This window comes from Allobosea sp., assembly GCF_017308015.1.
Taxonomy (GTDB): domain Bacteria; phylum Pseudomonadota; class Alphaproteobacteria; order Rhizobiales; family Beijerinckiaceae; genus Allobosea.
In genome coordinates this window covers 169,871-266,402 of sequence record NZ_JAFKFW010000004.1, presented here as the reverse complement: position 1 = coordinate 266,402, position 96,532 = coordinate 169,871, and the positions used below count along the sequence as shown (strand labels likewise).

82 protein-coding genes, 2 tRNA genes and 1 pseudogene (1 of these 85 only partly in view) are annotated in these 96,532 nt (G+C 64.6%); 37 read left to right on the top strand and 48 right to left on the bottom strand.

What is annotated here, in order from left to right:
- Nucleotides 1–145 precede the first annotated feature (145 nt).
- From J0I42_RS05595 to J0I42_RS05545, 11 genes are all read left to right on the top strand, one after another.
- On the top strand, nt 146–1,297 hold the full coding sequence (locus tag J0I42_RS05595; RefSeq protein ID WP_291653600.1) for a cytochrome P450: 1,152 nt from the start codon (nt 146–148) through the stop codon (nt 1,295–1,297).
- Between the two features lie 207 nt (nt 1,298–1,504).
- The gene (locus J0I42_RS05590; RefSeq protein ID WP_291653567.1) at nt 1,505–1,903 is read left to right on the top strand and encodes a hypothetical protein; all 399 of its coding nucleotides are present in this window, start codon (nt 1,505–1,507) and stop codon (nt 1,901–1,903) included.
- A gap of 304 nt (nt 1,904–2,207) precedes the next feature.
- Nucleotides 2,208–3,860, top strand: coding sequence for an ABC transporter substrate-binding protein (locus tag J0I42_RS05585; protein WP_291653566.1), 1,653 nt, complete (start codon nt 2,208–2,210; stop codon nt 3,858–3,860).
- Nucleotides 3,861–3,896: 36 nt separating this feature from the next.
- Nucleotides 3,897–4,904: an ABC transporter permease gene (locus J0I42_RS05580; protein WP_291653564.1), complete on the top strand. Its 1,008-nt coding sequence runs from the start codon at nt 3,897–3,899 to the stop codon at nt 4,902–4,904.
- The gene (locus tag J0I42_RS05575) at nt 4,901–5,800 is read left to right on the top strand and encodes an ABC transporter permease (protein ID WP_291653563.1); all 900 of its coding nucleotides are present in this window, start codon (nt 4,901–4,903) and stop codon (nt 5,798–5,800) included. Before J0I42_RS05580 ends, J0I42_RS05575 begins: the two co-directional genes overlap by 4 nt.
- 1 nt (nt 5,801) lies before the next feature.
- Nucleotides 5,802–6,809: an ABC transporter ATP-binding protein gene (locus tag J0I42_RS05570; RefSeq protein WP_291653561.1), complete on the top strand. Its 1,008-nt coding sequence runs from the start codon at nt 5,802–5,804 to the stop codon at nt 6,807–6,809.
- Nucleotides 6,806–7,804 carry an ABC transporter ATP-binding protein gene (locus J0I42_RS05565; RefSeq protein WP_291653559.1) on the top strand — a complete coding sequence of 333 codons (999 nt, stop codon included), beginning with the start codon at nt 6,806–6,808 and terminating at the stop codon, nt 7,802–7,804. The genes J0I42_RS05570 and J0I42_RS05565 overlap by 4 nt, the downstream gene beginning before the upstream one ends.
- Nucleotides 7,801–8,886 (top strand): C45 family autoproteolytic acyltransferase/hydolase, encoded by a 1,086-nt coding sequence (locus J0I42_RS05560; protein WP_291653557.1) that lies wholly within the window; start codon nt 7,801–7,803, stop codon nt 8,884–8,886. Before J0I42_RS05565 ends, J0I42_RS05560 begins: the two co-directional genes overlap by 4 nt.
- 7 nt (nt 8,887–8,893) lie before the next feature.
- The gene (locus J0I42_RS05555; RefSeq protein WP_291653555.1) at nt 8,894–9,874 is read left to right on the top strand and encodes a sigma-54 interaction domain-containing protein; all 981 of its coding nucleotides are present in this window, start codon (nt 8,894–8,896) and stop codon (nt 9,872–9,874) included.
- Nucleotides 9,871–11,418 (top strand): acyclic terpene utilization AtuA family protein, encoded by a 1,548-nt coding sequence (locus tag J0I42_RS05550; protein WP_291653553.1) that lies wholly within the window; start codon nt 9,871–9,873, stop codon nt 11,416–11,418. The genes J0I42_RS05555 and J0I42_RS05550 overlap by 4 nt, the downstream gene beginning before the upstream one ends.
- A gap of 10 nt (nt 11,419–11,428) precedes the next feature.
- Nucleotides 11,429–11,749, top strand: coding sequence for a DUF4387 domain-containing protein (locus tag J0I42_RS05545; protein WP_291653551.1), 321 nt, complete (start codon nt 11,429–11,431; stop codon nt 11,747–11,749).
- A 176-nt stretch (nt 11,750–11,925) separates the two neighbouring features.
- On the opposite strand, the gene J0I42_RS05540 is transcribed toward J0I42_RS05545, so the two are convergent.
- Both J0I42_RS05540 and J0I42_RS05535 read right to left on the bottom strand, forming a co-directional pair.
- Nucleotides 11,926–12,138: a YgaP family membrane protein gene (locus J0I42_RS05540; protein WP_291653549.1), complete on the bottom strand. Its 213-nt coding sequence runs from the start codon at nt 12,136–12,138 to the stop codon at nt 11,926–11,928.
- A gap of 172 nt (nt 12,139–12,310) precedes the next feature.
- Entirely contained in the window at nt 12,311–12,664 is a 354-nt protein-coding gene (locus J0I42_RS05535) for a carboxymuconolactone decarboxylase family protein (protein ID WP_291653548.1), read from the bottom strand.
- 80 nt (nt 12,665–12,744) lie between these two features.
- Here J0I42_RS05535 and J0I42_RS05530 point away from each other — a divergent pair, with 80 nt between their 5' ends.
- The 3 genes from J0I42_RS05530 (at nt 12,745) to J0I42_RS05520 (ending at nt 15,448) form a co-directional block, all read left to right on the top strand.
- On the top strand, nt 12,745–13,050 hold the full coding sequence (locus J0I42_RS05530; RefSeq protein ID WP_291653547.1) for an ArsR/SmtB family transcription factor: 306 nt from the start codon (nt 12,745–12,747) through the stop codon (nt 13,048–13,050).
- A gap of 260 nt (nt 13,051–13,310) precedes the next feature.
- A complete protein-coding gene (locus J0I42_RS05525; protein WP_291653544.1) occupies nt 13,311–14,051 on the top strand; it encodes a metallophosphoesterase family protein in 741 nt (246 codons plus the stop codon).
- A gap of 5 nt (nt 14,052–14,056) precedes the next feature.
- Nucleotides 14,057–15,448: a bifunctional serine/threonine-protein kinase/universal stress protein gene (locus J0I42_RS05520; RefSeq protein WP_291653542.1), complete on the top strand. Its 1,392-nt coding sequence runs from the start codon at nt 14,057–14,059 to the stop codon at nt 15,446–15,448.
- A gap of 18 nt (nt 15,449–15,466) precedes the next feature.
- Here the strand turns inward: J0I42_RS05520 and J0I42_RS05515 are convergent, their stop codons facing one another.
- The 13 genes from J0I42_RS05515 to J0I42_RS05460 all read right to left on the bottom strand — a co-directional run bounded on the left by J0I42_RS05515 (nt 15,467) and on the right by J0I42_RS05460 (nt 32,640).
- Complete coding sequence (locus J0I42_RS05515; protein ID WP_291653540.1) at nt 15,467–16,228, bottom strand: ABC transporter ATP-binding protein; 762 nt, start codon at nt 16,226–16,228, stop codon at nt 15,467–15,469.
- Nucleotides 16,229–16,231: 3 nt separating this feature from the next.
- A complete protein-coding gene (locus J0I42_RS05510) occupies nt 16,232–17,365 on the bottom strand; it encodes an ABC transporter permease (RefSeq protein WP_291653538.1) in 1,134 nt (377 codons plus the stop codon).
- Nucleotides 17,362–18,486: an efflux RND transporter periplasmic adaptor subunit gene (locus J0I42_RS05505; protein WP_291653536.1), complete on the bottom strand. Its 1,125-nt coding sequence runs from the start codon at nt 18,484–18,486 to the stop codon at nt 17,362–17,364. Before J0I42_RS05505 ends, J0I42_RS05510 begins: the two co-directional genes overlap by 4 nt.
- An 805-nt stretch (nt 18,487–19,291) precedes the next feature.
- Nucleotides 19,292–21,004, bottom strand: a complete 1,713-nt coding sequence (locus tag J0I42_RS05500) for a hypothetical protein (protein WP_291653534.1) — start codon at nt 21,002–21,004, stop codon at nt 19,292–19,294.
- 23 nt (nt 21,005–21,027) lie between these two features.
- On the bottom strand, nt 21,028–22,152 hold the full coding sequence (locus J0I42_RS05495; protein ID WP_291653532.1) for a protein-glutamate methylesterase/protein-glutamine glutaminase: 1,125 nt from the start codon (nt 22,150–22,152) through the stop codon (nt 21,028–21,030).
- Entirely contained in the window at nt 22,149–23,024 is an 876-nt protein-coding gene (locus tag J0I42_RS05490) for a CheR family methyltransferase (RefSeq protein WP_291653530.1), read from the bottom strand. Before J0I42_RS05490 ends, J0I42_RS05495 begins: the two co-directional genes overlap by 4 nt.
- A gap of 14 nt (nt 23,025–23,038) precedes the next feature.
- The gene (locus J0I42_RS05485) at nt 23,039–23,518 is read right to left on the bottom strand and encodes a chemotaxis protein CheW (protein WP_291653528.1); all 480 of its coding nucleotides are present in this window, start codon (nt 23,516–23,518) and stop codon (nt 23,039–23,041) included.
- Nucleotides 23,519–23,602: 84 nt separating this feature from the next.
- The gene (locus J0I42_RS05480; protein WP_291653526.1) at nt 23,603–25,789 is read right to left on the bottom strand and encodes a HAMP domain-containing methyl-accepting chemotaxis protein; all 2,187 of its coding nucleotides are present in this window, start codon (nt 25,787–25,789) and stop codon (nt 23,603–23,605) included.
- A 54-nt stretch (nt 25,790–25,843) separates the two neighbouring features.
- The gene (locus J0I42_RS05475) at nt 25,844–26,254 is read right to left on the bottom strand and encodes a chemotaxis protein CheW (protein WP_291653598.1); all 411 of its coding nucleotides are present in this window, start codon (nt 26,252–26,254) and stop codon (nt 25,844–25,846) included.
- 71 nt (nt 26,255–26,325) lie between these two features.
- A complete protein-coding gene (locus tag J0I42_RS05470; RefSeq protein WP_291653524.1) occupies nt 26,326–28,362 on the bottom strand; it encodes a chemotaxis protein CheA in 2,037 nt (678 codons plus the stop codon).
- The gene (locus J0I42_RS05465) at nt 28,359–28,724 is read right to left on the bottom strand and encodes a response regulator (RefSeq protein ID WP_291653522.1); all 366 of its coding nucleotides are present in this window, start codon (nt 28,722–28,724) and stop codon (nt 28,359–28,361) included. Before J0I42_RS05465 ends, J0I42_RS05470 begins: the two co-directional genes overlap by 4 nt.
- Nucleotides 28,725–28,729: 5 nt before the next feature.
- Nucleotides 28,730–29,029 (bottom strand): STAS domain-containing protein, encoded by a 300-nt coding sequence (locus J0I42_RS23965; protein WP_366509798.1) that lies wholly within the window; start codon nt 29,027–29,029, stop codon nt 28,730–28,732.
- 167 nt (nt 29,030–29,196) lie between these two features.
- On the bottom strand, nt 29,197–32,640 hold the full coding sequence (locus J0I42_RS05460) for an EAL domain-containing protein (protein WP_291653520.1): 3,444 nt from the start codon (nt 32,638–32,640) through the stop codon (nt 29,197–29,199).
- Between the two features lie 660 nt (nt 32,641–33,300).
- Between J0I42_RS05460 and J0I42_RS05455 the strand changes: the two genes are divergently transcribed.
- Nucleotides 33,301–34,011 (top strand): Crp/Fnr family transcriptional regulator, encoded by a 711-nt coding sequence (locus tag J0I42_RS05455; RefSeq protein WP_291653519.1) that lies wholly within the window; start codon nt 33,301–33,303, stop codon nt 34,009–34,011.
- Nucleotides 34,012–34,464: 453 nt separating this feature from the next.
- Here J0I42_RS05455 and J0I42_RS05450 read toward each other — a convergent pair whose 3' ends face one another.
- The 5 genes from J0I42_RS05450 to J0I42_RS05430 all read right to left on the bottom strand — a co-directional run bounded on the left by J0I42_RS05450 (nt 34,465) and on the right by J0I42_RS05430 (nt 39,348).
- On the bottom strand, nt 34,465–35,439 hold the full coding sequence (locus J0I42_RS05450; protein WP_291653517.1) for an FAD:protein FMN transferase: 975 nt from the start codon (nt 35,437–35,439) through the stop codon (nt 34,465–34,467).
- On the bottom strand, nt 35,420–37,624 hold the full coding sequence (locus tag J0I42_RS05445; protein ID WP_291653516.1) for a PepSY domain-containing protein: 2,205 nt from the start codon (nt 37,622–37,624) through the stop codon (nt 35,420–35,422). Before J0I42_RS05445 ends, J0I42_RS05450 begins: the two co-directional genes overlap by 20 nt.
- A 12-nt stretch (nt 37,625–37,636) precedes the next feature.
- Nucleotides 37,637–38,107, bottom strand: coding sequence for a DUF2271 domain-containing protein (locus tag J0I42_RS05440; RefSeq protein WP_291653515.1), 471 nt, complete (start codon nt 38,105–38,107; stop codon nt 37,637–37,639).
- A 268-nt stretch (nt 38,108–38,375) separates the two neighbouring features.
- Nucleotides 38,376–38,891, bottom strand: coding sequence for a cytochrome b (locus tag J0I42_RS05435; protein WP_291653513.1), 516 nt, complete (start codon nt 38,889–38,891; stop codon nt 38,376–38,378).
- A gap of 61 nt (nt 38,892–38,952) precedes the next feature.
- Nucleotides 38,953–39,348 (bottom strand): PepSY domain-containing protein, encoded by a 396-nt coding sequence (locus J0I42_RS05430; protein WP_291653511.1) that lies wholly within the window; start codon nt 39,346–39,348, stop codon nt 38,953–38,955.
- 143 nt (nt 39,349–39,491) lie between these two features.
- On the opposite strand from J0I42_RS05430, the gene J0I42_RS05425 reads away from it, so the two are divergent.
- Both J0I42_RS05425 and J0I42_RS05420 read left to right on the top strand, forming a co-directional pair.
- Nucleotides 39,492–40,154, top strand: a complete 663-nt coding sequence (locus J0I42_RS05425; RefSeq protein ID WP_291653510.1) for a response regulator transcription factor — start codon at nt 39,492–39,494, stop codon at nt 40,152–40,154.
- Complete coding sequence (locus tag J0I42_RS05420; RefSeq protein ID WP_291653508.1) at nt 40,151–41,488, top strand: sensor histidine kinase; 1,338 nt, start codon at nt 40,151–40,153, stop codon at nt 41,486–41,488. The genes J0I42_RS05425 and J0I42_RS05420 overlap by 4 nt, the downstream gene beginning before the upstream one ends.
- A gap of 189 nt (nt 41,489–41,677) precedes the next feature.
- On the opposite strand, the gene J0I42_RS05415 is transcribed toward J0I42_RS05420, so the two are convergent.
- Nucleotides 41,678–41,754: transfer RNA gene (locus tag J0I42_RS05415), tRNA-Arg, on the bottom strand.
- Between the two features lie 28 nt (nt 41,755–41,782).
- Between J0I42_RS05415 and J0I42_RS05410 the strand changes: the two genes are divergently transcribed.
- From J0I42_RS05410 to J0I42_RS05400, 3 genes are all read left to right on the top strand, one after another.
- Nucleotides 41,783–42,559 (top strand): hypothetical protein, encoded by a 777-nt coding sequence (locus J0I42_RS05410; protein ID WP_291653506.1) that lies wholly within the window; start codon nt 41,783–41,785, stop codon nt 42,557–42,559.
- A gap of 4 nt (nt 42,560–42,563) precedes the next feature.
- Nucleotides 42,564–44,048 (top strand): M48 family metalloprotease, encoded by a 1,485-nt coding sequence (locus J0I42_RS05405; protein ID WP_291653504.1) that lies wholly within the window; start codon nt 42,564–42,566, stop codon nt 44,046–44,048.
- Nucleotides 44,049–44,147: 99 nt separating this feature from the next.
- Entirely contained in the window at nt 44,148–45,017 is an 870-nt protein-coding gene (locus J0I42_RS05400; RefSeq protein ID WP_291653502.1) for a dienelactone hydrolase family protein, read from the top strand.
- A 75-nt stretch (nt 45,018–45,092) separates the two neighbouring features.
- Here the strand turns inward: J0I42_RS05400 and J0I42_RS05395 are convergent, their stop codons facing one another.
- The 6 genes from J0I42_RS05395 to J0I42_RS05370 all read right to left on the bottom strand — a co-directional run bounded on the left by J0I42_RS05395 (nt 45,093) and on the right by J0I42_RS05370 (nt 51,993).
- A complete protein-coding gene (locus tag J0I42_RS05395) occupies nt 45,093–45,683 on the bottom strand; it encodes a CarD family transcriptional regulator (protein ID WP_291653500.1) in 591 nt (196 codons plus the stop codon).
- A 380-nt stretch (nt 45,684–46,063) separates the two neighbouring features.
- The gene (gene fdxA / locus J0I42_RS05390; protein WP_291653498.1) at nt 46,064–46,399 is read right to left on the bottom strand and encodes a ferredoxin FdxA; all 336 of its coding nucleotides are present in this window, start codon (nt 46,397–46,399) and stop codon (nt 46,064–46,066) included.
- A gap of 168 nt (nt 46,400–46,567) precedes the next feature.
- Nucleotides 46,568–46,876, bottom strand: coding sequence for an RNA-binding S4 domain-containing protein (locus tag J0I42_RS05385; protein WP_291653496.1), 309 nt, complete (start codon nt 46,874–46,876; stop codon nt 46,568–46,570).
- A gap of 21 nt (nt 46,877–46,897) precedes the next feature.
- Nucleotides 46,898–50,197 (bottom strand): helicase-related protein, encoded by a 3,300-nt coding sequence (locus J0I42_RS05380; protein WP_291653494.1) that lies wholly within the window; start codon nt 50,195–50,197, stop codon nt 46,898–46,900.
- 306 nt (nt 50,198–50,503) lie between these two features.
- Complete coding sequence (locus J0I42_RS05375; RefSeq protein ID WP_173049320.1) at nt 50,504–50,923, bottom strand: MerR family transcriptional regulator; 420 nt, start codon at nt 50,921–50,923, stop codon at nt 50,504–50,506.
- Nucleotides 50,924–51,018: 95 nt separating this feature from the next.
- Entirely contained in the window at nt 51,019–51,993 is a 975-nt protein-coding gene (locus tag J0I42_RS05370; protein ID WP_291653492.1) for a KpsF/GutQ family sugar-phosphate isomerase, read from the bottom strand.
- A gap of 149 nt (nt 51,994–52,142) precedes the next feature.
- Between J0I42_RS05370 and J0I42_RS05365 the strand changes: the two genes are divergently transcribed.
- Nucleotides 52,143–53,675 carry an outer membrane beta-barrel protein gene (locus tag J0I42_RS05365; protein WP_291653490.1) on the top strand — a complete coding sequence of 511 codons (1,533 nt, stop codon included), beginning with the start codon at nt 52,143–52,145 and terminating at the stop codon, nt 53,673–53,675.
- A 45-nt stretch (nt 53,676–53,720) separates the two neighbouring features.
- Here J0I42_RS05365 and J0I42_RS05360 read toward each other — a convergent pair whose 3' ends face one another.
- Nucleotides 53,721–55,562, bottom strand: a complete 1,842-nt coding sequence (locus tag J0I42_RS05360) for a M3 family oligoendopeptidase (RefSeq protein WP_291653489.1) — start codon at nt 55,560–55,562, stop codon at nt 53,721–53,723.
- 205 nt (nt 55,563–55,767) lie between these two features.
- On the opposite strand from J0I42_RS05360, the gene J0I42_RS05355 reads away from it, so the two are divergent.
- The 3 genes from J0I42_RS05355 (at nt 55,768) to J0I42_RS05345 (ending at nt 61,264) form a co-directional block, all read left to right on the top strand.
- The gene (locus J0I42_RS05355) at nt 55,768–57,264 is read left to right on the top strand and encodes a sigma-54-dependent transcriptional regulator (protein WP_291653487.1); all 1,497 of its coding nucleotides are present in this window, start codon (nt 55,768–55,770) and stop codon (nt 57,262–57,264) included.
- 105 nt (nt 57,265–57,369) lie between these two features.
- Nucleotides 57,370–59,286 (top strand): L,D-transpeptidase family protein, encoded by a 1,917-nt coding sequence (locus J0I42_RS05350; RefSeq protein WP_291653485.1) that lies wholly within the window; start codon nt 57,370–57,372, stop codon nt 59,284–59,286.
- A 178-nt stretch (nt 59,287–59,464) separates the two neighbouring features.
- The gene (locus J0I42_RS05345; protein ID WP_465247641.1) at nt 59,465–61,264 is read left to right on the top strand and encodes a peptidoglycan L,D-endopeptidase MepK; all 1,800 of its coding nucleotides are present in this window, start codon (nt 59,465–59,467) and stop codon (nt 61,262–61,264) included.
- 3 nt (nt 61,265–61,267) lie between these two features.
- On the opposite strand, the gene J0I42_RS05340 is transcribed toward J0I42_RS05345, so the two are convergent.
- Complete coding sequence (locus J0I42_RS05340) at nt 61,268–61,876, bottom strand: glutathione S-transferase family protein (RefSeq protein WP_291653483.1); 609 nt, start codon at nt 61,874–61,876, stop codon at nt 61,268–61,270.
- 76 nt (nt 61,877–61,952) lie between these two features.
- A complete protein-coding gene (locus tag J0I42_RS05335) occupies nt 61,953–62,945 on the bottom strand; it encodes a LysR family transcriptional regulator (RefSeq protein WP_291653481.1) in 993 nt (330 codons plus the stop codon).
- A gap of 185 nt (nt 62,946–63,130) precedes the next feature.
- Here J0I42_RS05335 and J0I42_RS05330 point away from each other — a divergent pair, with 185 nt between their 5' ends.
- The gene (locus J0I42_RS05330; RefSeq protein ID WP_291653479.1) at nt 63,131–63,718 is read left to right on the top strand and encodes a nitroreductase family protein; all 588 of its coding nucleotides are present in this window, start codon (nt 63,131–63,133) and stop codon (nt 63,716–63,718) included.
- 125 nt (nt 63,719–63,843) lie between these two features.
- Here J0I42_RS05330 and J0I42_RS05325 read toward each other — a convergent pair whose 3' ends face one another.
- Nucleotides 63,844–64,086, bottom strand: a complete 243-nt coding sequence (locus tag J0I42_RS05325) for a DUF2312 domain-containing protein (protein WP_291653477.1) — start codon at nt 64,084–64,086, stop codon at nt 63,844–63,846.
- Between the two features lie 289 nt (nt 64,087–64,375).
- On the opposite strand from J0I42_RS05325, the gene J0I42_RS05320 reads away from it, so the two are divergent.
- The 3 genes from J0I42_RS05320 (at nt 64,376) to pyk (ending at nt 67,709) form a co-directional block, all read left to right on the top strand.
- Nucleotides 64,376–65,650, top strand: a complete 1,275-nt coding sequence (locus J0I42_RS05320) for a glycerate kinase type-2 family protein (protein ID WP_291653593.1) — start codon at nt 64,376–64,378, stop codon at nt 65,648–65,650.
- Between the two features lie 2 nt (nt 65,651–65,652).
- Nucleotides 65,653–66,096, top strand: coding sequence for a DUF1036 domain-containing protein (locus tag J0I42_RS05315; RefSeq protein WP_291653475.1), 444 nt, complete (start codon nt 65,653–65,655; stop codon nt 66,094–66,096).
- Nucleotides 66,097–66,269: 173 nt separating this feature from the next.
- Entirely contained in the window at nt 66,270–67,709 is a 1,440-nt protein-coding gene (gene pyk / locus J0I42_RS05310; RefSeq protein ID WP_291653473.1) for a pyruvate kinase, read from the top strand.
- Nucleotides 67,710–67,853: 144 nt separating this feature from the next.
- On the opposite strand, the gene J0I42_RS05305 is transcribed toward pyk, so the two are convergent.
- Both J0I42_RS05305 and ykgO read right to left on the bottom strand, forming a co-directional pair.
- Nucleotides 67,854–68,507, bottom strand: coding sequence for a tetratricopeptide repeat protein (locus J0I42_RS05305; protein WP_291653470.1), 654 nt, complete (start codon nt 68,505–68,507; stop codon nt 67,854–67,856).
- Nucleotides 68,508–68,648: 141 nt separating this feature from the next.
- Complete coding sequence (gene ykgO, locus J0I42_RS05300; protein WP_055726794.1) at nt 68,649–68,774, bottom strand: type B 50S ribosomal protein L36; 126 nt, start codon at nt 68,772–68,774, stop codon at nt 68,649–68,651.
- Nucleotides 68,775–69,020: 246 nt separating this feature from the next.
- On the opposite strand from ykgO, the gene J0I42_RS05295 reads away from it, so the two are divergent.
- The 4 genes from J0I42_RS05295 (at nt 69,021) to J0I42_RS05280 (ending at nt 70,384) form a co-directional block, all read left to right on the top strand.
- A complete protein-coding gene (locus J0I42_RS05295; RefSeq protein WP_291653463.1) occupies nt 69,021–69,230 on the top strand; it encodes a hypothetical protein in 210 nt (69 codons plus the stop codon).
- A gap of 255 nt (nt 69,231–69,485) precedes the next feature.
- A tRNA-Arg gene (locus J0I42_RS05290) sits at nt 69,486–69,562 on the top strand.
- Nucleotides 69,563–69,979: 417 nt separating this feature from the next.
- Nucleotides 69,980–70,246: a hypothetical protein gene (locus J0I42_RS05285; RefSeq protein WP_291653461.1), complete on the top strand. Its 267-nt coding sequence runs from the start codon at nt 69,980–69,982 to the stop codon at nt 70,244–70,246.
- 6 nt (nt 70,247–70,252) lie between these two features.
- On the top strand, nt 70,253–70,384 hold the full coding sequence (locus tag J0I42_RS05280) for a hypothetical protein (protein WP_291653459.1): 132 nt from the start codon (nt 70,253–70,255) through the stop codon (nt 70,382–70,384).
- On the opposite strand, the gene J0I42_RS05275 is transcribed toward J0I42_RS05280, so the two are convergent.
- Nucleotides 70,342–72,021 carry an FMN-binding glutamate synthase family protein gene (locus tag J0I42_RS05275; protein ID WP_291653458.1) on the bottom strand — a complete coding sequence of 560 codons (1,680 nt, stop codon included), beginning with the start codon at nt 72,019–72,021 and terminating at the stop codon, nt 70,342–70,344. The genes J0I42_RS05280 and J0I42_RS05275 overlap by 43 nt on opposite strands.
- Before the next feature lie 330 nt (nt 72,022–72,351).
- On the opposite strand from J0I42_RS05275, the pseudogene J0I42_RS05270 reads away from it, so the two are divergent.
- Nucleotides 72,352–72,582, top strand: a pseudogene (locus J0I42_RS05270) (IS3 family transposase); the annotation flags it as partial.
- A gap of 111 nt (nt 72,583–72,693) precedes the next feature.
- On the opposite strand, the gene J0I42_RS05265 reads toward J0I42_RS05270, so the two are convergent.
- The 5 genes from J0I42_RS05265 to J0I42_RS05245 form a co-directional block, all read right to left on the bottom strand.
- Nucleotides 72,694–73,473: an IclR family transcriptional regulator gene (locus tag J0I42_RS05265; RefSeq protein WP_291653456.1), complete on the bottom strand. Its 780-nt coding sequence runs from the start codon at nt 73,471–73,473 to the stop codon at nt 72,694–72,696.
- Nucleotides 73,474–73,592: 119 nt separating this feature from the next.
- Nucleotides 73,593–75,065: an MmgE/PrpD family protein gene (locus J0I42_RS05260; protein WP_291653455.1), complete on the bottom strand. Its 1,473-nt coding sequence runs from the start codon at nt 75,063–75,065 to the stop codon at nt 73,593–73,595.
- A gap of 57 nt (nt 75,066–75,122) precedes the next feature.
- Nucleotides 75,123–76,868: an ABC transporter permease subunit gene (locus J0I42_RS05255; RefSeq protein WP_291653454.1), complete on the bottom strand. Its 1,746-nt coding sequence runs from the start codon at nt 76,866–76,868 to the stop codon at nt 75,123–75,125.
- A 59-nt stretch (nt 76,869–76,927) separates the two neighbouring features.
- Nucleotides 76,928–78,157 carry an ABC transporter ATP-binding protein gene (locus J0I42_RS05250; RefSeq protein ID WP_291653453.1) on the bottom strand — a complete coding sequence of 410 codons (1,230 nt, stop codon included), beginning with the start codon at nt 78,155–78,157 and terminating at the stop codon, nt 76,928–76,930.
- The gene (locus J0I42_RS05245) at nt 78,097–79,167 is read right to left on the bottom strand and encodes an ABC transporter substrate-binding protein (protein ID WP_291653451.1); all 1,071 of its coding nucleotides are present in this window, start codon (nt 79,165–79,167) and stop codon (nt 78,097–78,099) included. Before J0I42_RS05245 ends, J0I42_RS05250 begins: the two co-directional genes overlap by 61 nt.
- Before the next feature lie 157 nt (nt 79,168–79,324).
- Between J0I42_RS05245 and J0I42_RS05240 the strand changes: the two genes are divergently transcribed.
- The 4 genes from J0I42_RS05240 to J0I42_RS05225 all read left to right on the top strand — a co-directional run bounded on the left by J0I42_RS05240 (nt 79,325) and on the right by J0I42_RS05225 (nt 83,580).
- Entirely contained in the window at nt 79,325–80,344 is a 1,020-nt protein-coding gene (locus tag J0I42_RS05240; RefSeq protein ID WP_291653449.1) for a 2-hydroxyacid dehydrogenase, read from the top strand.
- Nucleotides 80,341–80,730: a PaaI family thioesterase gene (locus tag J0I42_RS05235; RefSeq protein ID WP_291653447.1), complete on the top strand. Its 390-nt coding sequence runs from the start codon at nt 80,341–80,343 to the stop codon at nt 80,728–80,730. Before J0I42_RS05240 ends, J0I42_RS05235 begins: the two co-directional genes overlap by 4 nt.
- Nucleotides 80,731–80,914: 184 nt before the next feature.
- Nucleotides 80,915–81,919, top strand: coding sequence for a hypothetical protein (locus J0I42_RS05230; protein WP_291653445.1), 1,005 nt, complete (start codon nt 80,915–80,917; stop codon nt 81,917–81,919).
- Between the two features lie 23 nt (nt 81,920–81,942).
- Nucleotides 81,943–83,580: a class I adenylate-forming enzyme family protein gene (locus J0I42_RS05225; protein ID WP_291653443.1), complete on the top strand. Its 1,638-nt coding sequence runs from the start codon at nt 81,943–81,945 to the stop codon at nt 83,578–83,580.
- A 434-nt stretch (nt 83,581–84,014) separates the two neighbouring features.
- On the opposite strand, the gene J0I42_RS05220 is transcribed toward J0I42_RS05225, so the two are convergent.
- From J0I42_RS05220 to J0I42_RS05180, 9 genes are all read right to left on the bottom strand, one after another.
- The gene (locus J0I42_RS05220) at nt 84,015–85,445 is read right to left on the bottom strand and encodes an aldehyde dehydrogenase family protein (RefSeq protein WP_291653441.1); all 1,431 of its coding nucleotides are present in this window, start codon (nt 85,443–85,445) and stop codon (nt 84,015–84,017) included.
- 17 nt (nt 85,446–85,462) lie between these two features.
- Entirely contained in the window at nt 85,463–86,713 is a 1,251-nt protein-coding gene (locus tag J0I42_RS05215) for a Zn-dependent hydrolase (RefSeq protein WP_291653440.1), read from the bottom strand.
- A 213-nt stretch (nt 86,714–86,926) separates the two neighbouring features.
- Entirely contained in the window at nt 86,927–88,378 is a 1,452-nt protein-coding gene (locus J0I42_RS05210) for an NAD-dependent succinate-semialdehyde dehydrogenase (RefSeq protein WP_291653439.1), read from the bottom strand.
- A 21-nt stretch (nt 88,379–88,399) separates the two neighbouring features.
- Entirely contained in the window at nt 88,400–89,677 is a 1,278-nt protein-coding gene (gabT, locus tag J0I42_RS05205; RefSeq protein WP_291653591.1) for a 4-aminobutyrate--2-oxoglutarate transaminase, read from the bottom strand.
- A 112-nt stretch (nt 89,678–89,789) separates the two neighbouring features.
- A complete protein-coding gene (locus J0I42_RS05200) occupies nt 89,790–90,710 on the bottom strand; it encodes a LysR substrate-binding domain-containing protein (RefSeq protein WP_291653437.1) in 921 nt (306 codons plus the stop codon).
- A gap of 255 nt (nt 90,711–90,965) precedes the next feature.
- On the bottom strand, nt 90,966–92,195 hold the full coding sequence (locus J0I42_RS05195; RefSeq protein ID WP_291653436.1) for a M20 family metallo-hydrolase: 1,230 nt from the start codon (nt 92,193–92,195) through the stop codon (nt 90,966–90,968).
- A 247-nt stretch (nt 92,196–92,442) separates the two neighbouring features.
- Entirely contained in the window at nt 92,443–93,987 is a 1,545-nt protein-coding gene (locus tag J0I42_RS05190) for an acetolactate synthase large subunit (RefSeq protein ID WP_291653435.1), read from the bottom strand.
- A gap of 71 nt (nt 93,988–94,058) precedes the next feature.
- The gene (locus J0I42_RS05185; protein ID WP_291653433.1) at nt 94,059–95,066 is read right to left on the bottom strand and encodes a dimethylarginine dimethylaminohydrolase family protein; all 1,008 of its coding nucleotides are present in this window, start codon (nt 95,064–95,066) and stop codon (nt 94,059–94,061) included.
- Nucleotides 95,067–95,115: 49 nt separating this feature from the next.
- Nucleotides 95,116–96,532, bottom strand: partial view of a zinc-binding metallopeptidase family protein gene (locus J0I42_RS05180; protein WP_291653431.1) — the 3' portion only. The gene runs 182 nt beyond the window's last position; 1,417 of the gene's 1,599 nt are visible here — the last part of the coding sequence; the start codon falls outside the window, past its right edge; the stop codon is at nt 95,116–95,118.

Below are 96,532 nucleotides of genomic sequence, written 5' to 3'. Positions count from 1 at the left end.
GTTGGCCGGGACATGCCGCTCAACGCTGAACTCGTAGAACAGCGCCTCCTGCGCAACCGTCCGCTCACCCATCATCGCGTCGCCCTCCGCAAGGGCGACTGAATCAGAACCTCAAGCTTCCAGCAACACAGGCTTTTTCAACAAAATCGAACAAACCCGGCCCGACTGGAATCCTCGATCGGATCAGGTCCTCGCTGACCAGATCAAGGCTTACGACAAGATGCGTCATCAATGCCCGGTAGCTTACAGCGACTACCTGGGATGGTCGCTGTTTCGCCATGAGGACGTGGTGCGCGCGCTGGAGGACCATCATGGCTTCAGCAGTGCCGTTTCGAGCCACTTGTCGGTGCCAAGCGGCATGGACCCGCCGCAGCATACGACATATCGCCGGTTGATCGAGCGACGGCTCGCCCCCGCGCATGTCTCGGCCTTCGAGCCGCTTTGCCGCATGATCTCGGCCGAACTCGTTTCGAGCCTGCCAAGAGGCAAACAGATCGACCTCGTCGCACAGTTCGCACAACTCTTCGCCGTTCGCATCCAGTGCGCCTTCCTCGGTTGGCCGCGCCGCTTGCACGACCCGTTGCTGCGCTGGATTCAGCGGAATCACAACGCAACATTGGCGAGGGATACCGAGGCGATGACGGCCATCGCATTGGAATTCGACGGCTATATCGGAGAATTGCTGGAGGTGAGGCGCAATGCCGGCGCAACGGCGCCGGACGACATCACCACCGATCTTTTGCGGGAAGAGGTCGACGGCAGACCGCTGAGCCACGAGGAAATTGTCAGCATCCTGCGCAACTGGACTGTTGGCGAACTGGGCACGATCACCGCCTGCGTCGGCATACTGGTTCACTATCTGGGAAAAGACCTCGCGATTCAGCAGCGGCTGCGTGAATGTCCGGATCTCCTACCGGTTGCGATCGACGAAATCTTGCGGTTGCACGCACCGCTCATCGCCAATCGGCGGATCACCACCAAACCTGTGGAGATCGGCGGGCGCAAGATCGGGGCCGGTGAACGGATCACCCTCATCTGGGCGTCGGCAAACCGCGACGAAGCCGTCTTCGATCAGCCTGACGAATTCCGTCTTGATCGCGATCCTTCGCAGAACCTTCTGTATGGACGCGGCATTCATGATTGTCCCGGCGCGCAACTGGCTCGACTGGAGCTGCGCGTGATCATGGAAGAGCTGCTGAAATCCGCCAGCCGGATCACCTTGGTGCCTGGCTGCCCGCCGACGATCGCGCTCTATCCGGCAAGTGGATTTTCGGAGCTGCCAGTCCGGCTTGCGTAATCCCGACCGGGTGGAAATCATGTGCGGCTGCCGACTTCCCCGAAGCGTCTGAGGGTGGAGCGCACACAAGGCCTGAGAAAACTACGCCATGCGACCTGGCGAGCTGGGACCTCGGCCCGGGCTCTCGCAAGGTTCACGCCTCGTTTCCCCGTCAGCAGGGTGGTTGCCGAAATGAAGCCCACACCATCAAGGTGGAACAGGTCCGCCATGAACAGACAGTTCGCAACGGACCGGCCATTTGCGATCATAGCCGCCGGTGTCATCGCGATCATCTTCGGAACTGTGACTGTCGTCTCGGGCTGGCGAGCGCTGTTTGGCGGCGTGGACATGGGGGCTGTGGTGCCCTTCGTGCTGCGTTTCAACTTCCTGGCGGGATTCGCCTACGTGCTGGCCGGCATCGGGTTGTGGCGTCGAGCCGAATGGGCGCGAACACTTTCCGCCGGAATCACTCTGGCTACCGCCGCAGTGTTTGTCCTCTTCCTTTGGCACGTCTGGAATGGGGGATCATATGAGATGCGCACGATGGGTGCCATGACACTTCGTCTGGTCATCTGGAGCGCCATAACCCTGGTCGTTCGCTGCTTCGGATACCGGCAGGCCGAATAGTCCTTCGCTGCACCACCCCGACAGGTGCCGCAAACCTGACAGGCCAACGGACGGCCCTCGTCGGCAAGAGGGCGCATGCCCGCGCCATCCATCCACAAAGCCTGCATGGTTCCGCCCCTGCGGAGCCGCATCCTCATGGCCAATGGAGATTCGAGTGGCGCTGCTCCGGAATTCCATTTTCCCGAAAATCTCCATCGGTCTCAAAGGTGCCGGCCCGAATTGGCATGCGCGAGCACCCGCGTGCAGCGTGAAATTTTCACAGGTCGCGTGAAATTCACGCACAAGAGGTACAATCATCCGTCAGGTGGGCCGCCATAACCGCGATTGGCGCAATGATTCACGCTATCCATCGCTGGCATGCGAATTGCGAAATGGTTTTCACCGCGCTCAGAATGGCAGAAACCACGGCCGCGGATCGGAGGGAAAAATGCTTCGCAAGGCGCTTTCGATTACGGTTCTCGCATTGGCTGCGGCGCTGCCGGTTTCCGGCACCGCCACGGAGCTGCGCGTCGGCTTTACAACAGATGCCTTGACCCTCGACCCAGGCAATCATCGCAATCGCGACACCGAAACCATTATTCGCAACCTTTACGATGGTTTGCTGACGCGCAATTCGAAGATGAATATTGTGCCGGAGCTGGCGGAATCGTGGAAACAGGTCGATCCCGTGACCTATGATTTCACCCTCCGGTCGGGCGTGACATTCCATGACGGGTCGTTGATGACCGCAGACGATGTCGTGTTCACCTTCCAGCGCCTGACCCTGGAAGGCGCTCTCGACGGGAAGACCAGCCCTCGGAAAGACCTCGTCGGTCCGGTGAAATCGATCACGAAAGTCGACGACCGGACCGTGCGCTTCACCTTGAAGGAGCCGTGGCCGATCCTGCCCGCCATGCTGCCGGTCCAGGAGGTGGTCAGCAAGGCTTTCACCGAGAAGGCCGGGCCGCAGGGGTTGGCGACCCAGGCGAACGGCACCGGCCCGTTCAAACTCGTCGAATGGCGCAAGGGCGACACGGTGATCATGGAGCGGCATGACAGCTATTACGGCGGAGCGACCGATATTCCGCCGGTGGGCAAGGCCTGCGTCGAGCGCGTGATCTTCCGCGTCATCCCCGAAAATGCCTCCCGGGTCGCGGCGCTGCTCGCCGGCGAGGTCGACATCATCAACGAGCTTCCACCTTACGACATGAAGAAGGTAGAGGCGAACGGCAAAACCCGGGTAATGAAGGTCAACGGCACCCGGACATTCTTTGTCGCGCTCAACACGTCCAAGAAGCCCTTCGACGATCTGCGCGTTCGAAAGGCCGCCAACATGGCAGTCGACAGGGCGCTCATCATCGACAGGGTCCTGCTGGGAACAGCCGTCCCTCTCAATGGCGTGATGAGTCCCGATGCCTTCGGGTTCAATTCCGATCTGCCGGCCTATCAATTCGATGTGGCCGCGGCGAAGAAGCTTCTGGCTGAAGCGGGCTATCCGGACGGCGTCGATGTCACCCTCGATGCGGAAGGGCCGTTCAAGGATGTGGTGGGTGCGATCGCAGGCATGCTGAGCAAGGCGGGCATCCGCGCCAAGGTGAACATCAGCGAAACTTCGACGCTGCAGGCCAAATGGGCTCCGGCCGGCGAAAAGACCGGCGACATGATGTTCACCTCATGGGGCAACGGCTCCCTCGATCCGTCCGACATCTTCGTGCCGACGCTTCGCACCGGAGGACGCGGCAACCGCGCCTTCTATTCCAACAAGGAGGTCGATGCGCTGCTCGACAGTGCCGATGTCGAGCTCGATCAGACCAAGCGTGCCAATCTCTACAAGAAGGCGCAGACCATCGTGAACGGTGAGGCCCCGTGGATTTTCATGTGGCTTCCGCAGGACATCTACGGCGTGTCGAAGCGCGTCAGCGGCTGGGAGCCGAGCGCGGACAGCCGGATCAATCTTCACGATGTCTGCGTGAAGTGAACGGTCTGGCGGGCTGACGGTGCCGGAGGCAACGCAATGAACGTTCTGGCGCTCGTGGGGCGCACCGCTCAGCTCCTGCCGGTCCTTCTCGGAGTCAGCGTCATCGTCTTCGTGATGATGGCCCTGACGCCTGGCGACCCGGTGGAGGTGATGTTGTCCGGGCAGCAGGTCCCGCCCGAGCAGGTGCAGGCGATGCGCCACGACATGGGCTTGGATCGTCCGCCGCTGGAACGCTTCGCGGTTTTCCTCGGCAATGCCCTGACGGGGGATTTCGGGCTCAGCTTCTTTCATCGCCGCCCCGTCACCGACGTCATCGCCGAGCGCTTGCCGGCAACGATCGAGCTGACGCTGGCTGCGCTGCTGATCGCGCTCGCAGTTTCCATTCCGCTCGGCGTTCTCGCGGCAGTTCACAAGAACAGGTTCATCGATCGCCTGGCCGCGATTGGATCCCTGTTCGGTATTTCGCTGCCGGGTTTCTGGTTCGGCATCATCATGATCATGATTTTTGCGGTTCACATGCAGGTGCTGCCGGTATCCGGGCGCATGGACTACGCCTGTGAAGTCGCGCCGATAACCAGGTTGATGACCATAGACAGCTTGCTGCGCGGGCGGCCCGACTGCTTTTCTAACGCGCTGTCTCATATCATCCTGCCGGCGCTGACGCTTGCCCTCCCGATGGCCGCGGTCCTGACCCGCGTGCAGCGCGCGGCGATGCTCGAGGTCTTGCGGTCGGACTACATCGTCTTCGCCCATGCCAAGGGCATTTCGCGCCGGCGTGTCCTCTGGCGCCATGCGTTGAAGAACGCGCTCGTTCCCACCGTCACGGTCGCGGCCATGGAGACCGGGTCGCTGCTCGGCGGGAACATGGTGGTGGAGACGGTCTTCGGCTGGCCCGGGCTCGGCCGTCTCGTGGTGGAGAGCATTTTCGTCCGAAATTACCCGCTCATCCAGGCGGCGGTGTTGTTCTATGCGGTGACCTACGTGCTCCTGAACTTCGTCGCGGACCTGCTTTACACGATGCTCAATCCGAGGGTGCGCCTGTGAACGCCGCCGCGCTATCGGTCGCGCCGGAGAAGCCGACGCGATCGCCGACCTGGGAGAGCCTGCGCCGCTTTGTGGCGGATCGTTTCTCTCTTTTGGCGGCCATTGTGGTGGCATTGTTCATCCTGATGGCGATCTTCGCACCATGGCTCGCACCGCATGATCCCGACGAGAACGATCTCCTGCGTCGCCTCCAGCCTGCAGCCTGGATGGAAGGCGGCGAGTGGAGCTATCTCCTGGGTTGCGATGGCCTCGGCAGGGATATCCTGTCCCGGATCATCTACGGCGCCCGGGTCTCGATCGCGATCGGCGTCGTCGTCGTGCTCATCGCCACGGCGGTCGGGACGGCGCTCGGCCTTGCCGCCGGCTATATGCGCGGCTGGGTCGACATTCTGGTCTCGCGCGTCATCGATATCCTGCTCGGCTTTCCCTATCTGATCTTTGCCATCGCCCTGATGGCGATGATGGGCCCGGGCCTTGAGAACATCATCCTGGCACTGGTCTACAAGGAGTGGGTGGTTCCTGCGCGCGTCGTCCGCGGTGAAGTACTGGCTGCACGGGAGATGGAATATGTCGAGGCCGCCCGCGCGGTCGGCGCGCCGCGACTTCACATCATGGTCAGGGAGATCCTGCCCAACATCCTGTCGCCGGTCATCGTCGTGTCGACGATTCGCATGGCCCATGTGATCATCCTCGAGGCAAGCCTCTCGTTCCTTGGCCTCGGCGTGCAGCCCCCGACGGCGTCATGGGGATCCATGGTGGCCGATGGCCGCGCCTTCATTCTCGATGCCTGGTGGGCCTCCACATTTCCAGGCATCGCCATTCTTCTGCTTGTGCTTTCGATCAACGTCGCCAGCCAGGGGCTGCGTGATGCCTTCGACCCGAAGTTCAGCGACTGAGATGTCTGCTCCTCTCCTCTCGATCCGTGGCCTGAAGACCTGCTTTCCGACGCGCGCGGGACTGGTCACCGCCGTCGATGGCGTCGATCTCGACGTCTACCCGGGAGAGTGCCTGGGCATCGTCGGCGAAAGCGGGTCCGGCAAAAGCGTCACCTTCGCCAGCGTGATCGGGCTGGTCAGGCCCCCAGGCTACATCGCAGAGGGGGCGATCCATTTCGAGGGCATCGATCTGCGCAGGCTGGACAGCGAAGGTTGGCGGAGCCTGCGCGGGCGCGACATCGCCATGACGATGCAGGACGCGCTCACGGCCCTCAACCCGGCTCTCAGAGTGGCCGAGCAGATCGAAGAGGTGATCCTCGCCCATGCCGGCGGCCTGCCGGGGCGCGGGCGCCGCGAGGCGGCACGGCAGCGCGCTGTCGAGATGCTCCGGCTTGTCGGCATTCCAGCCCCCGAGAGGCGTATCGACGACTATCCGCACCAGTTTTCCGGCGGCATGCGCCAGCGCATCATGATCGCCATCGCCCTGTCCTGTCGTCCCAAGTTGCTGATCGCCGACGAGCCCACGACTGCCCTCGACGTCACGATCCAGGCGCAGGTGCTCGACCTGATCGGGGACCTGCGCCGCGAACTGGGCATGAGCGTCGTCCTCATCACGCACGACCTCGGGGTCGTGGCCGAGCATACGGACCGGGTCGCGGTGATGTATGCCGGACAGATTGTCGAGACGGGGCCGACGCAGCAACTGATCGAGCAGCCCCGGCATCCCTATACCCGGGGCCTGATCGGGCTGATCCCCAGGTTGTCGGACCTCGACGCTCCGATCCGCCCCATCGAGGGGCGTGTACCGGAACTGATCGATCTCGGCGGCATGTGCCGCTTCTACGAGCGCTGCGAGTTCCGTCAGGCTGCGTGTCAAAGCGACATCCCGATGAACGCCGTTGCGCCCGGTCGCCAGGCCCGCTGCCTGCGGGTCGACGAGATCCCCCGTCTGAAGGAGGTCTCGCAGTGACCCAAGCGCAGACGCCTCCACTGCTCGAAGTCAGCCAACTTTCCAAGACCTACCACCTGAACAACAGCCTTCTGCAACGCCTCGCGCGCGAGCCGGTCCTTGCACTGAAAGCGGTCGATCGAGTGAGCTTTTCCGTTCGGGCCGGCGAAACCCTGGGTTTGATCGGCGAGTCCGGCTGCGGAAAATCCACCCTCGCCCGGATCGTGCTGCGTTTGCACGAGCCGACCTCGGGCCGCATCGTGTTCGATGGAGCCGACATTACGGCGCTGCCTTATCGGGAGATGACTGCGCTGCGCCGCCGCATGCAGATCATCTTCCAGGATCCCTATGCTTCCCTGAACCCCCGCAAATCAGTCCTCGATATCGTTGGCCTGCCGATGGCGATCCAGGGAATTTCGCGTCGGTCGGAAATCCGCGACCGGGTCGTAGCGATGATCGAGAGCGTCGGCCTCAAAAGCGAGTATCTCAACCGGTTTCCGCACCAGTTCTCCGGCGGGCAGCGCCAGCGCATCGGCATCGCCCGCGCTCTGATCCTCAACCCGAGCCTGGTGGTCTGCGACGAGCCGGTCTCGGCGCTGGACGTGTCGGTGCAGGCGCAGATCATCTCCCTGTTGAAGGCCCTCAAGCGCGAACTCGGGCTGACCTATATCTTCATTTCCCACGATATCGGGGTGATCGGCCATGTCAGCGACCGCATCGCCGTGATGTATCTCGGTGAAATCGTCGAGACCGGTCCGAGCCGGAGCCTGCTGACGGCTCCTCAACACCCCTACACCAAAGCGCTGCTGTCCTCCGTTCCACGAATCGACGTGCGGCAGAAGAGTGAGCGGGTGAAGCTGTCGGGGGATCTGCCGTCCCCCCTCTCGCCGCCGGCAGGGTGCAAGTTCCACACCCGCTGCCCCTTCGTATTCGACCGATGCCGTGTCGAAGCCCCGGTTCTTCGCCCGCGGGGACCTGAAAGCGCCGCGGCCTGTCACTTGCTCGAGGCCCCATGATCGAAACGATGTCGGCGACGCCGCTGCTCCTCGAGGGCAGCGCCTATGAGCGCGGTCTTGCCCAGTCGGCCTTTGCCGCCGAACTCATACCGGCCGTCCGGAACGCGATCGACAGCCGGCTGGAGGCGGCGGCGGGTCAGCTCCGAAAGCCCGAAATCGCTGGCCTGCTAGCCCAGCAGGCGGTGATGCTGAGCGAGATCGACCCGGAGGGAGCGCAGGAACTGGCGGGCGTCGCGAATGGCTTCGGCCGGCCGGTCGAGGACGTTCTCGCATATCTTCACATGAGCCTCCTCGCCGACCTCGCCCAGGACGGCTGCACGGCATGGAGCTGGGGCGCGGGCAGCCCCATGGGGCCCCTGGTCGTGAAGAACCGGGACTACCGGGGTGAACATGTCCAGTTGCAGCGGGTCTTCCTGCACCGTGACCCGGCCAGGCCAGGCGAAGCGGTGTTGTGCGTCGGCAGTCTCGGCAGCCCCGGCGCCTTTTCCAGCGGGATGAATGCGCATGGGTTGGCTCTGGTCGATACCCATGTATCCACCAGGGACCACGGCCCCGGCCTGCTGCGTTATTTTCTGATGACCCGGCTGCTGTGGCAGTGCCGCAGCGTGGAAGAGGCGCTGGGGATGATCGCCGGGCTCTCGCATGCGGGCGGCGGCAGCATCGTCCTCGGAGACAAGTCGGGAGCCTGCGCTGCGGTCGAACTCGGACACCGGGCCTGGTCCGCCGAAACCAGCGAACGCTACGTGATGCGGACCAATCATTTTGTCAGCCGGGAATGTGGCCCGTCCTGGCTGGCTCCCGATGACGAAAGGGCGGTCAGGAGCACCAGAGGCCGTCACGCCAGATTGCAGTCCTGGCTCCGGCAACGGACGGGCAGCCTCTCGTTCGACGAGGTCGTTGCTATCATGAGTTCGCATCCGGAGCAGGGACAGGAAGCGCTGTGCCGCCACGGCGAATACGGGGACTCGCACACCATCTCCTGTTCGGTGTTTGCACCCGCCGAGGGGCGCCTCTACTTTTCGGCGGGCAAACCCTGTAGCAGTCCGTGGCATTCGTTCGAGTGTCGACCGCAATTCGAATAGGTATCGCGTGGCGTATGAAGCGGGCCTCATCGGTGAACACGGCTCGATCGTCGAGGTCAGGCGTCTGATCGATCGCGTCGCGAAAAGCGCCGCGCGCGCGGTCATCGTCTACGGCGAGACGGGAACCGGCAAGGGCCTCATCGCACGGCTCATCCATCAGCAATCGCCGCGCGCTTCTCAGCAATTCATCGACGTGAACTGCGCCGCGATCCCCGACCAACTCCTGGAATCGGAGCTGTTCGGGCATGAGAAAGGTGCCTTTACCGGAGCGGTTGCCCGCAAATCCGGTCTGATCGAAGCCGCCAATGGCGGGGCGATTTTCCTCGACGAGATCCGGGACATGAATCTCGTCATGCAGGCGAAACTGCTGACCGTCCTCGATACCCAGCGCCTGCGTCGCGTCGGGGCCACCGATTCGGTCGCGATCGATGTGCGCTTCATTGCCGCGACCAACCGGATCCTGCTCTCGGAGGTCAATGCGGGGCGGTTTCGCGAGGATCTCTATTATCGCCTGCAGGTCGTCGCCATCAATATGCCGCCCCTGCGCGAGCGCGGCGATGACGTCTTCGTCCTGACCGATCATTTCCTGCGCCGCCTGAGCGGCCGCTACAATCGGGTCATTCGCGGGCTGGAGCCGGAGGTCGCAGAGATATTCCGGCGCTACGCCTGGCCGGGCAATGTCCGCGAACTCGAAAATCTGCTTGAGCGCATCTTCATCCTCGAGGACGAGGATGTCATCATGCTCCGACATCTCCCGGCCCGTATTGTGCGGGAGGTGCAGGGAGCCGATCGCGCGCAACCAGGACAGGGCAGCGTTGGGGGCGACGAGCCGCGCCGCAACTATCACGAAGCAACGGCAAACTATCAGGCGAGCCTCATCAGGAGCGCGCTTGCCGCAGCCAATGGCAGCGTGAACGAAGCGGCTGCTGAACTCGGCCTCAGCCGGCATGCCCTGCGCCACCAGATGCTGAAGCTCAGCATCGATTGACCAACCGCCGCGGCGCAAAGCGCGCACACCATGCGTGCAATTCACGCGCAGGGCCGGCAAGTTCGGGCCAATCACGGCGGATCAGACGGAATTCATTGCCTAATCAAAGGGTTGGCACAAGGCGTATCGTGGCACGGTTCTTGAGTTCTTCCTGCGTCCGGCCGCGAGGCCGCTGGGAGAATGCCATGTCATCGATCAAGATCATCTGCCCGAACGGACATCTGGGTTTTGCGCCCTTGAAGCTGGAGAGCTTCTTGCGCGGCGTCGAGGCCGGGCCGGACTTCATCGCGGCAGATTCGGGAAGCGACGATATCGGTCCGGTGCCACTTGGTTCCGACACCTGCACCTCGCCGGAGGCATGGCAGCGGCAGGATCTTGAAGCGATGCTGCTGGCCGCGCGTCGCATCGGGGTGCCGATGATCATCGGTTCGTCGGGCGACACGGGCACGAACAGCCGCGTCGACCGCTATGTCGAACTCATTCGAGAGATCGCGAGCGAGCACGGGCTCACGCCGTTCAAGCTGGGCTATTTCTATTCCGAGGTCGAGAAGGAACGCGTCCGCAAGGCTGTGGGCAGCTCCAATCCGGTTCTCGGCCTGGACGGCCGCGATGCCCTGAGCGAGGCCGAGCTCGACGCCACGGAACGGATCGTTGCGATGGCGGGCGTCCACCCCTTCATGAAGCTTCTGGACGAAGGCTGCGACGTCATTATCGGCGGCCGCTCCAGCGATTGTGCCATCTTTGCCGCCGCGGCCCTCCACCGGGGCGCCAGCGAGGCCGATGCCTATTATCTCGGCAAGGTGCTTGAATGCGCCTCATTCTGCGCGGAACCCTATGGCGCGAAGGAAACGGTTCTGGGCGCGGTAGCCGGGTCTGGCGTCACCGTGACGGCCATGCATCCCGACCAGCGCTGTACCATCGCATCGGTCTCCGGCCACGCCATGTATGAGCGCTCCAATCCCTATGACGAATTCGTCGCCGGCGGGCGCCTCGACATGCGAAACTGCCACTACGAGCAGATCGATGCGCGTACGACGAAAGTGACGGGCCAGCGCTTCGAGCCGGCGGAGCGTATCCGCGTCAAACTGGAAGGCGCTGGCAAGACCGGTGAACGTTTCGTCGGCATCGCCTCGGTGCGGGATCCCTACACGATCGCGAATATCGATCAGGTCATTGCCTGGGCCAAGCAGCAAACGGCGGAGCGCTTCGGCAACTCTCCCTACGAGCTGTTCTACAATGTCTTCGGCAAGAACGGCGTAATGGGCGAGTTGGAGCCGGTGAAGGTACCCGCCCACGAGCTCTGCATCGTCGTGCAGGGCGTTGCTCCGACCGTGGAGATGGCGGAGGAGGTCTGCATGACCGGTACGCGCCAGCTCTTCTATGCTCGCCTGCCCGAGGTGAAAGGAACCGCCGGAGGCGTCGCGTTCGTGCTCGACGAAGTGCTGAAGGCCTCCCCGGCTTATCGCTGGACCGTCAACCACACTCTGGCGGTCGACGACCCCCTCGAGCTGTTTCCCACCCACACCGTAACCATCGGCGTTTGAGCGGTTCATCATGAAGAAGCTATCCGAACTTGCGAAGACCATCCGCAGCAAGAATGCCGGCGTCGACAAGATCACCTTCGACATCATCTTCACTGATCGCGCCGTCTACGATCACGTGCGGGCCAGCAAGGTCCTCACGCCAGCCACCGTGGCGACGCTTTACGGAATCGACCAGAGTCGCATCGCCGAATTCGTCGAATACGACCCGGCCTGCGCGATCAAATTCACAATCTACCGGCTGCGCCCAAGTGGCAGCGCCGGTGATCCGGACATTTTCGGCGCACAGCAATACGCACCATTGCTCGATATCGAGGTCGATATTTCCGCATGAAACTTGGATCTGCCGCATATCTGGGGCAACCCGACCCGCAAAGCTGGTGAGCGCCTGACATATCGCGGTGTCGAAGATGGTGTGCTGGCCCTAGGCAACATGGGCCAGCACATTGCGCATCGCATGCGCTCGGCGTCCTTGCCATGTCGCACTGAGCACGCGGACAGGAGCGCCCTTCAGCCCTTCGTGTCGGTGTTCCGGAGCGGACAGGTGTTGAGCCCGAACATTGAATAAAGCGGGCAGGTTTGGAAAAGACCGGTCAGCAGCGGAACGAGCCCGACCACCCCCCACCAACGCGCTGCGCCATCGACAACAAAGACCAGCGATACCAAGGCCAGCCCAACGACGATTCGCAACAGGCGATCGATTCCTCCTACATTCTTGATCATTGTCCATTCTCCTTCAGCCTGTGGCCGCTTCGAGTTGGAGTGGGCTGCCTCCTTGAGGCAGAAATCCGCCTGGTCAACGTTCAGGCGGCGATCTCGTCCTGCGATCTGACACGAGCAGGGTAGAGGCAAGGCTCAACCAAGGCTGCGCCGAACACCTCGTCCAGCACCTTGATTACCCTGCGGCTGGTTCGTTGAACTGATCGAAGGCCCGCAGAGCGTCCGCCGCGTACATAAGGGCCGGGCCGCCGCCCATATAGACTGACATCGCCGCGATTTCGGCGACTTCCTGCCGCGTCGCACCGAGGCTGACCAGCGCCTTGGTGTGGAAGCCGATGCAACCGTCACAACGTTGCGTGATACCGATGGCGAGTGCCACCAGCTCCTTGGTCTTCTTGTCCAGAGCACCGTCGGCGCCAGCCGCCTTCGACAGGGCATAGAAGGCCTGCATGGCATCGGGTTGCAGCTTCCTGATCTCGCCGGTGTAGGCTGAAATATCCTTGGTGATAGCGCGATAATCCTTGCTCACAACCCGCTCCTATCCGGCGCATTTGTCATTTCACGCTTCTATAATATAAGAAAAACATGAAATGTGAAATGGAACCTGCAATGGATTTGATGCAGATCAAGCCTGACAACGTCGAGGCGGTGGCTGGCTTCCTCAAGGGATTGGCCAATCCGAGCCGGCTCCTCATACTCTGCGCACTGTCCCAGGGTGAAAAAAACGTTACGGAACTGATAGCAGCGATCGGTCTGCCCCCAACGTCCATGTCCCAGCATCTCTCCAAGCTGAAGACCGAAGGTATCGTCGATTTCCGTCGCGAGCACCGGACCCTGTATTATTTTATTACCCATCCTGTCGTGAATGAGATCATGACAGTGCTCTACGGGCACTTTTGCGCCGGTAAGGGGTAAAGACACCGGCCTGCCCTTGATGTTGATTTCCGCCGAGAGGGGCTGTGTCGATATCACGATATGCAACCGTTTCTGCAGGTGCCGCGCATTCTTGACATGCACCTGTGATTGGATCGTCTGAAGATCTTCGAGAGGCCAGCCCACCGTTGCGCTGCCGTCCTGCTGGCATCAAGATTGCGCGGCGTAACGCAACTGGAGCCGGTCTATTGCGTCAATCTCTCGCCCCGTCCCGCCAGCGCCAAGCGAACTGATCGTCACCGATGCGTCTCGCCGTGCTCGCCGACATCCATGCGAATCGCGAGGCGCTCGACGCCGTGCGCGAAGCGGTCGCGGCAGCCGCACCGGATGTGATCATCATCGCCGGCGATATCATCGGCTACGGACCGGACCCGGCCTACGCAGTAGAATTGGTGGCGGATTACGCCACACGCGGCGCGCATGTCGTTCGGGGCAATCATGATCAGGCGGTCATCGATGAGGACCGCGGCATGACGGGCATCGCCCGCGAGGCGATCCGCTGGACGCGCCAACAGCTTTCGGCTGATCATCGCGCATTCCTCGCAAGCATGCCCCTGACGGTTGCGGAGGAGGATCGGCTCTACGTCCATGCGAGCGCCGACGAGCCCGGCCGCTGGCATTATGTCCAGAGCGCGCAGGCAGCGGCCCTCTCATTCACCGCCACCGGAGCGCGCCTCATTGTCTGCGGCCACACACATGTCCCCGCCATGTTCTATGCGCGCGCCGGCCACCCGCCCGTCGCGTTTCGCCCGCTCGACGACCAGCCCGCCCCGCTGATCGCGACGCGCCGGCATCTCGTGGTGGCGGGCTCCGTCGGCCAGCCGCGCGACGGCAATCCGGCCGCCTGCTTCGTGCTCATCGATCTCGATCGGCACCGCGTCACCATGCGGCGCGTGCCCTATGATGCCGAGACGACCGCCCGCAAGGTGCTGGCGGCAGGACTGCCGCCGGCCCTCGCCACGCGGCTCGCTATCGGGCGGTGAACGGAATGCGCTTCCACGAAGGGCAAGTGCTCGACGGCTTCACCCTGGAGAAGCACATGCCTTCCGGCGGCATGGCATCGCTCTGGCGGGCGCGCCACCCGGATGTGGACGCTCCGGTCGTGCTCAAGATCCCGTTTCTCGATCCCGGCCAGGATGTCTCGACCGTTATCGGCTACGAGGTCGAGGAGCTGATCCTGAAACGCCTGTCGGGCCCGCATGTCCCGCGCTACATACGCTCCGGCGACCTCGCACGGACGCCCTACATCGCGATGGAATTCGTCGCGGGCGAGAGCCTGTCGCAGATCGTCAAGAGAGCGCCGCTCCCGCCCGAGGAGGTCGCGCGCATCGGCGCCGAACTGGCGATAGCCCTGACCAGCCTGCACCAGCAGCAGGTCGCGCATCTCGACCTGAAGCCCGAGAATGTCATCCTCGCCGAACGCGGCGCGGTGCTGCTCGATTTCGGCCTCTCCCGCCATGCCGCGCTGCCGGACCTCCTGTCGGAGAAGAGCAACGTCCCGATGGGCTCCCCTGCCTTCATCGCGCCGGAACAGGTACTCGGCGACCGAACCGACCCTGCGAGCGACATCTTTGCCCTGGGTGGCATCCTCTATCTGCTCGCGACCGGCGAACCGCCCTTCGACTGGCCCTTGACCCGAGCGGGGATGAAAAGGCGGCTCTACCATGCGCCGAAGCCGCCTTCCGCCCGTAACCCGAAGGTGCCTCGCTGGCTCGATACGGTCATCCGCAAATGCCTAGAGGTCGACCGTGGCCGCCGCTATTCGGATGCTGCGCGCGTCGCCTTCGACCTGCGCAACCCGGAACAGGTGGCGATCCTTGAACCCGGTCCGCCGCGCCCATGGTGGGACCGCCTGCTCTCGGCCTTCCAGAAGCGCGACGACCATCTGCTCACCGGCGCGCCCACGGCCCGGCGGCGGCAGGCTGGTCCGGCGCTTGTCTTGGCGGCGGTCGACCTCGCAGACGGCACTGATCCGCTGGCCGGCGCCGTTCTTGCGGAGACCGGCCGGCTCGTGGCGGCCCGCGCCGATTCCCGCCTCGTCTGCCTGACCGTCCTGAAGACGGAAATTCTGCGCGAAGACGTCCAGGCCGACAGCGCTGGCCGATCCTTCTACATCAAGCGTCTGGTTGCGTTGAAGGACTGGGCTCGCCCGCTCGACCTCGCCGAGGAACGGATCAGCTACCATGTGGTGGAAGCCGTGAGCGCAGCCGACGCGATCCTGCGCTATGCCGAGCACAACCGGATCGGTCATATCGTCGTCGGCGCGCGCGGCTCCTCCGCCCTGCGTCGCCATCTCGGCAGCGTCTCGTCCAAGGTCGTGGCCGAGGCCGGCTGTTCGGTCACCGTGGTGCGATGCGAAGCCCCCACGGAACCGGCGTAGCGACCGGAAACGGGGACCTCAGAACCTCCCCCTCCCTCCACCCGCGGAAGCAGGCTCTGCAGATGCGTCGAGCTCTACCGAAGCAGCATCGTCTGTCTCCAGGCGGCCATCGCGCAGAATGAACTTTCTGTCGAACCAGTCGAATATCTTCTCGTCGTGGGTGACGACGATGATCGCGGCCTCCTGCTCGACGGCAACCTTTCGGAGCAGGTCCATGACGATTCCCGCGCGTTTCGAATCGAGAGCCGCCGTCGGCTCGTCGGCGAGAATGATGCGTGGACGATTGGCCAGGGCGCGCGCGATGGCGACACGCTGCGCCTCGCCACCCGAGAGCTTGGCGGGCATGGCATTCCGGCGGTGCCCAACCTCGAGATAGTTGAGCAGTTCGACTGCTCGGGCCCGAGCCGCACCCGCTTCCTCTCCGGCCAGTTGCAGAACGAGGGCCACGTTGTCGGTCGCATCGAGAAACGGGATGAGATTGTGGAACTGGAAGATGAAGCCGATATTGTGGAGCCTGAGTTGCCTGAGATTGGTCTTCAGCCAGCGCCCCTCGCTCAGCACCGTCTCCCCGTCGAATTCCATCGCGCCCGAGGACGGATCGAGGATGCAACCGATGATATTGAGGAGCGTGGTCTTCCCCGAGCCTGAAGGGCCAAGCAGTGCGACGACCTGGCGCGGATAGACGTCCAGGCTCACATCGCGGAGCGCGTCGACGCGCGTCTCGCCTTCGCCGAAATGCTTGGAGATGCGCTCGCATCGCACGAGCGGATGAACCGCCATCTCTCAGCTCCCCAGTGCCGTAGCAGGATCGACCCGAAGTGCCGCGCGCACGCCGAGCCCGCTCGCCAGCAGGCACACCACGACCACGACGAGGCCGAGCGCGAGTACGTTGTCGATTTCGAGGATCACACGGCGTGGAAAGTAGTCGCTGATGCTCACGATCAGCGTGACGCCGATGGAAAATCCGATGAACCCGAGCGCCTGTGCCTGCTGAACGATCATGCCGATAATGGTTCGATCCGGGGCGCCGATCAGCTTCAGGGTTGCGATCTGCTTCATCTTCTCCATGGTCATGGTGTAGATGATCAGGGCAATGATCACCGCGGATACGACGAGCAGCAGCGACGTGAAGAGCCCGATCTGGCGTCTGGCGCGGTCGACCAGGGAGCGGATCAGGATCTGCTCCTGAGCCTCCTGGGTGATCGCTGCCTGATGCTTCCAGCGGCGGACTGTTTCGGCCACCGCTTCCGGCGAGGCATTGGGCTGCAACCTTGCGACGACGGCGTTCACGGTGTCGCGGCTGCCTCCGACGGCACCGCGCGCCTGCTGGATGCGCGCCGCCGGCGGAGCAAGATCGAATTGCAATTTCTGGGCATCCGCCAAGGTTATGTATACGGCCGGATCGCCGCCGGAGCTGACCTGATGGCGCGTCAATCCTACGACAGAAAACGTGCTCCGGCCGACGCGAAGGCGATCCCCAAGCGCGAGGCCGGCACTTTGATCGGCCACCATCTCGTAATGACTGCGGGCGATACCCCGCCCTGCGAGAATTTCCGGCGGCCCTCCCGGCCGCGTCGGCTCGTAGCCGATGACATAGAGCCTGAGCTTGGCGGTCATATGTTCGGTTTCGACCGTCTGATAGGTGATGCCGCCGGCCGATTCCACGCCGGCAATGCGCGCGACGGCCTCGCGGACATCGCCGGGAATGCGCGAGGCTTCGGCGAAGGGGCCACGCGTGTTGGCCTCGACGATCCACAGATCGACAGCGGGAGCCCGGGCGATGGTCAGCGCATCGACGACAAGTCCGCGATAGATGCCGATCATGGCCAGCACGACACCAAGCAGAAGTCCGAGCCCGATGCAGGTCAGGATGAAGCGCCCGAAGCCGTGCCTTATGTCTCGATAGGCGAGGTTCACGGCCCCTTGCCCTCGCCGACCTGCGCGCGGCGCCCGACCCGCAAGTCCGGCGCGACGCGCATTAGCACGCGCGCGCGCTCAGGCACCCCGCCGACGATCTCGAGGCGGGAATCTTCCGTGCGATGCCGGAACCTGACGAGCCGGCGGTTCAGCCGGCCATCCTCGAGCGTCCAGACCGTGCCTTCGTGGCCGTTGTAGCCATGGACGGCTGCCTCCGGAATCAGAAGCGCCTCGGCGAGGGTGGCAGCCGTGATCAGGAATTCGACCTGCTCTCCCAGGAAAACGCGGGCGGGCGGGTTGTCGCCCCTGATGAAGATGCGTCGCTCCTCCGTGCTGCGATCGCTTTCAAGCCCGATGCGGGCCACCTTGCCGGTGAAGACGTCCTGCGGGCGGGAACGCAAGCGGGCCTGCACCGGCTGGCCCTCCGCTATGAAGCCGGCACGCGCTTCGTCGACATAGGCAAGGCCCCAGTAGCTGTCGTTTGCGATCAGGGTGAAGATCGGATCGCCAGCCTTGACGACCGTGCCTGGTTCTTTGTGCCGTTCAATGACGATCGCGTCGTAGGGAGCCGTCAATGTCCGGTGCCCCAGCAATGTTTTTTCGAACTGGACCTGCGCCCGAGCGTCCGCCAGTTGCGCCCTGCTGCTCGCGACCTCGCTTTCGGTGACGGTGACGTCCGCCTTGGCAACGGCCTCGTCCCGGGCGGACTCTTCGGCCGACTGCTCCGACACGACGCTACGTCCGGCGAGTTCCTGCCTGCGCCGATTGGCAACCTGCCTTTGCGCAAGAACGGCACGCGCCTTCTCCAGATTCGCCTCCGCCCGCATGATGTTGACTTCGGCGATCTGGAGTGCGGCGCCTGCCTTTGCCACCTTGGCCTCCTGTTCGCCGAGGCTGAGCCGGGCCAGAACCTGCCCCTTGCTGACATGGTCGCCGTGATCCGCGTGGAGCTCCGCCAGCGCAGCTCCAGCCTCGAAGCCGACTTTGGACATCACGCGGGCCTCGACCGTGCCCAGTCCGAATACACGGACAGGAACATCACGCTCGGGCATAAGTGCTTCAACGTCGACCGGACGATTACTGTAGACAACGCCGGCGCCCAAAAGCACGCTGGCGACCACGGCGCCTGCAAGGGCACGCCGGACGGCTCGCCAGCCGACGATGCCTGTCTGCTTCCGCTTCGTCGCGCTCAGGCCGCCGGCGATACCCGGCTGGTTGGATGGTGCATCCATGTCGGTCAGGCTCCATAGCGATCATGCGCACCGCACGGCGGCCGTTCCGCTGAGTCAGGGTAAGATGACGTCGTGGCCGAGGCGATGGCGGCGACGCCCGACGCCGCCGGGCTGGCGCACATCTCCCCGGCCGGCCGCCTTGCGGCCAACAACCAGTTATCGATGCTCACGACCGTCATTGCGTATCCCCCGACACCAATGAATATTCGATTCAGGGTGTTGCACATTGACGGAGCGCAACGATCCCCGTTGTGGATCGCGATCCGAAGCGCACGGCGGAACTGCACTCTCGTTGTCAGCGCAAAACATGGCCGGCACCAGCAGGTAGGCCATCTCCAAGCAAGACACCTACCGTCCAGGGCCGGATGATTTCGCCCTCGCGCACCAGAAGCAGCGCGTGGAACTGGTGCGGCCTTGCAAGCTCGGCCAGTTCCCGGGGCAGAGAAGAGAACCATCAGCGCGGTTGCCCCGACGTCCGTGTCCGCACGGCTTCGCGCCGCCACGGTAGCGAGACCGGCGACGTCGTCTGGGTGCGCCGCGGCGCGAGTCTATCGTGTGTGACAGGCGGCGGCCTTCTCACGCATGGCGAGCTTGGCGTTGATATCGTCGCAATCCTGGATAACGTCCGAGATGCGGATGTTGGCGCAACGGCTTGCAACGCTTGCGGCGTCAGCAAAAAATTGGGCGGTTAATCTCAGAAGATGAACTCGTCGATCACCGCAGCCGGTTGGTGCGGCTGGGGCTGCGCCAACTCCTGATCGATACCGCATTCTGCCATGACCGCCCGGTGAATCGTGCGCTCCGCCGCCATCGTGTAGCTCGGCCAGATCTGCTCCAGCAGGATGTCCCGTACGCATTCAATCGCATCCGCCTCCGGCATATGCTCCTGCGCAGCAGCATGGGCGAGTTGGTCGGCCGCGGATGCGATCAGGTCGCCCGTGGCACCGACATTCGAGAATGACAACCGTGCCTGCGCGATGACCGCGCAAAAGCCGTTGCTCTCCTGGGCCAGCCAGTCCAGCGTGGCGCCAAGTCGTTCTCCGGTCCCGCGTATGGAGGCGAGGGAATTGCGCATCGCCCGTTCGAGCGCCGCAAACCGGGCCGCATCGAGCCTGTCGCAGCGCTCGAATTCGCCGGAAACGGCCTGCATCCGGTCGAAGATCGGCGTCAGGCGGCGTGTGTCCACCGCAATCTCGTCGGCAGCCTGCTTCAGCTCCCGGGCGATAACGACCAGGCTGCGGCCGTCCCCGCCGATACGTGCGGCGCGCAGTCCCGCGTTCATGCCGATCAGAACGATGTCGGACACGGTTTTCGACAGGATCGGGACGGTTCGCTGGCAAGTCTCGAGCACGCCCGACAGCGCATCGGTGACCTGGTCGACGCCAGCGCGCGCGGTATCGCATTTGCCGAGCAATTCGGAGGCCTCCGCCAGTTCGGCCTCGAGATTTCCGAGGAAGGAGACGGGTTCTGTGCCCTGCCCGCCATAGAATACGCACATGAGGTCGATCAGCTTCGCCGTATCCCCGGCGAGCAGCGCCAGCGCGGTCTCGATCGTATCGGCATCTCCGACGAGCGTTGCCGCAATGTCGCGAAGCTGGCTGGACTGGAGTCGTTGCAGGACGAAGCGGCAGGCTCGCTTCGCCTCGTCGCCAAGCCCCACGCCAGGGCCGCTACCCTCGGCGATCGCGTCCACGACCTGCAACCCCGCGATGGCGTGCTCCAGCCGTTGCCGTATGCTGTCCCCCGACTGCAGGGCGATGATCGCACCTCCGGTCGCGATCGCGATCCGGCCGGAATGGACCGCGGCATCGTTCGTCAGTGCGGCGCTCTTCTGCTGGCGAACCGCCACCGCGGCGAGGGTCAGTTCGAGCTTTTCGGCGAGGGCGGACAGAGCGCATCTGTAGCGGCGTTCGAAATCGCGTTGCATTCCAAGAGCGGAGCGCAGCAGCGCGCTCAGCCTGTCATGATCGCGGGCGCAAGCCTCGACGGTGCGTTGCGCCTCGGCCGTCAATGTCAGGATCTCGCCGGTGAATGTGGCGAAGTCGCTCCCGGTCGATGCGATCGAGACCGCTTCGATGCGCGCACCGCGGGTCAGGATCATGATCAACCGCATCTGCCGGATCAGGCGTTCCAGCGCCTGCGAGACGACAGCGTCGTGCATCGCCAGATCCTGCAACTTGCCGATTTCCCCCGCGAGGTTCTGGCCGAGCCGGCGGAGGTCGGAAACCAACCCGTCGAGCGTCGCCCGCGCGCGCGCGAAGTCCTCGCCGGTCAACTCACCGGACAGCGTCGAGAATCGCTCCTTCAGGCTGTCGAATCGGGCCAGGCCGGCCCCGAGCCGCTCGCCCGCCTCGGCAAAGGTGATGTCGATCTGCCGCGCACCGATCTTGAGCGTGTCGATCAGCATTGATGGTGGGTGATCGTTGCAACTCATCGTGGAGCCACCCCTTCGTGCGCGAGGCGCGGCTCCGCCGCGGAATTGCCGGCCGCCTGCAGCCAGGCCATTATCTCATGCGGCACCCGCGCCAGGCGGACGATGCGCTGGGCCGCGCCGAGTTCGATGGCTTCCTTCGGCATGCCGAAGACCACGCAGCTTTCCTCGTCCTGCGCCAGGGTGCAGGCGCCGGCCTTGCGCATTTCGAGGAGCCCGCGGGCGCCGTCGTCGCCCATTCCGGTCATGATGAGGCCGAGCGCGTTGGCGCCAGCATATTGGGCGGCTGAACGGAACAGGACGTCGACGGACGGGCGGTGGCGCGAGACCTGCGGGCCGTCTTTGATCGCCACCCGGTACTGTGTGCCCGAGCGCTGGAGCAGCATGTGGCGGTTGCCCGGCGCGATCAGTACGCGGCCGGTTCTGAGTTCATCTCCGTCTTCGGCTTCCTTGACCTCCACCGTGCAAAGGCCGTTCAGCCGCCGAGCAAAGGCAGCGGTGAACTTCTCCGGCATGTGCTGGACAACGGCGATGCCCGGGCAGGTGGGCGGCAGAACGGTGAGAACCTCCCGCAGGGTTTCGGTGCCGCCGGTCGAAATGCCGATGCAGACGATGCGCTCGGTCTGGCCGCGAACCCTCCCCGGAACGGGCGGCGGCATCATGACGTCGGCTGTTAGCTTCTGCTCGACCGGCGCTCTCGCCTGCCTTGGACGCAGCTTCGCCTGCGCCGCCGCCCGGACCGCATGCCTCAGCCGGTCCGCCGTCTCGATAAGAGCGTTGCGCGTGTCGATGCGGGGCTTGGGCAGAACGTCGACCGCGCCGGCCTCCAGCGCGTCGAACAGCGCCTGCGAGCCCGCTTCGGTCAGCGTCGAGCAGATGATCACCGGTATCGGTCGCTGCACCATGATCTTGCGCAGGAAGGTCAGCCCGTCCATGCCCGGCATCTCGATATCGAGGATCATGACATCGGGCAGTTCGTTCTGGAGGCGGCGCACCGCTGCCAGAACGTCGGCCGCCGTACCCATCACCTCGATGCCGGGATCGTCGTCCAGGATCGCGCTGAGAACCTGACGTACAGAGGCCGAATCGTCGACGATGAGCACGCGGATCGGCTGGCGGGTCATGCTGCTGACCTCCCGAGCGCTGTCGGGCAGGCCCGGTATATGGTCGGAGCGACCTGTTGGAGACCCGGAATGCCGCTGCCGGCCATCGATTCCGAGTGGCCGAGCATCAGGTAGCCGCCGACCCGCAGGTGAGAGACGAGGCGCTGGATGACAGCTTTCTGCGTCGTGCCGTCGAAGTAGATCAGGACGTTGCGGCAGAAGATGACATCGATGTCCCGGTCGAAGGGATAGCTCTCGTCCATCAGGTTCAGACGCTCGAAACGGACCTTGCAGCGCAGCTCCGGCGCGATCCTGACGAGGTCCTGCCGCAGATCCTTCGATCTCATGAGGTAGCGTTGCTGCATCGCCATCGGCACCGGGGCGACGAAGGCGCTCGGATAGATCGCCATGTCGGCCTCGCGCAGCACCTCCGTCGAGATGTCGGTCCCCAGGACCGAGAAGCGGATCGGCGCGCCGGCATTGGCGAGGTCTTGCAGCACCATTGCCGCCGTGTAGGCCTCGGCCCCCGTCGAGCTGGCCGCGCTCCAGATCTTCAGGCTCGCGGGGCGCGTATCCTTGCGCTGCTGCAGCTGCGGCACCGCGACATTGCGCAGGAACTCGAAATGGCTCGGCTCGCGGAAGAAGTCGGTCTTGTTGGTAGTGACGCAGTCGATCAGGTGGACGAGCTCGTCCGCGAGGCCCCCATCCTCGAAGAGATGGGCGCCGTAGCCTCGCGCGCCCGCCAGCCCGAGCGCCCGGGCGCGCTTGCGCAGCCTTCCCTCGACCATGATGCGCTTGCCTGCAGGCAGCCTGATGCCGACGCGGCTCTCAATGATTGCGGCAATGGCCGAGAAGTGCCTGTCGGCCAGGTGGTCCGAGGGGTCCGGCATCATGTGCGGCACCGCTCTCACGCGGCCCTGTCGATGGCGAGGTCGGCCACGGCCAGGTCGTCCGCCTCCATGAGGCGCTCAAGATCGAAGACGACGATGAAGGCTTCGCCCTTGCGGCCGATCCCCGCGATGTAGTTCGACTGCCAGCGCCCACCGACATCGGGCGGGGCCTCCGTCTGGTCCGCATCAAGGCTGGTGACCTCGAAGACCCGATCGGCGACGAAGCCGACGCCGAGCGTGCGGCCCTTGACCGGCACGTCCAGGATGATGATCCGGGTCGCCTCGGTCGGCTCGGCGCGCGGCAGCCCGAGCTTGGTGCGCAGATCGACGATCGGATAGCCGGCGCCGCGGACATCGATCATGCCGAGCAGGAAGGCCGGTGCATGCGGCAACTTCGAGATCGGGCGCATGTCCAGGATTTCGCGGACATTGCGGATATCGATGCCGAAGAGCTCCTGATCGATGCCTAGGGTCAGGTATTGGGCGGTCTCGGCCATGAGAAATTTCCCGATGCGGGGTTAGGGCGTGGCTCGGTGCGGGCGGCAGGCACGGCCCCGCCCAGAGGCGAGGCCGGCATTGGCTCAGCTGCGATGGAAGGCCGCGTCGTGCTGGTCTGCGCCGTCTTCGATGTCGAAGGAGAAGCCGCCATTGGCGACCTTCTTCGCCGGACGGGCCGCAATGGCCGGTGCCTTTTTCGGCTGGAGCGCCGAGGCCATGGTCGCAGCCTTGCCGCGCAGCTGGGCGACCGCCTTGTCGATATTGGTCGCCGGCTGGCCGCTTCGGCGCAGGCCGCCTTCGTCGAGGCGGAAGAAGGCGATCGTGGCCTGCAGCGTCTCCGCCTGGGCCGAGAGCTCCTCGGACGTTGCGGAGACCTGCTCGGAGGCCGCCGCGTTCTGCTGCGTGACCTTGTCGAGCTGCTGGATCGCCTGGTTGATCTGGGCCGCACCGACATCCTGCTCGCGGCTGGCGGAGGTGATCTCCTCGACCAGCTCGGCGGTCTTCTTGATGTCGGGAACCAGCCTGGCCAGCATCGAGCCGGCTTCCTGAGCGACCTTGACCGTGTCGGCCGAAAGGGTTCCGATCTCGGCCGCCGCCGCCTGGCTGCGCTCGGCCAGCTTACGCACTTCCGAGGCCACCACCGCGAAGCCCTTGCCGTGCTCGCCGGCGCGGGCGGCCTCGACCGCCGCGTTCAGCGCCAGCAGGTCGGTCTGCCGGGCAATCTCCTGCACGATGTTGATCTTCGCCGCGATGGTCTGCATCGCATCAACCGCCTTGCCGACGGCGATGCCGCTCGTCTCGGCGTCCTTGGCGGACTGGGAGGCCATCTTCTCGGTCTGGCTGGCGTTCTCGGCATTCTGCTTCACGTTGGCCGCCATCTCCTCCATGGACGAGGAGGCTTCCTCGGTCGATGCAGCCTGCTCGGTCGAGCCTTGAGAGAGCTGCTCGGCGCTGGCCGACAGCTCCTGGCTGCCCGAGGACATGTTCTCGGCGGCGCTTGTCACCTGCCCGACGACATCGCGCAGCTTGTCGACCATGTTCTCGAGCGCGATGCCGAGCGTGTCCTTGTCCGACAGGCGCTTGGCTTCGATGGTCAGGTCGCCGTTGGAGATGGCGTCCGCTACCCTGGCCGTGGTGCTGAGATTGGTGGTCATCGTGTTCAGCGAGGTGACGAGATCGCCGATCTCGTCCTGGCTCCGGACAGTGATGGTCTGGCTGAGATCGCCGATGGCGACGGCGTTGGCGAGGCCGGCAGCGCTCGCCAGGCCACGGCTGATGCTCAACGCGATCCAGCTCGCGGCGCCAAGGGCGACAAGCAGCGAGGCAAGGATGATCGCGACTAGCAGCGTCTTGGCAAAGGCCGCCTGTTCACCGGCTTCCTTGGCGGCCTGCGCCGCGGTTTGATCGATGAAGATCTTGTACTCGTCCAGCGCCGCCACGAGGGCGTTGCTGACCGTTCGCCCTTCACCCATGCTCAAGGTGATGGCCTTGATGGTGCCGGCCTCTCCGACGACGCCCGAGACGCGGTTGATCAGGCCAAGCAGCGCTTCCGTGTGAGGGGCTACGTTGGATGACGGGACTGTCGAGACCGCTTTCGCCATCTCCGTGCGCACAACCTCCAGGCCCGAGACGATCGCTTTCCGGCGCTCCTCGATCTGGTCGACGGACTGCGCAGAGAAGCTCTGGGTGAGCTGGCCGAGCAAGCCGGCGAGCGCGGCCCTGCCGTTCTGGATCGCCTGGGATGCCCGGGCTGCCTCTGCCGTCTGGGCCGTGCCCAACGTAGCCAATGCCTGGTCGATCGTCTGGTTGAACTCTTTGAGGGCAGCCTGGCCCTCACCATTCCAGATATCGATGGCCCGATGGCTCGAGTTCAACTGGGCATACTGGAGAACCTGATCCTGCACCGCGCCGAAGCGCTCGAGATTGGGTGCCATCGCATCCCACCTGCGCTTGCCGCCGTCCACCGCAATTGCAACCAGTTCATTTTTGATTTTGAGCGCGGCGGCGCGGCGCTCGGCGGCTCTGGCGGCATACTCCCTTGCCTCCTTTTCCGAGGCGGCGATGATGGCGTTTTTCTCTGCCCGAATGGAATCCTGGAAGGCGCTGGCGATATCTCCAACTTTACCGACCCGCTCGGTAAAGAGGACCAGGGTATCCTGCACTTTGGTCATTTCGGTCAGCTTCTGATAGGCGAGGCCGCCTGCCGCCAAGGATAACGCGATAACCACGCCGAAGGCGCCTGCCAGCTTGGTCTTGATGGTCACTCTCATGTTCGTCCCCCCGGTAAGCAACGTGAAGGGCCCTTGCGCTGTCCTTACAGCGCCTCAACATAGGATTTCTTCGAGATCGGGAACGATGACGAACTCGTCGTTCCACTTGATGATGGAGCGGATGAATTCGGGCCGCCAATGCAGGCCAAGACGCGGCACCTGCTGCACCTCGGCAGTCGAGATCTCCGTGACCTCGTAGACCTTGTCGGCCATGAGCCCGAGCGCGACGGGGTCGCCGTCGATCTCGATCTCGACGACGACGATCCGGCTTTCGGTGGTGTCCGTGCGTCGAGGCATGCCGAAGCGCAGGCGCAGATCCGCCAGGGGAATGACGTTGCCACGCACATTGATCAGCGCTGGCAGGAATGTTCGCGCGCCCGCGACCCGGGTGGCGGGGACCGGGTCGATGATCTCGCGCACGATGTCGGCCTCGATCGCGAAGATCTCGTTGCCGAGACCCACCATCAGCGCCTGCAGGCGGGTCCCGCTCGAGGCCACGGGGTCCTGAGCGGCGTTGTCCGATGTCTGGAGCTGCGTCATGCCGCCTCCGGCGTCTTATCGTGCTCGGAGCGATTCTGGCCGAGCGAGACGAGTTGGGCGACATCGAGGATCAGGGCCGCCGTGCCATCGCCGAGGATGGTGGCGCCGGAGAACATCGTGACGTCGGCGTGGAGCTTGGAAAGCGATTTGATCACGGTCTGATGGCTGCCGATGATTTGATCGACCACCAGACCGACACGTGTGTCGCCGGTCGTGGTGATGATGATCTTCTGGTGCGGGTCGGCCTCGCCCTCTGCGTCGAAGAGATCGCGCAGCCTCAGGAATGGCACCAGATCGCCGCGAACGTTCAGGAAGCTGCGGCCGCGGGCTCGCGCCTCCTCGGCCGCGGTCAGCTCGACGCATTCCTCGACCGCCGAGAGCGGGATGATGTAGCGGCCCTCGCCGACGCGGATCAGAAGTCCCTCGATGATGGCGAGCGTCAATGGCAGCCGCAGCGTCACGGTGCTGCCATGGCCTGGCACCGTAGCAAGATCGATGGTGCCACGCATCGCCTCGATGGTTCGCTTGACGACATCCATGCCGACACCCCGGCCCGACAAGGCGGAGATCGTTCTGGCGGTCGAGAAGCCGGGGTGAAACAGAAACTGGTGGATCTCGTGCTCGCTCAGGGGAGCGCCCGGCGCGACCAGTCCCTGCTCCTCGGCTTTGGAGCGGATGCGGGCCGTATCCAGTCCAGCGCCGTCGTCCCGGACGGTCACGAGTACCTGCGCGCCGACATAGCGGGCGGCGAGCTCGATGCGCCCCGTTTCCGGCTTGACGGTTCCGGCACGGGCCACGGGCGCCTCGATGCCGTGGTCGATGGCGTTGCGGATCAGGTGGACCAGTGGATCGGCGAGGCGCTCGATCATGGTCTTGTCGAGCTCGGTGTCTTCGCCGGCGGTAACGAAGTCGACCGGCTTGCCGAGATCGCGGGAGAGGTCGTGAACGAGGCGGCGGAAGCGGCCGAAAAGGGAGCCCATCGGCACCATGCGCACGCCCATGGTGGAATCGCGCAGGCCCGATGCCAGCCGTTCGATTTCCTCGGCGATCGACTTGATCGCGAGGTCGGAGCCCGAATTCGCGAGCTGGCTCAGCCTTGCCTGGGCGATGACGAGTTCGCCGACGCGGTCCATCAGTTCGTCGAGGCGCTCCGCCTGGACACGCACCGTCGAGGCCCTGTCCTCGGCGCGGCGGACGTACTCTGCCTTCTCGGCGCCGGCGTGTTCCGGTGAAGCCAAGGTCGGCTCCCTCACCGGGGCCGGGACGACAGCCTCCGCCAGCACCTCGGCCTGCGTTGCCGAAGGCGGAACAGGCTCGTAAGCCGCTGGTTCGAGCGGCATGATGGCGAGCTTTATCTCGTCGCGGACGAACATGAAGACATCCTCGATGTCCTCGCGCGAACAGCCCGCACGGATCTCGATGGTCCAGGAGATCAGGCAGGCCTCCGGATCGAGCGCCTCAAGCTCCGGCACGGCGCCAAGATGGGCGGTGACCTGGCAGGAACCGAGCGCGCGCAGATCGTCGAGCAGGACCAGGGGATTGCTGCCGTTGCGCAGGATATCCGGCTCGAAAGCGATCTCGACCAGCCAGCCATCGGCGCCTGCGGTGGCGGCCTCGTTGGTAGCCGAGGGAGCGCAGATCGCTTGGCTTGCTCCGGCCCCCCCGGCGATCAAGCCCTGGAGCTCCTGGACGATCGCCTCGCCGATGATCGGATCGGTCGCGTCGGGATCGTCGATCAACGTGCGGATATAGTCCTTGGCCGCCAGCGAGATAGTGATGATGTCGCACCCGGCGGCGATCTTGCCTTTGCGGATCAGGTCGAAGGCCGTTTCGAAATCATGGGTAAAGGCGGCGACCCGGTCGAAGCCGAACATCGCACCCGAACCCTTGATGGTATGCAGCGCCCGGAAGGCGGCATCGATCAGCCCGCCATCCTGCGGTGTTTGGCCGAGATCGAGCAGCGCGGCCTCGAGGCTGTCGAGGAGGTCGCTAGCCTCCTGTCGGAAGGTTTCGGCGGGATCGAGCGCCATCATGCGCGCACCAGCTTGGCGACGACGGCGAGCAACTGTTCCGGCTTGAACGGCTTGGTGATCCAGCCCGTCGCGCCGGCGGCCTTGGCCTGCTGCTTCACGCCGTCATCGGATTCGGTAGTGAGGAAGACGATCGGCACCCCGGTGAAGGACGGGAGCGCACGCAGACCACGGATCATCTCCAGCCCGTTCATCACCGGCATGTTCAGATCGGTGATGACCAGGTCGAAGCGCTCTCCCCTGGCCTTGGCCAGCCCCTCCGAGCCATCGCCTGCCTCGACGACGTTGTGGCCGGACGGCGCCAGCACCAGCTTGATCATCTGCCGCATACTGGGGGAATCGTCGACGGTCAGAATTGATGCCATGCCATTCAGACCCCGTTGATGAGAATACTGTCGGGCAGCTGCGCGGGCGGGATGCCGGCGCGCATCAGCGCGGCGCTTAAAGTGCCGGTTACGCCAGAGAGGCGGACATCGAGCCCCTGCGTAATTGCGCTTTTCCGCACGGAGATAAGCAACTGCAGAGCACTAATGTCATAATAGTGAGATCTACTACAGTCGATAATAATACTACTATTTTTTCTATACAAATCAAAAAATATGTTTCGTATTTCTGCAATAGATTGTATCGACATGTTACACGGTAACTCAAAAACCGCCTCTTCTTTCATATCACCACCAATCGATCGATTCGAGTCGCTACGATGAAAAATAATATGTAATATATAATCACATAATAAGAGTATTAAAAAAAATATCTATTAGAGAATAAATACTTAAATAGTCGAATTTCTATAATCTATATCTAATATAATGATACTTAAATATTAAAATATACTTAAGCCGCTTCCTGTTTTGATCGCTTTAATATTTTGGAATTGAAATTCAATTCGACAGATGAGCGAGGACGCGCAAAGAGAAATCCTTGCATGTAGTTGCAGCCCACAGCCCTGAGCAGCGCGGCCTGCTCTTCTCTTTCAACGCCTTCTGCAGTTGTCATGATATTGAGTTCTCTCGACAACCTCGTGATCGCACTGATTATTGCCATACTGCAGTTTTTGCTTGGAATATCCTCGACGAATGATTTGTCTATCTTGATCTTGTCGAACGAGAATTTCTGCAAATAACTCAGAGAAGAGAACCCGATGCCGAAATCATCGAGGACGATACGTGATCCGAGGTTCCGGAGATTCCCTAGGATCTCGAGGTTTTCGGTGGTTTTCTGGAGAAGGACGGATTCTGTAATCTCGAGCTCCAGCCGCCCGGGCAGCAACTTGGACTCAAAGAGAGCGCCCGAAACCAACTCCACGAGATTGCCGCTCTTGAACTGCGCCGGAGAGAGGTTGACCGCGACCTTTATCTCCGGCGGCCAATGGGTCGCATCCGTGCAGGCCTGGCGCAAAACCCATGCTCCAAGCTCCGTGATCACTCCGGTATCCTCGGCGATAGGAATGAATTCTGCAGGCGAAATCAGGCCACGCTGCGGATGGCGCCATCGGATCAGCGCCTCAAACCCGGCGATCTGCTGCGTCCCAGCATGAACGAAGGGCTGATAGTGGAGCTCGAACTGCCGTCGGGAGATCGCAGATCGCAATTCGGATTCGAGGCCGCGGCGGGACCGCGCCTCGATTTCCATCGTCGTCTCGAACAGTCGAAATGCGTTGCGGCCGTCCGCCTTGACCTTGTACAGCGCCAGGTCCGCATTCTTCACAAGTTCCTCGACCGTGCTCCCATCGGTCGGCGCCAGGGCGATCCCGATGCTCGCCCTGATGGTCACCTTGTTTCCGTCGATGTCATAGGGCGCGCTGATCGCGTCGATGATCCTGCTCGCCAGACGCGCTACACATTTCTGCTGATCCTGCTCCGTCCGCTGGATGATGGCGAACTCGTCGCCACCCAGCCGCGCGACCGTGTCGGAGCGACGCGTGCAGGACCGAAGCCGTTGCGCCACCTGCTTGAGGAGATTGTCGCCCGCCGGATGGCCAAGTGAATCGTTGATGTCCTTGAACTTGTCGAGATCCAGCATGTAGACGGCAAATCCTTTGCCTCTCTGCCTCAGGCGCGTGAGCGCCTGCTTCATTTCTTCCGTGAACAGGGTGCGATTGGCGAGGTTGGTCAGGGTGTCGTGGCTGGCGGCATAGGCAACCTGCTTTTCGATACGATGCCGTTCCGTGATGTCCGTGTGCGTTGTCACCCAGCCGCCGTCCGGGACGGGGTGGCGGCTGATTGCGATGGCGCGCCCGTCGTTCAATTCCTCGACTTCGTAAGACGCCTTGAATATCGGTTCCGCACGATCTTCCAGGTAGATCGTGGGATCCCCTCCTGCGTATAGGCCTCTGTCTACGCGGAGTCTGATGATCTCCTGGACAGGCATACCTTCCTTGATGATGTCCGGCGGCAGGCCATACATCCGGGCATATTTTTCGTTGCATAGAACGACCCTTCTGTCGGAGTCGAACATGCATAGGCCTTGATTCATGTTCGCGAGAATGGCCTCCAGCTGAGCGGATTTCCGCTTGGCGTGCCGCTCACTCGTCTGTCTCGCCGCTTCGGCCGCCTTTCGGGCGGTGATGTCCACTCGGATTGCCATATATGCTGCCGGCTTTCCGCGATCATCGAGTCTGGGGATGATCGTCGTGTCGACCCAATACAGGGTGCCGTCTTTGGCTCGGTTGCAGATTTCGCCACGCCAGACGGCTCCGCGAGCGATCGTCCGATACATGTCGCGGAAGAAATCCGCTGAATGCGCACCGGAATTGACGATCCTATGGTCAAACCCGAGAAGCTCGGACCGCTGATAGCCGCTAATGCTGCAGAACTTGTCGTTCACGTAGGTTATGGTGCCATCGATATTGGTTACGGCGAGAATGACCGCCTGATCGAGAGCATACTGACGTAGCGACAATTCATGATTGACCGCCGATTCCCTGATCCGAGACTCGTGTTTTTCCGTTGCGTCCGACAACGTGACGAGGAATGGGCCGTCCTGGTTTACGCCGTCATCGTGACCGATATTGATTTCCAGCCAGCGCGTCTTTCCGTCCGCCGTCAGACACTGCATCTCATGATCTGGCGCTTCTCGGGAAGATGCAGAGGAATCGAAGGCTGGCTCCATCCTGCTGAAGTTGATTCCGCTCTCCAGGAACGAAGCAACCGGTCGGCCAATCGTCGTCTCTGCGGAGTGGCCGAGAATGCGTTCCCACGCGTGGTTGACGAAGGTTATGCGGCCGTCCCCGTCGATCTGCATGACGATCTGCTGAAGTTGATTGACGATGCTCTCGTATTGCCGCGCCTGGCGCCGCAGCCGCCCCTCGCCCGCGGCAATGATCGCGGTGGTGCGGCGCACATAGCGGAATGCCAGGAACGACAGGATGGCAAAGCTGCTGAACTCGATGGCGATTGTCGCCACGAAGCCATTCCACGCGCTCCTTAGGCGGCCTGCCGCGTGCCGGCTGATATCGTCCGCGAACTGGTCCTCCAGAACCTTCAGGCGATCGATCCGCGCTGTCGTTTTCGTCCACCATTCGCCGGCATCGAGACTTTTCGGCAAAAGCGACAGGGGCAGTTCCCGGAAAGCCCGCCGCATCCCTTCGATGGCGCCGCTATCGGCTTCGCGGGCGGCATACGAAACATAGTTGCCCTTAACGGAACCAAGTGCGGCTTTGTGCTCCGACATATGTGCGGCTTCGCGCGCGACGGCATGGACATAGATCTGGTGTAGGTCTGGATCGAAATGGCCGGCCGCAATCAGTGCGCTGCCAGTTGCGCGCTCGATGCCGGCTGCATCTTTCGCGATCATCAAGGCCCGGTATGCCAGCAGGCGCTGCACAAACTCAGCGTCATCAGTGAATGAACTCAGCTCGGCCAGCGCTTCGAATAGGGGAGCGATGGCCTCGCCATATACCCCGACAACATCGATGGGTTTTGCGATCTGACGCTGGACCGCGTCGCGGAACGGGAGCAGCCGGGAGAACGCCACATCGATCGCACCAAGCGGGCCGGCCAGGGAATTCTCCTGATCCGGACCCAATGCATGCCGGGCAGCGTTTTGGTAGGCGGCGAATGCCACGTTTGTGACAGGGAACTGGTTCTTGAGGCGCGCCTCCTGGCTCGAGTCCCGCTGCGAGGCCGCAACGCCGGCAGCAAGGCCGCGTTCCTTCTGCAGTTCATGAACGAAGCTCGAGGCCACCTTGGCGAGCTCGACATGCCCTTGAATCGCTTGGCCTTGTGTAATCTTGCGGTAATGACCGGTTGCGATCCACAGGAGAGGCGCAACCAGCATCAGCAGGGCGACCGCGGCAGGGACCGCCAGGCGCCTTGAGAGCTCTGAACGCGGCATGGGAAATCTGTCTGGCGATTAAGGGGAGAGAAAAAGTATTGTCTATGCCGATTCGGCGAATTATTGAATCAATGACGCTTGCGGTTATATAGTTTTATAATGGAATTTAATATATTGTCGTTTTTATGTATGAATTTGTAGTTCAATTCGTGGGTGAATATTGATTTCTGAAATAGAGTTCGATTTTTACCCCTGATTGTCGGCCCACGGGTTGAAAATGCAGAATTTACCGGAAGTTCGTGGCGCTTTCCGACTGTTTCGACGCCGCCGCTCCCTTGAGCAGCATCCCTCGAGCATGGCTTTGAGCCGGAACAGGAGAGCGTGGCGGAGCAGCCGGGCGCGGCTTGCGCTCGTGCAAAGGGGCGCGCAACGCTGGAGGGCGGGGTCCGCAAAGCTTCACGGCTGCGGGTCTTTTCGGACTCTTCCGGCCTAAGCTGACTCATGAGATAAAGGCTCCGGCGTCGCATTCATCGTCACGTGCAATGTCCATGAGCCGATATGATCGAAACCGAACATGAACTGTACGATATCGTACATAGGCGGAGTTAAAAAAGAGATAAGCTGCCCAAAGGGCACCGAAATCAACCTTTCCGGGAGAACTGCTTGGCGGACAAATTAAAAGGTGATTTCGAGATCCGAAATCGAATACTGCTCTCCCTGCGCCCTGAAGCATGCGCGTATCTGCAGCCTCACCTGATCACAAGACGACTATCGCCGGGCCAGGTCATATACGATAACGAGGCAACCTTTACTCATGCAGTATTTCCCCATGAGGGCGTGATTTCTCTGCAGGCCGAGATGCGTGACAAACGCTGTGTCGAGAAAGCATCGATCGGCTATGAAGGTTTCATCGGCATGGCGCTGGTGATGGGCGGCGGCGGGGCACTCAGTCGATCCACGGTCTTGGTGCCCGGCTATGCCTCCTGGCTTTCCATCGAGAACCTCGATGAGGCCATCGCCCGGTTTCCCTGCGTCCGCAGCGCCATGCTGCGATATGCGAAATGCCTCATCATCCAGCTGCTGGAATCTGTTGCGTGCAACAGCCTCCACAGTGCGGAAGAGCGGATTTCACGTTGGCTTTTGGATGCGCGTGATCGGGTTGTCGGCGATTCCTTTCAACTCACCCAAATCGCGATTTCAGAGGCGCTCGGACTTCGCCGGGCGACCGTCAACGGGGCCTGCTCGCGGTTGATGGAAGAGGGGGCCATCGCGTACGCGCGTGGAAACCTGACCGTGCTGGATCCTGGAATTATAGAGAACCATGCATGCGAGTGTTATGGCCGTATTCGGAGAGCCTTTCAGCGGAATTTTTGATCGTTCTTGCGGAGCATAGGCAAGACAGAAAACCGTCCGCGGCCAGCGTCTTTGAGACGGTTTATGGTGGGCATGAGGGTGAGATTTCGACCTGAAGCCGGCAGGTGCGGGATGTATCCGGGTCGCTCCGGATGACTGTCGTTGGTGGATTTGACGGCCAGCCGCCAGCGCGACGCTCGTCGGCTGGCTAGCCCGGCCGGTGGCCGTCAGCAGGTCGGCGATCTTTACGGCAGCGTCGTCGGCATCCTCTCATCGCCAATCATTATACGATTTCATATAGCGTATAGTTATGAAGTCTGGGCGCTCGTACAAGCCGGCCTCGAACACTCCCGCTGCGGTGTCTGGCCCGCACAACGCGGCCAATCATCTTTCGTCGAACTCAGACATCTGCGGCGACTGTCTGGAGAAGCAGCAGCGCCGCGGCATCGTGACAACCACGCCGCTTCGTGAGGGTCAGCGCACGGCCCGGTTGAGCGGGGCAGCTGTGAACAGGGCACCGACCGCCCGGGACCGGATGGTTTGGCCCTCGCGCATCAGGAACAACGCGTCGAGCCCGAGCCGCCGCGCGAGCTCCGCCCCCTCCCCGGCACCGAGGACCATCAACGCAGTCGCCCAGGCGTCGGCTTCGGCACAGGTCCGCGCCACCACGGTGACCGAGGCTGGCGACCTCGTCAGGGGCGCGCCGCGGCGCGGGTCCATCGTATGCGACAGGCGGCACCCTCCGACGTCCACCCAATGTCGATAGTCGCCGGAAGTCGCCACCGCGGCGTCCTGCAGAACAAGCATCGAATGCGGCGTACGGGAGGTTGGGTCGGGTTTCTCGACGGCGATCGTCCACGGCTCGCCGTCGGGGCGCAGGCCAAGGGCCCGCATCTCGCCGTCGATGCCGACCAGCCCGCTGGTGATGCCGAATGCGCGTAGCGTCTGCGCCAGCCGGTCTACGCCATAGCCCTTGGCGATGCCATTGAGATCGAGGACGATGGGAGCGCTCTTGCGCGCCTCGCCGCCCTCGACATTCAGCTCCAGCACCCCGTATGCGGCCTGTCGCGGGGTTTCAAGCACCTTGCGGATCAGGGCTCGATCTGCGCCGGACGGGCCGAATCCCCAGGCGTCCACGGCGTCGCCCATGCCGATGTCGAAGGCGCCAACGGAGGAGCGGCCGATTTCGAGCGCGATCCGCAGCACCGCCATCAGCCGGTCGGGCACCCCGATCCATCGCCCCACCGGAGCGGCATTGAGGCGCATCAGGTCGCTATCCGGCTTCCAGCTGGACATCTGCCCGTCCACCTCGTCGACCGCAGCCTGAAGCGCGCTGCGAACTGGGGCGGGGTCGAAGGCTCCGGTCGCGTAGAACAGCACGGACCAGCGTGTGCCCATGGTGGATCCGCTCAACGTCTTGCGGGCTGGGTCAGAAGACATCTTCGACATAGCGTCCCTCCGCGCGGAGCTGCGCCGGGGTCAGCCCGATCGGAGCGAGAATGTCGGCGAGCGTGGCGGAGACGCCGGCTGCCATGTCGCGCCCGCCGCACACCATCACCCGCGCGCCCTTGTGAATCATGCGGGCGATCTCCGCACCCTCCCCGCGCAGCGCATCCTGCACGTAGCTGGGTTGCCGTGTGCGCGAACAGGCCGTCGCGAGCCGCTGCAGTTGCCCGTTCCGCCGCCAGCCCTCCAGCTCCTCGCCATAGATAAAGTCGCTCTCGGGATGCCGGATGCCGAAGAACAGGCGGATGGGGCGACGCCGGGCATTGGCCCGGATGAAACCTGCCAGCGGCCCGATGCCCGTTCCGGCCCCGACGAGGATGAGGGGCGTAGCGTCGTGGCCGGCATGGAAGCTGGGGTTCCGCCGCAAGAAGGCGTTGACCGTATCGCCCGGCTGCAGTTCGAAGAGCTGGCCGGAGCAAAGGCCAGCAGGGTGCTTTCTGACGACGATCTCGATGAAACCGTCGCGACAACCCGAGGCCAGCGAGTAGAGCCGGGGAATGGCAGAGCCTTTCGGCAGAACACCGAGGAGATCTCCGGCCACGAAGCGCCCGAAACCGCGACCGGTGAACCGCAGCCAGAATGGCGCCGTCGGCAGCGCAAAGCGCAGGATCGCGGTCGGAGCCTGCACCTCTGCCCCATGATCACGGCGCGAAACCAGCCTCAGCGAGAAAACTGCCGGCAGGACCGGATGATGGACGAGGTTCAGAGGTATCCCCATCGCAGCGCCCAGCGACCGGCTCCAGCGGGCGAAATCCTGCGGCGACTGGCGGTTCACCGTCATGAACGGAACCAGCATGTGCCAGCCCGCCGTCTCCGCCGCACCGGAAACAGCCTGTGCGAAAGCGCAATATCCGGGAAAACTGCTATCGCCGAAGCCGAGAACCGCGAGCGCGGCGGGCGGAGCCCCCGGCAGGGATTTCAGCCGGTCGAGAAATCCGCGCGCAGAGGCAGGCGCATCGCCATTTCCATAGGTCGCGGCCAGGATCAGGACGCGCCGCGCCTGCCGGTAGCGGGCCGGCTCGAAGGTCGACATCGGAGCGGCATGGACAGTTTGCCCGGATGCCGAGAGCGCCGCATGCAGCGTCGCGGCGAAGCCCCATGTGCTGCCGCCCTCGGAACCGACGAGCAGGATCGTCTCGGCGCGCCCGGCGACGACATTACTGCGAATGCGCGGACGGGCAGGCCAGCCCGCGAACCACAGGACGAAGCCCGTCCCGGCCATCGCGGGCACGCCGAGCGCCATGAGGCCGAGGATCAGCCCCAAGGCGGCGGCGCCCCGTCCGGTGTGCAGCATGTAGACGGTTGCCGAGACGCGCTGCCATGCGCTCGGTTCGCTCCAGGTCAGCAGCGCGCCAGTTCCCTGATCGAGATCGCCCATGCCGCGATCCGTCTTAAGCGTGAAAACATCGGCCGCATCCGCCGGATCGGGAAAGGACAGGCTACGCAGCTCGGAAACCGGTGTCCGCTTCAGCATATCCATGTCTGCCACGGGCATCCCCGTCCGGCCGCTTCCCTCGGCCTCGGTCACGGACGAAGACGGCCCGTCGGGCAGGAGGTCGAAGCTCGAGGCCGACATCCACAGGGCTGTGACAGATGACAGAAGCAGGCCGGCAACCGCGACCCGCGCGATCTCGACATGCAGGCGCGCCGCGACTGGCCCACGCAACGGTGAGAACCAGCGCCGCCAGCCGCCAGTCCGCCGCGCGACGAGCACGGCCCCCGAAGCGGACAGCACCAGCATGGCTGCCGCACCGACCGCCGCCAGCATGCGGCCAGCATCACCGAAAAGAAGCGAGCGATGCAGCCTGGTCAACCAGCGCTCGAACGGATCCGGATCCGCAGAGGCGATCTCCCGGCCGCTCGCGGGATCCATGACCGCCGCCCGCGGCACGCCGCTCTCGGACCAGTAGGCGATAATCCGGCCCGAGGGCCTGCGCCTTATCTGTTCGACCTCCGGATGAACCGTCTGGATGCGCTCCGCCAGCTCCGCCGTCGAGAGCGCGGCCGGCTGCACCGAGGAAAGGCGCTCAATGGCCGGGAATAGCGAGAGAAGCGCTCCGCTCAGGCCGAGCACCAGCAGAAGAAGGCCGGCGAGCAGACCCGGCCAGCGATGGACAACACGGATCATGCCGGCCACCGCTCAGAAAGAATAAGCCAAACTCGAGACATAGCGCCGGCCACGGACCGGCGCTTTCGCGCCCGCGCTCGTCAGCGGGATAGCGATCTCGCTCGGACTGTCGCGCATGTCTTCCACGGCGGCATCGACATGCAGAACGTACCCTGCGTCGAAGAGCGCATCAGCCAGATCGAGCGAAATCTCGAGCGTGCGGCCCCCGCCGACGCTGGCACCCGTGATACCGTTGATCTCGGCGGGGTTCCCACCGGTTGCGCGGTGCCAGCCCGACAGGTGCGAGTAGTATTTCGACTTGCGGCCAGCCAGCCACAGGCTGCCGGAATAGGCCCCCTGCGCATTCGTGACATAGAATGCGAGATAGGCACCGTCACCACCATAATTGGCCAGCGTGGTGGTGAGCTTGACCGGTCGCGCCTCGGCAAGACCGGGCAACATGAGCGTCGTGGCCAATGCGATGGCCGGCATGATCTTCTTCATGGTAGCTGGACCTCCTTTTCCCCGGCCCCGAGAACCGCATATTCCGGCCCGTGAGCATCGAGCCGTACCGGCGAGGCCGCGCCCCGCCATCCGGCACGATCAACCTGGGCCCCTGCGCTGACGGCCTCCTGACGCCGTGTCGGTTTTGGCTTCAGCCGGGCGTCAGGAAGAGCCGGGATCGTGCCGAAATGCCGCGCCTCCCTCGTTCTCTCCGCCTCGATCGATGCAGGGAGGGCCGGAGAGGCGAAGGCGCCGACCGTCGGCCTTCTCAGCGCAGGCTCATCCGCCGCAGCGCCCCGTCGCGCAGAACGAACTGGTGCCAGATCGCCATCAGGGCGTGCAGGCCGGCAAGGATGAGGATGAAGGTGCCGCCACTCTCGTGGAGTTCGGCGATCAGACCAGGGCGTCCCTGCACCGGGGTGGCAATGACCGGCAGATGCAGGCCGAAAAAGGGAACGGACACGCCCATGCGCGAAGCGGCGTACCAGCCGGTGAGCGGCAAGGCGACCAGCAGCAGATAGAGCAGCCCATGGCCGAGCCTGGCTCCTATGACGAGCCAGCCATGCTGCGGGCCTGCATCGGGAGCGGGCTGGGCCAGCCTCAGGATCAGACGGGGAACGACCAGAACCAGGACCGCAAGGCCCAGCCAGAAATGCAGCACAGGCGGGTTCCGGACCACTTCACGGCCGCCCTCCGCCGTCAGCCATGCGCCCAGCACAGCGAAGGCCGTCACCCAGTGAATGACGACCAGACTTCTCGAATAGCGCGCAGTTGCGACGGACATGGCCATTTCTCCAGCGTTGGACGAAGGGATGCAGCGTCCCGGGACACGGAGTCCGGCCCGCTCAATTCACCGTGGCTTTCGGCAGCTTGCTGCGGTCGAACAAGGATTTCGGGGACACCGGGGCCAATGGTTCGGCCGCCTCTGTGGTGACGGATGGAGCCCGTTCATGCCGGTGTCCGCCGCTCCGGGTCCGATGCTTTATCTTGACGATCGCCAGAGTGGCAGGATCGATCTTGGCCTTGAAAGGCCGTCCCGTCTCGTCGATGCCCCTGATCTGGTAGCAGCCATCATCGATCCTGAGCCGGTCCACCTGCCAGCCACGGGCCTGCGCCATCGCCTGCACGGCCTCTCGGGGCTGCCACTGTCCGAGGGGTACGTCGCAATCGTCATCAGCCATCGCGGCGCCCGCCCCTGCGACGGCAAGGAGCAGCAGGCCCGCGACGAACAGCTTCACCATGGCATTTGTCCCTGATCAGCGTTCACCTGCCGGAATGATGACAATCTTTCCTGACGCGTAGCTGAAGCGTGAAGGGCACGGCCCTTCAGGAAGCTGACAGGTTCCGCAGGCAACAGGTCTCGGACAGATGGGATTGCGCCTTCATGAGAGTTCTTCTGATCGAGGACGACACGATCCTCGGGGCCGCGGTGCGCGACCATATCGTCGGCGACAACCATTCTGTGGACTGGGTCGGCCGCCTCGACCGAGCCGCCGAGCATCTCGACAGCGCAGCCTATGATCTGGTCCTGCTGGATCTGATGCTTCCCGACGGTCGGGGAATCGCCTTCCTGCGCGAGCTGCGCCGGAAAGGATGCGTGACGCCGGTCATCATCCTGACCGCGCTGGACCAGATCTCCGACCGCATCGAAGGGCTCAATGCGGGAGCGGACGACTACATGACCAAGCCGTTTGACCTCGCGGAACTGTCCGCACGGCTGAATGCGGTGGCACGTCGCTACAGCGGCAATCCCAACCCGCTCGTCGAGATCGGCGGCCTGCAGATCGATTTGGCGGCACGGACGATCATAAAAGGCCGGCGACTTATCGACCTTACCGCGCGCGAATGGGCGCTATTCGAAGCCTTCGTCCAGCGCCCTGGCCAGGTGATGTCCAAGGCCCAGTTGGAAGACCGGCTCTATGCCTTCGGTACCGAAGTCGAAAGTAACACGATCGAGGTCCATGTCAGCCGTCTGCGCAAGAAGCTCGGCCCCGATGCCGTCCACACGGTACGAGGCATCGGCTATCGGCTGGGAAGCGCGCGATGACCGCGCCGAAGAGCCTGCAATGGCGCCTGTCGCTCTGGCTGGGCCTGAGCATCGCGCTGGTCTGGGCAGTGGCCGCCGCGGTGACGACCCAGAATCTGCGCCATCAAATGGATGAGGTCTTCGACAGCGAGCTTGCGGAAACCGGGCAGCGCCTGCTGCCGTTGGCCGTGCGCGACATCATCGGGCGCGACAGCGACGACTCAGCCAGCCAGAGCGTCGCGACAATGCGCGAGCATGACGAGCACTTCACCTATCTGGTGCGGAACGCCGACGGGCAGACGCTGCTGCGCTCGCACAGCGCCGACCCGGCGGTCTTTCCGCCGTTCAGCGGCATGGGCTTCTCCGATACGCCGACACACCGTCTCTATTCGGATGCCGCGTTGCAGGGTACGATCACGATCACCGTCGCCGAGCCGCACGCCCGCCGCCGCGCTGTCGCACGGGATGTGCTCGTCGGCCTGGCCCGCCCGCTCGCCCTGATCGTTCCGCTCAGCCTGATCGGCATATGGGCCGTCGTGCGCCTGTCGACGACGAGCCTGCGGCGCTTTCGCTCCGAGATCGAGCTGCGGGGCGCCGGAGATCTGACCGCGGTCGCCGCCGGCGGCCTGCCCTCGGAAATCCGGCCAGTCGAACAGGCGGTGAACCAGTTACTGGAACGCCTCAGGTGCGCCTTGGAGGCAGAGCGCAGCTTTGCCGCCAACTCGGCGCATGAATTGCGCACGCCGGTAGCGGCCGCGCTGGCACAGACACAAAGACTGATCATCGAAACGACCGATGGTGCCGCACGCAAGCGCGCTCGCGACATTGAAGCCGCCTTGCGAAGGCTCTCCGACCTCTCGGAAAAGCTGATGCAGCTGGCAAAGGCGGAAGGAGGCCGCCTCCATGGTGCCGAGGCGGTCGACACCGGCACGATCCTCCGGATCATCGTGGGTGAACTAACCGCCAACGCAGGCGGCGCCGGGCGGATCAAACTGGCCTTGCCCGACGGTCCAGTGCCGGCCCGCATCGATCCGGATGCGTTCGCGATACTGGCGCGGAACCTGATCGAAAATGCGCTCAAGCACGGCTCGCGTTCCGAACTGGTCTGCGTGACTCTGTCGGTGAATGGCGTGCTCCGCGTCACCAATGGAGGACCCGCCGTGCCGCAAGAGTTGCTCACCCGCCTGCTCAACCCGTTCGAGCGCGGCCGCGCGCAGGCGCAAGGCGCCGGGCTCGGGCTGGCCATCGCGAAAGCGATCGCCACTGGGACTGGTAGCAGCCTCGAACTGCTCTCGCCGAGGGAGGGGCAGGAAGACGGCTTCGAAGCGCGGCTCCGGATTGGCCGGCTGGGCTGATCCCGTCAGAACGGACGCCGGACCACGCTTGCTTCAACGCGCTGCAGCCAATCCCGGCGGCAGCATAACCAAGGCTGAAACCCGCTTTGCCAAAGCCCCAAAACTGTGCGGATCGACCGAGGCAGCCTGGCGATCAGGACCAGGCAGCGCCGCAAGTTGGCATAAGAAAACGATTTCAATGAGATAATTTGGCGTCCCGGAAGGGATTCGAACCCCTGACCTACGGTTTAGGAAACCGTTGCTCTATCCTGCTGAGCTACCGGGACGCACGGAACTCCGTGTAGCATAATCGCGATGCGGGTGAAGTCCCTTCTTGCCATCGTCGTATTCGCAGCCCTTCCCACCATGCCGGCACGGGCCGCATCCGGCTGCGTTCCGGAGGCCGCCCCCGCAGTCACGGCACGATTGACCGGCCTCGACCCTGCCGGAGATCCGCTGCTGGACGACGGCCGCAAGCTTCGGCTCGTCGGTCTCGCGCCGCGTCAGAGCCTGGAGGAGGTATCGCGCTTCGAAACCGGTCTGCGCGACTTCCTTGGGCGCCCGCTCGGCCTCTCCCTTCTCGGAGAGCCCGACCGCTGGGGGCGCCTGCCCGCACGGCTGTCGGTGCCGCCCTCGTCGCCGGGCGCACCGGCGCGGGATCTCGCACAACTGCTCATGCGGCAGGGCGCGGCCCTGCCGATGCCCGAACCCGGCTTATCCCCCTGCGAAGCCTCACCGAAGGCACCCGTTCAGGAATCAGTAACATCTCCACCGCAAGTTTCGCCGCTGACGGCGGTCAATGGCCATGATCTCGCCGCGGTAAAGGCGCAGGAGGGGCGTTACGTCATGCTGGAAGGCCGGATCGCCTCGGTCGGCGAGCGCTCCCAGCGGACCTATCTGAATTTCTCCCGCCGCCCCAAGGAGGCTGCCTCGATCGTCCTGTCGCGCAGCCTCTGGCGCGAACTCAAGAGCGCCGGCTGGACCGCGAGCCATCTCGGCGGTAAACGGCTGCGCGCCTATGGTGTCCTGTCCGGACGCGACGGCCTTCTGCTCGAGGTTGCGTCCGGGGCAGCGCTGGAATTGATCGACTGAGGATATGCTGGAGTCCTGGCGAGCATCGCTTTCGCGACATTCGAAGCGGCTGGCAGCCATCGCGCTGCCCGGACTGCTGCTCGTCGGTTGCCTCGGCGACCAGAGCGTGCTGCTGCCGGCGGGCGGGACCGCCGAAGGCGAGATCGCGCCGCGGATCAGCACGATCCAGCGCGCCTCAGACCAGGAACATCAGCGTCTGCTCGCGGCCTTCGGCGGCGAATACCGCGCACCACGCGCCCGCGCCGCTCTTGACGAGGTCGTGCAGCGCCTCGCCAAGGCCGGAGAAGGCCAGATCGGTCATTACGACATCACCATCCTGAATTCGCCGGTGGTCAACGCCTTCGCCCTGCCCAATGGCCGGCTCTATGTCACGCGCGGCCTGCTGGCACTGGCCAACGACACGTCCGAGATCGCCTCGGTGCTGGCACATGAGATTGCCCATGTCACGGCGCGGCACGCGGTCGAGCGCGCCGAGAAGGAAGCGGAATCGGCGCTGGTCAGCCGGGTCGTATCGCAGGTCTTGAAGGACCCCACGCGCGGCGCGGCAGTCAACGCCGGCTCGAAGCTCTCGCTCGCCAAGTTCTCGCGCCAGCAGGAGCTCACCGCCGACCAGATCAGCGTCCGCAACATCTCACGCGCCGGCTACGATCCCTATGGCGCAAGCCGCTTCCTCGCCACGCTCGGCCGCAACACCGCCTTCCGCAGCAGCGGCCAGAACCAGAGCGCCGACGACAAGCGGCTCGATATCCTATCGAGCCATCCGCAAACCCCGGAACGCATCGCCGCCGTCACCGCCGCCGCCCGCCAGATCGGTGCACCCGGCATCGGCGAGCGCGATGCCAATCGCTGGCTCAATGCGGTCGAGGGCCTGGCGTATGGCGACGATCCGCGTGATGGCGTGGTCCGGGGCCGGCGCTATCTCAACAGCGCGCTGCGCATTGGCTTCAGCGCCCCCGAAGGCTTTGGCCTGGAATCCGCGCAGGACATGGTCATTGGCGTCAGCGCCAATGGCGCACAGGCCCTTCGCTTCGATTCCGTCACGCTGAAAAGCGGCCAGACGCTGGAATCCTATGTCGCCGCCGGCTGGATCGAGGGCGTCGAGACCACCGGCATCGAGAAGACCGAGATCGCCGGCCAGCCTGCGGTGCGCGCCCACGGCCGCGGCACCGACTGGACCTTCAGGCTCGCCGCCGTGCAGATCGGCGACCGGGTCTATCGCTTCATCCTGGCCGCACGCGGTGGCACCGATCCGGAGCGGCAGATGCGCAGCATCGTCGACAGCTTCAGGATCATGACGCCTGCGGAATCGCAGGCCGTCCGCCCGATGCAGATCCGGCTGGTCGCTGCCGAGGCCGGCGACACCATCGCCAGCATGGCCGAGCGCATGCCCGAGCAGGACCGGCCGGGCGAGCTCTTCCAGCTCCTCAACGGGCTCGACCGCAACGCTGCGCTGACGCCCGGCCAGCGCTACAAGGTCGTCGCCGAGTAGACCTCCACCTTCACAAGGCCGCGAGTCCGTCTCACGCCCTCCTGCATCACTCGCGGCCGGCGCTATGATTGCGGAAAGCCATGATCAGGGGAGGCAAGAATGGCGCTCGATCGCCGGATCGTCGAACTCTACGACGAGTACACGCACAAGCCTCTGGACCGTCGCGTCTTCATGAACCGGCTGCTCGCCATCGCCGGCACCGCGGCGGCGGCGGAAGCCGCGCTCGCCCTGCTGGAGCCGAACTACGCTCAGGCTCAGCAGGTCGCACCCGACGATGCCCGCATCACCGCGAGCCGGTTCGACCAGATCTTCGATGGCGTGGCTCTGAAAGGCTATTTGGTCACGCCCAGGGCTGAGGCCAAGCGCGGCGGGGTCCTCGTCATCCACGAGAATCGCGGTCTCAATCCTCATATCGAGGACATCACCCGCCGCATCGCGCTTGAGGGTTTCACCGCGCTCGGCCTCGATTTCCTTACCCCCCTCGGTGGCACGCCCAGCGATCCCGACGCCGCCCGCGCTCTCTTCCCGCAGCTTTCGGTCGAGACGGTCGTCACCCAGGGCCGCGCGGCGCTGAAATACCTGGCCTCGCGGCCGGATGCGACCGGCAGGACAGGCGCGGTCGGCTTCTGCTGGGGCGGCGGCTCGGTCAACGACCTCGCCGTCTCGGTGCCGGAACTCTCGGCGGGCGTGGTCTTCTACGGCCGCTCGCCCGATCTCGCCAAGGTACCGCAGATCAAGGCCCGCCTTCTGATCCAACAGGCCTCGCGCGATACCCGCCTCGTCCAGATGCTGCCAGATTATGAGAAGGCGCTGAAGGCCGCCAATATCCAGTACGAAGCCATCGTCTATCCCGATGTCGACCATGCCTTCATGAATGACACCAGCGCCGAGCGCTACAACGCCGCGACAGCCAAGCAAGCCTGGGCAAGGACGGTGACTTTCCTGAAGGTGGGAACAGGCACGGCGTAGCGATCCCGTTCATCTCAACAAAAAACCCGGCGATTGCCCGCCGGGTTCCTTGCAAATTGCGAAGACTGAAGTCGCTCAGGCAGCTTCTTCCGCCAGGTCGTCATTGTCCCCTTCCAGCTCCGCCTCGGTTTCGGCCTTGCCGGCGCGGCGCGGCGACTTGGCGAGCTGCCCTTCGATCTTCTTGAGCGCCTCGGTCTCGGTGACATCGTCGACCACCGCGATCTCGCGGGTCATGCGATCCAGGGCTGCCTCGTAGAGTTGGCGCTCGGAATAGGACTGCTCGGGCTGCGCCTCGGAACGGTAGAGATCGCGAACCACTTCGGCGATGGCGACGAGATCGCCGGAATTGATCTTCGCTTCATATTCCTGCGCACGACGCGACCACATGGTGCGCTTGACTCGGGCACGGCCGGTGAGCGTGACCAGCGCCTTGGCAACCGACTCGGCGTCGGCAAGCTTGCGCAGGCCGACGCTGGCGGCCTTCGCGGTCGGGACGCGCAGCGTCATCTTGTCCTTGGCAAAGCTGACGACGAACAGTTCCAGCTTGAAACCCGCGACTTCCTGCTCTTCGATCGCCGTGATCTGACCCACGCCATGGGACGGATAGACGACGTACTCGCCCGTCTTGAAACCCTGGCGCACAACAGCTTTCTTCGCAGTGGACATGCCGTTACGACTCCTGACCGGCCCGCTCGGCGCGAGCACGTGATGATCTGGTCCCCGGCCGGGTGGCAGGGGACTTTCCGCCTGATGCGACGCTTGGAAAACGCACCGCTTCACGCTCCCTAGTCGATTGTTTCATTGTGCCCCGGCCAAGAACGACGATCGAAGCCGCCGGCGCCGAAGCCGGCTCTCTCATCGTCTTTGATCTCTTGGGGGCGCCCCGATTGCTGGAATCTCGCAGGGACATGCGGAACGACTTCGACTGGGACTAGCTTGTAACACAAAAAACACGCCGAATCAAAGGTAAACGCCGGGCGGCGCTCCCCTGCAACGGCATGGCGAGGTCTTGGTTAATGCAGCGCGGCCGGCAAATGCCGGTCGGATCAGTCGCCTTCACCCGGTTCCGGCGAGAGCATTTCGAGCTTGCCGGGGACGCCATCGAACGCCTTGGCGTCGGCCGGCGGATCCTTCTTCTGGGTGATGTTGGGCCAGCTCGCCGCGAACTTGCCGTTGAGCTGCAGCCAGCTTTCGAGACCCGGTTCCGTGTCGGGCTTGATCGCTTCGGCCGGGCATTCCGGCTCGCAGACGCCGCAATCGATGCACTCGTCGGGATGGATGACGAGCATGTTCTCGCCTTCATAGAAGCAGTCGACCGGGCAGACCTCGACGCAATCCATATACTTGCACTTGATGCAGTTCTCGGTGACCACATAGGTCATGGGCCGGCCCTTCCAACACTTCTAAACAGCCCCATAAACCCCTGCCCGGCGCAGGTTTCAAGGCCGTTCTCGTGATCTCTTGCAGAACGTTCTGTCATTCGGGAGGCCCCGTGGAGAAGTTTTGCTCCCGGGCCCGTTTTCGCGCCTGCCGGCCGACACGGCGGGAATTTAATCCTCGTCCCCGGTCTCCGCAAGCGACGCATCGCCGCTGCCGGCGTCGAGCCGCTCATAGAGCTGCTGGGCAACCGTGAATGAGCCACGCCGCTCGGCGAAGCCGAGGACCCTGACCACGACCGTCGCGTGCGGCAGGGCGAGCGTCAGCACCACCCCGACCTTGATGCCCTGCGCCGGGTTGTCGCATCGGCGTCCCTCGATGCGGACATGCCCGTCCTCCACCAGGCGCACGGCGGCCGGGCGGTTGCGGGCGAAGCGCGCGAACCAGAGCCATTTGTCGAGGCGCTGACGACCGTCCTGCAAATCGTGCGCGCCTCCCTGCTCTCAGTTCTTGCTGCCTTCGAGCTGGGCCTTGAGAGCCGCGAGCTTGGCGAAAGGCGAATCCGGATCGGGCTCGCGATTGGCCGGGCGCGGACGCGGCGTCTGCTGGAAGCGCTCAGCACCGCCCCGCTCCTCGCGACGCGGGCCGCCGGGACGGCCGTCACGCTTGAAATCGGGACGCGGACCGCGATTGCCCTCTGGACGATCCTGCCGCTGCGGCCGGTCGTCCCGGCGCGGACGCTCCTGACGCTGCGCCGGGGTCCCCTCGCCCGCGGCAGCAGCCGGCCGGTTGTCCGTCCGCCCGTCACGGCGCGGACCACCGGGGCGGCCCTCGCGCTGCGGCCGGTCGCCGCCACGGCGCTCGCCACCTTCGCGACGCTCACCGCCTTCGCGGCGGCCACGTGGATTGCCATGCTCCGGCCGGCGTCCGCCCTGATGGCGATGCGGGCGCCAGACCTCGATCAACTCGGGCTCGGCCGGCGCGGCCTCGACCGCAGGGGCCTCATCGGGAGCGGCTTCGCCGGAGACCGTCTCCTCGGCCGCAGCGCTCGGCAGCGCGACCAGTGCGTCGGCCGGCACCGGCTCGCGCGCCACGTCCAGCTCAGCCTCGGTCAGGATCGGCGTATCCGGCGTCTCGACGGCAGGCGCTTCGACGACAGGCGCCTCGCCCTCGGCCAGCTCGTCCGCATTCAGCGCCGTCGCCGGCTCGCTCGGACCTTCGGCCTCGGCGGTGACTTCAACAGCTTCACCCTCCGCAGGAGCCGCTTCCGCTTCGCCAGCAACGACAGGCTGCGCCGGCTCGGTCGCGGCCGGCGGCGGCGCCAGCGGTACGGTAATCGCAGGCCCCGGACGCTTCACCGAGACATAGCCGAGCGAACGCAGGATCGAGGCGAAATCCTCGCCAGCGCAACCAACGAGCGAGGTCATCGCGCCAGTAGCGACGAAGCCGTCCTGATCGGCAGCGCCGGCGGGAGGCGTCCCCTGCGTAACACCTGGACGGTAGGCGATGGCCGGGCGGATCAGGTCGGCAAGGCGCTCGAGGATATCCACGCGCACGGCCCGCTCGCCGCAGACGCGGTAACCGGCGGCACGGTAGAGCCCCTTCGGCACGGCCTTGTCGACCGGGAAGGAAGTGCGCCCCGAGGCGGCGAGATGCGCGATATCGTCGAGCCCGGCCGTCTCCGGCCCGCCATGCTTAAGCGCCCAGAGCTGGGCGGCAAGCGCACGCGGCGCCGGCTTCAGCAGCGCCGGCATATAGATGTGGAAAGCGCCGAAGCGGATGCCGAGCTGGCGCAAGGCCGCGCGGCCTTCCTGGTCAAGCGCCTTCATCTCCTCGCCGACCTTCGAGCGTTCGAGCACGCCGAGCGCCTCGGCCGCCTGGTAGGCGATGCCGCGCGCTATACCGGTGACGTTCTCGGCCACTTCGAGAATCTGCACGGCGCCGAGGAGCTTGGTGATGTGATTCTTCAGCCAGAGATTGAGCCGGGCCTCGACCTGCTCGCGCGCGGGACCGCCGAGATGCTCTTCCACCAGCAGGCGCAGCCGCGGCTCCAGAACCTTCTCGCCGGCGGTGAGACGCGCCACCGGCTCGCCGGTCCATCGCACCAACCCGTCATGCGACAATACGAAGGCATCGTCGCCGGCCAGCACGACGCGCGCCGCCCGGGCCTCGATCTCGGAGCCGAGCGCCTTCATTGCCGCCAGGTTCAGCGCCTTGACCTCGGAACCGCCGGCCTTCGGATCCGCCGTGAAGCGGAAGCCCTGCAGCATCCCCACATGCTGGCCCTCGACGAGCACGTCGCCCGTCGCGGTGACCTCAGCCTCCAACATCGCATTCTCCCGCAAGCGGCGCATCAACACGCTGGTGCGCCGATCGACAAATCTATGGGTCAGCCTCTCGTGCAGAGCGTCCGACAGCTTGTCCTCTACAAGACGAGCCATGCCCTGCCAATGCTCTGGATCAGGCAACCAGTCGGGACGGTTCGCAACATAGGTCCAGGTCCGGACCTGCGCGATCCGCGCCGAGAGCGTATCGATCTCGCCATCCATGCGGTCGAGCGCTGCCAATTGCGCCGCATACCAGTCGCTGTCGAGCCGCCCATGGCGCATCAATCGCAGATACAGGGTTGTCGCGAGATCGGCGTGCTGCATCGGCGAGATCTTGCGATAATCGGGCAGTCCGCAGACCTCCCAGAGCCGCTCGACCGCTGCGCGTCCCTGCGCCAGCTTCGCGATATCCGGGTCCCGCGCCAAAACTTCCAGCGTCGTCATGTCCTCGGCGATCAGCGCCCGCGTCAGCCCTTGTTCGGAAGGCTGAAGGTTCAGCGTGTCCAGCAAACCGCCGACCGAGCGCAGGTCGAGATCGGAATTGCGCCACTGCATCTGCCGGATCGGCTCGAAGCGGTGATTCTCGATCGCCTCGACCAGTTCCGCATCGAAAGGCGGGCAGCGCCCGCTGGTGCCGAAGGTGCCATCGCGCAGATGCCGCCCGGCCCGCCCGGCGATCTGGCCGAACTCGGCCGGGTTGAGCTTGCGATAATGATGCCCGTCGAACTTCTTGTCCGCGGCGAAGGCGATGTGGTTGACGTCGAGATTGAGCCCCATGCCGATCGCGTCGGTGGCGACGAGATAATCGACATCGCCGGACTGGTAGATCTCGACCTGGGCGTTGCGGGTGCGCGGCGAGAGCGCGCCCAGCACCACGGCCGCCCCGCCCTTCTGTCGGCGGATCAGTTCGGCGATGGCATAGACCTCCTCGACCGAGAAGGCGACGATGGCCGAGCGCGGCGCCAGGCGCGTGATCTTGCGGTCGCCGGCGAAGGTGAGCTGCGACAGGCGCGGGCGCGTGACGACGTTGACGCCGGGCATGAGCTGTTCGATCAGCGGCTTCATCGTCGCCGCGCCGATCAGCATGGTCTCGGCCCGGCCACGCCGGTTCAGCAGGCGGTCGGTGAAGACATGGCCGCGATCGAGATCGGAGGCGAGTTGGATCTCGTCGATGGCGACGAAATCGACGGCGAGATCACGCGGCATCGCCTCGACCGTGCAGATCCAGAAGCGCGGCCGCTCGGGTTTGATCTTTTCCTCGCCGGTGACCAGCGCGACGGCCTCGGGGCCGACCTTGTCGACCACGCGCTGATAGACCTCGCGCGCGAGCAGCCTCAGCGGCAGGCCGATCATCCCGGTCGGATGGGCAACCATGCGCTCGATGGCGAGGTGGGTCTTGCCGGTATTGGTCGGGCCCAGCACGGCCGTGACGCCATTGGCGCGGGCGGCGGGCGGCAGCGAACGGAAAGGAAGCAAGGCGAGGGAGCCGATCAAATCGCCCGCCCATGCGGGCGGGAGCGTGGACGGGGTTTAAACAGGTCCTAGAAGCGGACCGCGCAAGAACGAGTCTGGAACGAAGCGGGGCCGAATCGCTGACTCCGGCAGAATCGGGTTTTGTTCCCTTTTCGGAATCTGTCCCCTGGCGGCATGGGCCATGTCGTCATCGCGCCCTCCCGGATTGGCGTGGCGAGGCAGCGTTCGACGCCGCCCGGCATGAGCTCTATTTAAGCCTTTTCGAACCGGAGACGAGAGGCAAGGCAGAATTCGGGGGCGGCGTGCGCTTCAGTGATGGGCGTGGCTGCATTGCCCGTGATCGGCAAGCGCTTCGATGATCGCGCAGTCACAGGCCGCCACGCCGCCCGAGCAGGTCGTCGCGATCCGCTCCAGCTCCTTCTCCAGAGAGCGCAGCTTCGCGATCTTGTCGCGGACCTCGTCGAGATGCGCGACCGAGATCGCATGCGCCTCGTCGCAGGCCATGCCAGGCGTATCGGACAGTTTCAGCAATGTGCGGATGTTCTCGACCGCAAAGCCGAGATCGCGCGCATGCTTGATGAAGGCGAGCCGCTCGGCATGGCGCCGGCCATAGCGACGCTGGTTGCCCTCGGAACGCTCCGGCGGCGGCAAGAGCCCAACCTGCTCGTAATAACGGATGGTCTCGACCTTGACCCCGGTGCGATCGGCAAGCGCGCCGATCGGCATCACGCGGTCGATCTTGACGGTCGCGGTCATGACATCACCTGAAAAGCTATAGTTTCTATAGCTTCAGATAGTCCCACGCGATCTGTTTGCAAGCGTGATCAGGCGACGCCCATGGCAAGCAGGTCGTGAACATGCACGAGCCCGGCCGGGCGGTCCTCGGCATCAACGACGATCAACGCCGTGATCCGGCTGCGGTTGACCAGTTCCAGCGCCTCGACCGCCAAGGTATCGAGGCCGACGCGGCGGGGGTTCGCCGACATGATATCACGCGCCCTGAGCGAGACACCGCCGGCCATCGCCGTCTTGCGGCGCAGATCGCCATCGGTGACGACGCCCGCGAGCTTGCCGTCCAGGTCCTTCACCACGGCGCAGCCGAAACCCTTGTCGGAGATCATCGCGATGACGTCCGGCAGCAGCGTATCGAGCCCGATCAGCGGCAGTTCGGCGCCGCGATGCATGATGCTCTCGACGGTCTTGAGTTGCGCGCCGAGCTTGCCACCGGGGTGGTAGACGAAGAAGTCCTGCCGCGAGAAGCCACGCGCCTCCAGCAACGCCACGGCCAGCGCATCGCCGAGCGCCATCTGCATCGTCGTCGAAGTCGTCGGCGCGAGCCCGTTCGGGCAGGCCTCCGTCGCCTTGGGCAGGACGAGTGCGATATCCGCTTCCTTGCCCAGTGTGCTCTCCGCATTGGCGGTGATTGCGATCAATCCGACGCGGAAGCGGCGCGTATAGCCGACGAGCGCGGCAAGCTCGACCGCTTCGCCCGACCAGGACAAGGCGATCACCACGTCCTCGGGCTGGACCATGCCGAGATCGCCATGGCTCGCCTCGGCCGGATGGACGAAATGCGCAGGCGTGCCGGTCGAGGCCAGCGTCGCCGTGAGCTTGCGCCCGACATGGCCGGACTTGCCCATGCCGGAGACGATCACACGCCCGCTCGATGCCCGGATCATCGCGATGGCCTCGGCGAAAGGCCCCCCCAATCCATTCGCCAGTGCGTCGTGAAGTGCGTCGAGCCCGGCGCGCTCGGTGGCAATGGTGCGAAGGGCGGAGTCACGGATATCGGCTGTCATGGCCGGCGCTGTAGCACGGCTGCGTAAGCCATTTCCACCGCCTGCCGAAGCGTAAGGCCCGCGTTGACGGCTCCTTAACCCTGTTCGTTCTAACTCCGTTAACCATGCGCGCCACCCGCGCACCTGTCATCTGGAGCCCTGCGACGCCCGTGTCCGGCCGCGCGACGACCCTGCTTCTGTCCGGCACGGCACTGGCCGCGCTGGCAATCGCCTGCGCGAAGACACAGGCGCAGCAGATGCCGCGCGCCAGTCTCAGAACCGGCACGCCCACCTATGTCGCGCAACAGCCGGCAACGCCCCAGCCTGTCCTCTCGCCCGCGACAGCCGAGCCGGAAGCCATCCGCGATCCTGCCGGATTGGTCCAGCGGCAGAATTCCGCCGTCTCGGGGCGGCAACCGCCCCGTGCAAGCCAGCCCATTCAGGCGCCGGCCCTGCGCGGCGTCACCCAGCGCCAGTTCCGCCCGCCGCCACCGGCGGTGACGAGCATGCCTCCCCCACCTCCCCCTCCGCCGCCGCCACGCCGCCGCGCCGCGAGCGAAGAGGACCCCTATGCAGCCCTCGGCATCCGCCTGGGCTCGATCACGCTGCGCCCCGCGATCACAAGCGCGATCGGCTACGACACCAACCCACAGCGCACGTCGGCGGCGGGCACGAAGGGCTCTGCCTACAGCCGGCACGAGGGCGAGCTGGCTATCCAGTCGGATTGGAACGTGCACGAGCTCAAGGGCCAGTTGCGCGGCGGCTATCTCGAATTCTTCCGGGCCAAGGATGCCTCGCGCCCCGATGCCGAGGGCAGCCTCGACCTGCGGTTCGATGCGACGCGCGACACCCGCATTCTCCTGGAATCACGCCTCAAGCTCGACACGCAACGGCCGGGCTCGCCCGATCTGACCGCCGCCGTCACCGGTCGTCCGCAGATCTATCAGTATGGCGCCTCCGCCGGCGTCACCCACGACATCAACCGGCTGCAATTGACGTTGCGAGGCTCAGCCGATCGCAGCGATTACGAAGACGCTCGCCTGTCGAACGGCGCCGTGCTGTCGCAAAAAGACCGGAACATGACGCAGTACGGCCTGCGACTGCGCGCCGCCTACGAGGTCACGCCGGGCTTCAAGCCCTTCGTCCAGACCGAAATCGACCAGCGCGATTTCGACGAGAAGAGCGATTCCAGCGGCTATATGCGCTCTTCGAACGGCGTGACCGGACGCATCGGCTCGAGTTTCGAGATCAGCCAGCAGCTCACCGGCGAGGTCTCTGGCGGCTATCAGGATCGCAAATACGACGATACGCGCCTGAAGAACCTGCGCGGCTTCGTCGGCGATGCCGCGGTGCTGTGGTCGGCGACGCCCTTGACCACGGTGACGCTGCGCGGCGGCGCCGAACTCGGCGACACCACGATCGCCGGCTCTTCCGGCACGACCGTGCGGCGTGCCACGCTCGAAGTGGCACATGCCTTGCGCCGCAACCTTACCGTCACCGGCTTCACCAATTTCAGCCGCACCGAGTATGACGGCCAGGGCCTGCGCGAGGACTACACCAATGTCGGCGCGCGGCTCGAATACAGGCTGACGCGCACCTTCGCCGTCCGCGCGAGCTTCACCCACGAGCGCCTGAACTCAACGGCACAGGGCGCTGACTACACCGCCAACGTCTCGCTGGTGGGGCTCAGGGTGCAGTTCTGACGCAGCCGATCGTGGCCGGGACAAGCCCGGCCATGACGACCTGGCTTATTCCATCCCTTCGAGCTCGATGATCATGCCCTCGATCATCCGAAGCCCGATCTGCCAGAAACCGGGGTCCTTCGCATCGAGGCCGAAGGGCGCCAGCAGCTCGGAATAGGGCTTGCTGCCGCCGGCCGAAAGCAGCGCGAAATAGCGGTCCTGGAAACCCTCGGCGGCGTTCTGGTAGACGCCGTAGAGCGAGTTCACCAGGCAGTCCCCGAAAGCGTAGGCATAGACGTAGAAGGGCGAATGGATGAAGTGCGGAATATAGCACCAATAGGGCTCGTATCCGCTCGACACCCGGATCGCTGGACCCAGGCTCTCCGCCTGCACGCTCATCCAGATCTCGCAGAGCGCTTCCGGCGTCAATTCGCCCTCGCGCCGGGCCTCATGAACCTTACGCTCGAAGGTGTAGAACGCGATCTGGCGCACGACCGTGTTGATCATGTCCTCGACCTTGGCCGCCAGCATCGCCTTGCGCTGTTTCGGGTCGGTGGTCGAATCCAGCAGCTTGCGGAAGGTCAGCATCTCCCCGAAGACGCTAGCCGTCTCGGCCAAGGTCAGCGGCGTCGGCGCCATCAAGGCTCCGTTCGGTGCCGCCAAAACCTGATGTACGCCATGGCCGAGCTCATGCGCCAGGGTCATCACGTCGCGCGGCTTGCCCTGGTAGTTCAGCAGAACATACGGGTGCGCCGACGGTACCGTCGGATGTGCGAAGGCACCGGGCGCCTTGCCGGGGCGCGGCGCGGCGTCGATCCAGCGCTCGTCGAAGAAGCGCTTGGCGATCGCCGCCATCTCCGGCGAGAACGCGCCATAGGCGGAGAGCACGGTCTCGCGCGCCTCAGTCCAAGGAATCGTGCGCTGCTTGACCTGCGGCAGCGGCGCGTTGCGGTCCCAGAAATCCAGTTCCTCGCGGCCGAACCACTTCGCCTTCAGGCGGTAGTAGCGATGCGACAGGCGCGGATAGGCCTCGCGCACCGCGGCAACAAGAGCGTCCACCACTTCTCGCTCGACCCGGTTCGCCAGATGGCGGGAATCCGCGACATCCTCGAACTTGCGCCAGCGGTCGGAGATTTCCTTGTCCTTGGCGAGCGTGTTGGTGATCAGCGCGAAAATGCGCAGTTCCTTGCGGAACACGAGGCTCAGCGCCTCCGCCGCCTTGCGCCTGATCTCGCCATCGCTGTCCTGCAGCTTGTTGAGCGTAAGTTCGAGCGTCAGCTCCTCGCCATCGATCGTGAACCGCAGCGAGGCGATGGTTTCGTCGAAGAGCCGGTTCCAGGCGGCTGCGCCCGTGATCGACTTCTCGTGGAACAAGGCCTCGGTCCGGTCGTCGAGCTGGTGCGGCTTGTCCTTGGCGAGATCGTCGAGCCAGGGCTTCCAGTGCGAAAGCGGCGCCTGGTTCGCGACCTTCGCGAGGAGGGCGGGCTCGATCCGGTTCAGCTCAAGCTCGAAGAACAGCAATTCGGTGATCGCGGCGTTCAGCTTATCCTGCGTGTCGCCGTAGAACTTGGCGCGCTGCGGATCAGTGGTGTCGCCGGAATAGACGAGGCCTGCATAAGCGCCGATCCGGCCGAGCAGGTCGCTCAGGTTTTCATAGCTCTTCACCGCCGTGGCGAGGGCCTCGCTGCCGTCAGGCGCCGCCGCGAGTTCCGCGAGCTTGCCACGATAGCGGCCGGCCAATGCCTGCGCTTCGACGAGGCCGCGCTCGAGGTCCCCCTTCAACTCCGGGGTTTCGGTGCCGGGATAAAGATGGGTCAGGTCCCATTCCGGAAGATCGCCGATCACCTTCGCCGGCTTCGTCGCCCCCGCTTTTGTGCCGGAACGCAGGACGGTCTCATGAAAACCCATTCGCTCGATACCTTCGCGCACTGAAACGAGCCTCACCCTTAGGCCGGCGCAGGCCTGCCGATCAACGGCAGCCCGTTCACCATCTCGGCGACACGCCTAGCTTAAACCCCGCTTAACCCTTCTGGCCGACCATGCTCCAGAACGGAACAGGCGATTCCGCCGGTAGCCAAGATTTCTTTCATATTGCGTGGGCTTTCGAGGTGCCATGACAGACACCGTCCTCATCGTCGACGACGATCCCGTCCAACGCCGCCTGCTCGACGCCATGCTGAAGCGTTTCGGCTACGACGTGGCGACCGCCGAGAACGGCGAAGCGGCACTGACCCTGCTCGGCGCACCCGAGGGCGAGCGTTTCAGCGCGGTCGTGCTCGATCTCAACATGCCCGGCCTCGACGGCATGGGCGTGCTGGCGGCGCTCCGCGAACGCGGCTGCGAGACCCCCGTCATCGTCCAGACCGCCAACGGCTCGATCGAAACCGTCGTTTCAGCCATGCGAGCCGGCGCCGTAGATTTCGTGGTCAAGCCCGTCGGGGCCGAACGCCTGCAGGTTTCGCTGCGCAATGCGCTGAAGCTCGGCGCGCTCGAACATGAATTGCGCCATATCAAGCGCCGGGCCTCGAACACGCTGGGTTTCCGCGATCTCGCGACGAAGAGCCCGGACATGGCGCGTGTCATCAGGCTGGCCGAGCGCGCGGCGAAATCGAACATCCCGATCCTGATCGAAGGGGAGTCCGGCGTCGGCAAGGAGGTGCTGGCGCGCGCGATCCAGGGCTCCAGCGACCGCAAGGGCAAGCCTTTCGTCACCGTGAATTGCGGCGCGATCCCGCATAACCTCGTCGAATCCATCCTGTTCGGCCATGAGAAGGGTGCCTTCACCGGCGCGACCGAGCGCCATCTCGGCAAGTTCGTCGAGGCCAATGGCGGCACGCTCTTCCTCGACGAGATCGGCGAATTGCCGCTCGATGCGCAGGTCAAATTGCTGCGCGCCATCCAGGAGGGCGAGGTCGACCCCGTCGGTGGCAAGAAGTCTGTGCGCGTCGACATCCGCCTGATCTCGGCCACCAACAAGAGCCTGCTCGATCAGGTGAAGCGTGGCGAGTTCCGCGAGGATCTCTACTACCGCCTGAACGTCTTCCCGATCACACTGCCGCCCTTGCGCCAGCGCCGGGAGGACATCGCCGATCTCGCCCGCGGCTTCCTCGCCCGCTTCGCCGCCGAGGAGGGCCGCAAGCTCACCGGGCTCACTGCTGAGGCCGCCGCCCTGATCACCGGCTATGACTGGCCGGGCAATGTCCGCCAGCTCGAGAATGCCGTGTTCCGCGCCGTGGTCCTGGCCGACGGGCCGGAGCTCGACATCACCGAATTCCCGCAGATCGCTGCGCAGATGGACGGCTACGAGGTCCGCATTCCGCCAGCCCCCGCCCCGCTTTCCCGCTCCGAGGGGCAAGGCGAGCCGCCGCCGCGCATCATCCAGATGCCGGTGCGCGATCCCAACGCGCTCGACCTCGTCGCCGGCTCCGACATGCGCAAGCTCGATGAGCTCGAGCGCGAGATCATCACCTTCGCGCTCGCACATTACCGAGGCCACATGTCCGAGGTCTCGCGCAAGCTCGGCATCGGCCGCTCGACGCTCTACCGCAAGCTCAAGGATTACGGGCTGATCGAGAGCGAATCGAACGGCGACGAAACCGACGCGGCATGATCTGCGACTAACCGAATGGGGCGGTCTGTTGCGCCGCCGCATCTTGTCTCAACCAGCCGAGTCACGCAGGAATGGCGGTGTTCGGCAGCAATCGGGATAGCGACCATGCGTCCTCGCCATTGGGCGAAACTGACCTCGGCATCCGCCCTGGCCATCATCCTGGGATGCCTCCCGCCCCACGCCGAGACCCCTCTCAACACCGATGCCACATTGGGCATTCCGCTGCCCGAGCAGCCGGAGTTGAGGCTGTCCGATATCGCGCCACGTGTCCCCGCAGGGCACGCTGCGACCGCATCCGCCCATTCCGCCGATGCCGAGATCGTCACCGGGACGGTGACGCCCGGCAGCCGCCTCCAGGATCCGGCGAAGCAGGATGCCGCCGCTCCTCTCGACTCCACCGAGGAAGCGTTCACGCTCGACATTCCCGCGATCGACATGCCGGCCGCGGACCCGGCCCTGATCCCCGCCGCGAAATCACCCGAGCCAGTGCAGGATGCACCATCGACAGGTCCGTTGCGCACAGTCGAGCCTCTCGTGCCGCTGCCGGATGTGCCGAAGGTCGTCGTCGAGCTGCCGCCCGGCTCGGAATTCTCCGCCGCGATCGCCGCTGCCCTGCCGGATGCGTTGACGTTGCGCCGCCTCGGCGAGCGCGAGCGCAACGAGATCGTCGCCGCCTATCAGGCCAATGAGAATCGTCCCTTCTGGGTCGGCACCAAGGGCTGGAACGAGGCCGGCAAGAGCATCGCGACGCAGCTAGGCCGCGCCGGCGAGGACGCGCTGCGCCCGAACGACTATGCCCTGCCGGTGTTCGAGGCCAGCGACAAGGCCAAGCTCGCCGAGGCCGATATCCGTCTTTCGGCCATCGCCGTTCTCTATGCCCGCGACGCCCGCGGCGGCCGGCTCAACCCGCGCCAGCTCTCGAAGCTGATCACGCCTACGCTCTATCTGCCCTCTGCAACCGAGGTGCTCTCGGAAATGGCCGGCGCGCCTGACGCCGGCGCCGTGCTCGCCGCCTACAATCCGCCGCATGAGGGCTATCGCCGCCTCAAGGCCAAGCTCGCGGAGATGCGCGAGCATCTCGACGACACGCCGCTGGTGCGCATCCCCGCCGGCCCGCCGCTCAAGCTCGGCATGCGCGACGAGCGCGTGCCGCTGGTACGCGCCCGCCTCGGCCTGGGCCCCAGCGAGGAGCCGGTCTTCGACCGCTCGACCGCGCTCGCCCTGACCGATTTCCAGAAGAAGGCCGGCCTGCCGGCCAACGGCATCCTGAGCGAGCGCACGCTCGCCGCACTTGGCAAGCCGGCGAGCGCGCGTGGCGAGGAAGACATCATCGCCCAGATGGAGCGCTGGCGCTGGCTGCCGCCCGATCTCGGCACGGACCACATCATGGCCAATGTCCCGGAGATGCGCGTACGCGTCATCCGCTCGGGCAAGGTCGTGCACGAGACCCGCGCCATCATCGGCAAGCCGGAAACCGCGACGCCGATCTTTTCGCATGTGATGGACCACGTTGTCGTCAACCCATCCTGGTATGTGCCACCCTCGATCCTGAAGAAGGAATTCCTGCCCGGTCTCGCAGCCGATCCGGAATACGCCGCCAAGCGCGGCTATGTCGTGACCCGCACCAAGAGCGGCGGCATCTCGGTGCGCCAGCCGCCGGGCGAGCGCAACGCGCTCGGCTGGATCAAGTTCATGTTCCCCAACGAGCATGCCGTGTATCTCCACGACACGCCGAATCGCCGCCTCTTCACCGGTGCGCGCCGCGCGCTCAGCCACGGCTGCGTCCGCGTCGAGAACCCCTTCGCGCTGGCGGACCAGGTGCTCGGCCCGGAATGGACGCATGAGCGTCTGAAACGGTTGATCGGCTCGGGCGAGCGCCGGATCAACCTGTCACGGCCCCTGCCGATTCATCTGGTCTACAACACCATCGTCGTCGGCGATGACGGGCAGATCATCCGCTTCGACGACATCTACGGTTTCCACAGGCTGGTCCGACAGGCACTGGAGCAGCAGGGTGGCTGAACGCAAGTGCCCGTGGCGCGAGCACCTTTTCGCCATGATCCGTCTTTAGCCACCTTCAGCATGAAAATCTCGGCGTGGTGATTGCCGGCTCGCTAACGAGACGTTAACGCTTCTCCGCAACTGTTCGTTCACGTTTATCGCACCGCTTCGGCGGAGACACCGAGACGGGTCAGACAGATTGGGTAGGTCAACCGCCACGCTTGCAGGATGGGCGCAGTCCGGCACGAAGCCGACCGCGCGACAGGCGCTGGCGCTCGGCCTGGCCCTGGTCGCCTCGCTGGTCGGCATCCGCGGCACGCAGGATGCCGCCGCCAACGGCGATACCCGCACCATCACCATCCGGCATATGCACACGAAGGAGGAGACGACCGTCACCTTCAAGCGTGACGGCCGCTACGATGGGGCTGCGCTGGAAAAGCTGAACTGGGCCCTGCGCGACTGGCGCACCGACGAACCGACTCGCATGGACCCACGGCTCTTCGACGTCATCTGGGAGGTCCAGCGCCAGCTCGGCTCCGACCAGCCCTTCCACGTCGTCTCGTCCTATCGCGCGCCCGGCACCAACGCGATGTTGCGCCGCCGCTCGCGCGCCGTTGCCAAGCACAGTCAGCACATGCTCGGCAAGGCGATGGACTTCTACCTGCCCGACGTGCCCACCGCCCGCATCCGCGAGATCGGCATGCGGTTGCAGCGCGGCGGCGTCGGCTTCTACCCCAATGCCCATACGCCTTTCGTCCATCTCGATGTCGGCTCGGTGCGCTCCTGGCCGCGGATGACCCGCGATCAGCTCGTGCGCCTCTTCCCCGACGAGAAGACGGTACACCTGCCCGCCGACGGCCAGCCGCTCGCCGGCTATGAGCTCGCCAGGGCGGAGATCCTATCCGGTGGTGGTGCTGTCGCTGGCTATGCTGCTGCCGAGCTCGACGAGGGCGCCGTGATCGCGTCGGGCCGCAAGAGCCTCTGGGCCTCGCTGTTCGGCGGCGACGAGGAAGAGGCGGATGCCCGTCCGGCCGCGCGTGGCCGCCGCGCCGCGCCGCGCCAGCAGCCCACGGTCATGGCCTATGCCAATACCGGCAGTTACGGCGACGCCAACTCGCCGGACGGCGGTCGCCTTGCCGTCGTCCTGGGGCAACGCCCTGCCGAACCGGCGATGCGCTCCCTGACACGCGAGCGCTCGGAACGCCTCGCGCCGCAGGTCGACACCGCTCCGCCGCAGCCTGCTTCCGCCCCGCAAGCTCCGGCCCAGCCTGCCATCGCTGCAGCGCCGCAGCGCGGTCTCCAGGAAATCAGACCGCAACTGATCGACGCCCCGTTGCCGCTGGCACGGCCACGCGGCCTATCGCTTCCCGCGGATGACGGCGCGCCGGTCCAGATCGCCGCGCTGCCCGCAGCCGGCGGCGCCCTCGCCTTCGCGCCTCAGCCCGAGCAGAAGCTCGTGCTCGCCTCCCTGCCACCCCGTCGCCCCGGCGAAGTGGCCAGCCCGAGCGAAATCGTCATCGCCGGCCAGCCAACCAACGCCCCGCTGCCGCCAATGCGGCCGACCGCCCTTGCCGACGCAGCGATCGCCTCGCTTCGCGGCAGCGGCTCAGCCGAAACCTCTCTCGCCCAGGCTGCCGAAGGGCGCCTTGTCACCGCCTCGTTGCCGCCGGTGCGTCCGCGTGAGGGCGGCATCAGCTTCGCAACCGCATCCCAACGCTCCGTTCCGGTTCCAGAAGAGCCCGAAGATACCGCCGAGATGGATCGCGGCGGCCTGAACTCGCTGTTCGCAGCGGTCTCGCGTTCCGGCATCGCTCCCGGCAAGCCGGTCAATGTTGCGACCGCCCGCGCCCGGACGGCCGGTCCGTCCGGCGCGCCGATCGCCGGCCCGAGCCCCGCCGCGGCGCTGGGCTTCAGCCATACCGACCCGGTCGACGCCAAGCCCGGCTCCTTCAGCGGCCCGGCCGTCCGCCCGCTGCCGACGAATTTCGTCCAGAATTGACGCTTACTCTCGATCGATCGGCCAGGTCTTGAACGCGTCGAGCGCCTCGCAGGCTCGCGCCTGTTCGGCCAGCGCCGGCCAGCGCTCTTCGGGGGCGAATTCCGGGATCACGAAGCGGCAGAAGCCCCAGGCGATGGCGGCCGCGATATCGCTCGGCAGCAATTCCGGCCCCGCCGTTAACTCGCCCTCCTTCGCCGCGGCGTCGAGCAGGTCGAGCGCGACGTGCAATTGGAAGACGATACGCTCCTGCCAGGGCGCATAACGCTGCGCTTCCGGCCGCTTGCGCTCGTACTCGATCGAGACCGCCTTGTCGGCCGCGACGATGCCGACACCGGTCAGCGCCAGGTCGCGTCGGCGCGCCACGCCGTCGAGCGGCCTCAGCGAGCGGCCGGCGACATCCTCGAAATGCTGGATGATCAGCAGGGATTCGCTGATCGCTATGCCGTCGTCGGTGACCAGCGTCGGCGCCTTGATCAGCGGATTGATCGCCCGGAACTCTTCCATGTGCCGGAAGACGGAGACCGAGCGGTGCTCGAACGGCACCTCCAGCAAGGTTCCGGTGATCGCCGCACGGCGGACATAGGGACTATCCAGCATTCCGACGAGCAGCATCGCGACCTCCGTTTCAACTGCGGGAGAGTGCCGAAACCGAAACGCAAAGCCACGCGAATTCGCGTGATGCGCCGAATCACGCCGCTTGATGCGCGGGCTTCACGGCAGGCATAAGCTGGCTGCTCATCGGCTCGTCGAGCCTCAGGCCCCGCTGATGCGCCTCCATCTGGCAGGGGTCCCAATAGGGCGTGCCACCGAAGCGCTCGACCAGCAGATCGATCAGCACCCTGACCTTGCCGGGGACATAGGCGCCGGGCGGGCGCACGACATAGAGCGCGCGCGTCGGCATCGGATAATCGAGCAGGATCGGCTCGACCGCACCGGAACGGATCGCATCGGAAGCGATGAAGGTGGGCAGCACCGCCAAGCCGAGCCCGGCCACGACCCAGGAGAGCAGGGTGTCACCGCTATCCGAGTGCATCCGGCCTGGAGGCCGCACCGTGGTCCAGCGCCTGCCGGTCCGGAACACCCAGTCCTGATCGTTCGTGCCGCTATAGAGCAGGCAGTCATGATCGTTGAGATCGGCGGGGATGGCCGGACGTCCCTTCCGCTCGAAATAGGCGGAGCTGCCGACAACCGTGGCATGGACCGGCGCGATCTTCCGGGCGATGAGACTGGAATCCTTGAGCGAGCCGATCCGGATCGCAGCATCGAAACGCTCGCCGATCAGGTCGACATAGCGGTCGCTGGCCTGCACGTCGATTTCGAGCCGCGGATACCTCTGCGCGAGCTCGCCAAGCAGCGGCGCGACATGCTTGTTGCCGAAGGTCATCGGCATGGCCAGCCGCAGGCGCCCGGCAACGCCGCCCGCCCGCTGCGCGACCGCCTCGCACGCCTCGTCGAGCTCAGCCAGAATGCGCTCACTGCGCGCCTTGAACTCGAGCCCGGCCTCGGTCGCGGCGACGCCGCGCGTCGTGCGGCTGAGCAGGCGCGTGCCCAGCTCCTCCTCCAGCCGGCTCACCCGCCGGCTGACGATCGATTTCGCCAAGCCCAGCGTCTGCGCCGCCCGGCCGAAGCCACCAGCCTCGACCACGGCGATGAAGCTCCGGATGTCATCGAGCCCTGCCATCGGCGTTCCTCCTGCAGCAACAGTTTGGTTCCGATTATGAGGGTTCTGATGCGAGAAGTGAACCACTACCTCTCCACCACCAGATATCAGGCTCCGCATTCGTGAAAGATGCACGGGGCCGGGTTTCGAGAAGCCGGCCGGCCTCCTCGGCTTGCCGGCGACACGCATTCCAGGATGAGGAAGACATGCTCGACAAACTCAAGAAGCGCCGCACGCAATATGCCCTCGGCAAGAATCTGCCGGTTTCCGAAGCTCAGGTGGATGGCCTGGTCAGAGAGGCGATCCGGCTGTCGCCCTCCAGCTTCAATTCGCAGAGCTCCCGCGCGGTCATCCTTTTCGGCAAGGAGAGCGACAAGTTCTGGAACATCACCAGGGAAGCGCTTCGCGCGGTCGTGCCAGCCGCCGATTTCGAGGGGACGAGCAAGAAGATCGACAGCTTCGCGAGCGGAGCCGGGACCGTGCTGTTCTACGAGGATCAGGAGCCGGTGCAGGCACTCCAGACCAATTTCCCACTATACGCGCACAACTTCCCGATCTGGTCCGAACATTCGACCGGCATGGCGCAACTGGCGGTATGGACCGCCTTGGCCGATGCCGGCATCGGCGCCAGCCTTCAGCACTACCATCCGCTCGTCGACGCGGAGGCCGCCAAGGCATGGAACATCCCGGCCTCCTGGAAGCTCACGGCCCAGATGCCTTTCGGCTCCAACGAGGCCGGCTTCGCGGAAAAGACCTTCATCGACGACGCACTGCGCTTCCGCACCCATCGTTGAGCGCAGGTTCGAGATCGTCCGGTGCCGGGCGCCTGGGCTCAAGCCCGCCGCCCGGATGGCACCTCTGAAAAGCGAAACGCCGCCGAGGAGTCCCTCGGCGGCGTTTCCGCATTCGGCATCGAGGCTCAGGCGGTCTCGCCGACGGCCTGCAGATAAAGGTCGAGGATCGCTTCCTCTTCCTTGCGCTCCTCGAGGTCGCGCTTGCGCAGCGCCACGACCTTGCGCAGCACCTTCACGTCGTAGCCGTTGCCCTTGGCCTCGGCGTAGACCTCCTTGATATCGTCGGCGATCGTCTTCTTCTCTTCCTCGAGACGCTCGATGCGCTCGACGATGCTCTTGAGCTGGTCGCCCTGAACCGGATCGTCCATCTGATAGCCTTCTCGGATACGAAATTGGCCGGCAGCGTTCGCCCATATGGGGGGCATTCGTCAAGATCGAACTGGTCGCAGTCCCGCCACCCATCAACAGCCCTGATGCCGCATGGCCGAGCGCTGGTTCATGCTGGCCAGCCAGCTCTCAAAAAGTATGATTAAATTACCAGACTGCAGATGACGGCACCTCCAAGCCACCCTACAACGGTAAAAGGAGCTAGCCGCAAAGCGGCGAAGAACAGGGAGCCCACGCGGCGTGCCGCAATCCGTCACCGCAATCGCAGCGATGCGCGCGACCGCACGCGCGATCTTCGACGCCGCCGTCGCCCGCGCCCATCCCGCGGGCTGCCTGCCTCAGCATCTGCCCTCACCGCCCACAACCGGGCGCTTGATCCTGCTCGCCGCCGGCAAGGCCGCTGGCAGCATGACCGCACTGGCCGAAGCGCATTATCTGGATCAAGGTTTTCCGCCCGAACGGCTCCTCGGCCACGCGGTTGCCCGGCACGGCTATACTGCACCCACACGGCATATCCCGATGGTCGCAGCCGGCCATCCCGTTCCCGATCAGGGCAGCATCGACAGCGCCGAACAGGCGCTGGCACTCGCGGCCTCTGCCACAACGGACGATCTCGTGCTCGTTCTCCTCTCGGGCGGCGGCTCGGCCAACTGGGTCGCCCCGGCCGGCAGGCTGACGCTCGCAGAGAAACAGGCGGTCAACAAAGCCTTGCTGCGCTCCGGCGCGCCGATCGGCGAGATGAACATCGTCCGCAAGCGGCTCTCACGCATCAAGGGCGGCCGTCTCGCATTGGCAGCAGCTCCGGCGCGACTGCTGACGCTCGCGATCTCCGACGTGCCCGGGGACGAGCCGACCGCCATCGCCTCCGGTCCGACCGTCGCCGATCCCACCACGACGGAAGAGGCCCGCACCATTGTCACACGCTACGGGCTCGACCTGCCGCCCGCGGCACGTGCCCTGCTCGACGACCCCTCTAACGAAACGCCGAAGCCCGGCCATCCCGCCTTCTCGAACAGCAAGTACCAGATCATCGCACGCCCGGCCGATGCATTGGCTGCGGCACACGCAGTAGCTGAAGCAGCGGGCTATGCCGTGCTCGACCTCGGCGCCGATCTCGAAGGCGAGGCGCGCGACGTCGCAGCCGCCCATGCCGAGCTCGCCAAACGTCTGAAACGCGAAGGCAGGCGCGCCACCATTCTTTCCGGCGGCGAACTCACCGTGTCGCTGCGCGGCTCCGGCCGCGGTGGCCCGAACCAGGAATATGCGCTGGCGCTGGCGATAGCGCTCGCCGGTGAGCCCGGCATCGTCGCGCTCGCCGGCGATACAGACGGCACCGATGGCGGCGGCGGCGAGGCGACCGATCCGGCCGGCGCCCTGGTCGATCCCCAGACTTTGATCCGCGCCGCCGAGATCGGCCTTGATCCCGCCCGATCCCTCGCCGACAACGATTCGACCGGCTTCTTCGAAGCGCTCGGCGATTTGCTGCAGCCGGGACCGACGCTGACCAATGTCAACGATTGCCGCGTGATCCTGATCGAACCGTGAGAATGCCGGACTTCCCTCGAACGGTCCTCCCCCTCGCTTTCTGCGCGGCCGCCTTCCTTGGAAGCGTGGCGCCGGCGAAAGCCGATCTACGCATGTGCAACACCACATCGAGCCGCATCGGCGTCGCGATCGGCTATCGCGATGCGCAGGGCTGGATCACCGAAGGCTGGTGGAACATCAGCCCGCGCGGTTGCGAGACATTGCTGCGCGGCACGCTGGCGGCCCGCTTCTACTACGTCCACGCCGTCGACTACGACAAGGGCGGCGAATGGACCGGCAAATCGATCATGTGCGTGCGCAACAAGGAATTCACGATCCGGGGCATCGAGGACTGCCTGGCCCGCGGCTACGACCGCGCCGGCTTCTTCGAGGTCGATACCGGCGAGCAGAAGAGCTGGACGATCCAGCTCACCGATACGGGCGGCAGCGCAGTTCCGCGGCCCTGACCGGGTTACACCGAACGAAAGTCTCGGCGTAAGCTGGAAGACCGACGCAGGGTCAGCCGACCCTGCGGACAAGAACCGGAAGCGAGGCCCCGGCGACGGGCATACCTCGCTCCAGAACGAGCGAAAGGGCGCGGCCGGAGCCATATGGGCATTCCGGTCGCAGGGGAAGAACAATGAAGCGCGAACGCCGGATCAAGATCATCGCCACCCTGGGCCCCGCCTCCTCCACCGAGGAGATGTGCGCAGCATTGTTCGCTGCCGGCGTCGACGTCTTCCGCATCAACATGAGCCACACTCAGCGCGAGACACTGGCCGACAAGGTCGCGATGCTGCGCGGGCTGGAGAGCAAATTCCGCCGCCCGGTCGGCATCCTGGCCGATCTGCAGGGCCCGAAGCTGCGAGTCGGCCAGTTCGGCGGTGACGGTGGCGTGATGCTGGAAAAGGGAGCGCGATTTACGCTCGATTCGGACCCTGCCCCTGGCGATACCAAGCGCGTCCACCTCCCCCATCCCGAAATCCTGAGCGCGCTGGAGCCCGGTCACCACCTCATCCTCGATGACGGCAAGCTGCGCCTCGTGGTGGAGAAGGCCTCGGCCAAGGAGGCCGTGACCAAGGTGCTGGTCGGCGGGCGCCTGTCCTCGCGCAAGGGCGTGAGCCTTCCCGATACCACCATCGCGGTCTCCGCCATGACCGAGAAAGATCGTGCCGATGCCGAGGTCGCGGCCGAGGTCGGCGTCGACTGGATCGCGCTCTCCTTTGTGCAGCGGCCCGAAGACATGGCGGAACTGCGCAAGATCGTGCGCGGCCGCGCACTGGCACTCGCCAAGATCGAGAAGCCGCAGGCCGTGGCACGTATGGAGGAGATCATCGACGCCTCCGACGCGATCATGGTCGCGCGCGGCGATCTCGGTGTCGAGATGCCGCTGGAGAAGGTGCCCGGCACCCAGAAGCGCCTGACCCGCATGGCGCGCCTCAAGGGCAAACCGGTCGTGGTCGCGACCCAGATGCTGGAGAGCATGATCACAAGCCCGGTTCCGACCCGCGCCGAGGTCTCCGACGTCGCCACCGCCGTCTTCGAAGGCGCGGACGCCGTCATGCTCTCGGCCGAGAGCGCCGCCGGCCAGTACCCGGTCGAGGCCGTGACGATGATGAACAGCATCGCGGAAGAGGTCGAGAACGACGCGGCCTACCGCTCGATCCTCGAATCGCAGCGCAACGAGCCCGAGGCGACCGGCGCCGACGCCATCGCCAAAGCCTCCCACGAAATCGCGGAGACGCTGAACCTCAAGGCGATCTGCGCTTGGACCTCGTCAGGCTCGACCGCCTTCCGCATCGCCCGTGAGCGCCCGAATTCGACGGTGATCGCGCTGACTCCGAACCGCGCAACGGCGCGACGTCTGACGCTGGTCTGGGGCGTGCATGCCATCGTCACCAAGGATGCCAGCGACGCCGGCGACATGGCCTTCCGCGCCTGCAAGTTCGCGGTGCGCGAGCATTACGCCAAACTCGGCGATCGGATCATCGTGGTCGCCGGCGTGCCCTTCGGGACTCCGGGCGCAACCAACATGGTCCGCATCGCCTTCGTCGCGCAGGAGCATGTCGAGAAGGCTTGAACGGCAGGGCGTCGTCCTCGGGCGAAGCCCAGCTTCGACCCGGGAATGACGCTCAAAGGCAGCTTCGCCTACCAAGCAAAACGTCTTTTCCCGTCACGTCATGCCCGGGTCGAGCCCAGGCATGACGTCGCGCATCCCGAGCGCTCATGCGTCGCGGCCGTCGACCTCGACCTTCAGCGAGTCAACCGCCTTTTTCACCGCATCGAACTGCGGGTAGATTTCCAGCGCCCTGCGGAAAGCGGTCATCGCGGCCTTGTCGTCACCTTGCTGGCGCAGGATCATCCCGAGCCCCATCATGGCTCCGTAATGGCGCGGCTCGCGCTTCAGCGCCTCACCGATATCGAGCATGGAGCGGATCGAATCGCCCATCAGATAAAGCGCATTGGCGCGCTGGTTCCAGGCCTCCGCCCAATCCGGCTGCAAGCTGACCACACGATCGAGCAGTTCGATCGCGAGTTCGTTCTGGTTCTCCTTCAGAGCCTGCTGGGCCCGGGTCATCAAGAGATCCGCGGTGTCGGAGCCCGAACGCGCCCAGCGCCGCTGGATCAACCGCGCAACGCCTTCGGCCTCCTCCTGCGTGGCGGCATCGTGCAGGCGCTGGAACAGCCGCTCCAGCGTCGCTGCCGGCGCGCGCTGCGACTTGTCGGGCGTGACCGGATTGTCGGCCTTGTCTTCAGGCAAGACGGTGCCCGGCCGCGACGGCGGCACGGGCTGGGCAAATGCCGCATCCACCGCGAATGGGCCGGCCGAGGCCAGCAGCAGCGCGAAGGCAGCGGACGCGATGCGAGAACGGATCATGCCCGCAACTCTAGCCGGAGCGGCCACGCCGTCAAATCACAGCCGGGAGAGCGCGCAACGCAAAGAGCGGGCTCGCCATGGGCGCCCCGCTCTCCGGAAATTCCAACCGAGGCAGCCGCGCGCAAAACCGCGCGCGAAGTCTCAGCCCTGACGCGCCTTGAAGCGCTTCTGGACCTTGTTGATGATATAGATGCGGCCCTTGCGGCGCACGAGCTGGTTGTCGCGATGGCGCGCGCGCAGCGACTTCAGCGAATTACGGATCTTCATCGTCTCAACTCCATCGGCCCGCCCGTGTGAGATGGGCCGGTCAAAAACCTTCAGTCTCCGACGCGGACCTCAACGGCCCTCGCCGCCCATTCAATGGTACGACTGATGCGATGCCGGCTGTATACGGATTTTTCCGTGGATCGCAAGTGCGATCGCGATCCGGCACGCAGGAAAATCCACTTCTATCCTTGGGAACCTGCGCTAGGGAACGGCGTTTAGACCCTCGCCCACACACGGAGACCATTCATGCGCCTGCCCCTGCTCCTCTCGACCCTCGCCATCACATTGGCACTCGGCGCCTGCGGCAACACCGTGGAACAGCGCATCGGCGGCGCGGCCGTCGGCGCGGGCACCGGCGCCGTCGTCGCAGGTCCCGTGGGCGCTGTCGTGGGCGGCGCGGCCGGTGCCGTCTCCGGCCCCTCCGTCGTACGCGCCACGCGCCGCGCGACACGCTGATCCATCGGCATCGACAGGACCCGGCTCAGGTGCGTGGCCGCGTGTTGCGCGCAACCCGGTTCGGCCGGGATGCGGACCGATCGGAGTGCCGGGCCAATCCATCGATCCCCGACCTGAATGAGTCGGTTCAGGTCGCTCCTGGATGCGATCACAACAATTCGATGACGAGGCGATTTTGAGGGTTGCCAAGACGAAACGGACCAGCTATTTCCCCCGTCATCAGGCCGGACGCAACGCGTCATGACGCTCTGAGACGCGCCCGTAGCTCAGCTGGATAGAGCATCAGACTACGAATCTGAGGGTCAGAGGTTCGAATCCTTTCGGGCGCGCCATTTCTTTCTTGTCTAGTTTATCGGCGACAAGCCGTTTTCAAGCGGCCTGCTTGCCATGGATAGACCGAGGGTAGGCCAGTAGGGCCCCGGACCTTCGTCAAGCGTGGCGGCTTTTACTTCTCGCGCCGGATCTCGAAATTACTTCGGCCCCAGTTGGATTCGGACGCGCGTCGCCGCCTGCCTCTACACGCGCGTCACCGACGCGCCCCCAGAAGCTCGCGGCTGCCTTGCCGATCCAGTTGGAGATGGTCTGGACCCAAATCGCCGCGAACGCGTCCTGCCCTGGGTCCCGCCCCTCACCGCAGACTGCCGCACTAGCAGCGGCATGTCCAAGCCTGGTGATCTCTATCGTCGGCTCAAGGGTGGCGGGAACGGTAAGGGCTTCAATGCCTATCCGACCGCCATCTCGGATATGTCGTGGATTGCCTCGTCACCCCTGCCAGGAGCGATTCGAAGCAAGCGGACGCTGGCCGGCTTCGCGACTTTCTGATCGCCAAGAAGCTGACAACGCGTTCGATCAAACAGATTTTTGCAACGGTGCGCGCGGCGGTCAACCTGACCATTTCCGAGCACGGGACCGACTGCGCTGACCCATTTTCCCGAGCATGTATCCCCGAGGTTGGAACCAAGACCATCCGACCACCCGCCCCGATTGACGTCATTCGCTCGGTGCAGCGGACCTGACCCAAGATGGACGACAACAACCGGCCGCTGATCGCACTCATCAGCGTTTCGGGCATTCTGGATGTCCTGGTCGCAAAAGCCGCGCGTCGTGGCGATTATGCGACGGCGTCGATCACCTTCGAGGTTCGACTCGTTTGAAACGGACCGTGTGGAATCTCCGGCGGAGCAAAACTGTCGGAACTAGCGCGATCCCAGCGGCTGTACCAATCGGCGAGCTCCGGAAACTCGTTTCCTCCCAACAGGAATCCTTCCGGCAAATAGGGGAAGGCCTCGTTGCCATCGAGGAATTCATTGTCCTTCTGTCTGAACATGAAGTGATACGGCATGAAGTCGCTGGGATGGCTGAGGCCCGCCGCACCTGCGATTTCACCGAGAGCGTGCATGGTGTTGCGATGAAAGCGCGCGACACGGTCGCTCTTGTCACCGACATCTATGGCGCGCTGGCGGCGCTGGTCCTGCGTGGCGATACCAACCGGGCAACGATTGGTGTGGCAAGACTGGGCCTGGATGCAGCCGATCGCGAACATGAAGCCGCGCGCCGCGTTGCACCAGTCTGCCCCAAGCGCGAGCGTGCGGGCAATGTCGAAGGCTGACACGATCTTGCCGGCCGCCCCGATCTTGATCTGGTTCCGGATGCCGGCCCCCCGCAGCGTATTGTGGACGAAGGTCAACCCTTCCAGCATCGGCATGCCCACTCGGTTGGCAAATTCGACGGGAGCGGCGCCAGTACCGCCCTCGGCGCCGTCCACGACAATGAAATCGGGCACGATGCCAGTGTTGAGCATGGCCTTGACCATACTCATGAACTCGCGGCGATGGCCGATGCAAAGCTTGAAGCCGACCGGCTTGCCTCCGGAAAGCTCACGCAGTTCCCCGACGAATTTCATCAGCCCCGTCGGAGTGGAAAAGGTGCTGTGGGCTACAGGCGATAGGCAGTCTACGCCCATCGGAATGCCTCGCGCCTCGGCGATCTCGGGAGAGATCTTGGAGGCCGGCAGCATGCCGCCATGCCCCGGTTTGGCGCCTTGGCTGAGTTTGATTTCGATCATCTTGATCTGCGGATCAGCAGCCAGCTCCGCAAATCGTTCGGGAGAGAAGCTGCCATCTTCGTTGCGGCAACCGAAATAGCCCGACGCCACTTGGAAAATCAGGTCCCCGCCGCCTTGTCGGTGATACCGGCTGATGCTGCCTTCGCCGGTGTCGTGTGCGAAGCCGCCCTTTCGGGCGCCTGTGTTGAGCGCCAGAATGGCATTGGCCGAGAGCGCACCGAAACTCATGGCCGAGATATTGTAGAGGCTGGCCTCATAGGGACGCCTGCAGGCAGGTCCGCCGATCCGGACGCGAAAATCAGTGTCGGCAATGGCCATCGGCGTGGCTGAATGGGTCAACCACGCATAGCCGGAACCGTAGACGTTCTCCGAGGTGCCGAAAGGCAGCTTGTCCTCGTCGCCCTTGGCGCGCCGGTAGACCAGCGCGCGATCCTGCCGGCTGAACGGAACTTCGTCATGGTCGCTTTCGATGATGTATTGCCTGATTTCCGGCCGGATGCTTTCCATCAGGAAGCGCAGGTGCCCGATCACTGGATAGTTGCGCAGAATCGAGTGCTTGTGCTGGCGCATATCGTGCATGCCGAGAAAGACCAGTGCCCCCGCAGCCACCGTCGGAATGAGCAGCCACCCGCTATAGACCAGCCAGCCAAGCAGCGAACCGACAAAAGCGAGAACGGCAACGAGAAATGCCGCATAGCGTTGATTCAGCAGAGCATTTTTTAGCATGATGTCCTGGAGAAATGCCTGATCCGGTCACGTTGAACGCGGGGAATTCGGTGCATCCTGAAGCGATGGCAGCAATCGGTTCTGGACGATCGCATCGAGAATACAGCCTTCCCGAACGACTTGGCAGGTCTATGGACAGCGTCACGGAAGTTTTCAAGGACAGCCTGCCTGACGTCAGCGCCTTTGAGATCGTCTAGGAGTTTTGCGGAGGGAGGTTTTCTGGATCATCGAAGCCATGCGAGAGCGCGGATGAAACAGAATCGAAGGACCGGGTCTGGTGAACGGTCCCGGGTTTGTCGGAAGCTGCAACTCCTGAGAAGGCGGCGCCGCGGCGAGCAAGACGACAATGCTCCTCCCGAGATGATCGACGGACTCGACAAGGCAGAGCTGATCCACCGCCGCGGATCCTGGTGGAGCACCGAGGCCGTCGCGTTCGCAACGCTGACATGAGTGGACTGGTTCAACCATCGCGGGCTGCTGGGGCCTATCGGCAATATCCCGCCGGCCGAGGCCGAGGAACGCTACTACGCCCTGCTCAGCGAGCCAGCCATGGCGGCGTAACCCCAACGAAATGGCCTCCGGGAAACCAGGAGCGGTTCAGTCAGAAACGGCGACTGTTGGCATAGGGCAGAACCATCGCAGCCCGACTTCGGTGAAACTCGCGATAAACTCTCATGTCTGCGCCGAAATGGCGTTCGCGGTGTCCAGGACGATACGGATGAGCCTCTGTTGGTGCCGGGGCTCCGCCCATCGGCTCACCGGCACCTGAAAGCTGACCGAAGCGATCGCGGTTCCGTTCGGGGCAAAGATCGGTGCGGCCAAACTCACCTCGTCGATGGAGTGCTCCTGTTCGACGATCGCATAACCATCCGCCTTGATCTGAGCGAGATGGGCTTCCAGATCTTCACGGCTCTTGACCGTGAACTTGGTTAGCGGCTCATAGCGGATTTCATCGATGCGGGCTGCCGCCGCATCCGCAGGCATGAAGGTCAGGATCGCCCGCCCTCCCGCCTGGGTATAGGCCGGGCTGCGCGACCCCATCAGAATGCGCACGTTGATCGATCCCGGCGCACCATAGCGGATGACATGGATGACGTCCGTGCCCTCGAGCTCCAGTAGGCTGATCGTTTCAACAGCCTCTTCATTTGCCTTGCGAATATAGGGTGTCGCCCGGCCGGCCAGCCCCTCTGCCCGCAGATAGCTGGTACCCAGGTTGAGGATTTTGGGCGTCAAGCTGTAAAGCCGGGTGCTTGCGTCCTTGCGCAGATATCCCAGAGCAACCAGCGTATACACCGCCCGCTGCGCGGCACTGACATCAAGGTCCGAAAGCGCGGCGATCTGAACCAATGGAAGAGCGCGCTGCCCCATATCGAAGGCCGCGAGAATACGAAACGCCTTCGCGACGGAGCCGACAAACAGCGATGAATTGCGATCGGGCGAAGTGACCTTCATTCTGAATGCGTCCGATTGTTCAACGTCAATACGATACGCCTTCGATTGGCCTGTCTCGCGCGCGAAGTCAAAAGCTGCAGGGCGGCTGGTCGCTTACCAGGCTGGCTCAGCTTCGGTTTTCACGCGAAGGTCCTGATCAGCACCTCCGTCGTTCTCGACGAAAGCTGCGAGGCGCCCGGAGAGGCGCCCGGCCGGGCCAGGTCGAATGCGTCCAGCAAATCGGCAAGGGCACCGGGAGCATCCAGGTTCCACAATGCATCGATGATTCGGTCCGCCTGGTCCGCGGCGACGAGGGACCGGAATTTCGCGATCACCTCCTCCTTGCCCCATTTCAGCTCGCTGTAGGAATCGCCGAACGCGAAATCCGTTTCGGCGACGAAGCGCCGCCCCCTCGCCGCCAGATGGACGCCGCTCGACATCCGGCGAATGGCATCCGCCGCGCCATCGCGAAAATCGGGAAACTGCCAGGGTGTGTGATGTTCGACGACCCGCACTTTGGACCGCAACTCGCGCACGCGCGGATGCCGGGCAAGGTCGCGGCAAAGCCAGGCGGGCCCCGGCGGAACGTCGAGCAGCAGCATGGCCACCGCATGGGGAATACTGAACTGGAATTTGGTAAAGCTGTCTGGCTGCTGGTTGGCGAAGCGTGCGGACGTCGCCGCAAAGCCCACGCCCGCGACCACCTCCTCGATCTCATCGGCTGTCAGCTTGAACGTTTCGACGAGGCCGGCCAGGGCGGTGAGGGGGTAATGAATCCACCGGCAGCACGGCCATTTCTTGTACAGGACCTGTCTGATCCGCCAGCGGCTACCGAGATCGGCCGTGAGGATCTCGGGGCGCGGGTTTTGCGCAGCGACCATGGCGAGCAGGCCGTTCCGGCCATCCAGAATCCCGCCGAGGCTGCTCGAGCCGAGCATGGCGGAACGCGCCCCGAAGACGCCGACCAGCGCGCACCAGCCGGCATCGCAATATTTCGTATTGGGCAAATCCGTCTCGCCAGCCCATTTCGCACCGATCGGCACCGGTGTCGCCGAACCGGCCGAGCCGTAAGCCTGGGCCGTCATTGCTGCGTCATGTCTCAGCGAACGGCAGGCTGCGCCGACGGCCGCAAAGACGACCGGCGTTGCTACACCCCACACATCGGCGAATGATTTCGCCGCTCCCGCGCTGGTCTTGAAATAAGGCCCGATCGCCTCCGAGATTCGACCGCCTATCTCGTAGCCGATTGCGACGGAGGCCAGGAATTCCCGCCCCAGAGTGCCCGGACGGCGGGCTAGGGCAAGCGCCGCCCCGATGGCGCCGCACCCGAAATGAGAACCTGACGGCGTCCCCTCGTCCAGGTCCATCGCGTTGGCGAGCCGCGCGACAGCATAGGCCTCGCCCAGTTCACCGGCACCCAGGCATTCGGCCAGAGACGCGGTTACCGGCCCGATCTCCGTGCCTCTCGCCGCGATCACGCAGCCGAGAGTGTCGAGGATGACCAGCCGCGTCTCATCGAGCACATCGTTCGGAATGGCTTCGAACGGCAGGCCGGAAAAATAGGATGCAAGCGCTGCGGTATCGCTCGCACGCAGGGGAAGTTCGTTCGTCATGCGTCACTCCCAGCCATCCGGGCGGAGCCGCCGTGGCCCGCCCGTCCTTCAGCCGCGTCAGGTGGCGGGGCTCCGGCGCTTGATCGCCTCGGCCGCCAGCACGATCACCGTCGCAATCACCAGGATCACCGTGGAAACCGCCGCAAGTGTCGGGTTCATCTGCAGGATCAGATCGCTCCACATCATCTTGGGAAGTGTCGTCACCGTTCCCGCGCTGATGAAGAGGGCGACGGTCAGCTCGTCGAACGACGTCACGAACGCGAACAGGAAGGCGGCGATGATCCCCGACTGGATCAACGGCAGCGTGATATGAAGCAGCGCCCGGAAGGGAGTGGCGCCCAGTGTCAACGCCGCCTGGTCGTAGCGCTCGTCATGTGTCTTCAGCACCGTCATGACGGTGACGACGACGAAGGGCAGCGCCAGGACCGTATGTCCGATCACCAGCGCGACGATCGAGCCGATGAGGCCGAGCCGCGCGAAGAGATAGAACATCGCCACGGCGATGATGATGCGCGGAATGACCAGCGGCGCGATGAACATCGCCACGAGGGCGCGCTTGCCGAAAAACTCACGCCGGATGAACACGAACGCAGCCGCCGTCCCCAGGATCGTCGCTGCCAGGCCGGTCACGAAGGCCACGGCGAAGGATACCAGCGTCGCATTCACCCAGACCGACGAGCCCAGATAGGTCTCGTACCAGCGCAGGGACAGTCCGCGCGGTGGAAACTCGATGAAAGTTCCAGCCGTGAACGAGACGGGCACGACGATCAGTGCCGGAGCGACGAGGAAGACAAGGATCATCGTGACCACGATCCGCAACGGCCCGGACGCGTGAGCTCGCGGCCTGCCCTTGCGCCGCGGCATGACCCGTTCCCAAAGACGCTCGATCAGATCGCAGCCCGCCCCGAGACCACCCAGAACCACGAGCGAAGCGGCATTGCCGAGCCTGGTCCAGTGGCTGGGGGGCTTGGTGACGGCGCCCGTCTGCACGAGCTTGGCCTGCGAGGACAAGCCCGTCGCGCGGTCGTAGAGGATGAACACGACGAACGCGAGAATGAGCAGCAGCAGCGACAGGGCACCGGCAAAACGCCAGTTGAGCAGTTCCTGGACCTGCACGAGGATGATTTGCGCGATCATCGTCTCGCGCGGCCCGCCCAGCAATGCGGGCGTGATGAAGAAGCCGATCGCGGTAATGAAGGTCAGGAGCCCCGCTGCGGCAACGCCGGGGAACGAGAGCGGGAAATAGATTCGCCAGAATGCCTGGCCGCCGCGGGCGCCCATGGTCGAGGCTGCGCGGGTGAGGTTCGCATCGATGTTCTGCATCGCCGCCATCATGACCAGGATGGCAAGCGGCAACAGGGCCTGCACGGTGCCGATCATCACGCCCGTGAGGTTGTAGAGCAGCTTGATCGGCGGACCGGAGCCCAGCATGTTGACCGCGTTGGTCAGCGGGCCGTTATTGCCGAGCAGGATCATCCAGGCGAAGGCACGCACCAGGAAGCTCGTCCAGAACGGCATCAGGACCCAGATCACCAGACGCGCGCGCGTCTTCGGATCGGAATTCGCCAGCAGATAGGCGACCGGATAGCCCAGAACGATGCAGAACGCCGTGATCATCAGCGAAATCTTCAGCGTGATGAGCAGCACGTTGGTATAGACGGGGCTGTTGTAGATCGACCTGTACTGATCGAGGCTGAATGCGTCGGCCTTGTCCTTGAAACTCAAGAACAGCAGGTCGCCAACCGGGTAGACGAAGAACAGCGCCAGGAAGCAGACCGCCGGCAGCAGGGGCAGCAACCACATCAGCGGCCTGCGCGAGCGGGGCCGGGCCTGCGTCAGAGATGGGCTGGCAGGAACTTCGGTCACGACGCGGAGCCCTCTTCCAGAATGACCACGTCTTCGCGATTCCAGCCGAGAGCGAGCCGCGCACTGTCCAGCGAGCGGCCGTCCCGCGCCGCCGCCAGCTTGGCCTGCAGCCCGATGCCGCCGACGCTGCGGCAGAACACCTTCATCATGCTGCCTGCAAAAAGCTTGCTCTCCACATGTCCGGTGAACCGGTTGCAACCGTCGGCGCCGCCATCCATCAAGCGGACATGTTCCGGGCGAACCATGACGCAGATCGGATCGCCGGCCGAGACCGGCGCCTTCGGGGCCCCGGTTTCGATCAGCAATCCACCCGCCACCTCCAGCACGACGGAATCGCCCGACACCGTTCGCACCTTGCCGTGAAAAACGTTGGAATCGCCGATGAAATTCGCAGCGAATACCGTGCGCGGCTCGAAATAGAGCTCGTGCGGCGTGCCAAGCTGCTCGATGCCGCCGTCGCGCATGAGGCAGATCCGATCCGAGAGCGCCAACGCCTCGTCCTGGTCATGCGTCACGTAGAGAATTGTGATGCCATATTGCGAATGCAGGCGCTTGATCTCGACCTGCATCGTATCGCGCAGCCGCTTGTCAAGCGCACCCAGCGGTTCGTCCATCACGATGATCGACGGCTGATAGACCATGCAGCGCGCCAGGGCGATGCGTTGCTGTTGCCCGCCGGACAATTGTCGGGGCAGACGGTCCGCCGTATGCCCCAGTTCGACGATGTCCAGGACGCGCTTCACCTCTGCGGCGATGGCGGTCTTGCTCCGACCGCGCATGCGCAAGGGGAATGCGATGTTCTCGAACACGGTAAGATGCGGAAACAGGGCATAGTTCTGGAAGACCATGCCGATGTCACGCTCATGTGGCGGCGCGTAGGTCGCCGCCTTGCCGTCGATGCGCACCTCGCCGTCGTCGGGCGTGGTCAGCCCGACGACCACCGTCAGGAGCGTGGTCTTGCCTGAACCCGAAGGTCCCAACAGGGTCAGAAACTCGCCATCACGGACCTGAACCGAAACATTGTCGATAGCCGTGACTGCACCGTATCTCTTTGAGATTCCGCGTATATCGAGCTTCACTGCCGTGTCCCGCGCTTGAATTGCCTTGGCATGCGGCAGTTCCCCCTGTTGCATTTTCATTTGGTCCCAATTCTCCGGATCGGGCTTCAGGTGATCAGCCAGGCATTGAAGCGCTCGATTGCCTTCTCGCGGTTGGCGAACCACCATTCGTCGTTCGTCGCGAGCATCTTTTTCAGGTTGTCGGGATAGGTCGGCAGCTTCGTTGCGCGATCGGCAGGGATCGTGTCGAATGCCTTCAAGTTGGACGGGCCGTTGCCGAGCATGGACGCGCGGGCGGCCTGCCGGTCCGGTCTGGCGAAGTACTTGATCATCCGCCGGGCGGCATTGGCTCGTGGCGTCCCCCTGGGGATACCCCAGCCGTCGGCTGCATAAATCCCCTGGTTCCAGACCGAGACCGCCGCAGCGCCGCCATCGATGATGGTCTGCAGGCGCGCGCTCCAGATAGGAATCATGTCGACCTCGCCGCTCTGCAGCAACTGCGTCGATTGCGCGCCACCCGTCCACCAGACGTGGATATGCGGCTTGATCTTGTCCAGGCTGGCGAATGCCCGGTCCATGTCGATGGGATAGATCTTGTCGAGCGGCACGCCATCGGCCATCAGCGCCATCTCGAGCGTCTCGATCGGATGCTTGCGCAGGCTGCGGCGCCCCGGAAACTTTTCAACGTTCCAGAAATCGGCCCAGGATTGGGGCCCCTGCGTGCCAAACTTCGTTTTATTGTAGCCAAGTACCGCGGCATAGGTGGAGTGCGCCATCCAATTGGGCCGCTTGGCCGCCGGAATGAGCTCCTGCATGTGAGGATCGTTCCAATCCAGCGGATCAAGAAGGTTCTCGGCATCCAGGGTCATGGCCTGCTGCGCCGTCAGCGCAACCACGTCCCAGATGTAGGACTTCGATTCCACAAGAGCCTTCACCTGGCTGATCGGCTCATGCTCGCGGGCGATCACGGTCACCGCCACGCCGCTTTCCTTCCGGAAGGGCTCGTAGAGAGTCTGGTCGTTGGCTCGGGTGATTTCACCACCCGCGTCCGCAACGGTCAGCCGCTCGTTCGCGAAAGCACGCGAACCGGCCAGCGGCGCGAGGGCGAGGGAGGCCGCTCCTGTACCGGCATTAAGGAGGAAGCGGCGTCTTGATTCATCGAAACGAGAGTACGACATGGCTTGATCCAATCATCGAAATGCGATAGAAACAGTCGTAGTCCGTAGAGGTTACGAGAATTGCGATGAGTGTCAACCGCATTTCGAGGCGCCGCCCAGCGCCGCCGGGTTCTGGCACCATCGATGGATCAAGCATTGGCGAGCGCCCCGAAGCTTGATGAAGGTCGTCATCCACAACGTCGCGCGCCTGTCCGACCACGACCCCGCCGAAACCGCTCGCATCCTGCGCAGCCATCTGTCCGTACCGGCCGAGATACGGGAGTTTCCCTCGGACGCTTCCTACGAAACAGTGGCTCCCGCCTATGCCGAGGCCGATGTCCTGGTGACACGGTGCCTCGACGCCTCCCACCCTCCCGCCCCCAGGTTGAAACTGCTGCAAGTGCCGGCGGCCGGCGCCGATCTGATCGACCGAAGTCGCCTGCCCCCGGGCTGTCGCGTCAGAACGCTCCATGAGCACGGAACCGGCGCGAGCGAGTTCGTGATGGCGGCGATGCTGGAATGGTGCGTCGGCATCGGCTCCATGAACCAGGCGTTTCGTACCGGGCGCTGGGCACATGGATCGGCTGCCCGGGCGCCCCTTCGACCGGAACTGCAAGGGCGCACGCTCTCCATCATCGGCATGGGTACGATCGGCACCGCGGTGGCCAAGCGCGCCAAGGCTTTCGGCATGGTGGTCGAGACACTCAACCGCAAGCGGCGCGCCCTTTCTGCCGAGCTGGATGCCAGCTTCCTGCCGGATGAGCTTCCCGTGCTCCTGGCGAGAAGCGATTTTCTTCTGCTCGCATGCCCACTGACGCCCCAGACGCAGGGCCTGATCGATCGAACGGCTCTGGCGCACATGAAACCGGATGCGGTCCTGATCAACACCGCGCGCGCGGCCATCACGGTGGAGTCCGATCTCTTCGATGCTCTGAAGACCCGTAGGATCGCCGGCGCCATTCTCGATGTCTGGTGGCACTATCCGACGCCCGATGCGCCGCATCCTCGCCCTTCCGGCCTAGCCTTTCATGAGCTGCCCAACGTCATCATGACGCCGCACGTCGCCACCTGGTCCGCCTCGCTGCTGACCCGGCGCTGGACGGCGATCGGCGCCAATATCGCAAGCTTGAGCGACGAGATCTCGGGCCGTTCGGCCTCCCCTTTCAACTCTCACCCATCTCCCGAGGAAGCCACATGAACATTTTCGGAGCCGAGGTCCCCTTTGCATCGCTTTGCGGCATCGAGCCCGTCTCCTATGCGGACGGTGTCTCGCGGCTGCGGCTGCAGCCACAGCCGGCCCTGGCAAACAATCACGGGTTTCTGCATGGCGGCGTATTGAGCGGGCTGCTCGATATCGGCCTTGCATCGGCGGCGCGCTGCTCCGTCGGGCTGCCGGTCGTCACGGTGAGCCTGCAGCTCGCATTCCTGAAGGCGGCACGCGGCCCGGTTTCAGTCGAGGGCCGCGTTGTCAAAAGCGGCCGATCACTGATTTTCTGCGAGGGCGAGATCTCTGACGAGGCCGGTGAGATCGTTGCCACCGCCACCGCAATCATGAAGCCGGTGAACCCGTCAGCGCCAGCCTGATCCCGCTCAGCGTCCGAACGGCTCAGCGACTTGCGAATGAGCAGGCGTTGACACCTCAAAGAATGACACCTAGTTTCATTGAATAACACTTGTCGTTATCGCAATGCGATAGAAAGAGTCTGACATGACTGCCATCGAGCAATTGCGCGCGGATTCTCTCTTGGCGGAGAAATTATGGGGACGAATGTTCTCGGGACTGACCGCAGTGATTTTCCGGGAAAAGGGTGACACGTCTTTCCGGCAGGTCTGGTTCGACACGCTCCAGGCCCACCAGCGCGTCCATTTCCTGGAAGGCCTGCGCCGGCTCGGCATCAAGGATGACGAGCCGCCAGCGGTGAAGGCGGCCAAATACCACTACCTGACGAACGCCATCGGCGGCCTCAAGATGGAGTATATCGAGGAGACGCCGAAAAAAGTCTGGATCCGGTATCTGGCCCCGATGTGGACCTATGCCGGCGTCGCGATGCTCGCCCTGCCCGGCCATGCGCGCCGTACCATGGGCAGCGCCTGGCATCCCCGCAATGGCGCACTGCTCGGGGCGCCGGGCCTGCAGTATGTCCGCACCAAGACCATCATGGAAGGCGACCCCTACGACGAGGGCTGCTTCATCGAGCACGACCGGGCGCTCGCTCCCGAGGAAGCTCTGGTGTTCCGGGTTGAACTGCGCACGCCGGAATTCGATCCCAGCAAGGCGCCGGTGCTCGATCCGGAACTCTGGCCCGAGGAGCGCAAGCTGAAGGCACGGCCGAAATTCGCCGGGGGCTATGTCTCGCGCACCATCCTGACCATGATCGCCAAGTTCGGGCTGGATTCCACGTCGTATATCGTGGCCCAGACCATGCGCCTCCTGGCGATCCAGTACATCCATGAGCTGAAGGCCGACCAGGGCATCGAAGGCAATGACCTCGCGTCGATCTCCCGGCTTTTTACCGGGCTGCTCCGCGCGACGCGGCAGGACCATGAGTTGATCTGGGATGGCGATCGCCGCTTCCGCGTCGTGCTGCGCTCCTACAAACCTTTCGACTGGGAAACCCCGGAGGATCTGCGGGACGCCATGTTCCACTTCCAGCGCATGGGAACGCGCGTGCTCAACGGTCGCATCCGCGTCACCCGAGAGAGCGAGCCCTTCCCTGGGCCGATCGAGAGCGAAACCTGGACCTTCGAAGATACCGGAAAGTGGCTGTGGTGACGGGCGCAGGAAGGAGCCTTCCCATGGCAAATTCCAGCCTCGAAACGTCCGGCTGGGCGTCCGAACAAGCGATGCGGCGTCTCGAACGCGAGCCACTTCCCGCCAATGTCGGCGCGCTGATCACAGACGCCGCCGCCCGCTATGGAGAGCGAGCCTTCGCGTCGTTCTTCGACGATGGCATCGAGATCAGTTACCGATCGCTGGCGCGGCGCACCGCACAACTCGCCGACGGCTTGAACCGCATGGGCATCAGGCGAGGCACCCACGTCGCCGTCATGCTCGATACCGACGTGCATTACCTGCTGACCTGGTTCGCCCTGCTGAGGATCGGCGCGGTCGTTGCGCCGTTGAACCAGGCGTATACGGCGCGTGAACTCAACTACGTCATTCGGGATGCGGAAGCCCAGTTCCTGATCATCCATGGGAAATACCTGGCGTTGCTGGATGAGCTGCCGGTGTCGCCGATCCCGGCGGGGCATGTGGTTGCATTGGCGGGAACGAGGTCCGGCGCCCGACGCTGGGAGGATATCGAGGCTTCCGGCCGGGAGGATTTCGTGCCGCCCGAACAACCGTCACTCAGCGATCCCGCCAATATTCAGTATACATCGGGAACGACGGGCTTGCCGAAGGGCGCGATACTTCCGCAATCATATTGGCTGCTGCGCGGCCGGGTCTGGAACGCACAGCTTCATTTCCCCATCTCGCGAAACCTCATCGCCCAGCCGTTCCACTATGTCGACGGACAGGCGATGCTGATGCTGTCCCTGACGGGGGGGGGCACCGCCTTTGTCGCGAGACGCCAGAGCGCCTCGCGCTTCATGGAATGGGTGAAGACCTTCAATATCGAGTTCTGCAGCCTGCCTGAAATCGTCACCAACGCCCCCGAGCGTCCCGACGACGGCGAGAACAGCCTCAAGATCGCCTACTGCTACAGCCACCGCCTGTCGAACTACGCCGCGGTGGAGCAACGTTACCGTTGTGTCGCCCGCCAGGGCTACGGCATGACCGAACTCGGCTCCTCGCTCTATGTGCCGGTGGAAGCGACCATGTTCACCGGAACCGGCACTGTCGGGATTCCGTCCGCCTTTCGGGAGGTTCGGATCGCGGACGAACATGGCCACACCGTTCCGGACGGGACCGTGGGGGAAATCCTGGTTCGCGGCTACAGCACATTCCTGGGCTATTTCAACCGCCCCGAGGCCAATGCTGCAGCCCGGGATGCGGAGGGCTGGTTCCGAACGGGCGACGCGGGCCGCCGCGACGATGCGGGATTCTTCTACTATGAAGGCCGCCGCAAGGACATGATCCGCCGCAGTGGCGAGAATGTCTCCGCCCTGGAGATCGAGGGCATCCTGCGCAGCCTGTCCGGCATTGCGGAGGCAGCGGTCCTTCCCGTTCCGGACGATATCCGGGGCGAGGAGATCAAGGCCTATATCAAGCTCGATGGCGGCAAGTCAGCGGCCGACATGCCACCTGAACTCATACTCGATCATTGCCGGAAGAATCTCGCGCGCTTCAAGGTGCCTCGCTACCTGGAATATGTCGACGAATTTCCCCGCACGCCGGGCAACAAGATCAAGAAGATCGATCTTGTATCGGCCCGCCCCGACCTGCGCGCGGGGTCCTACGATAGCGGGTCAAAAAGCTGGCGGTCGCAATGACGGTTCCATCCGTGTCGGACAGGTCCAGGCACAACGATGTCTTTTTGGCGCACGGGCAACCGTGACGCCGAGGAAAGCGCCGCCAATCCGCAGATATTGCGGCAAAGCGGCGCCAGCCCGATCTGCCAGTCTCGCGACGTTGTTGCCGTAGGCGGCGCGACCCGCGCAAGCGGGAGCACCAGCGCAGCTTTGAAGCGAGGGGGCCTGCCAGCGCAGCGTGGCCAGAAGGCATTGCCGCGGCCATCGTTCCCGGCAAGGGCAACCATGCCGACGTCCGGCGCTGATTTCCCGATGTCAGCGCAATGACGACGATCCAGCCGCAAACAGCGGTAGGACAACAGGTTCCGGTCGTTCGGCCCTACCTCGAGACGCCGACTGTCTGCGCCCTTCTTGCAGAACCCTGCCCGATTATCGGCGAGGGGTTACGACGAAGCTCAGCTCCGACCATGACCGAAGATGGATTTCACTTCGAGGAAATCTTCGAAGCCGAACACGCCGCCCTCGCGGCCGTTCCCCGACTGCCGGTAACCGCCGAAAGGTGCTGCGCTATCGATCGGTGCACCGTTGATATGGACCATGCCTGCCCGTATCGAGCGGGCCAGCCCGCGAGCGCGCTCGATATCGCTGGACGTAACATAGCTCGACAAACCGTAAACGGTGTCGTTGGCGATGGCGACCGCCTCTTCCTCGGAGCGATAAGGCAGGATCGAAAGCACCGGCCCGAAGATTTCGTCCCGGGCGATCGACATCTGATTGTCGACATCGGCGAAGATGGTCGGCCGGACATAATAGCCGGTCTCAAGCCCTTCCGGCCGTCCGAGGCCGCCTGCGACCAGCGTCGCGCCTTCGGCGATCCCGACTTCGATCAGCCGCTGGATCCGCTCGAACTGCAGGGCGCTGACCACAGGCCCCATCGTCGTCTGGGCGGAGCGGGGGTCACCGACGCTGACCGTGGCCGCTACCCGCGCTGCGATCTCGATCACCTCGGCCTGCCTGTCGGCAGGAACGAGCAGCCTGGTCGGAGCATTGCAGGATTGGCCGGTATTGCCGAAGCAGCCGAGCACGCCTCTGGTCACGGCCTGTTCGAAATCGGCATCGTCGAGCAGGATGTTCGGCGATTTGCCACCCAGTTCCTGGTGGACGCGCTTCACTGTGTCGGCGGCTGCCTTGGCAACGAGGATGCCGGCGCGGGTAGACCCGGTGAACGAGACCATGTCGACCTCCGGGTGGCGCGACAGGGCATCCCCGGCAGTGGCGCCGTCGCCATTGACCATGTTGTAGACGCCGGCAGGAACCCCGGCCGCATGCATGATCTCGCTGAACAGCAGAGCCGACATCGGTGCCACCTCGCTCGGCTTCAGCACCATGGTGCAGCCGGTGGCGAGGGCCGGGCCGACCTTGCAGGCGATCTGGTTCATCGGCCAGTTCCAGGGGGTGATGAAGCCACAGACGCCGATCGGCTCGCGAGTGACGAGCACGTTGTTGATATGGGTCTCGAAGGTGTAGTTCCTGAGGGCGGCCAGCGCCTGCGACAGGTGCTCACGGCCGGCCGCCGCCTGTGCCCGGCGCGCGAGATTGATCGGCGCGCCCATTTCACGCGAGATCACCTCCGCCATCTCGTCCTGGCGCTTTTCGTATTCCGCGATGATCGCTTCGAGCAGTTCCATCCGCTCGTGGCGGCTGGTGCCGGCAAAGGCGGCGAAGGCCTTGCGGGCCGCCATCACGGCCTTGTCGATGTCAGTGACACTGCCGAGCGCGATCTCGGCATAGGCCTTCTCGGTCGACGGGTCGATGACAGCCAGGGTTGCGGAGCCTTCGCCGGGCACCCAACGCCCGTCGATGTAGAAATGCTCAGGATTCGACATCTCGGTATTGGCTCCGTTCACAGCCCGTCTGCGTGGCGTTGGTCGAGATCCAGGACGGCCTGCAGCAAGACTTCGGCACCCGCTGCGCAATCCGCGTAGGTGGCGCTCTCGGCCTCGTTATGACTCAGGCCGCCGGCACAGGGCACGAAGATCATCGTGGTTGGGGCGATGCGCGCGATATAGGCGGCATCGTGGCCCGCGCCCGAGACGATGTCGCGCATGGCGTGGCCGCCGCTGGCGGCAGCACGCCGGACGGCCGCGATGCAGGCCTCGTCGAAACGGACCGACGGCGATGTCCAGATCCGCGTCATGGCACCGCTCATTCCGCGCGCACCTGTGATGTCCTGCAGCGCGGTCTCGACGGCCTGCTCCATGGCGTCGAGGTCGGCATCTCGGGGATGGCGCAGGTCGAGCGACATCGTGACACTGCCGGGGATGACATTGCGCGAGCCGGGCCGGGCGGCGATCGTGCCGACGGTGGCGACGGCGTCATGAAGGCCCCGCGCCATGGCGTCGATCTCCTGGATCAGCACGGCGCTCGCGGTCAGCGCGTCGGCGCGCAGGGCCATAGGGGTCGATCCGGCATGGGACTCGCGGCCCTCGATCTCGATGTCGTACCAGCGCATCGCCTGCACCCCGGTCACGACGCCGATCGTCTTCTCTTCGGCTTCGAGGATCGGCCCCTGCTCGATGTGCAACTCGAACATCGCGCCGATCGGGATCTGGCCGACGGGCACCGAGCCGCGATAGCCGATGCCGTCCAGCGCCGCCGAGAAGGTTTGCCCTTCCGCATCGATCCGGGAATCGGCGTAGGCGCGGTCGAACACGCCGGCATGGACGCCCGAGCCGAGCATGGCCGGCGCGAAGCGGGAGCCTTCCTCATTCGTCCAGTTCACCAGCATCAGCGGGGCGTTGGTGCGATAGCCTGCCTCGTGCACCGTCCGCAGGCATTCCAGCCCCGCCAGAACGCCGAGCACGCCGTCGAACTTGCCCCCCGTCGGCTGGGTATCCAGATGGCTGCCGATCGCGACCGGCGCGAGATCGCTGCGCAAGCCGGGCCGCACGGCAAAAATATTGCCGACCTCGTCGATCGTGACCTCGCAGCCGAGCGCCCGGCATTCGCCACAGAACCAGTCGCGCACTTGCCGATCTTCGTCGGTCAGCGTCAGCCGGCGGATGCCGCCCTTGGCAGTACCGCCGATCAGGGCGGTCTGCATCAGGTCCGCCCAGAGACGATCAGCGTTGATCGCCAGATTGCTTCTATTCATGACACTACCTGCAAACATGGAAGTTCCGTTCGGCACCATTCCGCGAGCGCATTCGTGAAAAGCGGCCGCTACCGGTGGACAGCCCGCGGCGGTGGTCCCGGCATCGTGCAGGGCGATTCACGATCCTGCAGGCGGGAATGGCGGCCGGATCCGCGAACCCGTCGCCCCGCCGGGGGCAGCGATGCTGACCGCACGATACGACGGAGCCTCGCTTCAGTGCCCGAGACCGCCCATGAGCATGTATTTGATTTCGACGAACTCCTCCATTCCGTGGAGAGAGCCTTCGCGTCCGAGGCCGGATTCCTTGACTCCGCCGAAGGGCGCGACCTCGGTGCTGAGGATCGCGGAATTGACACCGACCATGCCGTATTCCAGCTCCTCTGCGACGCGGAAGGCCCGGCCGAGATCCTTGGTGTAGAAATAGGCTGCCAGCCCGAAGGGCGTGTCGTTCGCCAGTGCCACCACCTCGTCCTCGTCGTCGAAGCGATAGACCGGCGCGACCGGGCCAAAGGTCTCCTCGCGCGTCACCAGCATCCTGGTGGTGACGCCCGAGAGCACAGTCGGCTCGTAGAAGGTGCGGCCCAGCGCATGGCGCTTGCCGCCGACCACGACGGCGGCACCGTTGGCGACGGCATCGGCGACATGGCGCTCGACCTTGTCGACTGCGGCCTGGTTGATCAGCGGCCCCTGTACGACGCCGGGCTCGGCGCCATCGCCGACCTTCATCTTCGCGACCTCACCGGCGAATTTCTCGACAAAGGCATCATGGATACCAGCCTGGACATAGAGTCGGTTGGTGCAGACGCAGGTCTGTCCCATATTACGGTACTTGGCGATGATCGCGCCCTGTACGGCTGCGTCGATATCGGCATCGTCGAAGACGATGAAGGGCGCATTGCCACCGAGTTCCAGCCCGACCTTCTTCACCGTGGAGGCAGCCTGCTGCATCAGGAGCTTGCCGACCGGGGTCGAGCCGGTGAAGCCGACGAAGCGCACCGCCGGATGCGAGGTCATTACGCCGCCGATCGCCTTGGCGTCACCGGTGACGATGTTGAGCACCCCCTTGGGAAAGCCAGCGCGCCCGGCGAGTTCGGCCAGCGCCAGGGCCGTCAGTGGCGTATCAGGCGCCGGCTTGATGACGAACGTGCAACCTGCGGCGAGACCCGGCGCGCATTTGCGGGTGATCATCGCGGCAGGGAAGTTCCAGGGCGTGATCGCAGCGCAGACCCCGATCGGCTGCTTGGCCACGATGATGCGCGAATTCGGGAAAGGAGAGGGAATCGTCTCGCCATAGATGCGCTTGGCTTCCTCGGCGTAGAACTCGACGAAGGACGCAGCGTAGGCCACCTCGCCGCGCGCCTCGGCCAGCGGCTTGCCCTGTTCGGCGGTCATGATCCTGGCGAGATCCTCCTGGTTCGCCATGATCAGGTCGAACCATTTGCGCAGGATGACGGAGCGTTCCTTCGCGCTCTTTTTGGCCCATGGCTTGAAGGCGCGCGAAGCGGCCTCGACGGCCGTCGTGGCCTCCGCTGCGCCGAAATGCGGCACCTTGGCCAGCACGGCACCGGTCGCAGGATTATCGACGGGGTCAACGGCTACGCCGAGCCAGTCTCCATCGACAAGGCACTGCGACTTCAGGAGCGACGGATCGTTGAGGTTCAGCATGGGGTATCCAATTCGTGCGGTTCAGGCCGCCAGCGCGGTTTCGAGAATGGCCAGCCCCTCGTCGACGATCGCGTCGGAGGCAGTCAGCGGCACGAGGATCCGGATCGTGTTGGCGTTGGTGCCGCATGACAGCAGGATCAGCCCGTTCTCATGGGCACGCATGGTGACGCGCCGGGTTGCCTCGGCATCCGGCTCGATCCCGCCACGCTCCTTGATGATGTCGAAAGCAACCATGGCGCCCGGACCGCGCGCTTCCGAAATCGGCAGGAGGTGGTTGGCTTGCGCCATACGCGCGAGCGAACTGCGCACCCGCTCGCCGATGGCGTTGGCCCGTTCGATCAGCTTCTCCTTCTCGAAGATGTCGAGAACCGCCAGCGCCGCAACGCAGGCAAGAGGGTTGCCGGCATAGGTGCCGCCGAGGCCGCCAGGGGCTGCCGCATCCATGATTGCCGCCCGTCCGATGACACCGGAGAGGGGGAATCCGCCAGCCAGGCTTTTCGCCACGCAGATCAGATCCGGCTTGGCATCGTAGTGCTCCATGGCGAACATCTTGCCGGTGCGTCCGAAGCCGGTCTGGACTTCGTCCGCGATCAGCATGATGCCATGCTCGTCGCAGATCCGGCGCAGGCTGGCGATCAGCTCCAGCGGAGCCTGATGGAAGCCGCCTTCGCCCTGAACGGGCTCGATAATGATGGCTGCGACCCGCGAGGGGTCGACATCCGCCTTGAAGATGAAGCCGAGATAACGCAGCGCATCCTCGACGCTCACGTCGCCGCCGGTGGCAGGGAACGGGACGTGCCAGACATCGGGAAGCGTCGGCCCGAGGCCCTTCTTGTAGGGCACCACCTTGCCGGTCATCGCCGAGGCCATGATCGTGCGGCCATGGAAGCCGCCGGTGAAGGCGATCACGCCGGCCCGGCCGGTGGCCGCGCGGGCGATCTTGACGGCATTCTCCGTGGCTTCGGCGCCCGTGGTGAAGAGCACCGTCTTGGCTGGTCCGTCGATCGGCGCCAGCGCGTTCAGGCGCTCGGCGAGTTCGACATACGGCTCATAGGCCATGACCTGGAAGCAGCTATGCGTGAAGCGGTCTAGCTGGGCGCGCACGGCCTCGATGATGGCGGGATGGCAATGCCCGGTGTTGAGCACCGCGATACCCCCGGCGAAATCCACATAGCGCTTGCCCTCGACATCCCATATCTCGCTGTTGACGGCGCGATCGGCGAAGAGAGGCGTGGCATGGCCGACACCCTGCACGACGGCGTTGTTGCGGCGGACGAGAAGTTCTGCATTGGTCGGCATGAAGGCCTCCTGGATCGTTGGGTTCATGCTAGGAGGCGCCCCCTGCCCCAACAATCAGTATTAAAGCGCCGGATCGGTCTCTTTTGCGCACATGATCTCGCGATCGCCGCGATCAGCCGGCGACGGAGGGCCGTGCCGGATCGGCCCGGAAAGCCTCGCGCAGCCATTGACGCAGCACGCTGATAGTGGGTTCGGTCCAGCGCTTGCGGAGCGCCAGCAGCCGATAGCTGCCCATGTAGATGTTGGAGCTCCCGACTTCGACCAGGGCGCCGCTTCTCAATTCGTCCTCCACCAGCATGTCGTTGGCGATCGCGATGCCCTGGCCGAGCCGGGCTCCCTCGATCGCTATATGGGCGTGCCAAAGCTGCTGGCCGTGCAGGCTCGGAATCTCCCGAAGACCGGCCAGAGCCAGCCAGTTTGCCCATTGCTCCGTCGATTCCTCATGGATGAGCGCACTATGGGCGATATCCTCGATGCTCATCTGCGCCCTTCCTGCCAGAAAGGCGGGACTGGCCACTGGAAAGACACGCGGGCGAACCAGCTCCTCGACCTGAATACGTTCGTCCCGCTCCTGCCCTTCCGCATAGGTGATGAGCGCGTCGGCCTCCCCTCCGGCGAGATCCGGACGAGCGAGGGTCGGCTGGAGATTGATGTCCCAGTCGCGTGGCGGGCCGGTCAATTCCGGCAGCCGCGACAGCAGGCGGTTGCCGACGATGCCCGGCGTGCACCAGATATTGAGTTTGGACGGGCGTTTGGCGCGCAAGGCGCGGGTTGCACGCCGCATTTGAGCAAAAGCACTTGCAATGTCCTGATGATAGCGCCGCCCGTCCTCGGTCAGAACAAGGCGCCGGCCTTGCTGGGCCATCAGGACCACCCCCAGCGTCTCTTGCAGATGGCGAAGGTGTTTCGAGATCACCGTATGGCTGACAGCCAGCTCATCCCCCGCAGCGCGAACGCTTCCCAGTCGCCCCAGTGCTTCGAAGGCGCGCAGGGAGACCGGCGATGGCAGCGGCCGAGACGTCTTGTCGGGCACGGGTCAAGCTCTCCTGTCGTGAAACAGCTGCCGGGAGCGGCTGCCGTTTCGCACGACGCCCGACCTGTTCCGGCGTAGGAGGGCAGCTTGCACGGGCGTTCAATCTCGCTGACAGATGGGATGCTTCTGCGAACATCGCGTCATGGCCGACGATGGTCACCATATTCGGGAAGCCTCGCGCCTGGCGTGGCTCGCGGATGTGGTGACTTGCGGCAGGGCTGGGCGGATCGCCCGCCCCCGGCATGGTTCAGCCCCTCACGAGGCGAGTTCCAGCATGACGTCAGCGACGATTTGCGCTCCCGCGGCGATGTCGGATGGGCTCGCATACTCCGCTTCATTGTGGCTGATGCCGTCCTTGCACGGAATGAAGAGCATTCCCGTGGGGCACAGGCCAGGGAAATACCGGGAATCATGTCCGGCGCCTGAATAAATCGAGCGGTGGCTGATCTGCCGCAATTGGGCCGCCCTCTGGATGGCATCGCGTACCGGCCCTTCGAATGAAACCGGGATTGCGCTCGATTTTTGGGTCACGGTCGCTTCGCAGGGCGCGGCGTGACGAGCCACGGTCTCGATGACGATCGCATGGCAGCGTTCCAGCTCCGCCTGATCCGGGTGGCGCAGATCGATGGCAAAGCTGGCTCTCCCCGGTACAACCGACCAGGCGTTCGGCGAGATGCTGAACCGGCCGACGGTGAAACGCAGAACGTCCTTTTCGTCATGCAGGGCCTCCCGCAAGGCCTGGACAATCGTGACCGCGCTGAAGAACGCATCCTTGCGCCTCCGTCGCGGCGTGGTGCCGGAATGGTCCTCTCGGCCCGTGACATCCACCATCAGGCGCAGATTGCCCTGCATCCCGGTAACGACGCCCAGCGTGATGCCGCCTTCCTCGAGTTCCGGCCCCTGTTCGATATGGGCCTCGATCAGGGCGGCGAAGGGCGTCCCCAGCGGACGATGTTCCGCCTCCGGCAGAAGCTCCCGGAGCGCGCGCACGCAATCGCGCAGCGGCACGCCGTCGTCCCCGATCGTGGCCAGGGCCTGTTCCAGGGACATCACGCCGGAATAGACCGCCGAGCCCATGCAGCCTGGGGCGAAGCGCGAACCCTCTTCGTTATTCCAGACGACGCATTCCAGGGGATGGCGGGTTTGCACGCCCGATTGCTGGATGCTCTGCAGAGCCTCCAGCGCGGCAAGGACGCCGAATATGCCGTCGAAGCGACCGCCATTGGGCTGACTGTCGCAATGCGAGCCGCTGACCACGGGCGGCAGGAGCGGATCCAGCCCTTCCCGTCGGATGAAGAGGTTGCCGACGTCGTCCAGGAAAAGCTTGAAGCCCAGCCCGAGCGCGATATCCGCCAGCGCTCGATGCGCCTCAAGATCCGACCCGTCGAGAGCGAGGCGCCAGACGCCTCCCCCGGCCGTGGCTCCGAAACGTGCCAGCTCCATATGCCTGTTCCAGAGGCGGTCGGAATCGATCGTCACGGTCATCGCGATATCCTGGTTCAAATCTGCATCGGAAACGTCGCATTTCCGAGCTTGCGCTTCTTGAAGCGGTCCGCCGAACAGGTCGCTTCCAATCGGGCGAATGTCGGAGCCCGACGGGGCAGCCGCTGGACCCGATTCCACCGGCACGGTCGAGGCTCGTGGATCGGACCGGCCATCATCATGCGGACGGCGTCTAGATGCGATGCAGCCTCGAACTGCATCGCATCCTGGCGGGCGGCGTGACGTCAGGTCAGCACGGAACCTCGATGAGGAAGGGACCTGGCCTTTTGACGCTCTGCCCGAAGAGATCGATCAGCTTCTCGACCGTATCGGCGCGCGCGGCTTCGACACCCATTCCCTCCGCCAGTTTCACCCAGTCCAGGTCCGGCCGGCTGAGGTCGAGCATGTCGAGCGCCGTTCGCCCGGGATTGGTCGCGCCGACATTGTGCAGCTCCGTTTCGAGGCTGGCATAAGCGCGATTGGAGAAGATGATCGTGGTGATGTTGAGGTTCTCGCGCGCCTGGGTCCACAGAGCCTGCAACGTGTACATGCCGGACCCATCGGCCTGGAGAGCGACGACGGGCCTGTCGGGACAGGCGACCGCGGCACCCGTAGCCAGGGGCAGGCCGATGCCGATCGACCCCCCGGTCAGTTGCAGCCAATCATGGGCGGGAGCGCCGATGGTCGCGGGGTAGACGCCGCGGCCGGCATTGATGCTCTCGTCGACGACGATCGCGTTCTCGGGCAGCAGCGCACCGACCACTGCGCCGATGGTTTCGGGCGTGATCGCACCGGTGGGCAGGTCCGGCCGGCTCAGGGGCTGGATGAGTGGGCTCGTCGCCGTCGCGCCCACCGCGTCGGCCAGTCGCTCGAGCGCATCGAGAATATCGTCTTCGGGCTTGGCGAAGGCGTGGACCTGACATTCGGGTGGCAGCACGAGGCTAGGCTTCCCCGGATAGGCGAAAAAGGCCACGGGCTCCTGCGTTCCGACCAACACGACGCGGCGGATGTCGCTGAGCTGCTCCAGAGCCCGCCCGACCACGTAGAAGATCCGGTCGAGGCGAGGCCTGCCGGCGCCGCGTTCGATGCGCGCGTTGGAGGTCGGCCCCAGAACCCGTGCGCCACAGGTTTCGGCGATCCGGCTGGCGAGCTCCATGGTGCGCGCCCGCTGCGCGCGTCCTCCGACGAGGATGAGCGTCGGCTCGCCCGAACGCAGGGCGCTGACCGCTTCCCGCAAAGCGTCGTCGGAGACCTTGGGCCGGGCCGCGACAGGCACTGGTGCGGCGGGGCCGTCGGACTCGTTCCAGGCGGTATCGGCCGGCAGGATCAGGGTCGCGACCCCTCCCGCTCCCGCCAGGGAGGCGGCAACCGCCTCGGCTCCGTCCCGCGCCACGGAACGCGCATCCATCGATGTCTTGACCCAGCTCGACATCGGGCGGGCGACGCCTTCGACATCCGAGGTCAGGGGCGCGTCGTAACGGCGGTGATGCGTCGCGTGGTCGCCAACGATGTTGACGACGGGGGTGTTGGCCTTGCGCGCATTGTGAAGATTGGCCAGCGCATTGCCGAGCCCCGGGCCGAGATGCAGCAGGGTCGCCGCCGGCTTGTCCGTCATGCGGGCATAGCCGTCGGCAGCGCCCGAGACCACGCCCTCGAACAGCCCCAGGACGCAGCGCATGCCGGCAACCCGGTCGAGCGCGGCGACAAAATGCATTTCCGATGTGCCGGGATTGGCAAAGCAGGTGTCAACTCCGCTTGCCACGAGCGTTCGTACCAAGCTTTCCGCGCCGTTCATGTCTCTTCCTTAGCGTCGATCGACCAGATTATCGGAAAAAGGGCCGGGCATTCTTGCCCGGCCCTCCCGTCTCAAAGCGGGTCGCGGATCAATGGCGAGGTGGAGCAGTGGATGCCGCCACCACCGAGAGCCACGTTGTCGTAGGGCACGAAGCGGATCGAGATCCCGGCCTTGTCGAACTTCGCCTGGGTGCGCTCCGAGAGCCCCTCCCGCATCAGAACGCGCCCCGGCCTGACAGCCAGGCAATTCACGACGCTGGTCTTGTCGTCCGGGCAGACCTCGATCTGACGGATACCGAGTTCGGTCAGCTTCTCCAGGAACCAGAAGGGCAGCATCGAGGGGTTCAGGAAGCAGGTTTCCGGATCGAGCATCACGAAAAGACCGTCGATATGCAGGCGATAGCCGGTCAACTCGACGCGCAGGAGTTCGACGCCCTGGGTGCGCAGCACCTCTTCGAGCTGGCGCGCGCCCTCTTCGTTGCCACGGCTGGACAATGCGACGACGGCGACCTTGGGCGTCAGGAAGGCGAAGCTGCCGCCTTCCATGAGGCCGGTACCGGTGATCGTGCGCAGGATCGGCATGCCGAGCTTTGCCAGCGTGCGCGTGACCGGCTGTTCTTCACCCCGGCGGATCGGCGGCCCCAAACGCGTGACGATGGCGCCACCATTCACCGCGATGACGCTGTCACGCGTGTAGACAGTCTTCATCTTGCCGGGCGCCGCCTTATCGACGAACACGACCTCGGCCCCTTCCTCGCGCAGAGCGGCAACGAGGCCGTCATGCTCGGCCTGCTGGGCCGCCAGATCGGGGATCGAGTTGCCGCGCCAGTACCAGCCCTTCTCCGGATCGCCGAAGGCGCCGATGTCGGGCAGGCGCTTGGACGGATCGACGATATTCAGCTCGTCACCCGGACGATGCATCAGCACCATGCGCAACTGGCCGACGTCGTTGTTGCAGCCCCAGTGCCGCCCCCAGACGCCGAGCTGCTCGGACTCGCTGTGGAAGGCCGGCTCGGCGCGCGAGCCGAACTGCTTGATCAACATGTTGTAGCGGTATTCGGGTTCCGAAATGATCGACACGATCGAAATCTCCGTGCTGATGAAGTAAATTGGGGAGAGGCGGCGATGCTCAGCCGGCAGCCGTCGGCGTCGTCCATTCGGTGCCGCGTTCGGTTGTGACGTATTCGGGCCAGCGGTAATGGATCGGGGCCTCGAAATCGCGCGGCAACAGCGGAGCGACCCAGTTCGATCCGCCGATCCCGCCGCCAGTGCGCTGCTTGAACTCGTCCTGGGCCTTGGCCAGCGACGTGCCGTCGGTGAGCAGATCGATGATCGTCATGGCGATCACCTTGCTGGCTGTCGACCACATCGGATCGATGCAGTCCGGCATGCCGCCCATCGCATGGCGCGTCCAGTCGGGATAGCGCATGCCGGGGACAGATTTCAGCGTCGGCCGCCCGACATAGAGCCGGACCGTCGGCGCATGCCAAGTGTAGTCCACGTAATCGTCAGCCGCGAGATTCTTCTGCCAGGCCGGCAACTGGGCGCGGAACGCCTTCTCGCCTTCCCAGGGCGCGGTCAGGGTCTGGATCTCCGTCGCGAACGGATTATCCATCGGTTCGACGCCGAGGCTTTTTTGAATCTCGCGCCCGAACTCACGCGCCCGCTCGTTCCATTGCGGCGCACCGACGGCCTCGAAATTGCGCCAGGCAGTCTCCGCCATGGCATGGTTGGGCAGGCCTGCCCGAGTCCGCGTGATCCATGCGGCCGAGGTCGTGCAATGGGTCATTGCAGCGCAATGCTCGGCATTGCGGTCGAGCACCTCGAAGACGCGCTCGCACATGTCGAGCGTCGGCGCGCGCAGCGAATACTGGATCTGGGCGAGACCCGGCGCGCGGTTGTCGGCAGCCGCGTAACCTGCCTGAACGATATATTCGTTCAGACTCCAACTGCCATGGTGTGGCAGCATGGATTCCTTCGTGTATTTCGACGAGGTGTACATGAGGCAGACGGCGTCGATGGCGCCGGGTGCACGCGCGGTCGAGTGGTTATGCGTGACGGTGGTAAGGCCGGCGCCCTGCTGCCACGTTTCCGGATTGTTGCATTCGAAGGTGTAGATCCGGCTCCAGTAGGGCGCGCTGTGGGTGTCCCAGAAGCAGCTGTTCGCCAGTGCCGGGAACGAGTGCGGGTGAAAGCTGATGGCGGCGTCGAGGTCGTCGTAATAGCCCTTGGCCGCGTGCACGGGCTTTGAGCCGCACATCTTCTCGGCCGGCTCGCCGAAGAACTTCAGCCGCCCCTTGATACCATGGCGCTCCATCGCATGTTTGGCCGCAAGGAAACCGGCAAAAGAACCGATGCCGAGCGCGGAATGCGGATCGGTATGGCCTGCCGCGTGCCGGCTGACCCCCTCGCGCGGCTGATGGTACGGAACAGCCGCCTGCGACGTCCCCGGAACCGCGTCGTACTCGGCATAGCCACCGATCGTCGGCCCATCGCCATTGGACCATTCCGCGCAGAAGGCGGTCGGCATGCCGCCTGTGCCTTCC

Bases quoted from the DNA above. Each gene is read 5' to 3' on its own strand.
- J0I42_RS05590 (WP_291653567.1), top strand. From the start codon at position 1,505: ATGAACAGACAGTTCGCAACGGACCGGCCATTTGCGATCATAGCCGCC.
- J0I42_RS05580 (WP_291653564.1), top strand. From the start codon at position 3,897: ATGAACGTTCTGGCGCTCGTGGGGCGCACCGCTCAGCTCCTGCCGGTC.
- J0I42_RS05570 (WP_291653561.1), top strand. From the start codon at position 5,802: ATGTCTGCTCCTCTCCTCTCGATCCGTGGCCTGAAGACCTGCTTTCCG.
- J0I42_RS05560 (WP_291653557.1), top strand. From the start codon at position 7,801: ATGATCGAAACGATGTCGGCGACGCCGCTGCTCCTCGAGGGCAGCGCC.
- J0I42_RS05545 (WP_291653551.1), top strand. From the start codon at position 11,429: ATGAAGAAGCTATCCGAACTTGCGAAGACCATCCGCAGCAAGAATGCC.
- J0I42_RS05540 (WP_291653549.1), bottom strand. From the start codon at position 12,138: ATGATCAAGAATGTAGGAGGAATCGATCGCCTGTTGCGAATCGTCGTT.
- J0I42_RS05530 (WP_291653547.1), top strand. From the start codon at position 12,745: ATGGATTTGATGCAGATCAAGCCTGACAACGTCGAGGCGGTGGCTGGC.
- J0I42_RS05525 (WP_291653544.1), top strand. From the start codon at position 13,311: ATGCGTCTCGCCGTGCTCGCCGACATCCATGCGAATCGCGAGGCGCTC.
- J0I42_RS05520 (WP_291653542.1), top strand. From the start codon at position 14,057: ATGCGCTTCCACGAAGGGCAAGTGCTCGACGGCTTCACCCTGGAGAAG.
- J0I42_RS05515 (WP_291653540.1), bottom strand. From the start codon at position 16,228: ATGGCGGTTCATCCGCTCGTGCGATGCGAGCGCATCTCCAAGCATTTC.
- J0I42_RS05500 (WP_291653534.1), bottom strand. From the start codon at position 21,004: ATGCTGATCGACACGCTCAAGATCGGTGCGCGGCAGATCGACATCACC.
- J0I42_RS05495 (WP_291653532.1), bottom strand. From the start codon at position 22,152: ATGACCCGCCAGCCGATCCGCGTGCTCATCGTCGACGATTCGGCCTCT.
- J0I42_RS05490 (WP_291653530.1), bottom strand. From the start codon at position 23,024: ATGATGCCGGACCCCTCGGACCACCTGGCCGACAGGCACTTCTCGGCC.
- J0I42_RS05485 (WP_291653528.1), bottom strand. From the start codon at position 23,518: ATGGCCGAGACCGCCCAATACCTGACCCTAGGCATCGATCAGGAGCTC.
- J0I42_RS05480 (WP_291653526.1), bottom strand. From the start codon at position 25,789: ATGAGAGTGACCATCAAGACCAAGCTGGCAGGCGCCTTCGGCGTGGTT.
- J0I42_RS05475 (WP_291653598.1), bottom strand. From the start codon at position 26,254: ATGGTGGGTCTCGGCAACGAGATCTTCGCGATCGAGGCCGACATCGTG.
- J0I42_RS05470 (WP_291653524.1), bottom strand. From the start codon at position 28,362: ATGATGGCGCTCGATCCCGCCGAAACCTTCCGACAGGAGGCTAGCGAC.
- J0I42_RS05465 (WP_291653522.1), bottom strand. From the start codon at position 28,724: ATGGCATCAATTCTGACCGTCGACGATTCCCCCAGTATGCGGCAGATG.
- J0I42_RS23965 (WP_366509798.1), bottom strand. From the start codon at position 29,029: ATGAAAGAAGAGGCGGTTTTTGAGTTACCGTGTAACATGTCGATACAA.
- J0I42_RS05460 (WP_291653520.1), bottom strand. From the start codon at position 32,640: ATGCTGGTTGCGCCTCTCCTGTGGATCGCAACCGGTCATTACCGCAAG.
- J0I42_RS05450 (WP_291653517.1), bottom strand. From the start codon at position 35,439: ATGTCGAAGATGTCTTCTGACCCAGCCCGCAAGACGTTGAGCGGATCC.
- J0I42_RS05445 (WP_291653516.1), bottom strand. From the start codon at position 37,624: ATGATCCGTGTTGTCCATCGCTGGCCGGGTCTGCTCGCCGGCCTTCTT.
- J0I42_RS05440 (WP_291653515.1), bottom strand. From the start codon at position 38,107: ATGAAGAAGATCATGCCGGCCATCGCATTGGCCACGACGCTCATGTTG.
- J0I42_RS05435 (WP_291653513.1), bottom strand. From the start codon at position 38,891: ATGTCCGTCGCAACTGCGCGCTATTCGAGAAGTCTGGTCGTCATTCAC.
- J0I42_RS05430 (WP_291653511.1), bottom strand. From the start codon at position 39,348: ATGGTGAAGCTGTTCGTCGCGGGCCTGCTGCTCCTTGCCGTCGCAGGG.
- J0I42_RS05425 (WP_291653510.1), top strand. From the start codon at position 39,492: ATGAGAGTTCTTCTGATCGAGGACGACACGATCCTCGGGGCCGCGGTG.
- J0I42_RS05420 (WP_291653508.1), top strand. From the start codon at position 40,151: ATGACCGCGCCGAAGAGCCTGCAATGGCGCCTGTCGCTCTGGCTGGGC.
- J0I42_RS05410 (WP_291653506.1), top strand. From the start codon at position 41,783: ATGCGGGTGAAGTCCCTTCTTGCCATCGTCGTATTCGCAGCCCTTCCC.
- J0I42_RS05405 (WP_291653504.1), top strand. From the start codon at position 42,564: ATGCTGGAGTCCTGGCGAGCATCGCTTTCGCGACATTCGAAGCGGCTG.
- J0I42_RS05400 (WP_291653502.1), top strand. From the start codon at position 44,148: ATGGCGCTCGATCGCCGGATCGTCGAACTCTACGACGAGTACACGCAC.
- J0I42_RS05395 (WP_291653500.1), bottom strand. From the start codon at position 45,683: ATGTCCACTGCGAAGAAAGCTGTTGTGCGCCAGGGTTTCAAGACGGGC.
- fdxA (WP_291653498.1), bottom strand. From the start codon at position 46,399: ATGACCTATGTGGTCACCGAGAACTGCATCAAGTGCAAGTATATGGAT.
- J0I42_RS05370 (WP_291653492.1), bottom strand. From the start codon at position 51,993: ATGACAGCCGATATCCGTGACTCCGCCCTTCGCACCATTGCCACCGAG.
- J0I42_RS05360 (WP_291653489.1), bottom strand. From the start codon at position 55,562: ATGGGTTTTCATGAGACCGTCCTGCGTTCCGGCACAAAAGCGGGGGCG.
- J0I42_RS05355 (WP_291653487.1), top strand. From the start codon at position 55,768: ATGACAGACACCGTCCTCATCGTCGACGACGATCCCGTCCAACGCCGC.
- J0I42_RS05350 (WP_291653485.1), top strand. From the start codon at position 57,370: ATGCGTCCTCGCCATTGGGCGAAACTGACCTCGGCATCCGCCCTGGCC.
- J0I42_RS05340 (WP_291653483.1), bottom strand. From the start codon at position 61,876: ATGCTGCTCGTCGGAATGCTGGATAGTCCCTATGTCCGCCGTGCGGCG.
- J0I42_RS05335 (WP_291653481.1), bottom strand. From the start codon at position 62,945: ATGGCAGGGCTCGATGACATCCGGAGCTTCATCGCCGTGGTCGAGGCT.
- J0I42_RS05330 (WP_291653479.1), top strand. From the start codon at position 63,131: ATGCTCGACAAACTCAAGAAGCGCCGCACGCAATATGCCCTCGGCAAG.
- J0I42_RS05325 (WP_291653477.1), bottom strand. From the start codon at position 64,086: ATGGACGATCCGGTTCAGGGCGACCAGCTCAAGAGCATCGTCGAGCGC.
- J0I42_RS05320 (WP_291653593.1), top strand. From the start codon at position 64,376: ATGCGCGCGACCGCACGCGCGATCTTCGACGCCGCCGTCGCCCGCGCC.
- J0I42_RS05315 (WP_291653475.1), top strand. From the start codon at position 65,653: ATGCCGGACTTCCCTCGAACGGTCCTCCCCCTCGCTTTCTGCGCGGCC.
- pyk (WP_291653473.1), top strand. From the start codon at position 66,270: ATGAAGCGCGAACGCCGGATCAAGATCATCGCCACCCTGGGCCCCGCC.
- J0I42_RS05305 (WP_291653470.1), bottom strand. From the start codon at position 68,507: ATGATCCGTTCTCGCATCGCGTCCGCTGCCTTCGCGCTGCTGCTGGCC.
- ykgO (WP_055726794.1), bottom strand. From the start codon at position 68,774: ATGAAGATCCGTAATTCGCTGAAGTCGCTGCGCGCGCGCCATCGCGAC.
- J0I42_RS05295 (WP_291653463.1), top strand. From the start codon at position 69,021: ATGCGCCTGCCCCTGCTCCTCTCGACCCTCGCCATCACATTGGCACTC.
- J0I42_RS05280 (WP_291653459.1), top strand. From the start codon at position 70,253: ATGGACGACAACAACCGGCCGCTGATCGCACTCATCAGCGTTTCGGGC.
- J0I42_RS05275 (WP_291653458.1), bottom strand. From the start codon at position 72,021: ATGCTAAAAAATGCTCTGCTGAATCAACGCTATGCGGCATTTCTCGTT.
- J0I42_RS05265 (WP_291653456.1), bottom strand. From the start codon at position 73,473: ATGAAGGTCACTTCGCCCGATCGCAATTCATCGCTGTTTGTCGGCTCC.
- J0I42_RS05260 (WP_291653455.1), bottom strand. From the start codon at position 75,065: ATGACGAACGAACTTCCCCTGCGTGCGAGCGATACCGCAGCGCTTGCA.
- J0I42_RS05255 (WP_291653454.1), bottom strand. From the start codon at position 76,868: ATGTGGTTGCTGCCCCTGCTGCCGGCGGTCTGCTTCCTGGCGCTGTTC.
- J0I42_RS05250 (WP_291653453.1), bottom strand. From the start codon at position 78,157: ATGGTGGTTCGCCAACCGCGAGAAGGCAATCGAGCGCTTCAATGCCTG.
- J0I42_RS05245 (WP_291653451.1), bottom strand. From the start codon at position 79,167: ATGTCGTACTCTCGTTTCGATGAATCAAGACGCCGCTTCCTCCTTAAT.
- J0I42_RS05240 (WP_291653449.1), top strand. From the start codon at position 79,325: ATGAAGGTCGTCATCCACAACGTCGCGCGCCTGTCCGACCACGACCCC.
- J0I42_RS05235 (WP_291653447.1), top strand. From the start codon at position 80,341: ATGAACATTTTCGGAGCCGAGGTCCCCTTTGCATCGCTTTGCGGCATC.
- J0I42_RS05230 (WP_291653445.1), top strand. From the start codon at position 80,915: ATGTTCTCGGGACTGACCGCAGTGATTTTCCGGGAAAAGGGTGACACG.
- J0I42_RS05225 (WP_291653443.1), top strand. From the start codon at position 81,943: ATGGCAAATTCCAGCCTCGAAACGTCCGGCTGGGCGTCCGAACAAGCG.
- J0I42_RS05220 (WP_291653441.1), bottom strand. From the start codon at position 85,445: ATGTCGAATCCTGAGCATTTCTACATCGACGGGCGTTGGGTGCCCGGC.
- J0I42_RS05215 (WP_291653440.1), bottom strand. From the start codon at position 86,713: ATGAATAGAAGCAATCTGGCGATCAACGCTGATCGTCTCTGGGCGGAC.
- J0I42_RS05210 (WP_291653439.1), bottom strand. From the start codon at position 88,378: ATGCTGAACCTCAACGATCCGTCGCTCCTGAAGTCGCAGTGCCTTGTC.
- gabT (WP_291653591.1), bottom strand. From the start codon at position 89,677: ATGCCGACCAATGCAGAACTTCTCGTCCGCCGCAACAACGCCGTCGTG.
- J0I42_RS05195 (WP_291653436.1), bottom strand. From the start codon at position 92,195: ATGACCGTGACGATCGATTCCGACCGCCTCTGGAACAGGCATATGGAG.
- J0I42_RS05190 (WP_291653435.1), bottom strand. From the start codon at position 93,987: ATGAACGGCGCGGAAAGCTTGGTACGAACGCTCGTGGCAAGCGGAGTT.